Origin of the sequence: Polynucleobacter sp. JS-JIR-II-b4, from assembly GCF_018687815.1 — a bacterium.
Lineage (GTDB): Bacteria > Pseudomonadota > Gammaproteobacteria > Burkholderiales > Burkholderiaceae > Polynucleobacter.
Genome location: NZ_CP061306.1, coordinates 909285 through 1024627 on the forward strand (window position 1 = coordinate 909285; position 115343 = coordinate 1024627).

General features: G+C 45.6%; 105 protein-coding genes, 5 tRNA genes, 1 pseudogene and 1 riboswitch (2 of these 112 cut by a window edge). Of the genes and pseudogenes, 61 read left to right on the forward strand and 50 right to left on the reverse strand.

From position 1 onward, the window contains the following. Positions 1-360, forward strand: the end of a protein-coding gene (locus ICV90_RS04645; protein WP_215360107.1) for an aspartate kinase. It extends 891 nt beyond the left edge of the window; only the last 360 of its 1251 coding nucleotides appear in the window; the start codon falls outside the window, past its left edge; its stop codon occupies positions 358-360. A 72-nt stretch (positions 361-432) separates the two neighbouring features. Further along, positions 433-527 (forward strand) — tRNA-Ser (locus ICV90_RS04650). A gap of 222 nt (positions 528-749) precedes the next feature. Here ICV90_RS04650 and ICV90_RS04655 read toward each other — a convergent pair. Both ICV90_RS04655 and ICV90_RS04660 read right to left on the reverse strand, forming a co-directional pair. Continuing rightward, on the reverse strand, positions 750-1343 hold the full coding sequence (locus ICV90_RS04655) for a nitroreductase (protein ID WP_215360109.1): 594 nt from the start codon (positions 1341-1343) through the stop codon (positions 750-752). Further along, positions 1333-1800 carry a nuclear transport factor 2 family protein gene (locus ICV90_RS04660; RefSeq protein ID WP_215360111.1) on the reverse strand — a complete coding sequence of 156 codons (468 nt, stop codon included), beginning with the start codon at positions 1798-1800 and terminating at the stop codon, positions 1333-1335. Before ICV90_RS04660 ends, ICV90_RS04655 begins: the two co-directional genes overlap by 11 nt. Before the next feature lie 215 nt (positions 1801-2015). Here ICV90_RS04660 and ICV90_RS04665 point away from each other — a divergent pair, with 215 nt between their 5' ends. Both ICV90_RS04665 and ICV90_RS04670 read left to right on the forward strand, forming a co-directional pair. Further along, positions 2016-3053 (forward strand): HPP family protein, encoded by a 1038-nt coding sequence (locus tag ICV90_RS04665; RefSeq protein ID WP_215360113.1) that lies wholly within the window; start codon positions 2016-2018, stop codon positions 3051-3053. Further along, on the forward strand, positions 3050-3574 hold the full coding sequence (locus ICV90_RS04670) for an HPP family protein (RefSeq protein WP_071467211.1): 525 nt from the start codon (positions 3050-3052) through the stop codon (positions 3572-3574). Before ICV90_RS04665 ends, ICV90_RS04670 begins: the two co-directional genes overlap by 4 nt. Positions 3575-3580: 6 nt before the next feature. Here the strand turns inward: ICV90_RS04670 and ICV90_RS04675 are convergent, their stop codons facing one another. Genes ICV90_RS04675 through ICV90_RS04700 form a run of 6 tightly spaced genes read right to left on the reverse strand, consistent with a single transcriptional unit; the run spans position 3581 to position 11928 of the window. Further along, positions 3581-4090 carry an HPP family protein gene (locus tag ICV90_RS04675; protein ID WP_071467212.1) on the reverse strand — a complete coding sequence of 170 codons (510 nt, stop codon included), beginning with the start codon at positions 4088-4090 and terminating at the stop codon, positions 3581-3583. A gap of 3 nt (positions 4091-4093) precedes the next feature. Continuing rightward, positions 4094-5002 (reverse strand): DNA-binding protein YbiB, encoded by a 909-nt coding sequence (gene ybiB, locus ICV90_RS04680; protein WP_215360115.1) that lies wholly within the window; start codon positions 5000-5002, stop codon positions 4094-4096. Positions 5003-5009: 7 nt separating this feature from the next. Next, a complete protein-coding gene (locus tag ICV90_RS04685) occupies positions 5010-7850 on the reverse strand; it encodes a nitrate reductase (protein ID WP_215360116.1) in 2841 nt (946 codons plus the stop codon). Further along, entirely contained in the window at positions 7843-8193 is a 351-nt protein-coding gene (nirD, locus tag ICV90_RS04690; RefSeq protein WP_011902842.1) for a nitrite reductase small subunit NirD, read from the reverse strand. Before nirD ends, ICV90_RS04685 begins: the two co-directional genes overlap by 8 nt. Next, entirely contained in the window at positions 8186-10636 is a 2451-nt protein-coding gene (gene nirB / locus ICV90_RS04695; RefSeq protein ID WP_071467215.1) for a nitrite reductase large subunit NirB, read from the reverse strand. Before nirB ends, nirD begins: the two co-directional genes overlap by 8 nt. Further along, positions 10633-11928 (reverse strand): CmpA/NrtA family ABC transporter substrate-binding protein, encoded by a 1296-nt coding sequence (locus tag ICV90_RS04700; RefSeq protein WP_071467216.1) that lies wholly within the window; start codon positions 11926-11928, stop codon positions 10633-10635. Before ICV90_RS04700 ends, nirB begins: the two co-directional genes overlap by 4 nt. Before the next feature lie 151 nt (positions 11929-12079). Between ICV90_RS04700 and cobA the strand changes: the two genes are divergently transcribed. The 8 genes from cobA (at position 12080) to ICV90_RS04740 (ending at position 20551) form a co-directional block, all read left to right on the forward strand. Further along, positions 12080-12883: a uroporphyrinogen-III C-methyltransferase gene (cobA, locus tag ICV90_RS04705; protein ID WP_251367329.1), complete on the forward strand. Its 804-nt coding sequence runs from the start codon at positions 12080-12082 to the stop codon at positions 12881-12883. A gap of 20 nt (positions 12884-12903) precedes the next feature. Then, positions 12904-14277: a CmpA/NrtA family ABC transporter substrate-binding protein gene (locus ICV90_RS04710; RefSeq protein ID WP_215360118.1), complete on the forward strand. Its 1374-nt coding sequence runs from the start codon at positions 12904-12906 to the stop codon at positions 14275-14277. 15 nt (positions 14278-14292) lie between these two features. Next, the gene (gene ntrB / locus ICV90_RS04715; protein WP_071465701.1) at positions 14293-15153 is read left to right on the forward strand and encodes a nitrate ABC transporter permease; all 861 of its coding nucleotides are present in this window, start codon (positions 14293-14295) and stop codon (positions 15151-15153) included. After that, positions 15143-16006, forward strand: coding sequence for an ABC transporter ATP-binding protein (locus tag ICV90_RS04720; RefSeq protein WP_215345032.1), 864 nt, complete (start codon positions 15143-15145; stop codon positions 16004-16006). The genes ntrB and ICV90_RS04720 overlap by 11 nt, the downstream gene beginning before the upstream one ends. A gap of 30 nt (positions 16007-16036) precedes the next feature. After that, positions 16037-16480: a cyanase gene (gene cynS / locus ICV90_RS04725; protein ID WP_011902835.1), complete on the forward strand. Its 444-nt coding sequence runs from the start codon at positions 16037-16039 to the stop codon at positions 16478-16480. A gap of 87 nt (positions 16481-16567) precedes the next feature. Next, positions 16568-16993 (forward strand): PAS domain S-box protein, encoded by a 426-nt coding sequence (locus ICV90_RS04730; RefSeq protein WP_071465703.1) that lies wholly within the window; start codon positions 16568-16570, stop codon positions 16991-16993. 430 nt (positions 16994-17423) lie between these two features. Beyond that, on the forward strand, positions 17424-18725 hold the full coding sequence (locus ICV90_RS04735; protein ID WP_215360120.1) for an APC family permease: 1302 nt from the start codon (positions 17424-17426) through the stop codon (positions 18723-18725). After that, entirely contained in the window at positions 18725-20551 is a 1827-nt protein-coding gene (locus ICV90_RS04740) for a sulfatase-like hydrolase/transferase (RefSeq protein ID WP_215360122.1), read from the forward strand. Before ICV90_RS04735 ends, ICV90_RS04740 begins: the two co-directional genes overlap by 1 nt. Positions 20552-20630: 79 nt before the next feature. Here ICV90_RS04740 and ICV90_RS04745 read toward each other — a convergent pair whose 3' ends face one another. The 6 genes from ICV90_RS04745 to ICV90_RS04770 all read right to left on the reverse strand — a co-directional run bounded on the left by ICV90_RS04745 (position 20631) and on the right by ICV90_RS04770 (position 26107). Then, the gene (locus ICV90_RS04745; protein ID WP_215360124.1) at positions 20631-21179 is read right to left on the reverse strand and encodes a hypothetical protein; all 549 of its coding nucleotides are present in this window, start codon (positions 21177-21179) and stop codon (positions 20631-20633) included. A gap of 64 nt (positions 21180-21243) precedes the next feature. Further along, positions 21244-22068 (reverse strand): SDR family NAD(P)-dependent oxidoreductase, encoded by an 825-nt coding sequence (locus ICV90_RS04750; protein ID WP_215360126.1) that lies wholly within the window; start codon positions 22066-22068, stop codon positions 21244-21246. Then, complete coding sequence (locus ICV90_RS04755) at positions 22069-22794, reverse strand: SDR family oxidoreductase (RefSeq protein WP_371743891.1); 726 nt, start codon at positions 22792-22794, stop codon at positions 22069-22071. It lies immediately after the preceding gene. Between the two features lie 2 nt (positions 22795-22796). Then, the gene (locus tag ICV90_RS04760) at positions 22797-23576 is read right to left on the reverse strand and encodes a citryl-CoA lyase (RefSeq protein WP_215360130.1); all 780 of its coding nucleotides are present in this window, start codon (positions 23574-23576) and stop codon (positions 22797-22799) included. A 23-nt stretch (positions 23577-23599) separates the two neighbouring features. Beyond that, positions 23600-25108, reverse strand: coding sequence for a class I adenylate-forming enzyme family protein (locus tag ICV90_RS04765; protein WP_215360132.1), 1509 nt, complete (start codon positions 25106-25108; stop codon positions 23600-23602). A 6-nt stretch (positions 25109-25114) separates the two neighbouring features. Further along, complete coding sequence (locus tag ICV90_RS04770; protein ID WP_215360134.1) at positions 25115-26107, reverse strand: tripartite tricarboxylate transporter substrate binding protein; 993 nt, start codon at positions 26105-26107, stop codon at positions 25115-25117. 406 nt (positions 26108-26513) lie between these two features. Here ICV90_RS04770 and ICV90_RS04775 point away from each other — a divergent pair, with 406 nt between their 5' ends. The 5 genes from ICV90_RS04775 to ICV90_RS04795 are packed head-to-tail and all read left to right on the forward strand — an operon-like array spanning position 26514 to position 28341. Next, entirely contained in the window at positions 26514-26813 is a 300-nt protein-coding gene (locus ICV90_RS04775; protein WP_215360136.1) for a hypothetical protein, read from the forward strand. A gap of 59 nt (positions 26814-26872) precedes the next feature. Then, positions 26873-27298, forward strand: a complete 426-nt coding sequence (locus ICV90_RS04780; protein ID WP_251367804.1) for a Smr/MutS family protein — start codon at positions 26873-26875, stop codon at positions 27296-27298. Between the two features lie 48 nt (positions 27299-27346). Then, the gene (locus ICV90_RS04785; protein ID WP_215360139.1) at positions 27347-27688 is read left to right on the forward strand and encodes a YqjD family protein; all 342 of its coding nucleotides are present in this window, start codon (positions 27347-27349) and stop codon (positions 27686-27688) included. Between the two features lie 6 nt (positions 27689-27694). After that, positions 27695-28063 (forward strand): phage holin family protein, encoded by a 369-nt coding sequence (locus tag ICV90_RS04790; RefSeq protein ID WP_215360141.1) that lies wholly within the window; start codon positions 27695-27697, stop codon positions 28061-28063. After that, a complete protein-coding gene (locus ICV90_RS04795) occupies positions 28060-28341 on the forward strand; it encodes a YqjK-like family protein (RefSeq protein WP_215360143.1) in 282 nt (93 codons plus the stop codon). Before ICV90_RS04790 ends, ICV90_RS04795 begins: the two co-directional genes overlap by 4 nt. A 3-nt stretch (positions 28342-28344) precedes the next feature. Here the strand turns inward: ICV90_RS04795 and ICV90_RS04800 are convergent, their stop codons facing one another. Further along, positions 28345-28863, reverse strand: a complete 519-nt coding sequence (locus ICV90_RS04800) for an adenine phosphoribosyltransferase (RefSeq protein ID WP_215360145.1) — start codon at positions 28861-28863, stop codon at positions 28345-28347. Positions 28864-28874: 11 nt separating this feature from the next. Here ICV90_RS04800 and ICV90_RS04805 point away from each other — a divergent pair, with 11 nt between their 5' ends. The 3 genes and pseudogenes from ICV90_RS04805 to ICV90_RS04815 all read left to right on the forward strand — a co-directional run bounded on the left by ICV90_RS04805 (position 28875) and on the right by ICV90_RS04815 (position 32269). Further along, positions 28875-29435 (forward strand): 5'-methylthioadenosine nucleosidase, encoded by a 561-nt coding sequence (locus ICV90_RS04805; RefSeq protein WP_215360147.1) that lies wholly within the window; start codon positions 28875-28877, stop codon positions 29433-29435. A gap of 78 nt (positions 29436-29513) precedes the next feature. After that, positions 29514-30674: pseudogene (locus ICV90_RS04810) on the forward strand (alkane 1-monooxygenase). Then, positions 30671-32269, forward strand: coding sequence for a GMC family oxidoreductase (locus tag ICV90_RS04815; RefSeq protein ID WP_215360149.1), 1599 nt, complete (start codon positions 30671-30673; stop codon positions 32267-32269). The pseudogene ICV90_RS04810 and the gene ICV90_RS04815 overlap by 4 nt, the downstream one beginning before the upstream one ends. Here the strand turns inward: ICV90_RS04815 and ICV90_RS04820 are convergent. From ICV90_RS04820 to ICV90_RS04850, 7 genes are read right to left on the reverse strand one after another with little or no spacing between them, the layout of a single operon-like run. After that, positions 32266-33030: an enoyl-CoA hydratase gene (locus ICV90_RS04820; RefSeq protein WP_215360151.1), complete on the reverse strand. Its 765-nt coding sequence runs from the start codon at positions 33028-33030 to the stop codon at positions 32266-32268. The genes ICV90_RS04815 and ICV90_RS04820 overlap by 4 nt on opposite strands. A 5-nt stretch (positions 33031-33035) precedes the next feature. Beyond that, the gene (locus ICV90_RS04825; RefSeq protein ID WP_215360153.1) at positions 33036-34016 is read right to left on the reverse strand and encodes a nitronate monooxygenase family protein; all 981 of its coding nucleotides are present in this window, start codon (positions 34014-34016) and stop codon (positions 33036-33038) included. Between the two features lie 20 nt (positions 34017-34036). Further along, complete coding sequence (locus ICV90_RS04830) at positions 34037-34492, reverse strand: DUF2147 domain-containing protein (protein WP_072582353.1); 456 nt, start codon at positions 34490-34492, stop codon at positions 34037-34039. A 30-nt stretch (positions 34493-34522) separates the two neighbouring features. Then, positions 34523-35719 (reverse strand): acetyl-CoA C-acyltransferase, encoded by a 1197-nt coding sequence (locus ICV90_RS04835; RefSeq protein ID WP_215360155.1) that lies wholly within the window; start codon positions 35717-35719, stop codon positions 34523-34525. A gap of 17 nt (positions 35720-35736) precedes the next feature. Continuing rightward, positions 35737-38178: a 3-hydroxyacyl-CoA dehydrogenase/enoyl-CoA hydratase family protein gene (locus ICV90_RS04840; protein WP_215360157.1), complete on the reverse strand. Its 2442-nt coding sequence runs from the start codon at positions 38176-38178 to the stop codon at positions 35737-35739. Between the two features lie 10 nt (positions 38179-38188). Beyond that, complete coding sequence (locus ICV90_RS04845) at positions 38189-39976, reverse strand: acyl-CoA dehydrogenase C-terminal domain-containing protein (protein WP_215360158.1); 1788 nt, start codon at positions 39974-39976, stop codon at positions 38189-38191. Positions 39977-40021: 45 nt separating this feature from the next. Beyond that, complete coding sequence (locus tag ICV90_RS04850; RefSeq protein ID WP_072582357.1) at positions 40022-40654, reverse strand: TetR/AcrR family transcriptional regulator; 633 nt, start codon at positions 40652-40654, stop codon at positions 40022-40024. A gap of 242 nt (positions 40655-40896) precedes the next feature. On the opposite strand from ICV90_RS04850, the gene ICV90_RS04855 reads away from it, so the two are divergent. The 3 genes from ICV90_RS04855 to ICV90_RS04865 all read left to right on the forward strand — a co-directional run bounded on the left by ICV90_RS04855 (position 40897) and on the right by ICV90_RS04865 (position 44268). Then, the gene (locus ICV90_RS04855; protein WP_215360160.1) at positions 40897-41634 is read left to right on the forward strand and encodes an outer membrane protein; all 738 of its coding nucleotides are present in this window, start codon (positions 40897-40899) and stop codon (positions 41632-41634) included. Positions 41635-41773: 139 nt separating this feature from the next. Continuing rightward, the gene (locus ICV90_RS04860; RefSeq protein WP_215360162.1) at positions 41774-43450 is read left to right on the forward strand and encodes a long-chain-fatty-acid--CoA ligase; all 1677 of its coding nucleotides are present in this window, start codon (positions 41774-41776) and stop codon (positions 43448-43450) included. Between the two features lie 80 nt (positions 43451-43530). After that, a complete protein-coding gene (locus tag ICV90_RS04865; protein ID WP_371743892.1) occupies positions 43531-44268 on the forward strand; it encodes a lysophospholipid acyltransferase family protein in 738 nt (245 codons plus the stop codon). Between the two features lie 33 nt (positions 44269-44301). Here ICV90_RS04865 and ICV90_RS04870 read toward each other — a convergent pair whose 3' ends face one another. The 5 genes from ICV90_RS04870 to ICV90_RS04890 all read right to left on the reverse strand — a co-directional run bounded on the left by ICV90_RS04870 (position 44302) and on the right by ICV90_RS04890 (position 49326). Beyond that, on the reverse strand, positions 44302-44727 hold the full coding sequence (locus ICV90_RS04870; RefSeq protein ID WP_215360166.1) for a DUF4442 domain-containing protein: 426 nt from the start codon (positions 44725-44727) through the stop codon (positions 44302-44304). A gap of 39 nt (positions 44728-44766) precedes the next feature. Then, positions 44767-46509 (reverse strand): IlvD/Edd family dehydratase, encoded by a 1743-nt coding sequence (locus tag ICV90_RS04875; protein ID WP_215360168.1) that lies wholly within the window; start codon positions 46507-46509, stop codon positions 44767-44769. Between the two features lie 64 nt (positions 46510-46573). Continuing rightward, entirely contained in the window at positions 46574-47416 is an 843-nt protein-coding gene (locus ICV90_RS04880) for a transporter (RefSeq protein WP_251367805.1), read from the reverse strand. Between the two features lie 39 nt (positions 47417-47455). Continuing rightward, a complete protein-coding gene (locus tag ICV90_RS04885; RefSeq protein ID WP_215360172.1) occupies positions 47456-47983 on the reverse strand; it encodes a hypothetical protein in 528 nt (175 codons plus the stop codon). 29 nt (positions 47984-48012) lie between these two features. Continuing rightward, positions 48013-49326: a U32 family peptidase gene (locus ICV90_RS04890; RefSeq protein WP_215360174.1), complete on the reverse strand. Its 1314-nt coding sequence runs from the start codon at positions 49324-49326 to the stop codon at positions 48013-48015. Between the two features lie 233 nt (positions 49327-49559). Here ICV90_RS04890 and ICV90_RS04895 point away from each other — a divergent pair, with 233 nt between their 5' ends. After that, complete coding sequence (locus ICV90_RS04895) at positions 49560-50144, forward strand: hypothetical protein (protein ID WP_215360176.1); 585 nt, start codon at positions 49560-49562, stop codon at positions 50142-50144. A gap of 65 nt (positions 50145-50209) precedes the next feature. On the opposite strand, the gene ICV90_RS04900 is transcribed toward ICV90_RS04895, so the two are convergent. Continuing rightward, positions 50210-50285: transfer RNA gene (locus tag ICV90_RS04900), tRNA-Asn, on the reverse strand. Between the two features lie 21 nt (positions 50286-50306). On the opposite strand from ICV90_RS04900, the gene thiD reads away from it, so the two are divergent. The 3 genes from thiD (at position 50307) to ICV90_RS04915 (ending at position 51996) form a co-directional block, all read left to right on the forward strand. After that, positions 50307-51191, forward strand: a complete 885-nt coding sequence (gene thiD / locus ICV90_RS04905) for a bifunctional hydroxymethylpyrimidine kinase/phosphomethylpyrimidine kinase (RefSeq protein ID WP_215360178.1) — start codon at positions 50307-50309, stop codon at positions 51189-51191. 77 nt (positions 51192-51268) lie between these two features. Next, positions 51269-51613, forward strand: a complete 345-nt coding sequence (locus ICV90_RS04910; RefSeq protein ID WP_215360180.1) for a nucleotidyltransferase domain-containing protein — start codon at positions 51269-51271, stop codon at positions 51611-51613. Further along, positions 51610-51996, forward strand: a complete 387-nt coding sequence (locus tag ICV90_RS04915) for a HEPN domain-containing protein (protein WP_215360182.1) — start codon at positions 51610-51612, stop codon at positions 51994-51996. Before ICV90_RS04910 ends, ICV90_RS04915 begins: the two co-directional genes overlap by 4 nt. Positions 51997-52002: 6 nt before the next feature. Here ICV90_RS04915 and thiE read toward each other — a convergent pair whose 3' ends face one another. The 10 genes from thiE to ICV90_RS04965 all read right to left on the reverse strand — a co-directional run bounded on the left by thiE (position 52003) and on the right by ICV90_RS04965 (position 61086). Then, complete coding sequence (thiE, locus tag ICV90_RS04920; RefSeq protein WP_215360184.1) at positions 52003-52929, reverse strand: thiamine phosphate synthase; 927 nt, start codon at positions 52927-52929, stop codon at positions 52003-52005. A 27-nt stretch (positions 52930-52956) separates the two neighbouring features. After that, the gene (locus tag ICV90_RS04925; protein ID WP_215360186.1) at positions 52957-53775 is read right to left on the reverse strand and encodes a thiazole synthase; all 819 of its coding nucleotides are present in this window, start codon (positions 53773-53775) and stop codon (positions 52957-52959) included. A gap of 21 nt (positions 53776-53796) precedes the next feature. Further along, positions 53797-53994, reverse strand: coding sequence for a sulfur carrier protein ThiS (gene thiS / locus ICV90_RS04930; protein WP_215360188.1), 198 nt, complete (start codon positions 53992-53994; stop codon positions 53797-53799). Next, positions 53985-55133, reverse strand: a complete 1149-nt coding sequence (locus tag ICV90_RS04935) for an FAD-dependent oxidoreductase (RefSeq protein WP_215360190.1) — start codon at positions 55131-55133, stop codon at positions 53985-53987. The genes thiS and ICV90_RS04935 overlap by 10 nt, the downstream gene beginning before the upstream one ends. 23 nt (positions 55134-55156) lie before the next feature. Then, complete coding sequence (gene thiC, locus ICV90_RS04940) at positions 55157-57097, reverse strand: phosphomethylpyrimidine synthase ThiC (RefSeq protein ID WP_251367806.1); 1941 nt, start codon at positions 57095-57097, stop codon at positions 55157-55159. Between the two features lie 37 nt (positions 57098-57134). After that, positions 57135-57242, reverse strand: a riboswitch (TPP riboswitch). A 74-nt stretch (positions 57243-57316) separates the two neighbouring features. Then, complete coding sequence (locus tag ICV90_RS04945) at positions 57317-58150, reverse strand: NUDIX hydrolase family protein (protein ID WP_215360192.1); 834 nt, start codon at positions 58148-58150, stop codon at positions 57317-57319. A gap of 224 nt (positions 58151-58374) precedes the next feature. After that, positions 58375-58449, reverse strand: a tRNA-Arg gene (locus ICV90_RS04950). A 42-nt stretch (positions 58450-58491) separates the two neighbouring features. Further along, positions 58492-58635, reverse strand: coding sequence for a hypothetical protein (locus ICV90_RS04955; protein WP_215360194.1), 144 nt, complete (start codon positions 58633-58635; stop codon positions 58492-58494). Continuing rightward, entirely contained in the window at positions 58628-59860 is a 1233-nt protein-coding gene (locus ICV90_RS04960) for an MFS transporter (RefSeq protein ID WP_215360196.1), read from the reverse strand. Before ICV90_RS04960 ends, ICV90_RS04955 begins: the two co-directional genes overlap by 8 nt. A gap of 5 nt (positions 59861-59865) precedes the next feature. Further along, entirely contained in the window at positions 59866-61086 is a 1221-nt protein-coding gene (locus ICV90_RS04965; RefSeq protein WP_215360198.1) for a CaiB/BaiF CoA-transferase family protein, read from the reverse strand. A 79-nt stretch (positions 61087-61165) separates the two neighbouring features. Here ICV90_RS04965 and ICV90_RS04970 point away from each other — a divergent pair, with 79 nt between their 5' ends. Then, positions 61166-63154 (forward strand): DNA topoisomerase IV subunit B, encoded by a 1989-nt coding sequence (locus ICV90_RS04970; RefSeq protein ID WP_215360200.1) that lies wholly within the window; start codon positions 61166-61168, stop codon positions 63152-63154. Between the two features lie 71 nt (positions 63155-63225). Then, complete coding sequence (gene parC / locus ICV90_RS04975) at positions 63226-65601, forward strand: DNA topoisomerase IV subunit A (RefSeq protein WP_251367818.1); 2376 nt, start codon at positions 63226-63228, stop codon at positions 65599-65601. Positions 65602-65624: 23 nt separating this feature from the next. Here the strand turns inward: parC and ICV90_RS04980 are convergent, their stop codons facing one another. Then, positions 65625-66584 carry an XdhC family protein gene (locus ICV90_RS04980; RefSeq protein WP_215360202.1) on the reverse strand — a complete coding sequence of 320 codons (960 nt, stop codon included), beginning with the start codon at positions 66582-66584 and terminating at the stop codon, positions 65625-65627. 63 nt (positions 66585-66647) lie between these two features. Between ICV90_RS04980 and ICV90_RS04985 the strand changes: the two genes are divergently transcribed. Continuing rightward, positions 66648-67307 carry an NTP transferase domain-containing protein gene (locus ICV90_RS04985; RefSeq protein WP_215360204.1) on the forward strand — a complete coding sequence of 220 codons (660 nt, stop codon included), beginning with the start codon at positions 66648-66650 and terminating at the stop codon, positions 67305-67307. 11 nt (positions 67308-67318) lie between these two features. On the opposite strand, the gene ICV90_RS04990 is transcribed toward ICV90_RS04985, so the two are convergent. From ICV90_RS04990 to ICV90_RS05000, 3 genes are read right to left on the reverse strand one after another with little or no spacing between them, the layout of a single operon-like run. Then, positions 67319-67777 (reverse strand): RidA family protein, encoded by a 459-nt coding sequence (locus ICV90_RS04990; RefSeq protein WP_215360206.1) that lies wholly within the window; start codon positions 67775-67777, stop codon positions 67319-67321. A gap of 35 nt (positions 67778-67812) precedes the next feature. Next, positions 67813-68988 carry a VWA domain-containing protein gene (locus ICV90_RS04995; RefSeq protein WP_215360208.1) on the reverse strand — a complete coding sequence of 392 codons (1176 nt, stop codon included), beginning with the start codon at positions 68986-68988 and terminating at the stop codon, positions 67813-67815. A gap of 23 nt (positions 68989-69011) precedes the next feature. Next, a complete protein-coding gene (locus tag ICV90_RS05000; RefSeq protein WP_215360209.1) occupies positions 69012-69881 on the reverse strand; it encodes a MoxR family ATPase in 870 nt (289 codons plus the stop codon). A 163-nt stretch (positions 69882-70044) separates the two neighbouring features. Between ICV90_RS05000 and ICV90_RS05005 the strand changes: the two genes are divergently transcribed. Together ICV90_RS05005 and ICV90_RS05010 are read left to right on the forward strand one after the other, a co-directional pair. Further along, on the forward strand, positions 70045-70410 hold the full coding sequence (locus tag ICV90_RS05005) for a cytochrome c (protein WP_072582553.1): 366 nt from the start codon (positions 70045-70047) through the stop codon (positions 70408-70410). Between the two features lie 31 nt (positions 70411-70441). Beyond that, positions 70442-70795 carry a cytochrome c gene (locus ICV90_RS05010; RefSeq protein ID WP_072582384.1) on the forward strand — a complete coding sequence of 118 codons (354 nt, stop codon included), beginning with the start codon at positions 70442-70444 and terminating at the stop codon, positions 70793-70795. Between the two features lie 70 nt (positions 70796-70865). Here ICV90_RS05010 and ICV90_RS05015 read toward each other — a convergent pair whose 3' ends face one another. Further along, a complete protein-coding gene (locus tag ICV90_RS05015; RefSeq protein ID WP_215360211.1) occupies positions 70866-71504 on the reverse strand; it encodes a GntR family transcriptional regulator in 639 nt (212 codons plus the stop codon). Positions 71505-71600: 96 nt separating this feature from the next. Between ICV90_RS05015 and scpA the strand changes: the two genes are divergently transcribed. The 8 genes from scpA to ICV90_RS05055 are packed head-to-tail and all read left to right on the forward strand — an operon-like array spanning position 71601 to position 80680. Continuing rightward, the gene (scpA, locus tag ICV90_RS05020) at positions 71601-73775 is read left to right on the forward strand and encodes a methylmalonyl-CoA mutase (protein ID WP_215360213.1); all 2175 of its coding nucleotides are present in this window, start codon (positions 71601-71603) and stop codon (positions 73773-73775) included. A gap of 14 nt (positions 73776-73789) precedes the next feature. Further along, the gene (meaB, locus tag ICV90_RS05025; protein WP_215360215.1) at positions 73790-74815 is read left to right on the forward strand and encodes a methylmalonyl Co-A mutase-associated GTPase MeaB; all 1026 of its coding nucleotides are present in this window, start codon (positions 73790-73792) and stop codon (positions 74813-74815) included. A gap of 10 nt (positions 74816-74825) precedes the next feature. After that, positions 74826-76358 carry an acyl-CoA carboxylase subunit beta gene (locus tag ICV90_RS05030; protein ID WP_072582555.1) on the forward strand — a complete coding sequence of 511 codons (1533 nt, stop codon included), beginning with the start codon at positions 74826-74828 and terminating at the stop codon, positions 76356-76358. A gap of 27 nt (positions 76359-76385) precedes the next feature. Continuing rightward, positions 76386-78410, forward strand: a complete 2025-nt coding sequence (gene accC / locus ICV90_RS05035) for an acetyl-CoA carboxylase biotin carboxylase subunit (RefSeq protein ID WP_215360380.1) — start codon at positions 76386-76388, stop codon at positions 78408-78410. Between the two features lie 14 nt (positions 78411-78424). Beyond that, the gene (locus ICV90_RS05040) at positions 78425-78892 is read left to right on the forward strand and encodes a VOC family protein (protein ID WP_215360382.1); all 468 of its coding nucleotides are present in this window, start codon (positions 78425-78427) and stop codon (positions 78890-78892) included. 32 nt (positions 78893-78924) lie between these two features. Next, positions 78925-79629 carry a tRNA (adenosine(37)-N6)-threonylcarbamoyltransferase complex dimerization subunit type 1 TsaB gene (gene tsaB / locus ICV90_RS05045; RefSeq protein WP_215360217.1) on the forward strand — a complete coding sequence of 235 codons (705 nt, stop codon included), beginning with the start codon at positions 78925-78927 and terminating at the stop codon, positions 79627-79629. Then, positions 79629-80159, forward strand: coding sequence for a ribosomal protein S18-alanine N-acetyltransferase (rimI, locus tag ICV90_RS05050; RefSeq protein ID WP_215360219.1), 531 nt, complete (start codon positions 79629-79631; stop codon positions 80157-80159). The genes tsaB and rimI overlap by 1 nt, the downstream gene beginning before the upstream one ends. Further along, positions 80156-80680 carry a hypothetical protein gene (locus tag ICV90_RS05055; protein WP_215360221.1) on the forward strand — a complete coding sequence of 175 codons (525 nt, stop codon included), beginning with the start codon at positions 80156-80158 and terminating at the stop codon, positions 80678-80680. Before rimI ends, ICV90_RS05055 begins: the two co-directional genes overlap by 4 nt. A gap of 19 nt (positions 80681-80699) precedes the next feature. On the opposite strand, the gene lplT is transcribed toward ICV90_RS05055, so the two are convergent. Further along, positions 80700-82019, reverse strand: a complete 1320-nt coding sequence (gene lplT, locus ICV90_RS05060; RefSeq protein ID WP_215360223.1) for a lysophospholipid transporter LplT — start codon at positions 82017-82019, stop codon at positions 80700-80702. A 74-nt stretch (positions 82020-82093) separates the two neighbouring features. On the opposite strand from lplT, the gene alr reads away from it, so the two are divergent. Further along, positions 82094-83185, forward strand: coding sequence for an alanine racemase (gene alr / locus ICV90_RS05065; protein ID WP_215360384.1), 1092 nt, complete (start codon positions 82094-82096; stop codon positions 83183-83185). Positions 83186-83255: 70 nt separating this feature from the next. Here the strand turns inward: alr and ICV90_RS05070 are convergent, their stop codons facing one another. Continuing rightward, positions 83256-84143, reverse strand: coding sequence for an outer membrane protein assembly factor BamD (locus ICV90_RS05070; protein ID WP_215360225.1), 888 nt, complete (start codon positions 84141-84143; stop codon positions 83256-83258). A gap of 20 nt (positions 84144-84163) precedes the next feature. Between ICV90_RS05070 and ICV90_RS05075 the strand changes: the two genes are divergently transcribed. From ICV90_RS05075 to ICV90_RS05105, 7 genes are all read left to right on the forward strand, one after another. Beyond that, a complete protein-coding gene (locus ICV90_RS05075; protein WP_215360227.1) occupies positions 84164-85201 on the forward strand; it encodes an RluA family pseudouridine synthase in 1038 nt (345 codons plus the stop codon). Then, positions 85201-85962 carry a peptidoglycan editing factor PgeF gene (gene pgeF, locus ICV90_RS05080; protein WP_215360229.1) on the forward strand — a complete coding sequence of 254 codons (762 nt, stop codon included), beginning with the start codon at positions 85201-85203 and terminating at the stop codon, positions 85960-85962. The genes ICV90_RS05075 and pgeF overlap by 1 nt, the downstream gene beginning before the upstream one ends. 116 nt (positions 85963-86078) lie before the next feature. Continuing rightward, entirely contained in the window at positions 86079-87713 is a 1635-nt protein-coding gene (gene phaC / locus ICV90_RS05085; RefSeq protein ID WP_215360231.1) for a class I poly(R)-hydroxyalkanoic acid synthase, read from the forward strand. Between the two features lie 32 nt (positions 87714-87745). Beyond that, positions 87746-88486 carry a 3-ketoacyl-ACP reductase gene (locus ICV90_RS05090; RefSeq protein WP_215360233.1) on the forward strand — a complete coding sequence of 247 codons (741 nt, stop codon included), beginning with the start codon at positions 87746-87748 and terminating at the stop codon, positions 88484-88486. 128 nt (positions 88487-88614) lie between these two features. Then, positions 88615-89175, forward strand: coding sequence for a polyhydroxyalkanoate synthesis repressor PhaR (gene phaR / locus ICV90_RS05095; protein ID WP_215322134.1), 561 nt, complete (start codon positions 88615-88617; stop codon positions 89173-89175). 2 nt (positions 89176-89177) lie between these two features. Then, positions 89178-90536, forward strand: a complete 1359-nt coding sequence (gene rimO, locus ICV90_RS05100; protein ID WP_215360235.1) for a 30S ribosomal protein S12 methylthiotransferase RimO — start codon at positions 89178-89180, stop codon at positions 90534-90536. An 81-nt stretch (positions 90537-90617) separates the two neighbouring features. Further along, positions 90618-91802, forward strand: a complete 1185-nt coding sequence (locus ICV90_RS05105) for an acetyl-CoA C-acyltransferase family protein (RefSeq protein WP_215360237.1) — start codon at positions 90618-90620, stop codon at positions 91800-91802. A gap of 42 nt (positions 91803-91844) precedes the next feature. Here the strand turns inward: ICV90_RS05105 and serB are convergent, their stop codons facing one another. Continuing rightward, positions 91845-92735, reverse strand: a complete 891-nt coding sequence (gene serB / locus ICV90_RS05110) for a phosphoserine phosphatase SerB (protein WP_215360239.1) — start codon at positions 92733-92735, stop codon at positions 91845-91847. Positions 92736-92756: 21 nt separating this feature from the next. Then, a complete protein-coding gene (gene mfd, locus ICV90_RS05115) occupies positions 92757-96299 on the reverse strand; it encodes a transcription-repair coupling factor (protein ID WP_215360240.1) in 3543 nt (1180 codons plus the stop codon). Between the two features lie 23 nt (positions 96300-96322). Between mfd and ispD the strand changes: the two genes are divergently transcribed. From ispD to ICV90_RS05160, 9 genes are all read left to right on the forward strand, one after another. Next, positions 96323-97075, forward strand: a complete 753-nt coding sequence (ispD, locus tag ICV90_RS05120; protein WP_215360242.1) for a 2-C-methyl-D-erythritol 4-phosphate cytidylyltransferase — start codon at positions 96323-96325, stop codon at positions 97073-97075. A 10-nt stretch (positions 97076-97085) separates the two neighbouring features. Beyond that, positions 97086-97589 carry a 2-C-methyl-D-erythritol 2,4-cyclodiphosphate synthase gene (gene ispF / locus ICV90_RS05125; protein ID WP_072582403.1) on the forward strand — a complete coding sequence of 168 codons (504 nt, stop codon included), beginning with the start codon at positions 97086-97088 and terminating at the stop codon, positions 97587-97589. Positions 97590-97666: 77 nt separating this feature from the next. Continuing rightward, positions 97667-97753, forward strand: a tRNA-Leu gene (locus ICV90_RS05130). A gap of 56 nt (positions 97754-97809) precedes the next feature. Then, positions 97810-99147, forward strand: a complete 1338-nt coding sequence (tig, locus tag ICV90_RS05135; RefSeq protein WP_215360244.1) for a trigger factor — start codon at positions 97810-97812, stop codon at positions 99145-99147. A 30-nt stretch (positions 99148-99177) separates the two neighbouring features. Continuing rightward, a complete protein-coding gene (gene clpP, locus ICV90_RS05140) occupies positions 99178-99807 on the forward strand; it encodes an ATP-dependent Clp endopeptidase proteolytic subunit ClpP (protein ID WP_215360246.1) in 630 nt (209 codons plus the stop codon). Between the two features lie 28 nt (positions 99808-99835). Continuing rightward, positions 99836-101197 (forward strand): ATP-dependent Clp protease ATP-binding subunit ClpX, encoded by a 1362-nt coding sequence (clpX, locus tag ICV90_RS05145; protein WP_215360248.1) that lies wholly within the window; start codon positions 99836-99838, stop codon positions 101195-101197. A 189-nt stretch (positions 101198-101386) separates the two neighbouring features. Next, positions 101387-103819, forward strand: a complete 2433-nt coding sequence (gene lon, locus ICV90_RS05150) for an endopeptidase La (RefSeq protein ID WP_215356775.1) — start codon at positions 101387-101389, stop codon at positions 103817-103819. 106 nt (positions 103820-103925) lie between these two features. Then, positions 103926-104001, forward strand: a tRNA-Val gene (locus ICV90_RS05155). A 108-nt stretch (positions 104002-104109) separates the two neighbouring features. Beyond that, a complete protein-coding gene (locus ICV90_RS05160; protein ID WP_215356776.1) occupies positions 104110-105573 on the forward strand; it encodes a SurA N-terminal domain-containing protein in 1464 nt (487 codons plus the stop codon). A gap of 18 nt (positions 105574-105591) precedes the next feature. Here the strand turns inward: ICV90_RS05160 and ICV90_RS05165 are convergent, their stop codons facing one another. After that, positions 105592-106263: an arylesterase gene (locus tag ICV90_RS05165; RefSeq protein ID WP_215356777.1), complete on the reverse strand. Its 672-nt coding sequence runs from the start codon at positions 106261-106263 to the stop codon at positions 105592-105594. 2 nt (positions 106264-106265) lie between these two features. Between ICV90_RS05165 and ICV90_RS05170 the strand changes: the two genes are divergently transcribed. From ICV90_RS05170 to ICV90_RS05180, 3 genes are read left to right on the forward strand one after another with little or no spacing between them, the layout of a single operon-like run. Then, entirely contained in the window at positions 106266-106940 is a 675-nt protein-coding gene (locus tag ICV90_RS05170; RefSeq protein ID WP_215356778.1) for an ABC transporter ATP-binding protein, read from the forward strand. 21 nt (positions 106941-106961) lie between these two features. Beyond that, positions 106962-110999 carry a phosphoribosylformylglycinamidine synthase gene (purL, locus tag ICV90_RS05175; RefSeq protein WP_215356779.1) on the forward strand — a complete coding sequence of 1346 codons (4038 nt, stop codon included), beginning with the start codon at positions 106962-106964 and terminating at the stop codon, positions 110997-110999. Beyond that, positions 110944-111774: a spermidine synthase gene (locus tag ICV90_RS05180; protein WP_251367694.1), complete on the forward strand. Its 831-nt coding sequence runs from the start codon at positions 110944-110946 to the stop codon at positions 111772-111774. The genes purL and ICV90_RS05180 overlap by 56 nt, the downstream gene beginning before the upstream one ends. Positions 111775-111856: 82 nt before the next feature. On the opposite strand, the gene ICV90_RS05185 is transcribed toward ICV90_RS05180, so the two are convergent. Both ICV90_RS05185 and ICV90_RS05190 read right to left on the reverse strand, forming a co-directional pair. Then, complete coding sequence (locus ICV90_RS05185) at positions 111857-114442, reverse strand: bifunctional aconitate hydratase 2/2-methylisocitrate dehydratase (protein ID WP_215356780.1); 2586 nt, start codon at positions 114440-114442, stop codon at positions 111857-111859. A gap of 175 nt (positions 114443-114617) precedes the next feature. After that, positions 114618-114806 (reverse strand): superinfection immunity protein, encoded by a 189-nt coding sequence (locus tag ICV90_RS05190; protein ID WP_215356781.1) that lies wholly within the window; start codon positions 114804-114806, stop codon positions 114618-114620. Between the two features lie 111 nt (positions 114807-114917). Between ICV90_RS05190 and ICV90_RS05195 the strand changes: the two genes are divergently transcribed. Then, positions 114918-115343 carry the start of a CTP synthase gene (locus tag ICV90_RS05195; protein ID WP_215356782.1) on the forward strand. The gene runs 1236 nt beyond the window's last position, so 426 of the gene's 1662 nt are visible here — the first part of the coding sequence; the start codon lies at positions 114918-114920; the stop codon falls past the right edge of the window.

Below are 115343 nucleotides of genomic sequence, written 5' to 3' on the forward strand. Positions count from 1 at the left end.
ATTGATGTGGATATGATTATTCAGAACCAATCAGTTGAGGGTAAAACAGACTTTACTTTCACAGTGCCGCGTGCTGATTATCAAAAAGCATTGGACTTGCTCAAGAACACTGTGCAAGCGCATATTGAGGCAAAAGAAATCTCTGGCGATCCAAAAGTCTCTAAGGTTTCAGTTGTTGGTGTTGGTATGCGTTCCCATGTTGGTATCGCCAGCAAGATGTTCCGCACTTTGTCGGAAGAGGGCATCAATATCTTGATGATCTCTACTAGCGAAATCAAGATCTCTGTGGTCATTGATGAGAAATACATGGAATTGGCTGTACGCGCCTTGCACAAGGCATTTGAGCTGGACCAGAAGTAACTAAAAAGCGTAATAAACCCCTCAGAAGCGGTTATCCGTTAAACTGTGGGGCGTTGTAATAGTAAGAAGTACGGAGACGTGGCCGAGCTGGTCGAAGGCACTCCCCTGCTAAGGGAGCATCGGGGCTAAAACTCTGATCGGAGGTTCGAATCCTCTCGTCTCCGCCAGCACTTTTGGCATTTTTTCTGTTTTTCACTATATGCATCAATGACTTAGCCCCATAAACGGGGCTTTTTCTTTATTACTCCCGCTTACCAGTACGCTTACCACTCAAGCAATATTTGATTCCGGATGTGTGGCTAATGCAATTTAAGCTAACGATTACTCAGCACACCTTGATGGCATGGTTAATTAATTGTTGAGAAGCTAAAAAAGTTCAATAGATTCAGCTAGAAAACTGAACTGTAAAAATTTGCATCAGGCCTATGCTTATTGGGCTTATGAACCGAGATAGTGCCGATAGTGATGAAGCACAGAGGCTCCTCTTTATCTTTAAATAAAAATAATTCCCTCATCTTTTGGCTGTAAAGAGCCTTACCGCTTGATAGTCCTGAGCCAAATCCTAAAGCATTAGCCATTAGCAAAATATTTTGAATTGCACACCCTGCGGAGATGAGTTTTTCTTGCTCGGGAATATTGTCAAGTTCATTGTTCAGCTTAGCGGTTGCCAATAAAAGCAAGGGGCCTCGAAAAGCTTTCTGCTTTGCTTCATCAATTTGAGTTAGCGTTGCGCTTGGGTCTCTTGCTATGAGTGCGTCTGCAAATAAGTCACCTAATAAATTACGACTTTCGGGACTGACTTCATAAAAGTGCCAAGGCGTTACCTTTCCATGGTCGGGAGCGGCTCCAGCCGCATTCAAAATTTCTAATTTCTGGGGTAGGTTAGGGCCTGGTGCAATCAGTCTTTTAGGAGAAACATGCTGGCGACTATGGATCAGCGCATGAGCAAAGCCTCCGAGTGAATCTAAATTATCAGAAGCCAAAATCACTTAGTCCTGGATGGTCATCAGGCCTTCTTCCTAGGGGCCAAAAAAACTTTCGGTCAGATTCTTTAATGGGTAAATCATTGATGCTAGCGAAACGTCTCATCATGAAACCATTTTCATTGAACTCCCAATTCTCATTACCAAAGCTTCGCGACCAGTTACCAGAGTCATCATGACATTCGTAGGCAAAACGAACCGCAATGCGGTTATCTGTAAATGCCCATAATTCCTTAATCAGGCGGTAGTCAAGCTCCTTGGCCCATTTGCGGCGAAGAAACTCTTTGACTTGTTCTCTGCCTTTAGGGAATTCAGCCCGATTTCGCCAAATAGTATCTTCCGTATAAACCAGGGAAACCTTCTCGGGATCTCTTGTATTCCAAGCATCTTCAGCCATTCGAATTTTTTGAATTGCTGTTTCTTTAGTAAAAGGGGGTAGGGGTAGTTTTTGTTCCATAGTACTTTGCGGTTAATCTTTCGGAATAATAAGAATAAACAGGGATTTGCATACAATAGCAAAATTAGTACCACTTTTGGTGCATTCAAAATAAGCCTTTAATGAGATCGCTTTTGAGACATTTTTTTAAAAAGTTAATTACCATTTTTCTTCCGGAAACTACCTCAGTTTCTTGGTTAGAGAGGTTTAGATCGGCTTTAGGAGTTGTGCTGGGCTTGCTCGCAATAATGGGTCTTGGTTTATTGCTTGCAAGTTACGGAAACGCATCACCATGGATTGTCGCCTCGATGGGTGCCACTGCATTTTTATTATTTGTCTTGCCCTCAAGCCCAATGGCGCAACCATGGGCGGTTATAGGGGGTAGTTGCGTTTCTGCTTTGATAGGTGTTGCTTGTACGCAGTTTGTTCACGAATTGCCATTATTAATCCCCCTGTCCGTTGGGCTCGCAATTTTGGCAATGTTTACTTTGCGTTGCTTACACGCGCCTGCTGCAGCTTTGGCCCTTTTGATTCCTTTGGGCGGAATGGTAGACTTTCATTTTGTGCTTTTCCCGGTCTTGGGTAATGCTGTTTTATTGGTTTTGTGCGCAGTTATTTATAACTCCCTAACGGGCAGGCCATATCCGCAACGCCCTAAGGCCGTCTTGGATTCATCTCCACTGCAAAAACGAAATCGTAAGATCGAGGACCAAGAAATTAACGCTGTCTTGGAGAGCTATAACCAAGTACTAGATATCAGTAAGGATGATTTAGCCAATCTGATTTCTCAAGTTGAGCATGGGGCATATCAAAAGAAGTTGCAAGGTATGCTGTGTAAAAATATTATGACCACTGAAGTCTTATATGTTGGCATGGATTCACCTTTGGATCAGGCATGGAATCTTTTACGCAATCGTCATGTTAAAGCGTTACCGGTGATAGATGGCGCACGTAGGGTGCTTGGGATCATTACTTTAGAGGACTTTATTAAAAGTGCGGCGGTTGATTTTCATCAAAGCTTTGGGCAACGCATCAGGGGGTTTATGCGAGCCGCTGTTCCTGGCTTAAATAGCTTACCAAATGCAGTTGGACAGGTAATGAGTAAGCCGGTAAGGGTAATTAGTGAAGATCGAAATATGCTTGACTTGGCTGAGATATTTTGTGGTGATGGTCATCACCATATCCCCGTAATTAATGATAATAAGCAGTTGGTAGGAATGATTACTCAGTCTGACTTTGTAAAAGCTATTGACCAATCCATTGATATCAGATGAAAAATATTTTCAGAAAACTGATTAATTTCTTTCATCAAATTGCACCACCTCAGGACCAATACTCTTGGTTTGATAGGTTGCGAGTATCGATTGGTGTTGGCCTAACTATTTTTGCGATAGCCCTATTGAATCTTCTATGGGGTGATATGACTCAAGATGAGAACATGGTGACGGCAGTTTTTGGAGTCAGCGCTTTATGCATTTTCCTATTTCCCAATAGTAAATTCTTTTCGCCCTTAACTTTAATAGAGGCAAATCTATTAGCTTCCTGCGTAGCCTTCATTTGTGTTTATCTGATGCCATCGATTTCTGTGGGCATTCCATTCGCCGTCATTGGCACGATAGTTGGAATGTATTTACTGGGGTGTATGCATCCGCCAGCGGTTTTCTTAAGTATTTTTATAGTAATGGCTGGAACTAATAGCTATAACTTTGCCTTGCATCCTGTTTTGGCCGACTCTCTTGTGTTGACCTTGGCGAGTTTTTTAAACAAGGCTTTAATAAAGCGTTCGTTAGGCTAAGCTGTGCTACCCCCAAACACTCCAATCCTTGGATTGTGGTGAAGGTTCATTCCACTTCACTGGGTAATGCAGGGCTTTCCCGGGAGTGAGGCGACTCCAGATGGCTGCTACAACCGCAAGAATTGTCACCCCTACCAAAACTACTGCTACGAGATGGCCAAAGCCAGCGTGCGCCTGGATCATGATAAGTGGATTTGCACCAGCTGGCGGATGTACAGTTTGTGTAAGCAACAAGACCGCCAAAGTAATTACCTCCGCAAGCAAGTAAACCCATAAAGCATCATCAAAGAGCTGGTAGCAGACAATACCAATAAGTGCGCTGATGAGGTGCCCGCCAAATAAAGCTCTTGGCTGTGCTGCAGGAGCGCCAGTCAAGCCAAACAGAAATATCGTAGAGCCACCCAGTGATGCAAGCAGTAATGGTGATGCCGGTGGTTTTGTAACAATTAAAGCCAATCCAAGTGCAACCATTGCGCCTAGCGAAACCCATGCCAAACGTTTAACTATTTTGAGCATGACTTAGTGTAATCCAGCCATCGTAGATATTTGAATGGCTTGCCTGAGAATTGAGCTCGGACATTTGACTTGCCCAGATAGAATTTGCTCGGTAACGGATGCCGTTGAAATGGCGTCAATCTCTAAAAACGGTCTGAGATCTTCAAAGCGCTCTTCGGGGGTTGTCATTTCATTCGCATTTGGAAGCAAAAAATGCATTTCTGGCAATCGCTGCAGAGAAGCGGTTGGCTCACCCTCGCTTCCCCTCATCAAAATTGCATTTGCTGAACGAAGTTGAAAAAATTCTCGTAGTTTTTCTGGATATTCTGGGTGGGTGTAGTTAGAAACTTGCCAAGAGCTCTGAAGCGTTGGATTAATCAGTTTTGCCAGCACATGACCAGTATTCCGCAGACCAATTCTTTCTCTGATATCTAATAATTTTTGAAGGGCTGGGGAAATCACATTAAGAGGGCAAAAGATCGGTTGATTCAATGCCAGGAGGGCGCCAAATTCATCTTTGGACTTGAGAATTGGCCAGCCAAGAGACTTAAAAATTTCATGGCTCGTTACCCTGGTTAGATCTTTTTCGACCCCCTGAACAAGCACTGTAAAACCATAACTAGACAGCATGCCAGCAAGAAGTGGCGTTAAGTTTGCTTGCTTTCTAGCCCCGTTATAACTTGGTAAGACTATGGTGGGGCGTGTGCCAAGATTCAGTAAATTCAGATGCGGTTGTAGGGCGTCCATAAAGCCCATGAGCTCAGAGACAGACTCACCCTTGATGCGCATAGCAATACAAAATGCACCCAGCTCTAGATCGCTGACATTGCCATCTAGAATTTGTGTGAAGACTTCTTTTGCCTGATTGCGATCAAGGTCGCCGGCGCCTTTGCTGCCTCGGCCAATGACTTTTAAGAATGATTTGATGCTCATTGAAGGATTATGCCGCTACTTCCACTTTCTTGAGAAAGCTGACAATAATTTGCTTGACTTCGGGTTTGCAGGAACCGCAATTGGTTCCACATTGCGTTTCAGATTGAAGAGAGGTCATGGCGTCTTCGGGGGAGGTTCCTGCTGGCATCTTGCTTAAGCATTGCTTCATTGTGTCTGCAGATACATTAAAGCAATTACAAATTGCCTTACCTTTGGGTTTAATTTCTATAGGGGGTTTGCTAACAGGCATCAACAAAGACCGACCAAGGGTTTTTGCATCTAAGCCGCTTTCTAGGTACTCTCTTAACCAGGTAGTACTTGCTAGGCTTTCAATGGAGCCAGTCAGCATTGCAGATAGAACCTTCTCTTGAGCGCGAACAAGTCGTACTACGCCTCTGCGCTTATCGATATAGCGCATCACGGGCTCTCCAGATTCCTCATCCAACTTAAATTTACGTATTATTTGCTTTAAAGCTTGCGCGGCAAGAGAGTCTGATTCTTCTAGCGGGTCATCGTGGTGGGCGGCCTTGAATGAAATCCCAATGAGGTCACCATCCTGCTCTCTACCAAATAGAACGCATTGGGCGGAATCGAAATGAGGCAAGATGCTGCGCAAACTATTTTGAACAAAAAATACTTCTTCTTTGGAAAATAAGCCGAAAGCCACTAAATGCCAGGGAAGGTTTGCTGGCAAAATCTTGACGGCTGAATGTTTCAGTTCGGGCTGACCGGATACAGGGTCGATCATGTTGCAAGTAAGGCCGTTGACTCCGCGGCCCGGTGTTTTACCAGCAGCGCCTGAAATAAATTCAGAACCCCAGTGCATGGCAATAAAGGCTTGCGAGGAGGCGATATCGTCTGAGACTTTGATTGGGAAGATCTCACTACCTCTGCGACTGGTGACATGAACTAAATCACCATTTTCTAAATTCATCCTGCCAGCATCTTTGGGTGACATCTCCACACAAGGCTCTGGTGCATGTCCATAAAGTGTTCCAATGGTTCCCGTTCTACTCATCCCATGCCATTGATCTCTGAGGCGCCCAGTATTTAAGGCAAATGGGTAGCGAGCATCTACAGATTCTGCGGTTGCTTTATAGGGTGCAGCAATAAAGTGAGCTTTTTTATCTTTGGTAGGAAAAACGCCATTTTCATAAAGACGTTTTTTGCCAAAGAAATCTCCTTTGGGCATAGGCCATTGCTGTGGTCCGCGTTCCTCAAGGATTTTGTAGCTTAAACCAGTAATATCGAGATCGCGACCGGCTGTACTCTCACGATGCTCATTCCAAATATCCTCAGGTCCGGCGTAAGGAAATAGAGTGGATGTTCCTTCTTTTCTATTGCCTGGTAATAGCGCTTCAAGAGCTATTCCAATTTCAAGAGCGATCTGCCAATCATGTTTAGCAGACGCATAAGGATCAATTGCGGGATTTACTTTGGAAATTCTTCGCTCTGAATTTGTAACTGTCCCCACTTTTTCTGCCCAGGTAGTGGCGGGCAACAACACATCTGCATATAGGGTGGTGGCTGTGTGCGCATAAGCTTCCTGCACTACAACAAATTCTGCTTTGCTTAATCCCTCGTGAACTGCATTGAGATCGGGCATCGATTGTGCTGGGTTTGTACAGACGATCCATATGGCTTTTAGTTTTTCAGTACGCAATGCCTCAAACATGGGAATGGCACTAAGACCTGGCTTTTCGGGAACTGAATCCACCCCCCACAGGTTTGCAACTTCTGCACGATGTTCTGGGTTGGCAAGATCACGGTGTGCGGATAGTAGATTGGCTAAACCTCCAACCTCCCGACCACCCATGGCATTGGGTTGTCCAGTCAAAGAGAATGGACCAGCACCAGCTTTCCCTATTTGACCGGTGGCTAAATGTAAGTTAACTAAGGCAGCATTCTTGGCTGTACCTGATGCTGATTGATTTAATCCCTGGCAGTACATCGATAGGGTTGCAGGTGAAGTAGCAAACCATTGCGCCGCTTGGAACAAGTCTTTTTCATTAATACCGCAGATCTGACTTACTGCCTTAGGCGTGAAATCTCTAACCAAATCACGTAGCGCATCAAAATCCGCCGTATATGAGTTGATATAAGACTCATCAATCCATTTCTCCCAGAGCATGATGTAAAGCATCCCGTGATAGAGAGCAACATCAGTACCAGGTTGTATCTGTAGGTAGAGATCAGCTTCTTTGGCGGTATCGGTTTTTCTGGGGTCAACAACAATAACTTTGAGATCCGGATTATTTTTACGGGCATCCTCAAGACGTCTATACAAAATCGGATGAGCAAAAGCGGTATTTGATCCCGTAATAAAAATAGTGGATGCAGAATCAATATCTTCATAGCAACAGGGTGGGGCATCCATCCCCAAGGTTTGCTTGTAGCCAGCTACCGCACTAGACATACATAGGCGTGAGTTGGTATCAATATTGTTAGAGCCAATCAAGCCCTTCATTAACTTATTGAAGATGTAATAGTCTTCGGTCAGTAATTGACCGGACACATAAATGCCAACAGATTCTGAACCATGCTCTTGAATGATGTCGGCAAATTTTTGGGCAACAGTTTGAATTGCCTCGGGCCAAGAAATATCTACCGGCTCTTCACCCCTTGTTTTGCGGATGGCTGGTGAACCCAGTCGAGCCTGTATCTGAAGGCTTGGGTTTGCAGTGAGATGAAGGGTGGAGCCTTTACTGCAGAGTCTGCCAAAGTTTGCAGGATGATCGGGGTCGCCGCGAACCCCGGTTACCTCGATCTTTCCGTTACTTTCTGCGGTTTCAATAATGACGCCACAGCCAACACCGCAATAGCAACAGGTGCTCTTAACTTCAGCCATGAGTAGCTTGCAATTCCTCGCGGCTTAGCCAAACCACACCAGACTCTACTTTGACTGCAAAGGATTTAGCACAGCCTTCATCTGGGGCAACGGCACAGCCGGTGGAGAGATCTATATTCCAGGAATGCAGTGGACAGGTTACGGATTTTCCATGGACAATGCCCTGAGACAGGGGGCCACCTTTATGCGGGCACTTATCCAATACGGCAAATACTTCGTCTTCTGAATTTCTGAAAATAGCTATTTGACCAGCTGGCGCTTCAATAACCCGAGATCCCAGAACAGGAATCTCATCAACCGTTGTGATTTTTTGCCACTGATCAAGTTGGGCGGTATTAGACATTTCCAGCCTCGACAATAGGAATGGTTTTAAATTGACGAACATCTACACCAGCACGTTCAAAGTCTTTCCAAGGATCTGGAGCATCTTTTAGATCAAACAGCAGTCTTTCGTAGAGAGCTTTACGACTTTCAGCATCGTCGACCACCTTCTGCTTAATGTATTCCATGCCAACTCTTGCCAAGTAATGGACAGTTCGATCCAAATACCAGGCTTCTTCGCGGTACAGTTGTAAGAAGGCCCCAGAATATTCACGAACTTCCTCATCAGTTTTAACTTTACAGAGAAATTCCGCCACTTCTGTTTTAATGCCGCCGTTACCACCAATATAAAGTTCCCAGCCAGATTCAACACCAATAATGCCAACATCTTTGATGCCAGCTTCTGCGCAGTTTCGTGGGCAGCCAGACACTGCAAGCTTCACTTTGTGAGGTGCGTACATACCGAAGAGCATTCTCTCTAGATCTACGCCCATTTTCATGGAGGACTGGGTGCCAAAACGACAGTGCTCATCACCAACACATGTTTTCACTGTGCGAATTGATTTGCCATAGGCATGACCTGATGGCATATCCAACTCTTTCCAAACCGCTGGAAGATCATCCTTCTTGATGCCAAGTAAGTCAATTCGTTGGCCGCCAGTTACCTTGACTGTGGGCACTTGGTATTTCTCAGCAACGTCAGCAATTCTGCGTAGTTCAGAAGGAGTAGTTAGACCACCAAACATCCGCGGAATAACTGAGTAGGTGCCATCTTTCTGAATATTGGCATGAGCACGTTCATTAATGAAGCGGGATTGTGGATCATCTTTTGCTTCATGTGGCCATGTGGAGATCAAATAATAATTTAAGGCAGGGCGACAAGTCGCACAACCGTTAGGTGTTCTCCAATTAAGCTCGGCGCGAACTTGCTCTTGAGAAATTAAGTGGCCGGAGCGTATGGCTTGACGAATTTCATCATGAGAAAGATCGGAGCATCCGCAAATCGATTTCTTTCTGGGGGTTGCTGAATAATCTGTGCCAAGAACATTCATCAGCACTTGCTCAACTAGGCCTGTACATGAGCCACAGGAGCTGCTGGCTTTAGTGCATTTCTTCACTTCATCTAGTGTGAATAGACCCTGTTCCCGAATAGCCTTGACAATGGTGCCTTTGGTAACCCCATTGCATCCGCAGATTTCATCTGCATCAGTCATTCCGGCAGCTTTATTGTGGCCTTGATGGCCAACATCGCCAATATTGGATTCACCAAACATCAATGTGTCACGAATTTCTGCAATGCTTTGTTCGTCACGCATGAGCTTGAAATACCAAGTGCTATCTGCTGTATCGCCAAACATGCAGGCACCAATTAAACGATCATCTTTAAGAACTAATTTTTTATACACGCCACCAATAGGATCGGCTAGAGTAATTTCTTCAGTACCTTCGCCTCCCATAAAGTTTCCAGCGGAGAAGAGATCAACACCTGTTACTTTCAGTTTTGTTGATGTTACGGAGCCCTCATAGCGACCGATGCCGTGTTCGGCAAGGTGATTTGCACAAACCTTAGCCTGCTCAAATAAAGGCGCAACTAAACCATAGGCAGTTCCTCGATGGCTTGCGCACTCACCAACTGCATAGACTCTTGGATCAAACGTTTGTAGAGTGTCATTAACAACGATACCTCTTTGGCAATGTAAACCTGCAGATTCGGCTAACGCTGTATTGGGCTTAATACCTGCCGCCATAACAACTAAGTCAGCTGGTATTTCTAATCCACCTTTAAAGCGGATATGGCCGACACGATCGCCAGCAGTATTAGGGGTAATTGCCTCAGTAGAAGTTTTCAGTAAAAACTTAAGACCTTTTTCTTCCAAGGATTTTTGTAGTAAATCAGCCGCTGTTTTATCTAGCTGTCTTTCCATCAACCATTCGGCAAGATGGACCACGGTCACACTCATACCCCTGAGGGCTAGACCATTTGCAGCTTCTAGACCAAGCAGACCGCCGCCAATGACAACCGCATTTTTGTAACGCGTCGCCACATCAATCATCTCATTGGTATCTTTAATATCACGATACGCAATCACGCCAGGTAAATCATTTCCTGGAACGGGCAAGATGAATGGCAAAGAGCCGGTAGCCAGCAATAAGCGATCGTAGCTTTCAACAGTGCCATCATCAGCAATAACAGTGCGCTCTTTGCGATCAATCTTAGTTATGGTTTTTCCAAGATGAAGATGGATACCATTGCTCTTGTACCAATCAAGGTCATTTAGAACAATTTGCTCAAGAGTCTGTTCGCCTGCTAATACCGGGGACAGCAAAATACGGTTGTAGTTGGGATGGGGCTCAGCACCAAAGATGGTGATGTCATAAAGCTCTGGGTCGAGCTTTAATAGTTCCTCGATGGTCCGAACGCCGGCCATCCCATTGCCAATCATGACGAGTTTTTGTTTTTTCATGCTTTGATCTTGAAGCTATCTGCATAAGCAGCAGGGTTGGAGCCATTCCACACAACACCATCAAATAATTTGCTGGAGCGCATATCACTTTTTGGTAATGGGGTTTTGGAGGCCGTAGCCGCATCTTTGTAGATGGCGATGTTGTTAACCTTCTTCGCAACTGCCAAGTAATCTGGGTGTTCTTTGAGCAATCCCCAGCGCTTATGTTGGGTCATAAACCACATGCCATCAGACAGGTATGGGAAAGTCGCTAAACCGTCGTTATAAAACTTCATCGCATGCGGGTCATCCCATGTCTTGCCGATACCGTTGTTGTAGCGACCCATCATGCGGTCTTGAATCACGCTGACATCGGTATTGACAAACGAAGGTGCAGACACGACTTCTGCAGTTGCATGTTTGTTAGAGGTTGATGCATCAATATATTTTCCTGCCTCCAAGATTGCAGCTGTCACTGCGCGACAAGTATTGGGATACTTCTTTGCAAAGTCAGAAGTTGTACCCAGCGCCTTCTCTGGATGATCTTGCCAAATAGCTTGTGTAGTAATGGCTGTAAAGCCAATGCCGTCGATGATTGCACGGGCATTCCAGGGTTCACCTACACAATAGCCGTCCATATTTCCGCTACGCATATTTGCCACCATTTGTGGGGGCGGAACAGTGATAATTTTCGCGTCTTTAAATGGATTAATGCCATAGTTCGCTAACCAGTAGTAGAGCCACATAGCGTGTGTACCAGTTGGGAAAGTTTGCGCAAAAGTGTAGTCACGCTTTTCTTTATCCATGACAGCTTTAAGGCTTGCCCCATCAGTAACGCCCTTTTGGTAAAGCGCTTTAGATAAAGTAATTGCTTGGCCGTTATTGTTTAAGGACATCAGGAGTGACATATCTTTTTGTTGTCCACCGATACCCATTTGCAGTCCGTACATCAAGCCATACAGAATGTGCGACATATCATTTTCACCATTGACTAGCTTGTCACGGATTGCAGCCCATGATGCTTCTTTGGTGGGGATGATCTTGACACCGTATTTCTTATCTAGACCAAGATGGTTGGCCATGACAACAGAAGAGCAGTCTGTAAGGGCAATGAAACTGACCTTTACATCCGTTTTCTCAGGGGCATCTGAGCCTGCCGCCCATGCACCCGCTTTAACCATTGGGTCGATTAAGGACAGAATGCTTGCAGAGCCAATACTTTGGATAAGTTTGCGACGCGTAGGATTCGCATCAGCAACAGTGGGGGTAGTAGCTTCTGGTAATAAACCGCTAACGCTTGTTTTTTCTTTCATGCTGAGCTCCTTTAGTCGATAACTAACAATAAAGAAGTTATGAGTCCCGAGATAAGAGTGGTGGCTCAGTATTGGTGCACCAAATCAAAGCATGGGCACTTTTGGTTCACACAGAGAATTTAGGGCTATTGCCGACTGTTACAAATGATGCATGGAACAAATTGCACCAAGAACAGTCAAAGCACCCAAAATAAATGGAGTGATGTCTGGCGTCTACCTCATTGGTGCTGGGCCTGGAGCCTCTGATCTCATTACTGTTCGGGGCTCAAGAATTTTGGCTCAGGCAGACATTGTCTTTTATGACGCACTCATTGATATTTCTATGTTGGAGTGGTGTCCTGGCACTAGGATGGTGCAGGTAGGGAAAAGATGCGGATCACATTCAAGCTCTCAGCACTTCATTAACAAGCAATTGGTGGATGCTGCAGGCAAGTACTCAGTAGTTGTGCGCCTAAAAGGCGGGGATCCGATGATCTTTGGTCGTGCGCAGGAAGAAATTGACGCTCTTGAGAAAGCAAACGTGCGCTATGAGATTGTTCCAGGCATCACTACTGCCTTAGCGGCCTCGGCAGAATTAAAGCAGCCTCCAACTACGAGAGAGTTAAGTAGAACCCTGACGCTGACTACTCTTCCTGGCCGTTGCGCACATGAAGATCATAAAACCGCTATTTACTATATGGCGCGTGATCAGCTATCTGAGGTTGCGACAACATTGATTGCTCAGGGCTACACGGTAGATACGCCTGTTTGCTTGATGGAATCGGTTAGCCTGCCAACGCAACGCAGTTTCGCCTGCACATTAGATGAACTGCGCTTTGGTGATGTTCATCATCATTTTTTAGATAAGCAACCTGTTGTGGTGATGGTCGGAGAGGTTTATAGAAAAAAACTGCATACGCTTATCCCATTAATCGAGTCACAAAATCATTTCAACGCATTGCAAGCGGCATCTTAATTACTTACTAGGAGCTATAAATGAATTCATATCGTCCTTTTGATCCAGATAGACCTCTGTTTAGCAACCGCTGCAGCTGTGGACATCATGCATCTGAGTTAGATCATGCAAACTCGCTTTCAGCAATGATGGATGCCGAGCAGCAAAGCGCAGATTTTGTTGAGGCCAGCTTAGTTAAGGCTCTTTTTCCTCAAGAAGATCGTAGACGCGCGTTTTTAAAGGCTGTTGGAGTAGGTGGAGCAATGAGCGCTCTCTCAGGCTTCTTGCCAGTAGGGTCCTTGCAGGCAATGGCGCAAGAAAAAGCGCCATTAGAAAAACCAGACCTAAAAATTGGCTTTATCGCAATTACTTGTGCGACTCCACTCATCATGGCTGACCCACTAGGTTTTTATAAAAAACAAGGCCTGAACGTTACGCTTAATAAGACCGCAGGTTGGGCTTTAATTCGTGACAAGATGCTCAATAAAGAGCATGATGCCTCACACTTTTTATCACCAATGCCGATCTCAATGTCAATGGGCTTGGGTTCTGATCCTTCTCAGATGCGTGTGGCCACAATTCAGAACGTGAATGGTCAGGCTATTACGTTAGCTAACAAGCATAAAGATAATCGTGATCCGAAAAACTGGAAAGGCATGAAGTTTGCTGTTCCATTTGAATACTCAATGCATAACTTCTTGCTGCGTTATTACGTAGCTCAAGCTGGCTTGGATCCAGATAAAGATATTCAGATTCGCGTTACACCTCCACCAGAGATGGTGGCTAACTTACGTGCCGGCAATATTGATGGTTTTTTAGGGCCTGATCCATTTAACCAGCGCGCAGTGTATGACGAGGTCGGATTTATTCACATTCTGACTAAGCAGATTTGGGATGGTCACCCTTGCTGTGCTTTTGGAACCTCAGAAGAATTTATCCGTAAGAATCCAAATACCTTTGCAGCTCTCTATCGGGCAGTCTTAAATGCTTCCACGATGGCACGTGATCCTGCGAATAGACCTTTAATTGCTAAAGTAATTTCTACGCCAAATTACCTTAACCAGCCCGAGACAGTTGTAATGCAAGTTCTCACTGGTAAGTTTGCAGATGGTCTAGGCAATGTGCAAAACGTACCAGATCGCATCGACTTCAACCCAATTCCTTGGTACTCCATGGCAACCTGGATGTTGACCCAAATGCAGCGCTGGGGCTATGTCAAAGGCGATGTGAATTACAAGGACATCTCTGAAAAAGTATTCTTGTTGACCGACGCTAAAAAGTATATGGGTGAGACTGGCATTGCAGTTCCACCATTAGCTAAAGTGGGATACAAAAAAGACAAGATTATGGGTAAAGAGTTTGACCCTAGTCAGCCAGCAGCCTATTTGAAATCTTTTCAAACTAATAAAGCATGAACGTAAGGTAAATGAATGAAAACAGTATCAATTAAGGTTAAAGGCGCAATTCTATCGGTTGTGATTTTACTCATGTGCTTATTTATCTGGCATATGGCTACAACACAAAAAGTTACACCGCCGCCTGGGGTATCAACTGGCTCTAGTGAGTACAACAGCCTCATGGGTCAGGGCGGTAGTGAGCCTGTTCAAAAAACTGGGTTTCCAACCTTAACGCAGATGGGGGAGACTATCTATAAGCAGTTGTCACACCCTTTTTATGACAATGGTCCGAACGATAAGGGAATTGGTATTCAACTGGCCTATTCTTTGGCGCGTGTTGCCTTAGGATTCTTGTTGGCGATGATAGTAGCTATTCCGTTTGGATTCTGGATCGGCATGTCACCATTGGCTTACGAGGCATTTAATCCATTCATTCAAATTCTGAAGCCGATTTCGCCATTGGCTTGGATGCCTATCGCGCTCTACACCATCAAAGACTCTGCTATTTCTGGAATCTTTGTGATCTTTATTTGTTCCGTATGGCCAATGCTCCTCAACACAGCATTTGGAGTTGCTAATGTACGTAAAGAATTATTAAACGTTGCCAAGACATTGGAAGTCTCTCCTTTACGTAAGGCATTCTTAGTCATTCTTCCTGCTGCTGCACCAACCATTTTGACTGGTATGCGCATATCCATGGGTATTGCCTGGTTAGTGATCGTTGCTGCTGAGATGCTTGTTGGTGGTACCGGAATTGGTTACTTCTTATGGAATGAGTGGAATAACCTATCGCTCTCCAGTGTTATTTTTGCAATTCTTTTAATTGGTATTGTTGGAATGTTGCTAGATACAGCATTTGGCAAGTTACAAAAGGCGGTTTCGTATGCAGATTGAAAATACATTCCTCAAAGTTTCAAACCTCAGCAAGTCGTATAAAGCTGACGCACCTCCAGTATTTGAAGGAATAGATTTTGAAATCGAAAAAGGAGAGTTTGTTTGTATCATCGGCCATTCCGGATGTGGCAAAACTACTATTTTGAATGTGCTTGCTGGTCTTGAAGAAGCAACTGGCGGCGATGCCATCATGCTTGGTAAGCGTATTCAGGGCCCTGGTTTAGAGCGTGGAGTTGTATTCCAAGGGCATGCATTAATGCCGTGGATGACAGTACTGCAGAATGTGGCTTTTGCAGTGAAGTCAAAGTATCCCGATTGGTCAAAAGAGCAGATTACTGAGCATTCCAAAAAGTATCTAGCAATGGTCGGCTTGGTAAATGCTGAAAATAAAAAACCATCTGAATTATCTGGCGGTATGAAGCAAAGGGTTGGTATTGCAAGAGCCTTTGCAATTGAGCCAAAAATGCTACTACTTGATGAACCATTCGGAGCCTTGGATGCGTTAACTCGTGGGGTTATTCAGGATGAGCTACTCAAAATTTGCAAAGAAACAAATCAAACTGTATTTATGATCACCCATGATGTTGATGAGGCAATCTTGCTTTCTGACAAAATTATGCTGATGAGCAACGGCCCTAATGCACGTATCGCTGAAATCGTTGTCAACACTTTGCCTAAAGGAAGAAAGCGGGCCAATTTACATCATGATGCTATGTATTACCCAATGCGAAACCATTTAGTAGATTTTCTAGTCAATCGATCAAAGGATCTGCAGGTAAAAGGAGCTAAGGGTGAGTTGGATGGATACAAGCCTGTAATAGTGCTTCCAGGTGTTGATGCGGTTGTTGCTTGATACACTAAAACTTAAAACTAGGAGAAAAAAATGGATCGTTCAGTAGTTACACAAAAAATTATCGAAGCCAAAGTTCGCAATGGCATGAAGTGGAGTGATATCGCAAAAGCAATAGGCGAATCAAAGGAGTGGGTTACTGCAGGCTGTTTAGGTCAAATGACCTTTACTAAGGTGCAGGCTGAAGCCGCTGGTAAGTTATTTGATTTGACTGATGAAGAGATGGCTTGGTTGCAAATTGTTCCTTATAAAGGATCTTTGCCAACCGCCGTTCCAACAGACCCATTGATCTATCGTTGGTATGAGATTGTGAGTGTTTATGGCACTACTATTAAAGAGTTAATCCATGAAGAGTTTGGCGATGGCATTATGAGTGCAATCGATTTCTCAATGGATATCCAGCGCGAGCCTGATCCAAAAGGCGATCGTGTTCAAGTAGTGCTATCAGGTAAGTACCTTTCTTACAAGACTTACTAAAAATAGAAGCGCCCCTGAGAACCACCTTCGGGTGGTTTTTTATTGGAGTATTCTTAGCGACAACTTACTTAAAAATAGAGATTAAATATGTCAGACATCATAGATTTTAAGGCGCTAGTCAGTCATATTGGCGAGGCCGTGATCATTTCTGATCGAGATGAAAATATTTTGTTTTGGAATGCATCTGCTGAGCGCATATTTGGGTATAGCCCAGACGAGGCCTTGGGAAAAGCACTCAGCATCATTACGCCTGAGCGTTTTAGAGAGCGGCACTCTAAAGGGTATTTTCACACTATTCAGACAGGTGTAACAAAGTATGGAAATACTTTGTTAAGAGTTCCTGCGATGCATAAGGATGGGCGTTCTATCTCCATTGCTTTTTCAGTAAGCATGCTTTTTGATGATAAAAAACAACCCATTGCCATAGCTGCGATTGTCCGAGATGAAACTGAACGTTTTCAAGAAGAGCGTAATTTGAAGGCCAAACTGGCAGCATATGAGAGTAGCGAGTAAAGCTCCAACACTAAGATTGCTATAAATTTGCTTGGTTTTAGCCCTTTTGTTTCTCCTTCGCTATTACTTATGCCCATAATTTGCTTACCATCCCGCTTACCAGTGAAACATGGATTTTAGTAAGTTTGAATGGATTACTCGGGAGTGGAGTTTACCTTCTAAGCCATATGGGCAAGGGGTTTAATGGACATTGGTAGGCTTTATAATAGGGTCAAAATCTAGATCTCGTCTCCGCCAATTAAATAGGTATTGCAAGGCGCTGTGGCAACCCATAAACCTTGTTACCAAAGGCGTTACCAAAAACCACCTTCGGGTGGTTTTTTCTTTATACAAAGCGATCCTTAGATATTTGTTTGTCATTGAGTTTTAAATGGTTGCCGCTATCATGAGCTAACAATTGCCCAATAGGGTTCAAATAATCTAGGTGCTCATGACTACATCGCCACAAAGCCAAATCCAGAGCTCTAAAAATGTAGGCTTATATTCAGCTATTGCAATGAGTCTTAGCGGCATGATGGGCTCTGGCTTATTTACTGTCTTGGGGTATGCCAACCTCACTGCTAAATCTCATATCCCAATTGCTTTTTTACTTGCAGGGATTGCAGTACTTTTTACTGTGTACTCCTGCGCTAAATTAAGTGCCACATTTCCAGTGGCTGGTGGTCCTGCAGGTTATATAGTCTCAACTTATGGAAATGGCTTCATTGCCGGGTGGATGAACATCTTTCTCTATCTGGGATTTTTAATATCCACTTCGCTCTATGCATCGGGCTTTACCGAATTCATTGTGGTGCTGACAGGAAACATGTTTACCAGCTTTGAACTCAAGTTGATTGGTGGGGCATTAGTATTTATATTTGCTTTAGTAAACCTTCTAGGCGCAAGTATTGTGGGGCTTGCAGGTCTTGTTGCGATTGGGTTGGTATTGATTTCATTGCTTGCCTATAGCGCTGTGGGCATATCTCATCTAGATGCGGCGACACTTGATTTTGGTGTGGGCCCTATTGAGGGTATCGCTATCGCTACTGGCATGCTGTATATTAATTACCAAGGTTTTGCAGTGGTGAGTAGTGCAGCGGATTCGATGGCTGAACCTAAGAAAACAATTCCAAAGGCAATGTATATAGCAGTCTTATTCGTAATCGCTCTTTATGTATTGGTGAGCTTTATTACGATTCAAGTAACGCCGGTTGACATTATTAAATCTAATCCAAGCAATGTGATAGGTGCCGCAGCAAATCTCTTAATGGGTAAAGCGGGTTTTATTGGTATCGGATTAATTGCTTTACTTTCCTGTGCTGCTGCAGTCAATGCCACAATTTTTACAGCTACCAAAGTCCTTGGGGTTGTGGTCACGGAACATGCTAATGCTGCCTGGCTAACAAGAGCGCTCGGACGGGGACAGATGAGGCGCCTGCTAGTTTCGGCTGCTATCGTGATTGTCTTGGTATTGGGCTTTCCGCTAGAGATCGTCGGAAAAATGGCCAGCATGGCTTTTTTACTCTTATTTGGTGTGATCACCTATGGCCACATTCGTATTTGTGGCCAAACAGGTGCCAATGCCATAGTTCTCTGGTTTGGACTGGTCATTAACCTAGCGCTATTTATCTTTCTGGTGCTGAACGGAATTCAATCCAACCCAGCGGGTGTTATTGTTCTTGTAATTGCCTTGGCGGCAACCGGTTTGATTCAATATAGATATCAATGTATTCCAAAACTTGGGAGGCAGTAATGGTTGCTGATTCAGATAACAATAACCCAGGCGTAGATAACAATAAGCCTCAGAATCCATCACGCCGTAATCTCCTCACAACAGGAGCAGCAGCAGTCGGAGCAACTTTGTTACCTGTTGGAATGCAAACCGCTCATGCTCAGTCCTATCCAGATAAGCCGCAACCCATTGCGCCTAATAGCCCGCCAGCGGGTTACAACATTCTTTTTGTATTGGTTGATCAAGAGCATTTCTTTCCCAAGTGGCCTATACCCGTTCCTGCACGTGAAGCCATTAAGAAGAAAGCCATCACGTTCACCAATCACCAAGCAGCTTCGATGCAGTGCTCATCTGCACGCTCAGTGATATACACGGGCTTGCACATTCAGCATTCAGGTATTTTTGATAATCTCAATTTCTTATGGCAGCCTGATCTATCTCACAATGTCAAAACCATTGGCCATCGCTTATCTGAATTAGGCTATCACGCCGCATATCAAGGTAAGTGGCATCTCTCAGCCAATATGGATGTCGTTAAAAAAGCATATGACGCGCCAATGGATACTTATCGGAAGATTATTAAATCCTATGGATTTGACGACTTCTTGGGTGTTGGAGATATTGTTGACCAACAGCAGGGCGGCTATACCTTTGATAAGTTAACTCTTTCATCTGCCATTGGTTGGTTACGTAATGAAGGTCAGCAACTCCGGGCTAAAAAACAACCTTGGTATTTAGCAGTCAATATTGTTAACCCACATGATGTGACCTATGTGAATTCTGATTTGCCTGGCAAGCAAGTGCAGGGCGCTAAACATGCCATGACGATATTGCCGCCACCAACTACTGATTTGTATAAGGCTACCTGGGACAACTATCCTCTCCCTGAAAGTCGTCACCAAGCGCTCGATGCACCTGGCAGACCAAAAGCGCACAAACTCTATCAAGAGATTTGGGATTTACTCATGGGGGTATGGCCAAATGAAGATCGTCGCTGGAGGCTCTTACTAGACTATTACTTCAATTGCATGCGTGACAGCGATGAAAATGTTGCTGCTGTAATGCAAGGTCTTAAAGATGGCGGCATGGAAGATAACACCATCGTCATCTTTACTGCTGACCATGGAGAGTTGGGCGGAACCCATCAAATGCGCGGTAAAGGTACAACAGCTTACAAAGAGCAGAACCATATACCTTTGATGATTATTCATCCAGCCTATCCAGGCGGCAAAGAGTGTCAGGCCATTACTTCACAAATTGACTTGGCAACAACGATATTGGCAATGACGGGTAAAGATCCTCAAAGTATCCAAAAGGCTTCAGAGGGGCTGAAGGGTAAAGATTTAACTCCGTTATTTAAAGAACCTGAAAAAGCTCAAGTAGATTCGGCAAGACCGGCTTCATTGTTTAACTTCAATATGTTGATGTTTACAAGCTGGTTCTGGGCAGAAAACACCTACTCATGGTTAATGTCTGGAAAATATGACAATAAACAAGCCATTAAGATCTTGAAACAGCACGAACCGAACTTTGCCAATCGAGTGGGTATTCGTAGTGTGTTTGATGGCCGTTACCGTTTCTCAAGATATTTCTCGCCACTGTTTTTTAATACACCAACAACGATGGAAGAAATGTTGGCTAAAAACGATTTGGAGCTGTTTGATCTACAAAACGACCCGAATGAGATGAATAATCTAGCCATGGACCCCAAAAAGAATGGTGATTTGATCATGGCCATGAACAAAGTCATGAACGAGCGAATCGCTCAAGAGGTTGGGGTGGATGACGGAAGCTTCTTGCCAATTCGCAATGGCAGGTGGTATTTCCCGAAAGCTAATCAAAGATAGAAATTTATCTAATTTATAGTGCGTATAAATAAAGGGGCCCTAAGCCCCTTTATTGATCTCTACTGCAGTGATTATGCGATCAGTTAAATCCGTTGACCGCCTGCATATAGCCTTGGATATATTGTGGTGGCACAAACAGTTCAGTCTTCATTCCATTCTTGGCAGATAAGGTGATGATGAAACCTTTTTTCATCTTGTCTTTGAGGAATGCCTCAGGCAGTTGAATAGATACAACTTCCCTGAAGATACAACCTCTATCACCACAAGCACCAGCTTCTCTACCAACCACTTTAAATGTCGTAGCAGGGGTGTTCTCTAGCATTGCGGAATCGTAATAACGCCATTGTGAGAAATAAGTTAATTGAGTGTTGAGCTCATAAGTCTTGACGCCTTGCTTAGGCTGCTCAGCTCTGAGGCTAAACATCTCATAAGTATTGGCTTCATCCATCGTGTTGATAGGAGGGCCTTGATAGGTTTTCCCGCCGGTTGCTGGATTGGGTGTGATGATGGTCGAGTGATAGACATCATTCACTTCCCAACCACTAATTTTTTTATCATTCATATTGCAGGCAACTAGACCAGCGCTGATTGCTAGCAATAAAACTACTCGATAGATGATGCGATGCATATAAAGCTCCTAGAGAATCATCAAATCATACTATCCCTTGGGATCGGGTCTCGAATTCTGGGGCTTAGACATATTTCCCGGTCAGACCACCATCAACCACCAGCTCAGTGCCTGTAATGTAGGCAGCAGCATCTGAGACCAAAAAGGCGCAAGCGTTTGCTACGTCCCAGGCTGTGCCAGAGCGTCCCATAGGTACCTGCTTATCACGTGCGGCACGAGCTTCATCAAGACCGTTTTCAGAGAACATCTTTGCTACGGTATGGGCAATACGTGGAGTATCTATTAGGCCTGGCACTACTGTATTGGCCCGAATTCCTTTATCCGCATATTGTTGAGCAATCATCCTAATAAATTGGGTATTAGCAGCCTTGGTAACGCTGTAGGCTAAATGTGGGTAGCCTAAGTAGCGCATACCGGCCACAGAGGAAATGGCAATGATATTGCCGGTACCGCGCGACACCATTTCAGGTAAGACTTCTTGAGCTGCTAGCAATAAGCTCCGCACATTAACTTTATGAATGCGATCAAAATCTTCAGCACTGGTTTCCATTGGTCCGCCAACTTTGCCAATGCCCACGTTGTGGTGCAGAACATCAATAGGACCAAATTGTTTACGTGCTTCGTCAAAGAGTCTTGTTACATCAAGTTCTTCAGAAACATCGCCAACAAATGTCTGGGCGATACCGCCTTCATCCAAAATGATCTGGGTTGTTTCTTCTGCAGATGCTTGATCGCGATCGACCACGCAAACCTTTGCGCCTAATCGGGCGTAGGTCACACACGAGGCTCTACCGATGCTCCAACCTGGCCCAGCAGATCCACCGCCAGAAACAAAGACCACCCGATTAGTGAGATCAGTTGGTAAACCAGGAGGATGTTTACTTTCCATTTATTGGGTCAGTCCCACTGTCATGCCGCCACAAACATAAACAATCTGACCAGTAGTAAAGCCGGCGCGATGATCCAGTAGTGAAGCAGCAATATGGGCAACTTCGTCTGGTTGGCCAATACGACCTAGCGGGACGCTATCCAAGATATGTTGTGTAGCAGGTGCGCCAGGAGGATTCGCACTCTGAAAGAGCTCTGTAGCAATAGGGCCTGGCCCAATAGCATTCACCGTGATGCCATCGCTAGCCAGCTCTAAAGCCAATGTGCGAGTCAAGCCTAGCAATCCTGCTTTCGAGGTTGCATAGGAAATTCGCTCTTCTTTGCCCAAAGCTGCGCGACTAGCGATATTCACAATACGACCAAAATGAGCGGCTTTCATGGCGGGGAGTACGGCTTGAACGCAAATAATGGCAGCGGCGACATTGACGCTCATTACAGCCTGAAGATCTGCAATCGTAGTTTTCTCTATAGTGGCAGGGCGAACGATACCTGCGTTATTCACTAAGCGAGTAATCAAATGACTGGAAGTCGCATCTGCCAATGCATCACGCAATACTTTTTCATCTGAAACATCTACTTTGACAAAAATTTCATGCTCAGTAATTTTTGCAGGCGCTTCTTTATCAAAATTAATCACATGCATACCATCGGCAATCAGGCGTTCTGATATTGCGCGCCCAATGCCGCGGCTAGCACCTGTAACTAATACACATTCTCTAGAGCCCATCATTAGCCAATCTTGTTGGCGCCATCCACAAACGGAATGGCATGTTCAATGGTGTCCCAAATAAAGCGACCGGATGGGCTTTGTTGTTCCTCAACAATATGGGCCACTAAGCCAGCCGAACGGGATATAACGGCAAAGCCACGCATTACAGCAGTAGGTATGCCAATCTCACCAAGCAGGGCGGCAACGGCACCAGTCGCATTAATCGTAATAGGACGACCAGCCACTTCATCCACTGCCTTGGATAAAGTTTCTAGCGCACGAATGTGATTGCCTTTAAGTTCTTTCTCAGCGCGGCCCATGTCTAATAGTTTGTAAGCACGTGGATCTACGGGCTTATGTAAGTGATGACCAAAGCCAGGAACGGCACCTTTAATGCTCTTGTAATGTTGCGCAATCAAAAGGGCTTCAGCATATTGGTCTTTAGAGGCAATAATCCGATCTAGCAAGGCAGAGCAATTTTCCATTGTGCCAATAAAGGAGCTGCCTACAGCAAGTAAGCCAGCAGATACTGCGCCCTGAAGGTTCTCTGGGGCACTCATATAGATCAAGCGTGTGGCAATCGCACTAGGCGTTAGCCCATGCTCCATCAGCACAATGAGCACCACATCAGTAATGCGGATATCGACACCACGAGGCTCTCTACCGAGGATCTGCATCAACATCACTTCGGTAAATGTTTTCTTGCCCATTAAATCTTCTACCAAATCTGCATCGCGATAATGCAGGCTAGTCAGGGTGTGGGTGCATAAGCCAGTGATAGGAGTTTTTTTGTCAGTCATAGTCTATAAGTATTAAATATTGTCTAGGCAGGAGTTTGAAGTTTTTGAATCACTGCACTCTTCAGTAACTTTCCTACATTGGAGCGAGGCAAGCTGTCGTAGAAGTGAACACGTTTAGGAGTTTGTACTGGCCCCAATAAATTTCGAACAAATGCAATTAGCTCTGCTTCATCCGCTTTTTGCCCAGGATGTAATTGGACGGCAGCTTGAACAGTTTCACCCCATTTTTCATCAGGGAGACCAAAGACAAGGCATTCGTGAACGGCAGGGTGCTGACTTAAGGCGTTCTCAACATCCACTGGGTACACATTAAATCCGCCAGTAATCACGATGTCCTTAAGGCGATCCTTGAGATACAAAAATCCACGTTCATCAATTAGGCCGCGATCACCAGTATGAAGCCAGCCATCGATAATGGTTTCAGCTGTCTTTTCAGGCATGCGCCAATAGCCATTCATCAGCAGATCACCTCGGGCAACTACTTCACCGATTTCACCGGTAGGTAATAGTTTTCCTTCGGGTGACATGATGACCACATCACTAAACCAAGTAGGCCTGCCAACGGCTGCCCAGTTGTTGGGATCTTCAAAATCCTCGGGCCGCATGACCGTCAAAATTTGCGGCGCTTCGGTTTGACCATAGGTCGTACCCAGCACTGGACCAAAGAAATCACGCACCTTACGAACCTGCTCTGGAGGCATTGGCGCACCCCCATAAATCAACCTTCGTAATTTTGGATAATCATCTCTAGATGCATTAGGTAATGCCATCAACATATAAACAAGAGTTGGCGGCATGAAGCAAACAGTACCGCGTCGTTCACGAAAGGCTGTTCTCACTACTTCAGCGCCTGCACCATCCAGAATCACATGACAACCACCTTGCGCCAAGATGGGAACGATATAGGTAGATGTGCCATGGGTAATCGGAGCAGCAACAACATAGCGCTCATGCTCATCAAATCCCCATACCTGAATCTGATTAGTGATGTTTGCCATCCAAGCGCGGTAGGGCTGCATCACACCTTTAGGTGCCCCAGTTGTGCCGCCAGTAAATTTGATCGCCTGAATTGCATCTAGAGGTAATTCAAAAGAAGGTTGCGGAGCATCCTCGTGCAATTGAATTAATTCATTCATGCTGCGCGCAGAAGCGTCAGAATCAGCGCCTGTATAAACCCATGCTCCCGCAGCGCCTTTCAGTAATGCTTGATTGGCGGCATCCAAAATCACAATAGAAGGCTCGGTGACATTAACAATGCGCTGAATCTCAGGGTGGGTGCTCTTAGGGTTCAGTGGTACCCATACCTTGCCGCAAGCCAAAATTGCTAGCAGGGCAGTAATGTGATCATCGCTATTACCCGCGCAAATAGCTACTCGACTCTGTAAAGTTGGATCTAATGCGGTAAGCCCCGCTGCTAGTGCTTTAACACGCTTAGCTAAGGTGGCGTAATGAATCGGGCCACTCGGTGTGTCAATGGCAATGCGATCGGGCCAACGTTGTGCAGCCCCCCAAAAAAAATCAATCGGAAACATAATGAATTATTCGGCTTTAGCGCCAGAAGCCTTCACAACATCCCGCCAGCGCTTCACTTCGGATGCTTCAAATGCCGCCATTTTTTCTGGGGTACCAGGCTCTGGTGTTGCGGCTAACTCTTGCATGCGCTGACGCACCTCAGGTGAGTTAAGTGCTTTATTCAGAGCTGCATTGAGTTGTGTAATGACTGGTTTTGGAGTTCCGGCTGGAGCGACTAATGCAAACCAAGACTGCACATCAAAACTGGGATAGCCTGATTCAGCAATAGTTGGAACATCTGGCAAAAATGGGGAGCGTTGGGCGCTAGTCACAGCAATCGGACGAAGTTTTCCGGCCTTAATATGAGGTAATGCAGAGGGTGCGTTGTCAAACATGGATTCCACTTGACCACCAAGCAAATCCGTTACTGCAGGAGCGCTACCTTTATAAGGAATATGCAGCATTTGAATTTTTGCTTGCATCTTAAACATTTCACCGGAAAGGTGAATAGATGAGCCGCTACCAGAGGAGGCAAAGGTTACGCCATCTTTCGCATCCTTAGCGTAGCGCACGTATTCTGCAAGCGTTTTTACTGGAAGATTTGGGTTTACTACCAAAATATTCGGGATCTTGGCAATCATGCCGATCGGCTCAAAATCTTTAATCGGGTCATAGCTTAGGTTCGGATAGAGCGTGGCGTTAATCGTATTCGCAATGGAAAAGGCGTAAAGCGTATAGCCATCTGCAGGTGAGCGAGCCACAATTTCTGCGCCAACGTTGCTATTGGCGCCTGGGCGGTTTTCTACCACGATAGATTGACCTAAGGTATTGCCCATGCCAACTGATACCAAGCGGGTTAATACATCGGTTGCACCACCAGCGGAATAGCCAACAATAATTTTGATGGGTTTGGTAGGCCAGGCAGCGTTAGATTGCGCTAGGGCCGGAATTGAAGCGGCTGTGATGAGGGCAGCAAAAACAGTCAGCAAGCCTTTTTTGGGCGTGAAATGTAAAGACATAGATCTCCTTCAATTGGTAGGGTGCTTTAAGACAGTCTTAAGAAGCCCCAATTTCTTATTTATTCAGTATTTATAACACCAAAGCGGCTTAAACACCCCAATAAGGCCGCAGTCAAGGCGGTGATCCCAAATCCCTTTTATTAGGGTATCTCATTACTAAATTATTACACTTCAAAACTTCACAACTTCAGAAGTTGTGATATAGTGTCGGTACTGGGAGATGAAATGAAAAGACAGGTACCGAAAACACATCAAGCCTTGGAGTGGGTGGGGAAGGGTATGACTGCTGCTCAAGCAGCCAGAAAGATGCAGATTTCAGAATCCAGTGTGTATGCCGCCCTTAGAAAGACAAAGGCGAAAGAAGTGGGTTGTTGTCCAACGTGTGGTCACAAAATAAGGAACTAAGATGAAAAAGACTTTATTAGCAGCCGTAACAATCTCTGTTGCTGCATTCGCTTATGCGAATACATCGCCGTCAGATTCTTCTGAGTTAGTCAATCAGCAGTGCAAGATATCTGCTGAAGCGGTATCTACCTTGAAGGGTCTGCGTTACGGCAACACCTCAATCCGCAAGGATGTCTCCACATTAATTAACGCTAGCCTTAAGACTCCAGAGAATCGCGAGTTAGCACAAAAGACCTTGAACCTCATGGTTGACGATAAGACAACGGATACAAGAGGTTTAGAGGGTAAGTACTGCTCTTAAGGAGTTCAGTCTGATTCCTAAAGGTGGCACATAACGCTGAATGTCCTGATTGTGGGAATATGCGGACATTGTTTAATCAGTGTCCGCATTGCGGTTCTGTCAATTTACCCATCTTGAGCTCGGATACGATTGAGCTCAACATCAAGCAAGATGGGCCATATGTTGAAGAGGCTCTAGATCGCCTAACGGACATCCTACGAAAATCGCTAGAAGTAGGTATTAAGGCCATCATTTTGATTCATGGATATGGGTCTAGTGGTGAGGGCGGTCGTATTAAGTGGGCTATTCATGAAGCGCTAGAAAACAATCGATACTCCGACCGAGTCGACGAATACCATTTTGGTGAAGATGTCGCCTATGGTGGCGAGGCCTATCATGCCTTACTTAGGCGACGTCCTGGTTTAAAGCGCTATCTCAAGCGCTTTAAGGAGGGCAATGCTGGTATGACAGTTTTATTGCTGGGATCTCAGGCTAGAAGTGCTTAGAATAGAAATATTGGCAATTAATGCTTTATCTATTAGGAATCCATTTCCATGACTACTAAGAAACTCGAACATTCAGATTCGCATGAGGATAAGCAAGCTGGCGCAGAAAGCCTGATTGGTGAATTCAAATCCCTGATGGCAGATGCGGAAGCTTTAATCAAGGCAACGGAAGATCATCCAGGCGCTGCTATTAGCTCCATTCGTAATAAAGCCCTAGAAACTCTCGCAGGCGCCAAAGAAAGTCTTTCAGGTGTCGAGGGCAAGATGCTTGATAAAGCGAAGGTGGCTGCTGAAGGCGCTGATGACTTCGTGCATCGCAATCCTTGGGAGGCAGTGGGTGTTGCAGCTGGCTTAGGTTTGTTGATTGGCTTATTCATTGGACGCCGCTAGACCCTTATGTCTCAAGAAAACTTACTTTCCTCTATCAAAGGCCTTGCATCAACTGGTGCATCGATAGCACAAACGCGCTTAGAGCTTTTATCGCTGGATGTGCAAATCGCCAGAAGTAAATTCATCAGCTTGTTAGTGATGATTATAGGGGCCTTATTCTTTTTATTCTTTGGCCTAGTGATGCTGGCATTGCTTATCGTGATTTATAGCTGGGAAACAGACCGAATGCTGGCCTTAGGTTTATTGACTGGAGCCTTTTTATTGGTTGGTCTGATTCTGGCAGCGCTGATTACTCAATCATTACGTACGATGCCTAGACTATTCGAGGCCTCTATTACTGAATTAGCCAAAGATCGCGAAGCCCTTTCAAAATGAGTGAGCATTTAAAAGCTTTAGAGCTCCGCCAACACCAATTGAAGCTTCAGGCACACCGTGAGCGCACGGAGTTTGCTGAACATTTTGAGGTTTGGGAAAAGCCGCTCTCTTGGGCTGATAAGGGGGTTGATGCGGTTAACTTCTTAAGAAGCAACCCCATTCTGTGGACCAGTGCATTTGCAGCACTTGCGCATTACAAACCCAAGTTGGCGAGCAAGGCTTTAGCAGTAGGTTGGGGCGCCATGAAGATCATCAAGAGTGCTAAAAAACTGATTTAATTTCTAGCTTTTTAAGACGGACTGATGGCGAATGCCGGATTGATTTAAAAGATCACTGCCATTTAGGAAGGTTATTTCTAGCAAGGTGATTGCGCCACATACTTTAAAGCCAGCACTACGGATTAATTTATCGGCAGCAACTAAAGTTCCGCCGGTAGCAAGAACATCGTCAAGCAGCAACACTCTGGCATCTTTAGGTAGGGTAGATTGCTGAATCTCTAAAGCATCATTTCCATATTCCAGGCCATAAGCTTCACGATGACTAGCTAAAGGGAGTTTGTTAGGCTTTCTGGCCAGCGCCAAGCCCTTGTGTGCGTGGTGGGCTAGAGCGGAGCCGAAGATAAAGCCACGAGACTCAATCCCTAGAATGTGGGTGTAATCAAATTGCTTGGCTACCTGATCTAGCTGACGAATAGCCTCTTTAAAAGCCATTGGATTGGCTAACAAGGGCGATATATCCCTAAAAAGAACCCCGGGTTTTGGAAAATCAGGAACCCCGGGTAGATAATCTAATAAATTCATCACAAGCCAATATGAAAACAGAACTTCTTATTATTACCGCATTAGAGTCCGAGCTCAAGCGTGAAGCGCTACCAAGTGGCGTGGAAATTGTTTATTCAGGCGTTGGCAAAATTAATGCTGCCATAACCAGCATCAAAGCTATTCACCAATACTCACCAAAGAGAATATTGAATTTTGGTACCGCAGGGAAAATCAATACAGAATTACAGGGCCTACTAGAAATCGGCAAGGTAATTCAGCGCGATATGGATACCGAGCCATTAGCCCCTCGCGGCAGCACTCCTTTTTGCACAAGACCGCAAGAGTATGTATCTACCGGACAATTTATCTGCGGCTCTGGCGATAGTTTTGTGACTGCTTATGATCCTTGGTTGCATAGTCAAGGTGTTGATGTTGTTGATATGGAGCTATTTGCAATTGCTGCGATTGCACATGATCATCACATACCTTGGCAATCATTTAAATACATCACCGATGAAGCTAATGAGAATTCAGGCGATGACTGGCAGTCTAAAGTCAATCACGGCCAAGACCTATACCTGGCTCAAATCAAGGACATTTTGCGTAATTAGTTTTGGTGGCATTATGTTGCTATTCATTCCCGTCTTTAGACAGCATCAATCTACTAAAGCAATCCAAAGGGGTAATTAGTGAGTATTGCAACTGCACCTGCTAGTGAGTCTTGGAGCGATAAGCGCTGGCTCTGGTTATTGAGCCCAACCATTCCATTTGCCTTTACTGCTTCTATTCTGGCTTTTTCATTGACAGGGCAATGGCTCTATTTGCTTTTTGCCCCCGCCATTATTCATATTGCTATCCCCATCTTAGATCTGACTTTTGGCGAAGACTTTAGCAATCCTCCAGAATCCGCCGTCGAGACTTTAAATAGAGATTTCTTTTATCGTGCCTTGGTCTGGCTTTATGTCCCGTTTCAACTCATTGGAACAGTCTATGGAACTTGGCTAGCGGCGACTCAATCTTTAGATTGGTATGCCTATGTCGCCTTGGTATTTACTGTGGGATCCACTAACGGTATTGGTATTGGAACCGCCCATGAACTAGGGCATAAGCAAGAATCTATTGATCGGTGGCTTTCTAAATTGGCATTAGCCTCCAGTATGTATGGTCACTTCTTTGTAGAGCATAACCGCGGCCATCACAAGCGCGTGGCAACACCCGAGGATCCTGCTAGTGCCCGTATGGGGGAAAGTTTCTGGGCCTTTCTTCCGCGTACGGTTCTTGGTAGTTTGATTTCTGCATAGGATCTTGAGCGCGAGCGCTTAAAAAGAAAAGGTAAGGGCGTTTTGAGTGTTCAGAATGAAAATCTCCAAGCTTGGTCTCTCACCATCCTCTTATATGGCGTTCTCATGTTTTGGCTTGGATGGTCAGCATTGATTTTTCTAGTTCTTCAGGGCATCTACGCTGCCTCGATGTTGGAAGTTGTGAACTACGTAGAGCACTACGGATTATTACGTCAAAAAGATCAACATGGTGAGTATGTTCGCTGCGCCCCAGAACATTCCTGGAATAGTAATCACATAGTTGGCAACATTTTGTTGTATCACCTACAGCGCCATTCTGATCATCATGCGCATCCAACTAGGCGTTATCAAGCATTGCGTCATTTTGGAGAAGCGCCTCAATTACCTGGCGGTTATGCATCTATGATTACTTTGGCGTATTGCTCGCCCCTCTGGTTCGCCTTAATGGACAAGCGTGTGGTGCGTCATTATGCTGGGGATATGAGCAAAATCAATATTCAACCTTCAGCTAGATTAAAGCTGATGAATCTCTGGGGTAATAAACAATGAAGTCTCAGGCCTTTGATTACATTGTCGTAGGTGGTGGGTCTGCTGGTAGTGTGATGGCAGGGCGGCTTAGCGAGCATGCTGGCACTAGCGTTGCATTGCTTGAGGCTGGCGGTAAGGGCGATAGCTGGGTCGTTAAAACACCTGCGGCTGCAGTAGCTATGTTACCCACTTCAATCAATAACTACGCCTTTCAAACAGTACCTCAGAAGGGTTTGAATGGCCGTAGAGGATATCAACCCAGGGGGAAGTGCTTGGGCGGCTCCTCGGCAATTAATGCCATGATTTACACCAGAGGTCATCGTACTGATTACGATCATTGGGCCGCTCTTGGTAATGCAGGCTGGTCATATGATGACCTACTGCCGTACTTTAAGAAAAGCGAAAACAACACCACCATTAAGAATTCCTTTCACGGGAATGATGGCCCATTATCTGTATCGAATCTACAGTCTCATAATCCTTTTCAGAAAATCTATTTGAATGCTGCGAAGGAAGCCGGCTTTCCGGTTACAGAAGACTTCAATGGCGCCGAACAAGAGGGTTTGGGGATTTATCAGGTTACCCATAAAAACGGTGAGCGCTGGAGTGCGGCGCGCGGCTATTTACATCCCCATATGGGTAAGCGGACAAATTTACATGTGCAAACCGGTGTTCAGGTTGAGCGTATTTTGTTCGAAGGCAAGCGAGCTGTAGGCGTAAGCTACACGCAGGGTGGTAAACAGCACGTCATGCGCGCTAACAAAGAAGTCATTCTGTGTGCAGGCGCCTTCCATTCGCCGCAATTGCTCATGGTTTCTGGAGTGGGGCCTGCTCAAGAGTTAAAGAAATTCGATATACCAGTTATTCATGATTTGCCTGGTGTAGGTCAAAATCTCCAAGATCATCCAGATTTCATATTTGGCTATTCTGCAGATAGTATCGATCTCATCGGCATTTCTTTAGGTGGTACGGTTAAATTGACCGGTGAAATTATTAAATACATTCGTTCAAGCGAAGGCATGATTGCCACCAACTTTGCAGAGGCGGGCGGCTTCCTTAAAACAGATCCCGGCCTTGATGCACCAGACGTGCAATTGCATTTTGTAGTTAGCTTAGTGGAAGACCATGCCCGTAAATTACATATGCCCCATGGCTACTCATGTCATGTATGCGTTCTGAGGCCTAAGAGTCGAGGACAGGTAACGCTAGCTAGCAACAGGATGCAAGATGCACCCTTAATTGATCCAGCTTTCTTAGTCGAAGAAGAGGATTTGGAAATCCTAGTTAAAGGTTATAAGCTGACCAAACAATTAATGGATGCCCCTGCGTTTGCTCAGATACGCAAAAAAGATGTCTTTACGCCTAATGTAAAAACAGATGATGACATTCGAAAGATTATTCGGGAGCGGGCTGATACGGTTTATCACCCAGTGGGCACCTGCAAAATGGGTCATGATGTTATGGCGGTAGTTGACTCAAGCTTGAAGGTTCATGGCATTGATGGCCTAAGAGTAGTTGATGGATCCATCATGCCAACCTTGATCGGCGGCAATACCAATGCTCCTATTATCGCTATCGCCGAAAAAGCAGTAGGCTTAATCCGAGCGGATTGCTAATCTAATCCTTCAAAATTAGGCGCTCGCTTTTCTAAAAAAGAAGTGAGAGCCTCTTTAGCTGCAGGGCCATGGAGCCGATCGATGAAGAGCTTGCCTTCAATATCAATTTGATTGAGTACTGCAGTCTTCAGTGCGCCATCCTTTAATAAAGACTTTGTTCTAGATAACGATCCCGAGGAAAGGGCGGTAAGCTTTTGAGCTCTTTGCTCCGCATAAGGCAGTGCTGATGGCTCTGTAATTACTTTATTTACAAAGCCAATTTGCTGGGCTTCATCGGCGCTGATAGGTTCACCAAAGAGCAATATTTCTGAGGCTTTTTGATGGCCAACTAGGCGTGGAAGCAATAAAGAGATGGCTCCCTCTGGAACCAAGCCCAAGGAAACAAAAGGAAAGATGAAGCGCGCATCCTTTTGGGCGTAAACCAAATCACAGTGAAACAATAATGTTGCTCCGATCCCAACTGCAACCCCATCTACAGCGGCAATCAACGGTTTAGTGAGTCCTGCAAGCACCTTTAATAAGTTAATTGGTGGGGCATCTTCATGCGTGATGGGGGATTGCATGAAATCAGCAATATCATTCCCCGCTGAAAAGGCATTACCAGCTCCAGATATCAACATCACCTTTACTTGAGGATTCTGATCTCCCTCAGACAGTATCTGCGTAAGCTCGCGATACATGGCATTGGTGAACGCATTCTTTTTCTCAGGTCGGTTGAGTACTATCTTGAGAATGCCGTCTGACAGGTGATGATTAATCATGTGATCTATGCTGCGCCTTTAAGCAAATTTGCTTTAGTTTGATCATATTCAGCCTTTAAACGAGCAACAAACTGCGCTGTAGGTGTAACCGCTTTTACAGCCCCAATGCCTTGACCGCAACCCCAGATATCTTTCCAGGCTTTCTGAGCTGCACCACCAAAGTTCATCTTGCTTGGGTCACTTTCTGGAAGATTATCCGGATCCAAGCCAGCATTGCGAATAGATGGTGCTAAATAGTTGCCGGATACACCAGTAAATAGGTTACTCAAGACAATATCGTCTGAATTGCAGTCAACTACAGCCTGTTTATAGGCATCACTTGCACGCGCCTCTTCCGTTGCAATGAATGCTGAACCAATATAGGCATAGTCGGCACCCATAGCCTGAGCTGCCAAAACAGCACCGCCAGTAGCAATAGAGCCACTTAGCACTAGTGGGCCCTTAAACCATTCCCGAATTTCCTGAATTAATGCAAAGGGACTTTTAATGCCGGCATGTCCACCAGCGCCAGCTGCAACTGCAATTAAGCCATCGGCACCTTTTTCTATCGCTTTTTTGGCAAAGGCATTATTAATAATGTCATGCAATACGATGCCGCCATAACTATGTGCAGCAGTATTAATTTCTTCGCGAGCACCTAACGAGGTAATGATGATGGGTACTTTGTATTTGACGCACAGAGCCATATCATGTTCAAGGCGATCATTGCTCTTATGCACAATTTGATTGATGGCAAAAGGTGCGGCTGGTTTCTCTGGATGCTCTTTGTTATACGCAACTAGGGCGGTAGTAATTTCAATCAACCATTCTTCAAGCTGCTCAGCCGGTCTGGCATTTAGGGCAGGCATAGAGCCAATTACACCCGCTTTGCATTGGGCAATGACCAATTTAGGATTGCTGATAATAAAAAGAGGTGCCGCAATGACGGGTAAATTGCCATCCGCCAAATGTTTTCGTAGAACTTCTGGAAGAGGTTGATTGCTCATATTTTTAAGTGATCTTTAGATTACTGCTCAGCTTTGTACCAAACTTGGGTACGACCTAATAATGGAACACCAATATAGCCACGCACATCCATTTTCTTGCCATCTTCAGTCGCAATTTTGACGCGATAGATTTCACCTTCTTCAGGATCCAGAATTTTTCCATCTATCCAAACACCCGGCTTGTCTCGTCTTAGGTCGGTCATGATTTTCATCCCAAGGATGGGCTTATCCTTACGATCATCTTTACATAGCGTGCAATACACCAAAGGCTTTTCATTCGGCTTTGGAAAGGTTTTGATAATAGTGCCTTCCAGTTTTCCATTTACTTCATCGATCTTGATTAAAGAAGAGGGCTCATTGGTTTTGTCATCAATCGTCTTCCAAACTCCAATAGCTGGGTCGGTAGCTTGAGCATGCGCATTGCCAGCAATCAGACCAAGTACGCAGGCTGATAGGATAAATTGCTTCTTTAACATTCTGAAGTCCCCTGATTTAAATAAGTCTAATTAACAGCGCTCAAAGATTCCTGCAGCGCCCATACCGGTACCAACGCACATCGTCACCATGGCGTGCTTAAGATTATGTCTCTGCAGGGCATGAATCGCTGTAGCAGCACGGATGGCACCAGTTGCACCTAAAGGATGTCCAAGAGCAATGGCACTGCCTAAAGGATTGACTTTGCTTTGATCTAAGCCAAGATCTCTAATGACCGCTAATGACTGGGCTGCAAACGCTTCGTTCAATTCGATCCAATCTAAATCCTGCAAATTGAGCCCGGCCAGCTTTAATGCAGCAGGAATAGCTTCTTTAGGTCCAATACCCATGATTTCAGGTGGAACACCTTTTACGGCAAAGCTAACAAAGCGTGCTAAAGGGGTGAGGCCAAAGGTCTTGATTGCTTTTTCGCTAGCCAAGATAAGTGCACCAACACCATCAGAGGTTTGTGAACTATTGCCAGCAGTAACGCTGCCCCTTGCGGCGAATGGAGACTTGAGTTTGGCCAAACCTTCAAGCGAGGTATCTATGCGTGGACCTTCATCTTTCAAAAATTCACGCCATTGCACATCTACTTCACCTTTACCCAGATCCATCGAGCGATGAGCTACCTTGACAGGGAAGATTTCAGAGTTAAATTCACCAGCAGCTTGTGCAGCCATAGCCTTTTGATGCGAATGGAATGCAAAAGCATCTTGATCCTCGCGACTGATCCTCCATTGCTGCGCAACTTTCTCAGCAGTTAAGCCCATGCCGTAAGCGATACCAATATTTTCATCACCCATAAAGATTTCTGGCGACATTGATGGCGAATTGCCACCCATCGGTACCATGCTCATAGACTCAACGCCACCAGCAATCATCACATCCGCTTCACCAACCCGAATGCGGTCAGCTGCCATAGCGATAGCATTTAATCCAGAGGAGCAGAAGCGGTTGACGGTAATGCCACCTATAGTATTTGGCAGTCCACCGAGGAGCAAACCTATGCGAGCCACATTCAAACCTTGCTGACCTTCTGGCATTGCGCACCCAATAATGGCATCTTCAATGGCTTTGGGATCCAGGGTAGGGACTTGCGTCAGAATATGTTGCAAGGCATTGCCAAGCAAATCATCTGGCCGAGTATTTTTTAGTGCGCCTCGTCCAGATCTGCCAATGGCACTGCGAGTAGCTGCAACGATATAAGCGTCTTGGATATTTTTCATAATGATATCTCGGTAAATTAGTTTCTAACAGGCTTGCCAGTTTGGAGAATGCCCATAATTCGTTCCATGGATTTAGGGTGGCCAATGAGTTCCACAAAAGCCTGACGCTCGAGTTTGAGAAGCCACTCTTCGGTAACTAGTGTCCCTGCATCCACATCACCGCCAGTAATAATCTCGATAATTTTCTTGGCGATATGCGCATCATGTTCAGAGATAAAGCCACCATCACGCATGTTGACTACCTGACCCATCACGGTGGCAGCAACAGAACGGCCACCAACCGGGATTAAGGTTGGGATAGGTGGCCTGTATCCAGAGTAGCGCATTGCTTTGACTTGATCTTGTGCCAAAGCAAGTAATTCATAGACGTTAGCAACAATAATGTCTCCCTTTTGGAGGTAAGCCATCTTCATTGCTTCTTGAGCAGATGAAGAAACTTTGGCCATCGCAGCATTTTCAAAAGAAGCTTTGGTGAAATCCAAATAATTAGTGTTACCAGCAAGTGCGACGCCTTGAGCTGCACGAATAGCCGCTTCCTTAAGTCCACCACCAGCAGGCAAAAGTCCAACGCCAACTTCTACTAAGCCAATATAACTTTCCATAGCGGCAACTCTGCGTGCAGATTGGAGAACTAATTCACAACCACCACCTAAAGCAATCCCAGAGACTGCAGCAACTACAGGTACTTGGGAGTATTTGATTTTTATCATCGTGTCTTGAAACTCTTTGACGAACGGCTCAACTCCAGCGGGGCCACCTTTCATAACCATTGGCATCGCAGCTTCCAAGTTGGCGCCTGCAGAAAAAGGTCCTCCAGGTGTGCCTAGCTTCAATGATGTAGGCTGCCAGATTACCAATCCCGCATAATTTGCCTCTGCGATCTCAACTGCTTTTTGTAGACCACTCAATACGTCTGGACTAAAGGTATTCATCTTCGAGCGGAATGAGGCAATTAAGACCTCTGGCTGATTGGCATCGACCCAAGCTCGGAAGTCCGTATTTTCAAAAATAGTGGTGCCCGCTGTTTTGGGATCAGGAGAACCATCTCCTAACAGTGGCGCTCTAAATACTTGCTTCTGGTATACCGGTAAAGCAGAGCGGGGGATATATTTATTCTCAGATGCAGACCATGAACCTTCAGGGGTATGGAAAGCTTGCTTATCCGCAACTGGCCCACTAAAAAGCCAAGCAGGCAGGGGTTCTTTGCTTAATGTTTTGCCGGCATCAATATCTTCTTTAATCCAGTTAGCTACTTGCGTTACACCAGCCGCTTGCCAGTCTTCAAAAGGACCTAAATTCCAGCCATAACCCCAACGCATTGCAAAATCAATCTCTCGGGCGGATTGAGCAATCTCACCAAGATGAATGGCGCAGTAGTGAAAGATATCCCGATAGATAGCCCACAAGAATTGCGCTTGGGGTTCATCGGTTTCTCTTAATAATCCTAGACGTTCAGCAATAGGTTTTTTTAGAATGCGTTCAATCAGCGGTTCAATCGTTGCAGTAGAGGGCTTGTATTCACCAGTAGCAGCATCCAGCACGAGTACATTCTTGCCATCCTTGCGATAAAAGCCTGCCTTGGTCTTCTGGCCCAGCGCACCTTTTGCAATGAGCTGACTTACAACCTCAGGCGTTTTAAATAGGGCGGAGAAAGAATCGCCTTGTAAGGCATTTTCCATAGTCTTAATGACATGAGCCATAGTATCTAGGCCAACGACATCACTAGTTCTAAAGGTAGCTGACTTAGCGCGACCTAACTTACTACCAGTAATGGCATCGACTTCATCAAAGCCAAGACCAAACTTTTGCGCCTCTGCAAAAACGGCCAGGATCGAGAAAACACCTACACGGTTACCGATAAAGTTCGGCGTATCTTTTGCACGTACAACCCCTTTGCCCATTGCGGAAGTCATAAAGGTTTCTAGAGCATTCAATACGGCAGGATCGGTATCCGCTGCTGGGATAAGTTCCAGTAAGTGCATATATCTAGGTGGATTGAAAAAGTGCACACCACAGAAGCGCTTCTTCAAATCACCAGAAAAACCTTTGGCAAGCTCACCAATAGGAAGACCTGAGGTATTGGTTGCAAACAGAGCATGCGCCGGAATATATGGAGCTACTTTTTCATAGAGAGCATGCTTCCAATCTAAACGCTCAGCAATAGCTTCAATAATGAGGTCACAATCTGCCAGGAGGCCTAAGTCGTCCTCATAATTTGCAGGAGTGATTAAATTGGCTTCTGAAGATAAACCCAGTGGAGCGGGTTTCAGTTTCTTCAGATTCTCGATCGCTTTCATGGCAATCGCATTCTTGTTAACAGGTTTGCCATCATCCGATTTGCTTGGCAAGTCAAACAGAACAACCGGTAGACCGACGTTAATGCACTGCGCAGCAATCTGGGCACCCATCACACCAGCACCTAGGATGGCTACTTTTTTAATAATCTTGTTATCACTCATGTTCAGTCTCTCAGAAAAAATCTGCCGGCATTGCCATTAACGATTTAGAGCCAGCACGTGCTTGACGGATCAGCATGGCTGTCTCAGGAAGGAGCTTGTCAAAGTAGAAGCGGGCAGTAGCCAGCTTTGCTTGATAGAAGGGATCGTTGCTGGATTTGTTTGCTAGTGCAATCTTTGCCATGCGCGCAAAAAGATAGGAATAAATCAAATGGCCCACAACGCGCAAGTAAGGAACTGCAGCAGCGCCCACTTCTTCGTGATTCATCATGGCTTTCATGCCAATTTCTTTAGTAAGCTTTTCAACCTTGACAGCGATATCAGAAAGTGGATCAATAAACTCTTGCATTTCCTTGCGAACACCTTCGTCTTCAATGAATTGTTCGATGATCTTGCCAAATTTAGTAAGCTTTTTACCCATATCGCCAAGAACCTTGCGACCCAAAAGGTCCAGTGATTGAATGGTATTGGTACCTTCGTAAATCATATTGATGCGAGCATCACGAACATATTGCTCCATACCCCATTCGGCAATGTAGCCATGACCACCAAATACCTGCATGCCTTCGTTGGTAGCGGTAAATGCGTTATCGGTTAAGAAGGCTTTAATAATTGGCGTAAGCAGGGCAACCATTTCGCCCGTTTCTTTGCGAACCTTTTCATCAGGGTGATTGAGTTCTTTATCAATCATCAGAGCTACCCAGTAAGAAAAAGCTCTACCTGCTTCTGCATAAGCTCTCTGAGTTAAGAGCATGCGCCGTACATCAGGGTGAACAATGATTGGATCAGCTGCCTTCTCTGGAGCCTTAGCGCCAGTCAAGCTGCGCATTTGTAAACGCTCTTTGGCATACGCAGCAGAGTTTTGATATGCCACCTCAGTTAAGCCAAGACTTTGCATGCCAACACCCAAACGCGCTGCATTCATCATCACAAACATGGCGTTCAGGCCTTTGTGGGGCTCGCCGACGAGGGTGCCAATAGCGCCATCAAAGTTCATAACGCAAGTGGCATTCCCATGAATACCCATCTTATGCTCTAGAGAGCCACAAGACACGGCATTAGATTTACCAATTGAACCATCGACACCAACCTGAAATTTAGGCACTGCAAATAAAGAGATACCTTTGCTTCCAATTGGAGAGTCTGGAAGACGTGCCAAAACAAGATGAATAATATTCTCAGCTAAATCATGATCACCGCTAGAGATAAAAATCTTGGTTCCGTTAATAGCATATGTACCGTCTGCTTGGGGCTCGGCTTTAGTCTTTAGTAAGCCAAGATCAGTGCCGCAATGAGGTTCCGTCAAGCACATCGTTCCAGTCCATTGACCAGAAACCAATTTTTCTAGGTAAGTTTTTTTCTGTTCTTCAGTGCCATGTGCATGTAAGCACTCATAGGCGCCATGCGATAGGCCTGGATACATCGTCCAAGATTGATTGGCAGAATTTAAAGTCTCATACAGAACGGTATTGAGTAGTTGCGGCAATCCTTGGCCACCATATGCGGGATCGCATGATAAAGCAGGCCATCCACCAGCAACATACTGCTCATAAGCCTGCTTAAAGCCAGCAGGAGTTGTCACCGATCCATCCTCATGTCGCGTACAACCTTGTTGATCACCAATTTGATTCAAAGGGAAGGCAATCTCACTAGCAAACTTGCCAGCCTCTTCAATGATCTGATTCATGGTGTCTTTATCAACATCCTGATATACAGGTAGAGCTGCGAACTCTTTGCCGGCATCAAGCATTTCATGAATAACGAATTGAATATCGCGGAGGGGTGGATTGTATTGAGGCATATTCTTTATCTTCTTTGATGGGATTTAAGAGGTACTTATTAAGAATTATTGAGTTACTTGATTTGCTGCAAAAATTTCTTTAATTAGCTTGTTTGCAATTGCTAAGCATTTTGGATTCTCTAGAAAACGAGAATCATGGTGAACGCCTAGTGCAATGCTGTAAAGCCTAAACAGTAGAGCTTGGGCATCCACTGATTTTTTTAGATGCCCCTCAGATATTGCTTCTTTAATGGCCCTAAGCAAAGCGGAGCGCCATACTTCAACGCTACGAAGTAGCTCATCTCGAACAATGCCGGGACAGTCGTCAAATTCAGCGGCTCCAGAAATAAAGAAACAGCTAGAGGTATCACCACCGCTACTCATTTTGAGCCAAGAGCTAATCATTTGATTCAGTCTGGGCAAGCCCTTTGGTTTTAAGAGTGCAGGGGCGAATACGACTTCCTGAAATTTTTGATGGTATGCACGAACAACTTCAACCTGCAGCTCTTCTCGGGAGCCAAAGTGTGCGAAGACGCCGCTTTTGCTCATCTTCACAGATTCAGCTAGATTCCCAATGGTCAAGCCTTCAAGGCCAGATTTGCTTGAAATCTCTAAGGCCGCATTCAGGATCAAAGTCTTAGTTGCCGACCCTTTGGTGGGCTCGTCTGTAGCCTTTAAATTAACCCTTACCTGGTTCATGGGATTCTTATTAACCTTAGAATGTTGTAAAAATAATACGATCGTTCGTTTATATTACATCAATACAAAAAAATTGAAACTAGTCTACAGGCCCTTTAAATACACAATCTTATCTACAGGGCCAATGGAATTAATGCACTGCACAATTAATTGAGGGAAAACCCGAGATCCAAATTCTAATAAAGGTAATTAATATTTAGTGAGTTGTTTGATATCAATAAAAACTGATCACAGGAAGATATATGAAAACAGTAAAAATTAGCGCTTTGGCTTTAGCAATGATGGGTGTATTCGCAACAAGTGCAAATGCACAGTCTGCAAAAGCAAATGCATGGGAAGGTGCTTATGGTCAGATTGGTGTGGGCTGGGGTATGTTCAATCCAACAGTATCAAATGGAACTGCAGTTCAGCCAACTGGACTCCCTGCTCCCTATCCTTCTTCTGTTAATTTAAATAGCTCTGCATCTAATGTTAATAACGTTAGCACTGGTTTGGTTAATTTAGCAGTTGGATATAACTTTGGTATTTCTCCTAATTATGTATTAGGCTTGGCCGCAACTTATTATCCTGGTGCTAGCTCAGGCGCCACTGGCAACTTAAATTACTATACTCAAAGTGGAGCGCTAGCAAAGACTTCACCAGCAAGCTATCAGGTCAAAAACTTATACAGCATTGTATTAACACCCGGATATGTCATTGACAAGGATCGCTTGGCTTATGCAAAAATTGGATATACCGGAGCCACTATTGGCTTATCAACCCCTGATCTAGCTTACAACACAAATAATTTAAGCGGATACACACTTGGCTTGGGTTATAAGCAGATTATTACAGGCTCCATTTTTGCATTTGGCGAAGTTAATTATGCTGCTTACGGCAATAAGACTGCAAATGGTACTACAACATCAGGTGCTGCTATTAGCAATCAAATTAAAGGTACTGGTACTGATATTTTGGTCGGTCTAGGTTACCGTTTCTAATCGTTGTAAATTGTTAAGTCAAAGCCCTCTCATAGCAGAGGGCTTTTTCTTTAGATTTATTGTTCCTGTGATTAGAATGAGTCATACAGATTTAACAATCTGACTATAAGTAAAACTAGATCAAGACTGAAAGTAACTCATGGTTAATCCCTCAAAACCTTGGTTGAAACACTATCCTGAGGGTGTACCTCATGATGTCGATATCTCTGGCTATAATTCTTTGCTAGATATGTTCGAGGAAGCTTTTGAACGTTATCCAAATAGACGTGCCTGTGAGTATCTCGATAAGTTCTTAACGTATCGAGAGCTTGATCAGCACTCCAAGCACTTTGCCTCTTACTTGCAAAACCTGGGTTTAGAACCTGGCGCTCGTGTTGCAATTATGTTGCCTAACGTATTGCAATTTCAGATTGCGATGATCGGTATCCTTCGTGCGGGGTACGTAGTGGTCAATGTTAATCCGCTCTATACCGCCCGTGAGTTGGAATATCAACTTAAAGATAGTGGCGCATCAGCTCTAGTCATCTTAGAAAACTTTGCACATGTTTATCAGCACATCGCTGCTGACGTGCCATTGAAAAAGACCATCGTTACTTCACTGGGTGAAATGATTGGACTCAAAGGTGCGGTAGTCAACTTTGTAGTCCGTAATGTAAAAAAACTCGTGCCCGCATGGGATTTGCCTGGTCATATTACTTTTTTGACTGCTTTAGGTGAGGGCAGTCATCATTCCTGGAATAAACCTAATACTTCTTTAAGTGACATTGCCTTTTTGCAATACACAGGGGGCACTACAGGTTTATCTAAAGGCGCCATTCTTTTGCATAGCAATATTCTTTCTAATGTCATCCAGACAGAGTTATGGCTTGAGCCGGGATTAAAGCGTAAGAATGTAGATCAATTGGTTTTCTTATGTGCGCTACCTATGTATCACATCTTTGCCTTAACAGCCTGTTCAGTATTGGGTATGCGCAAAGGTGGCCTGTTAGTTTTGGTTCCTAATCCACGTGATTTCGATGGATTCATCAAGCTATTGAAGAAGCATCCAAATATCAATATTTTCCCTGGTGTTAATACTCTCTTTAATGCGCTGATGCACAAATCAGAATTTGCCTCTGTTAAGTTTCCTAATATCTTGGCAACTATTGGTGGTGGTATGGCAATGCAAAAGGTCGTTGCAGATCATTGGCAAGAAATGACTGGCGCTCCTATTGCCGAAGGCTATGGCCTTTCAGAAACCTCACCAGTCGCTTGCGTTAACTCTGCTTTAATCGAAAGTTTTACTGGTTTTATTGGTTACCCAGTGCCAAGTACAGAAGTGCTTATTTTGGGTGACGACGGTATTGAGGTGCCTTTTGGTACTCCTGGTGAGATTTGCATCCGGGGGCCTCAGGTAATGGCTGGGTACTGGAATAAGCCTGATGAAACTAAGAATGTCATGACATCTGATGGCTTCTTTAAATCGGGTGATATTGGCATCATGAATGCCGATGGTCTCACTAAGATTGTGGATCGCAAAAAAGATATGGTTCTGGTTTCTGGATTTAATGTCTATCCAAATGAAGTGGAAGAAGTTCTGTCTTTGATTCCTGGTGTCTTGGAGTGTGCAGTCATTGGTGTGCCTGATGAAGACTCTGGTGAGGCTGTCAAGGCGTTCGTTGTGAAACAAGACCAGTCCCTAACAGAAGAAGCTATCTTGGCATTCTGCAAAGAGAACCTCACTAACTATAAGCGCCCAAAGCACATTGTTTTCCGTGCTGACTTGCCAAAAACCAATGTTGGAAAAATCCTAAGACGTGAATTAAGGGATTTATGAGCATTGCCAAGGATCATCTCGTAAAGGCCAATCATTTAAAATAAGTTTTTTAGCGCTTAATTAGTAAAAATATTATCGTGATACTTTGGCTGCGTTCCTTTCTATTCTATTTATTTGGTTTCTCAACCGTCACCATTGTTGCTAGCGCAATTATTCTGGTCATCCCCTTTACAAGTCGCAGCACGCGCTACCAAATGGGTGTATTTTGGTGCCGTTTAACCCAAAAAGCACTCTTATTTTTCTGTGGAATAGATCTAAAGATAAAGGGCTTTGAGAATATCCCCCGAGATCCTAATAAGTCATTAATTATTTTGGGCAAGCATCAATCCGCATGGGAAACCTTTGTCTACCCAGCATTTTTCCCAAGACAGCTTTGCTTTGTATTCAAAAGAGAATTATTGTTTGTGCCTTTTTTTGGTTGGGCTTTGGCCTCATTAAAGATGATTCATATTAATCGGGGCGATCGTGAGAAAGCTCGAGAAGCAGTCAACGAGCAGGGCAAAATAGTTTTATCAGAGGGAAAATGGATTGCCATTTATCCAGAAGGTACTCGAACCCCACGTGGGTCATTTAAGCCTTACAGAAAAGGCGGTGTTCGCCTTGCTATTAGTACACAAACAGACATTCTTCCGGTGGCGCAGAACTCTGCTGCCATTTGGCCTAGAAATACCTTCTTAAAGCATCCTGGAGTGATTACGCTTTCTATTGGACCAGTGATCTCAGTAGCGGGAAAAACGGAAGAGCAGCTGCAGCTTGAGGTGGAAGCCTGGATTGAAGGCGAGATGCGTATTATTGATGCGCCTGCTTATATACATTAACTAAGCGATTAATAAAAAGGCTAGCAATGTACGTTAGCTTTTCTTCATCTTCTTTCGTATGTACAAAGTCTTGGTGATGCGCGCCACCACATCATCTTCTTGATCTTTTACGTCGACTTTAAAGTCCCTTAAGACCTTATCTCCAGGCTCTGCGGCATTAATAATTTCATCTAATTGGTCTTGAGTAATTTCAAAACTAGCATGAACTTTTCCTTTGCCCGGCTTGAGGAATTCAATCTTGGCCGCCTGATCCCAAATAATATAACCCTTACCTAGATTCTGAGACACCATCATCATGAAGAAGGGGTCAGTCATTGCAAAGAGGCTACCACCAAAATGTACGCCCACAATATTGCGGTTCAATAGACCATGCTTGAGACGTACCTTGGCATGACGAAAGTCTTTGGCAATATGCTCAACTGTAATGCCAGCACCCAGAAATGGGGGCCATAGATTCATGCCCCTACGCAAGAGATTGGCGTTAATCACTGAAAACTTTTATTTGGATGAAGGGGTTTTGCCAACCATTATGACTGCTCTCAAGAAATCAAAATCTACACCTTGGTCTGCTTGGGTCACGGTATCCAAGAAGAGTTTTTTGTAACCACGTTCAGCAGTAGGAGATGTTATGGGATTGTCTTTCATACGCTGAGCCAGTTCTTCATCGGAAATTAAGAGGCTAATCTCTCGATTCTTAACGCTCAAACGAATGCGATCACCGTTACGCACTTGTGCCAAAGGACCGCCAATAGCGGATTCAGGGGTAACGTGCAACACAATGGTGCCGAAGGCGGTGCCGCTCATACGTCCATCAGAGATGCGCACAATATCTTTGACGCCAGCTCGTGCCAATTTCATAGGAATTGGTATATAGCCAGCTTCTGGCATGCCAGGAGCGCCTTTAGGCCCAATATTTTTGAGAACCAAAATGTCATCAGCAGTAACATCTAAGTCAGGGCTATCGATACGATTGGCTAAATCAGCAGCATCTTCAAACACTACGGCACGACCTTCATGCTCCATGAGCTTTTCATTAGCAGCAGACTGTTTGATGATGGCGCCACCCGGCGCTAAATTGCCATGCAATACTGCAATACTGCCGCGTGGATAAATTGGTTTATCAAATGGACGCACGACATCTTGCTTGAAGCTAGGTGGAGCAGCATCAATCTCTTCACCAAGAGTTCTACCGGAAACAGTCATCGCATTAAGTTTTAATAGAGGCTTAAGTTCACGAAGCAAGGTGGTCATGCCACCGGCATCATGGAAGTTTTCCATGTAGTGGTCACCAGATGGTTTTAAATCAACCAAAACAGGGGTCTCATCACCCATCTTATCAAGCGCATCTAAATCAATCTCGAGGCCCATACGGCCAGCAATGGCAGCTAAGTGAACAATGCCATTGGTTGACCCACCAATCGCTAGCAAAACACGCATCGCGTTTTCAAATGCGTCTGCAGTGAGTATCTTGTCTATCGTCAAACCTTCTTTTGCCATCTTCACAGCACAAGTACCAGTTTCTTCGGCTACGCGGATGCGGTCTGCAGTGACTGCTGGAGGAGTTGCACCACCGGGAACTGTCATACCCAACGCCTCTGAGATACAAGCCATGGTACTTGCAGTTCCCATTACTGAACAGGTGCCAACGCTCGCAACCAGTTGGTCATTAACTTCATCTTTTTCAACTTCATCAATTTCGCCGGCACGGAACTTGCCCCAATAGCGACGGCAATCTGTACAAGCGCCAACACGTTCACTGCGATGAGAGCCAGTCAGCATTGATCCGGTTATCAGTTGAATGGCTGGCAAGCCAGCAGAAGCGGCACCCATCATTTGCGCTGGCACAGTCTTATCGCAACCACCAATCATGACAACCGCATCCATTGGCTGTGCACGTAACATTTCTTCAGTATCCATAGACATCAAATTACGCAAGTACATACTGGTAGGCGCAGCAAAACTCTCATGTATCGAAATCGTTGGAAATTCCATCGGCAGACCACCGGCCAACATCACACCGCGTTTTACCGCTTCCAAAAGCTGAGGCATATTGCCATGGCAGGGGTTGTAAGCGCTACCGGTATTGATAATGCCGATGACAGGGCGATCTAATGCGCTATTGGTATACCCGGCACCTTTGATGAAGGCCTTACGTAAAAATAAAGAGAAGCCTTTATCCCCATAGCTAGTCAAGCCTTTGCGTAAACCGCTCTCTGCTGGATCTTTTGGTTTATTACTCATGTTTGTCTCGTATCTCTTTTTAATGTTCTTTGGCTTTATTGTAGCGATGGAATAGCCTAATTACCTACAGTCCGCCACCCCAGCGGTACTGCCAGGAAATCCCCAGTGCGGTGTAGTCAGTATTGGTATTGGAGTAGACACCTTTGCTACCGGTTAGGCGGATTGAATTGTGCTTATTAATGGGGTAAGAAAAAGTGCTGCCAAAACGCCAATTTTCTTGTGAGCTACTGATTGCTGTGCCATTGACGTATTTCTGACCACCCATGAAATAGGTAGCATCGGCAGAGATATAGGCCGTATTCTGAAAGTAATAGATCGCATGGGCTTCCGAGGAGTAGATGGGATTTTGGGAGAGCGTATTGCTTCCCAGAAAACTGGTATTGCTGGTGTAGATCGTCGCCATACCTGCCAGTTCCAAACGCCATGGTCCAACTGCTTGAGATGCTCCGATGGCTGGCTGAATAAGAGAGCGATTGGCGCCCACGTTGAGCATTTGCTCGCTGTTGTACTTGCCCCATGGGATGGATGCAGCAAGACTGGTGCCAATAATGAGATCTTGTTTGTAGTTATTAAATTCTTCTAGCGAGAGTGCTGGCGCACCATAAAGATTGGCGGAGATCTTTACAACAGGATCGGACAGACCTTCTGCGGAGGCGTTCATATTTTGGGTCCTAATGCTGCCCGTACCTGAAAGTTGCGCATAAGGGAGGAGCAGGCTAATCCTGCCCGACTGTCCGAAGACAATAATAATGCGGGTCAGGCTTGCTGCTTCAGTAGTGAGGGTGTATGAACCACTCTTGGCCTGGGCTATTCCACCCGAAACAAAGTTAATGCCAATAGGCGCATTCGAATACGCGCGAGCTTCAATCTCTTGAGCGGACGCTTGTTGGCAAATAAATCCCAACAAGCAGAGCCAAAAAATTCTCACGCAATACAAGTAAGACAATTATTTTTTGGGGCCAAATAGTACGGCAAGTGTTTCAGTATTTCCAACAACCTTATTGAATCCTACAAAAATTAAGTAAGGCCAAACAATTAACCAATACACAATCGACATCGCCAATACCCTTAATGGATCACCGCTTCCAAAAGCGGCCATAGAGGTAATAAATTCTTTTCCATGTATCAGGCCATCGATTCCGGCTTCAATATAGTTCAGGGCAATAATGACAATAATGTATACGATAGACTCAATAAATAGAGGGCCAACAATTCCATGTGCTTTATCGACCTTGATTGGATAGGCAGCCTGAGCAATCAGCATAAATTTTGCCGATAAGCCTGCTTTGATTAATGCAAAGCCAAAGAGAGCCAGGGGGATAGGGCGCTCTTCTAAAGCGGTTGTAGCCATAAAGGTAATCGCGCAGAACCAAATACCGAAGTAAAGCGTTAGAGAAAGCGCTTTCTTCATTTCATCTTCCAGCTTTAATTTCAAGCTGGGTTTGTTTGGGGGGTTCTTGGCGCTGTTGGTCATGAAAATCTTTAATAAGAAGAGTAGGGATGTTAGTCGCCGCAAGTAGAGCAAGAGCTAGAAGTAGCTACTTCAGCTGGTGCGGGTTCTTGTGTATAGCGTGCAATAAAGGCATGTGTAGTGGCCATTGGAATTTTGAGCCAAACAAAATGACCTGAGCCAGGAGCAACCTCAATCGACTCGCCCTTCATATTCCACATCTCAGTCAATACAACATCCGTGTTTCCATTTGGTTCAATAATTTCAATTTTGTCACCAACAGAAAAACGATTCTTCACATCTACCTTGACTCGGCCGGCAGCAGAGTCAATCTCCAGAGTTTCACCAACATACAGGCTACGTCCCGATAAAGAGTGGCCACGCATATAGAGTTGGTACTCTTTATCATGGTGACGCTCATAAAATCCATCTGTATAGCCGCGGTTAGCTAAACCTTCTAATTGACCTAACAAGGCGGTATTAAAAGGCTTACCAGCAACAGCATCATTAATTGCTGCTCTATATGCTTGAACAGTACGTGAAACGTAATAAGGTGATTTGGTACGACCTTCAATCTTAAAAGAGTCAACACCCATCTTGGTTAAGCGCTCAATATGCTCAACGGCTCGCAGATCCTTAGAGTTCATGATGTAGGTGCCATGCTCATCTTCTTCCATCGGCATCAAATCATCAGGGCGACGAGCTTCTTGCAAAAGCACCACATCACCACTCGTATTTTGTTGCCCAGGTTTAACCTTGTAATCCCAGCGGCAAGCATTGGTACAGGCGCCTTGATTGGAATCTCGATGAGACATATAGCCAGATAACAAGCAGCGACCAGAGTAAGCGATACAGAGTGCGCCGTGAACAAATACTTCAAGCTCCATCTCTGGACAGTCTTGACGGACTTCTTCAATTTCATCAAAGGAAAGTTCGCGGGATAAAATCACACGACTAATGCCAACAGATCGCCAAAACTTAGCAGAAGCACCATTCACAGTATTAGCTTGAACTGATAAATGAATCGGCATATCTGGCCAAGCTTCGCGCGCCATCATGATTAGTCCAGGATCAGACATGATTAAAGCATCCGGCTTTAATGCAATTACTGGATCCATATCTTTAATGTAAGTACGCGTCTTACCACCGTGAGGTAATAAGTTAGAGACTAGATAAAACTTCTTGCCCATTTCATGGGCAGTATCAATTCCATTCTTCAACACCTCAATCTTGCCGAAGTCGTTATTGCGCACCCGCAGGGAATAACGAGGCTGTCCCGCGTAAATGGCATCTGCGCCAAAATCAAAAGCAGTGCGCAGCATAGAAAGGCTGCCGGCTGGAGCGAGGAGTTCAGGAATCTTAGTCATCCGTCTATTTTAGTGAATACAGCCGATCTTGCTTGAATTGCTCGATTAGACGGCATTGGAGGACGCCAGAACTGGGTTCGTGCGGACCTAGTGGGCAAGCCCATGGCTAATGAAGAGTATCCTACGGGGGATGTGGAGAGCATTGTCAAGATGAGCGGGGAGCCTTCCCTTTGACTTTTCACCCTAAATTGAAGGCGCTTACTAAAAAGCAGAACGAACCCAGAAAGAATGCAATGTCAAAACTCACATCCAAACCCATACTAAAAAAAGCCAGTGCAATTTTGGCTCAAGAGTTTGCAATACCTAAAGATATTGCCTGGGCATGGGTGACTTTGCTGCTCTCACAAGAGGAGCAAAAGCGCGATAGCGAAGAAAAGCGTTACAGCCGTATTGCTGAATTTGAAGCTTGGATTTTGGGCCTAAGCCTACCAACCGATCCCAAGAATCCTGAGGGCGGTGCAGTGAGTCCAGAAGCAGTAAAAAATTCAGCAAGAAATGTCTTTGAGTGGCCACATGAGTACATCTTCGAAGAAACAGCAGCGCCCAATCATATGGATACTAAGGTTACCTATAGCGATACCATCACCAAACCCATTTTGGATGCAGTGAAAGATGCTGGCGGATCCGATGATCGAGCAGCACTCATCGCCATCTTAGAAGGCTATGCAAAGGAAGGTAAAGAGCCGTTCGCTAATTTCACAGCAGAAGGCATTGAATGGAAAGGCAGCGCCTGGAAGGAGGGTGATAAATACAACCTCCTAACCATTAAGACTCTTAATAATCGCTTGGCTAATCTACGTAAGAAGGGCTTGATCTAAGTAGATTGCTTCAACTAGACCGCAAAAGAAAAAGCCCCTAGATTTCTCTAGGGGCTTTACTTATTTGGCTCCTCGACCTGGGCTCGAACCAGGGACCTACGGATTAACAGTCCGGCGCTCTACCGACTGAGCTATCGAGGAATAAGCCGATATTATAGCAAGATGAATTCACTTCTTCCCACTTCTGTGCAGATCCCCAAAGTACTGACCATTGCTGGGTCGGATAGTGGCGGTGGGGCGGGGCTCCAGGCTGACCTCAAGGTCATCACCGCCCTTGGTGGCTATGGCATGTCAGTCATAACTGCTATTACCGCCCAAAATACCTTGGGTGTCACGCGCATTCAGGATGTCGATCTTGAGGTCGTAGAAGCCCAGATTGACGCAGTTTTAATGGATATTGGTGCTGATATTGTCAAAATCGGCATGTTGGCCAGTCCAGAAATAGTCCGGACTGTTGCTAAATCTTTACGCAAGCATGGTATGAAACGCATTGTTCTAGATCCTGTTTTGCGCGCTACCTCCGGCGCTAGCTTGGGTGGTGACGATACGGCGCAAGCAATGATTACTGAATTATTACCAATGGCATCACTTGTTACGCCTAATCTAGATGAAACTTCATTACTACTTGGGCGTGAGATTAGTGGCGCAGATGATTTCAAATTAGCCGCAGAAGAGTTACTCGAGATGGGTCCACAAGCAGTACTTATTAAGGGTGGCCACTTAGATAGTACTCATACCCAAATTACCGATTATTTAATGTGGCGTTCCATAGAGGACGATCTTGAAGTTGTGCAATCAAGAGAATTCAAACACTATCGCGTCAATACAGTAAATACGCACGGCACTGGATGTTCTTTAGCATCTGCCATTGCTACCTATCTAGCTGATGGTCATGATCTAGCTCATGCAGTTGCTAAGGCGATCGCCTATGTAGAGGCAGGCTTAGAGGCAGGGCGCTTCTTGAGTATTGGTGAAGGTCCAGGACCTTTGTGGCATATGCATGATTTCTATCCAACTGCGCTACTTGACGAAAAAACAAAGCCTTAGCAGTGTTTTTAACCTCAATCTACCAATGTTAAAGACCTTAATTGCCATAACATCTTTTTCTTTGGATAATAGAAGCTATGAGCAATTTCTTCATTGACGATCAAACAAAAGCTGCTACATCAGTTTTTATGGATAAGGTCGCTCAATACTTTCCAATAGCAAAAGCGTTGTTGTTTGGAAGTCGAGCTAGGGGTACTCATCACGTAGAAAGTGACGCCGATGTTGCTATTCTTTTGAAAGGCCTAGCAACTCCATTTATGGCGACAAAATTTGTTATGGATGACCTTGCTTATGAAGTTCTTTTAGAGACCGGTATACGTATTCAGCCGCTACCAATATGGCAGGAAGAATGGGATCATCCAGAAACTTATTCAAATCCAAGCCTTATCAATAATGTGCGAAACGAAGGTATTGTGCTTTGAAGGCAAAAGAACTTTTTATTAAAGCGACAACAGCAGCAGCCTCAGCAAAAATACTATTAAATGCTAGTGATTTCGATGGAGCATGTAATCGAGCCTATTACGCTATGTTTGACGCTGCTCGAGGTGCCTTACTTGCTTCCGGTGAGGTAGATTCGGTCGAGCATACAAAAACCCACAGTGGTCTCATATCTGTTTTTAGTTTGAAATTGGTGAAAACAGGTCAAGTCTCAATTGAATTTGGCAAAGCATTAAACAGGGTCGAAGATCTTCGTTTAATGGGTGATTACAAAGGTGATTTGGTGACCAAGGAGGATGCTCAATGGGCGGTTGCCAAAGCAAGTGAATTCGTTGAGCACCTTTTGGGGTTATTTGATAAACCCTAAATCGATTTAAGCCTGCATTAATTCTTGTAAGTGTTTAACTGCTGCCTTAGGATCTTTAGCTTGGGTAATGGCTCTCACAACAGCCACTGAACCAACACCACTTTTTGCCACCGCATGAATGCTATCTTGATCAATGCCGCCAATAGCAACTAGCGGGTAATTGTCCATGAGCTGAGCATATCGATATAAGCGACCCAGTCCTTGCGGTGCTGTAGGCATCTTCTTTAAATTCGTAGGAAAGACGGCTCCCATCGCAATGTAACTTGGGCAAAAGCGATCTGCATAAGCCAGCTCTGCATAGCCATGAGTACTTAATCCCAGTCTTAAACCCGCTACCCGAATCTCTTCTAGGTTTGCATCTACTAAATCCTCTTGACCTAAATGCACGCCATAGGCGCCGGCATCAATTGCTTCTTGCCAGTAATCATTAATGAAGAGCAGGGTCTTACTATCTTTAACTGCTGCAACAGATTCTTTAATCTGCTTTCGGATCTTGGATTTTTCATTCGACTTAAAGCGGAGTTGTACTGTAGGTAGCTCCGCATCAACCATGCGCTTTACCCACTCAGCATCCGGCATGACACCATACAAGCCTAAGCGTTTTGGACACTCTTTAAACGCATTGGGATTCATATTGCGAGTCCAGGGCAGTAAATCAAAATGCTCTGGCCTGCTAGGCCATTTAAAGGGATTAAAGCCACCATCTTGCAATGTCATGCGTGACCACGCCTTACCCAGGATTCTGGCATCAGACTCAATAAAGCCCATCTCAATTGCTGCTAGTGCGCCTGCTAATTCGTAATGATCGACTGCTGCTTCGTTATCAATGAGAGGAGGCGGAGAGTTCAGACTAAAGCTCGGAATCGGAATGCATAAATCTTCATTGCGATGCGCAGCAACGATTTGATCAGCAAGGTCACGAATTAGACTCATAGGTTTAGTGTACTTAACTTAGCTTCACTACGATTGGTGCCAAAAAGGAGTTCCCACCAAAGGCGTACTTGCTTGAGCTGATTCCTGGGGCTTCATGGCACCAGATAAATAGGCCGCACGACCTGCATCAACTGCCATAGCAAAGGCTTTGGCCATCACCACAGGATCATCCGCCAAGGCTACTGCTGTATTAAGCAATACACCATCAAATCCCCATTCCATCACAGTGCAAGCATGAGAAGGAAGTCCTAGGCCGGCATCTACCAAAAGCGGAACCTTCAGACGATCACGCAAGAGTTTCATGGCATATGGATTTAAAGGGCCTTGTCCGGTACCAATTGGAGCGGCCCAAGGCATCACCGCTTGGCAGCCGACATCAACCAAACGTTGGCACAAAATGAGATCCTCCGTGCAATACGGCAGAACCTTAAAGCCATCTTTAATCAGAGTCTCTGCTGTCAGCACTAAGCGCAAGACATCCGGTTGCAAAGTGTAATCATCGCCAATCAGCTCTAACTTGATCCAATCGGTTTCAAACACTTCACGCGCCATTTGCGCGGTGGTAATCACTTCTTGTGGGCTATGGCAACCAGCGGTATTCGGTAGAACAGGGACTGCCATCTTCTTGAGTAAATCCCAAAAGCCGCTATGCGCTTCTGCGGTTGATGTTCCTTGGCGACGTAAGCTTACAGTAATCATGCCGGGATTCGATACTTGCACAGCGTTCTCTAGCACCTGTGGAGAGGGGTAGCGTGAGGTACCCAATAGCAAGCGACTCGCAAAGCTCTCGCCATAAAGGACAAGTGTATCGGCGTTATTGAGGTTATTAGGTAAAGGAGCGTTCATAGCAAAATAATTTGTTTTTAATCAGCCGCCAGTAACTGGAGCAATCACTTCAATTTGGTCGTTCTCATTTAATACAAAGTCTGCATGCTTAGTCTTAGGCACAAAATGAAGATTCACGGCAACGGCATAAGGTGGCTTCGCATTGATCAAGGCCAGCGCATCACTCACCATGCTCTTGCTGGGTATCTCATAAGCCACTTGATTGACGATTATGCGCATACTGTCTCAATCTGATTATTGTCTTGAGTCATGCTCAATCCCAAATCCAATGCAGTTTTGCTTGCGCCGAGCTCTACAAGTTCCAATGCGCAATCGAGCACTGCAGGAGAAATCATAAAACCATGGCGATACAAGCCATTGATCATGATCAAATCTGCAAGCCCTTTATTTCTTATCGACCGAATTTCTGGCAGATTATTTTTTAAAGTAGGGCGACACTGCGTTGCCATCTCCAATATGCGCGCTTCTGCAAAACCACTATGAACGGTGTAGACAGCGCTGAGCAACTCCATAGCAGAGCGCACACTCATTTCTGACAAGTCATCAGACTCAATCTCCGTTGCACCCACCACATAGACGTCATTTTCTTTAGGGGCAATATAAATCGGATAGCGCGGATGGATTAAGCGGGTAGGGCGACGCAACTTTACTTCTGGTGCATACAGTCGAATGACCTCACCACGAACGCCACGCAGGCTATTGGGCTTGTCCCCAGATAACCAAGCTTCTCTAGCGCCTGTACCACGACAGTCAATTACCGCTTTATAGTCAGTCTGTTTGCGCAATTCAGATGGGCCGATCTCTATATGCCAGTGGCAATTGACCTTCAGTAGCGTTAATTCACTAGCGAGAGCATCCAATAGCTGGCGATTATCTAATTGCCCTTCATTGGGTAAATACAGTCCTTGAGTAAAGCGATCGGCAACGCCAGGCTCGAGTTCGCGTAACGCTTCATTATTGAGATTTTGTGGTGCGCTGAGATCAGCGTTTGAGCGACAGTTCTTCTCTAAATGAGCAGTAAAGCGTTCAGCTTCACTGGCATCTTGGCGGTGCCACAAAATCAAAGTGCCATCTTGCTGAAAGTAAACCGGTGAAGATAAGTTGGTAATAAGCTCTTTCCAACGAGGCAGACTATGCAAACCCATGCGCACTACCGAATCTTCAGTAATTGCAGACTCAGCTAATGGCGCCAACATCGCTGCAGCAATGCGCGCAGCAGCATGGTTGCCGTCGGGACCCCCTTTATCAAAGAGGTCGACTTGAGCGCCTCTTTTAGCAAGCGCAACAGCTAGCAGGCGACCCATTAGGCCGCCGCCAACAATTGCGTATTTGCTATTGGAGAAGCTTGCGCTAGTCATCTTTATCTTTTTGGCTGGTTGGCTTACTGATAAATCTCACTACCGCGCTTGCGGAACTCCGCAGACATTTCATCCATACCCTTAGAAGCGTCAGCTACTTCAGTAATTGGAATGACTTTAGCTTTTGGATTTCCGTCAGCATCTAAGGTCGCAGCGTAATCACGAACTTCTTGAGTGATCTTCATCGAGCAGAACTTGGGGCCACACATAGAGCAGAAGTGCGCAATCTTGGCGCCTTCAGCTGGCAGTGTTGCGTCGTGATACTCACGCGCGCGCTCAGGATCTAATCCCAGATTAAATTGGTCTTCCCAGCGGAACTCAAAGCGCGCTTTGGAGAGGGCGTTATCGCGCACTTGTGCACCAGGCAAACCTTTGGCTAAGTCAGCACCATGGGCAGCAATCTTATAAGTGATGATGCCTTCGCGCACATCTTCTTTATCTGGCAATCCCAAATGCTCTTTTGGTGTGACATAGCAAAGCATTGCTGTGCCGTACCAACCGATTTGCGCTGCACCAATGCCGCTAGTGATGTGGTCATAGCCAGGGGCAATATCGGTAATCAATGGTCCGAGGGTATAGAAGGGAGCTTCCAAGCAATGCTTGAGCTCTTCAGTCATATTCTCTTCAATGCGCTGCATTGGAACGTGTCCAGGACCCTCAATCATGACCTGCACATCATGTTTCCAAGCTTTAGCAGTCAGCTCACCGAGTGTATGAAGTTCACCAAACTGAGCAGCATCATTCGAGTCAGCAATACAACCAGGACGCAAACCATCGCCCAAGCTAAATGACACGTCATACGCTTTCATGATCTCGCAAATCTCATCAAACTTCGTGTACAGGAAGTTTTCTTTGTGATGAGCCAAGCACCATTTAGCCATGATCGAGCCGCCACGAGAAACAATGCCCGTAATACGATCAGCTGTTAACGGTACATAGCGTAGCAATACACCCGCATGTATGGTGAAGTAATCCACGCCTTGCTCTGCTTGCTCAATGAGCGTGTCACGGAACATTTCCCAGGTGAGGTCTTCTGCAATACCGCCGGTTTTATCTAGTGCTTGATAGATTGGAACTGTGCCAATAGGTACTGGAGAGTTGCGAATAATCCATTCGCGAGTCTCATGAATATGCTTACCAGTAGAGAGATCCATGATGGTGTCTGCGCCCCAACGAATCGACCACACCATCTTTTCTACTTCTTCATTGATGGAAGAGGTAACAGCAGAATTACCTAAGTTGCCGTTAATCTTCACGCGGAAGTTACGGCCAATAATCATTGGTTCTAATTCAGGGTGATTGATGTTTGCTGGAATGATCGCGCGGCCTGCAGCAATCTCGGAGCGGACAAATTCACCGGTGACGATGTCAGGCAGGTTGGCGCCATACCCTTTACCTGGATGCTGCTTCAATAGCTGCTTGTAAGCAGGATCTTTGCGCAGTTGCTCAAGGCCCATGGATTCACGCAGGGCGATGTATTCCATTTCAGGAGTAATGATTCCTTGGCGAGCGTAATACATCTGACTGACGTTATGACCAGATTTAGCTACACGTGGTGCGCTGATATGAGAAAAGCGTAAATTTTGTGTGGCTTCATCTTGAGAACGTGCAACGCCGTATTCGGAGCTAGGACCTGCTAACTGAATGGTGTCATTACGCTCAGCAATCCAGGCATCGCGGAGTCTTGGCAAACCTTTTTCAAGGTTGATGACAATATCAGGATCGCTGTATGGACCAGATGTGTCGTAAACAGGTACTGGAGGATTAGCCAACATTTCTTCGCCTACGCGAGTAGGTAGTTGCTCAATCATGCGGATTGGCGCTTTGACATCGGGCCTTGACCCCTGGAGATAAGTTTTGGTTGAGGCTGGATAGGCAAACTTTTGCCCGAAGTCGCGCTCTAAGCTTTTAAGGCTTGGAATCTCGTGTTTAGCGTTTTTAGTTGAAGTCTTGCCTGTACTCATGTCCATCTCCTAGCTGTTTTAGATGGACGAAACCGGGTGTCGGTCTGATGTAACTCCCCACGCCAGCATTACCTGGATCGGGTTCTAGGGTCTTTCTCAGCGCCTTCTAGCAAAACTGCTATGAAGGGCACCCCTGTTTCATCCTTAAGATGAATTTAACCACGAATTGACTGATTACTGCATGACGTCAGTCATGCCCTGCCAAACAGGCCCAGCAGGCTACTTATTGCGACGCAATATGAAATCAGCCGTAACAAAGGCAGCATCAGAGGTAAATTCATCAGCCAGGATTCTGGCGGCAGCCTCTGGCAGGGAGATTTCAATAAAGCCACTGACTTCACCATCATGATTGGTGGGGACAAAGTTGTCAGCCAGCTCTAAATCGTAGACATATAGCTGTTCATCATGAAAGCCTCGATCTAGTGATGGGCGGCGCATATGAATACGTCCCACAGGCTCAATTTGATCGGAGATTTGCTCAGGTACGCCAGCTTCTTCCCAAAGCTCACGACGCGCGCTAACCCAGGGTGTTTCATCAGCAGTAATTCCACCGGCTGCCAAGTTGTCTAACTTGCCTGGATCAGTAGGCTTAGTTTCACTGCGTCTACCCAGCCAAATAGTATTACCGTGGGTATAACCATTGATATGCGTTGCCATACTTCGAAAACCAAAGGTACGAAATGCAGCGCGCTCCATGCGAAAGTATTTATGACCATTTGGATCAACCCAAGCAAAGTCTTCGTTACGCCAGCCTGGAATAAATCCACCCAGTCTCATGCGATTAGCTAACTGATAAAGACTATTGGATAAATCTCTAGGTTTGCCTAATTGAATGGTGAGTTTGTCATGACCCATGGCAATGAGTGCAATGGATTCTTTTTGTAAAGACTCTTGCAGATAAGGAATAAATTCTGGATTGAGATGGCCAATGAGTTGTTCACCTATTGCACCGCGGGATAAATAAATCGGCAGGTATTCCGCAGGAGCAGAACGCGCCGTGTTTTGGAGCATTTCCTCGAGGGCGGCTAAGGTACTGGTTGAAAGGCTGGTCATGCCTTAAGTGTAAGGGAACTCTCCGCTCTATGCGTTTATTGGTAAACCCTCATAACACAAATCCCTATAAGAACTTACTTAAATATTTATAAGCAAACACGCAAAATAGGACAGGATATCCTGCACACAAATTAGGCAAGCTAGGTCTACCTATACAAATCTGTGACTTACTAAAACTTTTGAGGATTTATCCACAATGCCTGTGGATAAGTATGGGGAATTTTTGGTCCCGCCGACAGGAATCGAACCTGTATCCCACGCTTAGGAGGCATGTGCACTATCCATTGTGCTACGGCGAGATGCTAAGAAAATAAAAAGTGTGCTATGTCAATTCTAATGAATTACCAACCACACAGCGCCCATACTTGATTTGTTACTGCCACCATCATATCGGGTGCGAAGTACATTGAGAAAACGAACAACAAAATAAATAAAGCAAACCCATAAGAGATGATCTTCCCAATGCCTGGTTTTTTCTTAAGCATTAGCTACTCTATGAATTGCTCGTTCCTTTACAGGAAGATTAACTAAGAAAGCAAAGACGCCCAATCCAATTGCAATTTCCCAAACAATTAAATAGGAGCCACTTTGGTCAAATAAATAACCACCTAAGAAGGCTCCGCAGAAACTACCTAATTGATGTGAGAAAAAGATGAGACCAGAGAGCATTGTCAAATACTTCACGCCAAAAATTTGCGCAACGATACCGTTGGTCAGTGGAATAGTTGAGAGCCACAAGAAGCCCATGATGGCAGCAAAAATGTAAGTACTCATCGGTGTTGGTGGCAATAACAAGAACGCTGTAATGGCAATGGAACGCCCAATATAGATTGCAGATAGTAAATAGCGTTTAGGGAAGCGCTGACCTAGGATGCCAGAGCTATAGGTGCCGAAGATATTAAACAGGCCAATTAAGGCTAGGGCGGTCGTGGCGACAACCGGAGCCCCGACAGCTGGATAGGTAGAAGACAAGTCTTTAAGGTAAGGCGCTAAATGAACCGCAATAAACACCACCTGAAAACCGCAAACAAAATAACCTAAGGTCAGATAACGAAAGCTTGGATTACCCATTGCTTCCTTTAACGCCTGCTTAATCGTCTGATCACCCAGATTATGGTTATAGGTGAAATTCTTTTCACGCAACATAATTGCAGTTGGAATCATTAGGCTGGCCATCAATGCCAACATGAGAAGCGCATCTTGTGTGCCAAATATACTCAGCAAGCCTTGCTCGGCTGGAATCATGAGGAACTGACCAAATGAACCGGCAGCTGCAGTGATACCCATTGCCCAAACCCGTTTCTCCGCAGACACATTGCGACCCAAGATTCCATAGACCACGCTGTAGGTCGTGGCAGTTTGTGCCAAACCAATGAGCAAGCCACCAGCTAATGTGAAATTCATGACATCAGTAGAGATAGCCATGCCTGCCAAACCTAGGGCATACAAAATCCCACCGGCAACCATGATTTTGAATGCGCCGTAACGATCAGCCAAGGCCCCCGTAACTGGCTGCACAGCTCCCCAAATCAGATTTTGTAAAGCAATAGTCAGAGCAAACGTTTCGCGACCCCAGCCATTGGCTGAAGTAATGGGTAAATTGAAGAGGCCAAAGCCATGACGAATACCCATCGATAGGGTGACCATGAGTCCACCGTAGATGAGGACTTCCTTCATCGAAAGCCCTGCTTTGGATGTCTGTGCTGTCATGGAGCTTAGATGATTCCCTTGGTGCGCAGCGCTTCAATCGCTTGATCATCGAGCTTGAGACGTTCATGCAAAATCTCTTGCGTATGTTGACCAAGCGTAGGCGGTGCCATTCGTACTTCGGTGGGTGTTTTAGAAAGGCGCATAGGACTAGCAACTAATTTCATATTGCCAACAGTAGGGTGTGGAATATTGATCTCTACCCCACGAGCTATGACTTGCTCGTTTTCAAAGACTTCTTTGAAGTTATTGATCGGTCCGCAAGGAACATTCACTTTTTCTAGAAGTGATATCCATTCCTTCTTTGTTTTTTTACGGGTCATGGCTTCCAGTAGCGGCACTAGCTCATCTCGGTGTTGAACACGGAGTGGGTTAGTGGCGTAACGTGGATTATCAGCAAGGTGACCTTCCTCGCCAGCCATGACAAAGTGTCTATATTGACCGTCATTGCCAGCAGCAACAATCATCCAGCCATCCGATGTTGGGAAGGTTTGATACGGAACAATGGTTACGGAGGCATTGCCAATCCGACGGGGCACTTTTTCAGATGTCAGGTAGGCGCTTGAAACGTTAGCCATCACTGCAATTTGGGTGTCCAATAAAGCCATATCGATGTATTGGCCTTCACCCGTATGGTCACGGTGAATGACTGCTGCCAATATGGCTGTAGAGGCATACATGCCGGTAAAGATGTCTGCGATTGCAACCCCTGCTTTTTGTGGGCTAGCTCCTTTAACACCATCCGCTTCACCGGTGACACTCATAAATCCGCCCATACCCTGAACGATGAAGTCGTAGCCAGGACGATTAGCAAAGGGACCGGTCTGACCGAAACCTGTAATTGAGCAGTAGATCAAATCTGGCTTTACTTTTTTGAGGCTTTCATAATCAAGGCCATATTTAGCAAGGTCGCCAACTTTGTAGTTTTCAATCACCACATCCGATTCGGCACCCAGCTGACGGATCAACTCTTGACCTTCGGGTTTTGCAATGTCGACCGTAATTGAACGTTTATTGCGGTTGATGCAAATAAAATAGGCAGATTCTTCAGTTTCCTTGCCATTGGCGTCTTTGACAAAGGGAGGCCCCCAATGGCGGGTATCGTCGCCAACGACTGGTCTTTCGACTTTGATGACATCTGCACCCAAATCCGCTAGGTTTTGAGCGCACCAAGGCCCTGCCAAGACTCGGCTAAGGTCTAAAACGCGAATATGACTTAAGGCTCCCATCCCCCGATTTTGGCATGGATGACAGGGGAATTCCCGAAAAATTCGGCCAGGAGCTCAGACATGACTACAATTTGCGCGCATGGCTACCCGTAAAACTTCCGAATACAGCGAATCGTCGATTCAGGTCCTAAAAGGACTAGAACCAGTCCGTCAACGGCCTGGAATGTATACCCGCACCGACAATCCACTCCATATCATTCAAGAGGTGCTGGATAACGCATCCGATGAGGCCTTAGGAGGTTTTGGCAAGCAAATCATCGTTACGATGCATACCGATGGCAGCGTGAGCGTAGAAGATGATGGACGCGGCATTCCAGTGGGCATGCATCCTACCGAAAAATTACCAGTAGTGGAGATTGTGTTTACCCAGCTTCATGCTGGCGGTAAGTTTGAAAAAGGCACTGGTGGTGCTTATGCATTCTCAGGCGGCTTACATGGTGTTGGTGTTTCTGTAACCAATGCTTTATCCAAAAGATTAGAAGTCACCGTTTGGCGTGATGGCCAAATGTCGACATTGACCTTTGCTGATGGCAAGGTGATTGAAAAGCTCAAAACGATTTCTTCTGCAAAAGAAGACAAGTCACACGGTACCCGCGTTCGCGCTTGGCCAGATGGTAAGTATTTTGATAGCTCAGTGATTCCAATGCCTGAGCTCATTCGCCTATTACGATCTAAGGCTGTTTTATTGCCTGGCGTGAAGGTAACGCTGATTCAAGAAAAATCAGGCGATACCCAGACATGGCAATACGCACAAGGCTTGCGTGGCTACTTAAATGAAGCGATTGCGCAAGCAGCTCATGGCGCCGAAGTCATTCCACCATTCGAAGGCGAGCAATACGCTACCGGCACTGGAGAGGAAGATTCTTTTGCTGAAGGCGAGGGTGCGGCTTGGGTAGTTTGTTGGACTGAAGATGGCGCACCGGTGCGCGAGAGTTATGTGAACTTGATTCCAACACCTGCAGGCGGTACTCACGAAAGCGGTTTGCGTGAAGGCTTATTTAATGCCGTTAAAGGCTTTATTGAGATGCATGCATTGCAACCGAAAGGTGTGAAACTCATGCCTGAAGACGTATTTGCCCGCGCATCTTTCATTCTGTCGGCCAAAGTATTGGATCCTCAGTTCCAAGGGCAGATTAAAGAGCGCCTAAATTCTCGTGATGCCGTACGTTTAGTTTCTGGCTATGTGAAGTCTGCTTTAGAGCTTTGGCTCAATCAGCACGTTGACTACGGTCGTAAATTAGCCGACCTGGTAATCAAGCAGGCGCAAGCAAGAACCCGTGCCGGCCAAAAAGTAGAGAAGAAGAAGTCTTCTGGCGTAGCTGTTCTGCCTGGCAAGCTTACCGACTGCGAGAGCCAGGATATCGGCATGAATGAAATCTTCCTAGTAGAGGGTGATTCTGCTGGTGGTTCAGCCAAAATGGGGCGTAATAAGGAATATCAAGCCATCCTGCCATTGCGTGGCAAGGTATTAAATACCTGGGAAGCTGAGCGTGATCGCTTATTTGCCAATAATGAAGTGCATGACATTGCTGTAGCAATTGGTGTTGATCCGCACGGAGCAAATGACAGTCCTGATCTATCTAATCTGCGCTATGGCAAGGTTTGCATTCTCTCTGATGCGGACGTAGATGGTGCGCACATCCAAGTATTGCTCTTAACCTTGTTCTACAAACATTTCCCCAAACTCATTGAGTTAGGGCATGTGCATATCTCTAGGCCACCACTATTTAGAGTTGATGCTCCAGCGCGTGGCAAGAAACCAGCGCAAAAGATTTATGCCCTAGATGCTAATGAGCTTCAAGCGATTGAAGATAAATTACGTAAAGATGGTGTCAAAGAAACTGCATGGCAGATCTCCCGCTTTAAGGGCTTGGGAGAAATGAGCGCAGAGCAACTTTGGGATACGACTTTGAATCCAGATACGCGTCGTTTACTACCGGTCACTCTGGGCACATGGACCGAAGACGAAACATTTAAAACAATGGATATGCTCATGGGTAAATCAGAGTCTGGTGCACGCCGTGATTGGTTGGAAGAGCGCGGCAATGAAGTGGAGGCGGATATCTAATGACAACTAAAAAGACTCCTGGAAAAAATACCCCGGTAGATCAGGCTGACTTATTCTCCAGCCCGATCGAAATAGATATTGTTGAAGTGGAAGAGACCCCTGCAGTTGCTGCTTCCTCTGGCGGTGGAGCGGGTAATCATGACCCCAAAACGGTTGACTTGAATGAAGATGGCAAAGACAGCTTAACTCTAGCGGTATATGCAGAGCGTGCCTATTTAGATTACGCAATTAGCGTAGTTAAAGGCCGTGCATTGCCTGATGTATCTGATGGTCAAAAACCTGTACAGCGCCGTATTTTGTTCTCAATGAGCGAAATGGGTTTGCGTGCAGATGCTAAACCGGTGAAAAGTGCGCGTGTAGTTGGTGATGTGTTGGGTAAGTTCCATCCCCACGGTGACCAATCTGCATACGATGCCTTGGTTCGTTTGGCGCAAAGCTTCTCATTGCGCTACCCATTAATTGATGGTCAAGGTAACTTCGGCTCACGCGATGGTGATGGCGCAGCAGCGATGCGTTACACCGAGGCACGTCTTACTAAGATCGCTAGTTTGCTTCTGAGTGAGATTGATGAGGGTACGGTAGATTTTGCGCCGAACTATGACGGCTCATTTCAAGAGCCTAAATTATTACCAGCGCGGCTACCGTTTGTATTACTCAATGGTGCATCCGGTATTGCCGTTGGTATGGCGACCGAGATTCCTTCACATAATTTGCGTGAAGTGGCTACGGCCGCTGTTGCTTTAATGAAGTCTCCAAAGATGAGTACTTCAGAGTTATTGGAGATCATGCCTGGCCCTGACTATCCAGGCGGCGGTCAAATCATTTCTTCTGCTGCAGAAATTGCGCAGATATATGAAGCGGGGCGCGGCAGTATTAAAGTGCGTGCACGTTGGTCTGTTGAAGAACTCGCTCGAGGTCAATGGCAGATTGTGGTTAACGAACTTCCACCAGCAACTTCCTCGCAGCGTGTGCTGCAAGAGATTGAAGAGATTACCAACCCGAAGGTTAAGGTAGGCAAAAAGACCTTAACACCCGAACAAAATAATTTTAAATCAACCATCTTGAATGTGCTCGATGGCGTGCGTGATGAATCCAGCAAGGATGCCGCAGTACGTTTGGTATTTGAGCCCAAGAGTAAGAATATCGACGTCAATGAGTTCGTCAATCTGCTGTTAGCACATACCTCGCTCGAGTCCAATGCACCAATGAACTTGGTAATGATTGGCAACGATGGACGCCCACGTCAAAAAGGCTTAAAAGAAATTCTGTCTGAGTGGGTTGCATTTAGAGTTGCCACCGTTACTAGACGAACTCAGCACCGCTTAGGCAAAGTCAAAGACCGTATGCATATCTTGGAAGGACGCTTAACCGTTCTTCTCAATATTGATAAGGTTATTAAGATCATCCGTAATAGCGATGAACCTAAGGCGGATTTGATCAAAGAATTCAAGCTGAGCGATCGCCAGGCTGAAGATATTCTGGATATTCGCTTGCGCCAGTTGGCGCGTCTTGAAGGTATCAAGATCGAGCAAGAGCTGAAAGAACTTAAGACTGAACGTGATGACCTGGAAGGTTTATTGCAAAACGACACCGTATTACGCAAGCGCATCATCAAAGAAATCGAATCCGATATGAAGGACTTTGGTGATGATCGTCGCACTCTGATTCAGGAAGATAAGCGCGCCGTTGCTGAGACCAAAGTCATTGATGAGCCTGTCACAGTCATTGTTTCCCAAAAGGGCTGGGTACGTGTTCGTCAAGGTCATGAGCATGATGCAACTCAATTTGGCTTCAAGGCGGGCGATGCTTTATACGCTACCTTTGAAGTGAGAACTGTAGATGTTATTCAGGGCTTTGGTAGTGACGGGCGTGTATACACAGTTCCCGTCAGCGAATTACCAGGTGCCCGCGGTGATGGCTCGCCATTAACTAGCTTCGTCAATTTGGCCGCTGGCTCCCAAATGGTTGCCTATTACGCTGGTCAACCTGATGATTTGGTATTGCTCTCTACTAAAGCGGGTTATGGATTCTTGGCAAATGTTGCTGATATGACTACTCGTAACAAAGCGGGTAAATCATTCTTGAGCATGGACGCTAAAGTTCCTGGCGATGCTCCTCTAGGGGCTGCTAAGGTGAAGGTAGGCATGAAGCAAGTTGCCTGCTTATCAGAAGCTTCTAAGTTATTGGTTTTCCCATTAGATGAACTCAAGCGTCTGCCAACCGGCGGTAAGGGTGTAATTCTGATGGGCTTGGATGAAAAAGAGCACTTGGCTTCGGCTATCGCAGTTGGTCCTGACGGGGCTACCTATTCAGGCGCTGGGCGTGCTGGTAAACCAACTGAACTCGGCTTGGATGCCAAAACCTTGAAGTCTTTTGCGGGTAACCGCGCACGCAAAGGTCACTTTGTTGAGCCGCGCTTAAAAGACGGCAAATTAACAGCGAACTAAGCCAGTTAAGTCAGCTAAGTCAGCTAAGTTTTCTTTGGAATACTCACGCCATATTTAACAGCAATCACTTCTGCCAGAATCGAAACTGCGATCTCTGGTGGGGTGAGAGCGCCAATATATAGACCAACAGGACCGTGTAATTTTTCAACCTGCTCTTGGCTGACATCAAACTCAAGCAAGCGCTCTTTGCGTTTCTGAGTATTTTTTCTGCTACCTAACGCCCCTACATAAAAGGCAGGAGACTTCAGGGCCTCCATCAAAGCCATGTCATCTAACTTGGGGTCGTGTGTCAGAGCAACAACAGCGGTGTGAGAGTCAACACCAATCTCCAGCAAGACATCATCTGGCATGCCCTTTGAGAAAGTAATCTCAGAACGATTTAGACCCTCGGCATATTCTTCACGAGGATCAATCACGACGACTTCAAAATCTGAAGCTAGCGCAAAATCGGCCGTGTATAGGGATAGCTGACCAGCACCAATAATCACCATACGCCAACGAGGGCCGTAAGTGGTTTTCATTTCCTGTTCAGTACAAGCAAATTCATCACTACGATCACCTAAGCTGAGGGTGGATTTGCCGGTAGCCAAATTTACGGAGCGGCGTGTAATTTGATGAGAAGTAATATTCGCAAGCAACTTTTCTAAAATAGCTAATTCTGGCCTAGGCTCTACCAATAAACGTAAGGTGCCACCACAAGGCAGACCAAAACGGGCAGCTTCTTGCTGGGTTACTCCGTAAACCACCATTTCTGGGGTATCGCGAGTGAGGATTTCGGTTTGAACGCGGCGGATCAGGTCATCCTCAACGCAGCCGCCCGAAACAGACCCAGCTACTTGACCATCAGCTCGTATAGCAAGCCAAGAGCCGACTGGACGTGGTGCTGAGCCCCAAGTCTGAACCACGGTCGCAATTGCGACTGATTGACCCGCTTGGAGCCATTCGACGGCAGATTTGAGTACGCTTAAATCGGTGCTGTTCATGCGTTTTCTTCTTTTTCGTTCTTTTGTGAAAGCTTTTATTAATAACTATTTATTATCACTCTAATGACAGTCTCCGGTGAATCCCCCAACAGCCCCAATTTGCGTCTAGCCATCCTGATATTGGCAGCGGGTGAGGGAAGTCGTTTGGGCGGATATCCCAAAGCCTTATTAAAAAAAGGCGGAGATAGTTTGTTAAAGCGCTTTATTCAATCTACACAGAGTTTTGACCCCATTGAGACTTTGGTCGTTACAGGCTTTTATTCGGACCAAATCGAAGCAGAAATTAAATTACTCAAGCAGGGTGTAGCAAACCCTATAACTTGGATAAAAAATCTTCAGCCACAGTTGGGTCAAGCCTCTTCAGTACGTCTTGGTCTTGAATCTCTAAAAAGTGACTACGATGTTTTGTTGATTGCTTTATGCGATCAGCCTGGCATAGCTAGCAATGAGATTGACGCATTACTGTGGCAATTTAATCAACGAGACGTAAACCAAGAGATCGTATTGCCGATGGTGAACGGTCAACGAGGTAACCCCGTGTTATTTTCAAGAGCGGTGATCGATCAAATCTTATCGATTCCAGGAATGGTCTGCAGGCCCTACATGGATCTACATCCCGAGCTAGTTAAAACTTTTGTTACTGATAGCCAAGCCTTTGTAATGGATGTCGATACGCAGAAGGATATCGAGAAACTAGGGCTGGATAGAATCCAGCCCCATTAAGTTGTATTGAGTTAAATCTCGGCAATCAATTCAATTTCTACACAAGCACCAAGCGGGATTTGAGCAACGCCAAAGGCGCTACGCGCATGTTTGCCAGCGTCGCCAAAAACTTCAAACAACAATTCTGAGCAGCCATTCACCACTAAGTGTTGCTCGGTATAACTGTCAGTGGAGTTCACCAAGCCCATGACTTTAACGATGCGCTTTACTTTATCCAAAGAGCCTAAGTGGTTTTGTAAGGTAGAAATCAAGTCAATCGCAATAGCGCGGGCAGCGGCTTTCCCAGTTTCTGTATCCATATCTTTACCGAGCTTACCAACCCAAGGCTTACCATCACGTTTGGCGATATGACCAGAAAGAAATACGGTATTACCAGTGGTGGCAGCCATGACATAGGCAGCAGCAGGGGGCCCTGGTGGCGGTAAATCAATTCCGAGTGTCTTAAGGCGTTCGCTAATATTTGTGCTCATATGAGGTTTCTGTAATTGAATTGAATAAAAGAATCTTACTTGGAAAGTTGACGCATGGCGCTTTCAAGACCATTCAGAGTGACTGGGTACATACGATCTTTCATGAGGTTTTGCATGATGTCGATCGATTGACGGTATTGCCAGATGGATTCAGGCTCAGGATTAAGCCACGCAAAATGCGGGAAGTGGTCAATGAGTCGATTGATCCAAACCGCCCCAGCTTCTTTGTTGTTGTACTCGACAGAACCGTTAGGGCTCAATATTTCATAAGGAGACATCGTCGCATCTCCAACAAAGATGAGCTTGTAGTCGGGCCCATATTTATTAATGATGTCTTGCGTTGCAGTCACTTGATCACGTCTGCGGCGATTGCTTTGCCATAAGTTTTCATAAACACAGTTATGGAAATAGTAATGTTCTAAGTGCTTAAATTCCGCTTTGGCAGCAGAAAATAACTCAGCAATGCGTTGGATATGATCATCCATCGAACCACCGACATCCATGAGCAGTAGAACTTTTACCTGGTTGTGTCGCTCAGGTCGCATTTGAATATCAAGCATGCCTGCATTGGCAGCTGTTGAATGAATGGTTTTATCTAAATCCAACTCTAGAGTAGACCCCTCTCGGGCAAAGCGCCGTAAGCGCCGTAAAGCGACTTTAATATTGCGTGTGCCTAATGCTAGATCGCTGTCGTAATCCTTAAATTCTCGAGCTTCCCAGACTTTGATAGCCGTTCTGTTGCCGGCACTCTCGCCACCAATACGGATGCCTTCGGGGTGATAGCCGCTGTGACCAAATGGTGAAGAACCACCTGCGCCAATCCATTTATTGCCACCGCCATGCCATTCTTTTTGTTCTTTTAAAAGTTCCTCAAGACGCTTCTTTAAGGCATCCGGACCACCTAACTTCTGCAGCGCAGCTTTTTCTTCATCCGTTAGTACGCGTTGAAGTTTTTTCTCTAACCATTCCAGCGGAATATCTGGCGATAGCGCAATGATTTGTTCAATTCCGTTGAAGTAGCTGCCAAATACTTGATCAAAGCGATCAAAGTGTTGCTCATCCTTAACCAAGGTTAAGCGCGAGAACTGATAAAACTCATCAATGGAAGGGTTAATAACACCCGATTTCAAACCTTCCAAAAGAGTTAAAAACTCTCGCACCGAAACAGGCACCTTGGCCTCTTTCAGATTTAGGAAGAATTGAATCAACATGTCAGAAGTCTTCTGGCTAAAAGTTAGCGATGATTGCGATTCATCATGACCAAGCGTTCAAATAGATGAATATCTTGTTCATTCTTAAGTAAAGCCCCGTGCAAAGGCGGTACGACAATCTTTTCATCGCTGCTGTGCAGCGCTTCAGGCGGGATATCTTCCGCTAATAAGAGCTTGAGCCAGTCGATTAATTCAGATGTAGAGGGCTTCTTTTTTAAGCCCGGCAACGAGCGTATCTGGTAGAAGGCCTTGAGGGCGGCATCCAACAGATCCTGTTTGATATTGGGGTGGTGCACATCCACGATGCTTTGCATCGTATTGGCGTCCGGGAAGGTGATGTAATGAAAGAAGCAACGACGTAAGAAGGCATCGGGCAATTCTTTTTCATTATTTGAGGTAATGATGACGAGCGGGCGATGTTTTGCCTTAATCAATTCACGAGTTTCATAGACATAAAACTCCATGCGATCAATTTCACGTAATAAATCATTCGGAAACTCAATATCTGCTTTATCAATTTCATCGATTAGCAATACAGTCGGCTCATCTGCTTCAAAAGCTTGCCAAAGAACACCTTTCACAATGTAGTTGCGAATATCGTTTACTTTTTCATCACCCAATTGAGAGTCGCGCAAACGGCTTACAGCATCGTATTCATATAGACCCTGCTGAGCCTTTGTGGTTGATTTGATATGCCATTGCAATAGCGGCATGTTGAGGGCAGCTGCTACTTCTTCAGCAAGCATGGTTTTTCCAGTGCCGGGCTCACCTTTAATCAGAAGAGGGCGCTGCAGAGCAATGGCCGCATTTACTGCTAATTTCAGATCATCGGTGGCGACATAGCTTTGGCTGCCCGCAAAGCGATTTGGAGAGAGGGGGGTGGATTTGCTCATAGACATACCTAAATAAGGACTGGATTAAGCATTCAAGTATAGGTAAATGAGGGGAATTTTTCAGTGTTTCTACTGATTTTGGCCTCTGAAATGACGGGAAAGGCATCTGTCCGCTATACTCTTCCCAAATTGATCCAAATCAAACTCATTAATAATGATTTCTATGAAAAAACTCACATTTCTTCCTCATTTGGCCGTTGCTGCAACTTTAGCTTTTGCAGGTTCTGTTGCTCAGGCTGATGAAGTTAAAGGTAATGCCGCTGCTGGTAATGCTAAGGTTTGGCTTTGTGTTGGTTGCCACTCCATTCCTGATTACCGCGCTGATTACCCATTGGTATACAAAGTGCCTATGTTGGGCGGTCAAAATGGTGCCTATATTGCTACTGCTTTGTCAGAGTACAAAAAAGGCGAGCGCAAGCATCCAACGATGCGCGCTATCGCTGCCAGCTTGTCTGACCAAGATATGGCCGATATTGGCGAATACTATGCTGCGCAAACTGCCAGCACACCGAACAACCCATTGAAGTGATTCATTGATAAAGATACATAGAGATACTTTTATGAAATTTGCACTAATTACAGCAGTTTTGCTCTCCAGCATTGGTTTGGTAAACGTAGCAAATGCTGCTAACGTTGATAAAGGTCAGGCCTTGGTAGAGAAGGCTAATTGCGCCTCTTGCCATGGTGCTGGACTCAATGCCCCAATCTTGCCGGCGTATCCAAAGTTAGCTGGCCAGTATTCTGATTACTTGTATTACGCCTTGAAAGCGTACAAAGTTGGTAACGGCAATCCTCAGTATGGTCGTAACAACGCCATCATGGGCTCACAAGTGCAAGCCTTTAGTGATGCTGATATGCAAGATATTGCCGCTTATGTTTCCAGCTTGCCAGGAAATTTTGTTATTAAAAAGTAAATCCTGCTAGTTCAGGCTACTTAGATAAAAGGCTTAGAATAATCTTCTAAGCCTTTATTTTTTATAGGTTTTATCTTAACGCCTCTAGCCCTTGGGCAAGATGTTTACGCATCACCGCTTCAGCAGCTTGCTCATCTCGCTTGAGAAGTGCTCGAAGGATTTCTCGGTGCTCAACTAAAGAGTTTTGCAGTCTACCGGTGCTGGTTAATGAGTCTCTACGATGTAATTTGAGAACTTTACGTAGATCAGCTATGACACCATTCATCCATTTATTGCCTGCAATTTCTTGAATTAGCTCATGAAATTTGCCATTTATCTCAAAAAACTGCTCAATATCCCGGTCGGCAGCTGCTTTTTCTAAGCGGTGGTGCAGGTGATCCAGCATATTCAATTCAGCTTCAGTCGCTTTAATCGCTGTTTCCTTAGCGGCTTGACCCTCTAAAAGAGAGAGAATCTTGAAGATTTGCTCTAGATCTTTTCTAGCTACCTCAGTTACATAGGCGCCACGACGCATCTTGATGGTTACAAGACCCTCAGAGGCTAAAACTTTAATTGCTTCGCGCATAGGGGTGCGACTTATCCCAAACTGATCTGCAAGAGATTGCTCATCCAGCCAGCTTCCTGGGGCCAATTGTTTGCTAAATATCTGCTCCCGCAGGCGGTCAGCAACGTCTTCGTATAAGGGCCTATTATTCAGTTTTGTATTCATAATTATGAATACATGATAGCTAGACAAATGCGAAATAGTCAAGCAGAATGTAAGGATATTTCGATGCAATGCAGCAAAAATTAACCGGGAGTTTTTGTGAGTTCTAAAGAAAACAATTCATGGCCATCATTTCCAGACGCCAATCTAGAGGCCTGGAAAAAGTCAGCACAAAAATCTGCACCGAATGGTGATGTGGATTCCTTGGGTTGGAAAACTCCGGATGGAATTCATTTAAAAGCTTTGTACACATCATCGGATGTTGAAGGTCTTAACTACACCGATACATTGCCTGGATTTGAACCATTTGTACGTGGTCCACAAGCAACAATGTACTCGGTTCGTCCTTGGACCATTCGCCAGTACGCTGGTTTTTCAACTGCAGAAGAATCCAATGCGTTTTATCGCAAGGCGCTAGATGCAGGTGGTCAAGGTGTATCCGTTGCTTTTGACTTAGCCACTCATCGTGGTTACGACTCTGATCATCCACGTGTTACCGGTGACGTTGGTAAGGCCGGTGTTGCCATTGATTCTGTAGAAGATATGAAAATCTTGTTCGATGGCATTCCATTGGACAAGGTATCAGTTTCGATGACGATGAACGGAGCTGTATTGCCGGTGCTGGCTGGTTACATTGTGGCTGGTGAAGAGCAAGGCGTAAAACAGGAGCAGCTATCAGGAACGATTCAGAATGACATTCTGAAAGAGTTCATGGTGCGCAACACCTACATCTATCCACCAGAGCCTTCGATTCGTATTATTGGCGACATTATTGAGTACACCGCTAAGCACATGCCGAAGTTCAACTCGATTTCTATTTCGGGTTATCACATGCAAGAAGCTGGCGCCAATCAAGTGTTGGAATTGGCATTCACTCTGGCTGATGGTAAAGAGTATGTTAAAACAGCGCTCGCTAAAGGTTTGGATGTTGATGGCTTCGCAGGTCGCCTTTCTTTCTTCTTTGCTATTGGTATGAATTTCTACCTTGAAGTGGCCAAGTTGCGTGCCGCTCGTTTGTTGTGGTGGCGCATTATGAAGTCCTTTGAGCCAAAGAATCCGAAGTCATTGATGTTGCGTACACACTGCCAAACATCGGGCTGGTCTTTAACTGAGCAAGATCCATACAACAACGTAGTAAGAACTACGGTTGAGGCGATGGCAGCAGTATTTGGTGGCACACAGTCATTGCATACCAACTCTTTGGATGAGGCGATTGCCTTGCCTTCCGAGTTTTCCAGCCGTATTGCGCGTAACACCCAATTGATCCTTCAAGAAGAGACCCATATTCCTAGCGTCATCGATCCATGGGCGGGTTCCTACATGATGGAAAACCTCACTCAAGAGATGGCTGACAAAGCCTGGGAAATTATTCAAGAAGTAGAAGCCATGGGCGGTATGACCAAGGCGGTTGAAAGTGGTTGGGCTAAACTCAAAATTGAAGCTGCTGCCGCTGAAAAACAGGCCAAGATTGACTCTGGCTCCGACGTGATCGTTGGTGTAAATAAATACAAGCTTGGCAAAGAAGATCTTGTTGATGTATTAATGATCGACAACGATAAAGTCCGTGAAGGTCAGGTTGCACGCCTTAAAGAAATTAAGGCTAAGCGTGATTCCAAAAAAGTAGAAGCTGCGTTAGAGGCGTTGACTAAGGCCGCTGAAGATAACTCTGGCAACTTGTTGGAGTTATCTGTTAATGCAATTCGATTACGAGCAACCGTTGGTGAAGTATCTGATGCATTAGAAAAAGTTTACGGGCGCCATCGCGCCGATACTCAAAAGGTGACCGGTGTGTATGCAGCTGCTTATGACTCAGCCGAGGGCTGGGCAAAACTTCAAACTGAAATTGCTGACTTTGCAAAAGACTTTGGTCGTCGTCCACGCGTGATGATTGCTAAGTTGGGGCAAGATGGTCATGACCGTGGTGCAAAGGTGGTTGCTACTGCTTATGCTGACTTGGGTTTTGACGTGGATATCGGACCTTTATTTCAAACCCCGGAAGAGTGTGCACGCCAAGCGATTGAGAATGACGTACATGCTTTGGGGGTTTCTACATTGGCTGCTGGCCATAAAACATTAGTGCCAGCCATCATTGCTGAATTAAAAAGACAGGGTTCAGACGACATCATCGTCTTCGTTGGTGGTGTGATTCCAAGGCAAGATTACGAGTTCCTCTATGAGGCGGGTGTTAAAGGCATTTATGGTCCAGGCACTCCAATTCCGGCTTCGGCCAAGGATGTGCTCGAGCAAATCCGCAAATCTGTTAAACCAGCTTAGTACAGGCCATAGGCATGCTCGAAGCTGCTGATCAAGCCCTAGTGAATGATCTCATTGGTGCGCCATCGCTTAAACAGCGACGTGCATTGGCGAAAATCATTACGCTGCTTGAGTCAACTCGACTAGACCATCGTCATCGTGCTGATGACGTGCTCAATTCTTTATTGCCTAAAACAGGTAAATCCTTTCGGTTAGGTATCTCTGGCGTCCCAGGTGTTGGTAAATCAACCTTAATAGAATCTTTAGGTCTTTACCTTATTGAAAAAGGACATCGAGTTGCTGTACTCGCGATCGATCCTTCTTCTAGCATCTCTGGCGGTTCCATTTTGGGTGATAAGACCCGTATGGAACGTCTATCCGTTCTGGAGCACGCCTTTATTCGCCCAAGTCCATCGTCTTGTACGCTGGGTGGCGTAGCGGAGAAGACGCGTGAGGCAATGTTGGTGGCTGAGGCTGCAGGTTTTGATGTGATTATTGTTGAAACAGTCGGCGTAGGGCAGAGTGAGATTGCGGTTGCAGGTATGACAGATATGTTCCTGTTGATGCAGCTCCCCAATGCTGGCGATGATTTGCAAGCGATCAAGAAAGGCGTAATGGAAATCGCCGATCTGATCGTCATCAATAAAGTAGACATCGATCCTGATGCCGCAATGCGTGCTCAGTTATTTATCACCAGCTCCTTACGACTGCTCGGCTTTCAAGGCAATCCGGATCACGAATCCCATGACAAAGAGTTTTGGCATCCACAGGTCATGACTTTAAGCGCCCTGGAGGGTAAGGGGGTTCCGGAGCTATGGGAAAAGGTATCTCATTTTGAGTCTCTCCAAAAAGCCAATGGGAAATTTGACTCTCGTCGCAAAGAGCAATCAGGTGCATGGATGTGGGATCGCATCGATGCAGGATTAAAAAATGCATTTCGTAGTAACGAAGCCGTTCAAGCGCTTCTACCAAGCTTGGCAGCACAGGTAAACCAAGGAACTATGGCAGCTTCAGTAGCGGCAAGACGACTACTGGAAGCCATGGGGCATGAATTTTTCTAAGGAGCAGGAAATGAAGGAAATCATTCAACAACTGGAAGCGAAGCGTGAGCTTGCTCGATTGGGTGGCGGGCAAAAGCGCATTCAGGCTCAACATGCGAAGGGCAAATTAACTGCTCGTGAGCGTATTGAGCTTTTGCTTGATGCTGGCACATTCGAGGAATGGGATATGTTCGTTGAGCACCGTTGTCATGATTTTGGCATGGCTGATCAAACTGTTCCTGGCGACGGTGTTGTCACAGGGTACGGAATGATTAATGGTCGCCTGGTGTTTGTTTTCTCCCAGGACTTCACTGTTTTAGGTGGCTCCTTGTCAGAGGCCCATGCAGAAAAGATTTGCAAGATCATGGATCAAGCACTCAAGGTAGGCGCTCCTGTAATCGGCCTAAATGACTCTGGCGGTGCGCGTATTCAAGAGGGTGTTGCATCACTTGGCGGCTATGCAGAGATTTTCCAACGCAATGTGACCGCATCTGGCGTGATCCCGCAAATTTCCTTGATCATGGGACCATCAGCTGGTGGTGCTGTTTATTCCCCGGCCTTGACCGACTTTATCTTCATGGTCAAAGATAGCTCTTACATGTTTGTAACGGGCCCTGAAGTAGTAAAGACTGTGACCCATGAGGATGTTACTGCTGAAGAGTTGGGTGGTGCAGTGACTCACTCAACAGTATCCGGTGTTTGCGATTTGGCTTTTGATAATGATGTAGATGCAATCATGATGCTGCGTCGTTTCTTTAACTACTTACCGCTCTCAAATCGTGAAAAACCACCTTTGATTAAAGGCGCAAATCGAACTGAAGAGCCTGATTTTTCATTAGATACCTTAGTGCCATCCAATCCCAATCAACCTTACGATATGAAAGAGTTGATTGAGAAGATCGTGGACGATGGTGAATTCTTTGAATTACAGCCTGACTACGCAAAAAATATCGTGATTGGCTTTGCTCGTATCGAAGGCCGTTCAATTGGTATTGTTGCCAATCAACCATTGATTCTGGCTGGTTGTTTGGATATCAAGGCATCCATCAAAGCTGCGCGTTTCGTACGCTTCTGCGATGCCTTCAATATTCCGGTAGTGACCTTAGTTGACGTTCCTGGCTTTATGCCCGGCACTGCACAAGAATACGGCGGCATTATTAAGCATGGTGCGAAATTGCTCTATGCGTACGCTGATTGCACCGTACCCAAGGTGACTTTAATTACTCGAAAAGCATATGGTGGCGCCTATGACGTGATGGCTTCTAAGCATTTACGTGGTGACGTGAACTTTGCCTGGCCTTCAGCAGAAATTGCCGTGATGGGCCCTAAGGGCGCTGTTGAGATTATTTTCCGTGAAGAGAAATCGGACCCAGAAAAAATCACTGCACGTGAAGCTGAGTACAAGTCGAAGTTTGCCAACCCGTTTGTAGCAGGTCGTCGCGGTTACATCGATGACGTCATTCTCCCGCATGAGACCCGTAAACGGATTGCTCGTTCACTAGCGATGCTCAAAGACAAAGACTTGAAGAATCCTGCGCGTAAACACGGCAATATTCCTCTGTAAAGGCGCGGACAAATTATGACTACGAAAATGTTTAAGAAAATACTGATTGCTAACCGCGGTGAGATTGCTTGCCGTGTGATGATGACCGCTAAAAAAATGGGCATCAAGACTGTAGCCGTTTACTCAGAGGCCGATAAAGAAGCGCGCCATGTTCAGCTGGCGGATGAGGCTGTTTGCATTGGACCAGCACCTTCGCGTGAATCCTACTTAGTAATGGACCGAATTATCCAAGCCTGTAAAGATACCGGCGCTGAAGCGGTTCATCCAGGCTACGGCTTCTTATCTGAGAACGAGCAGTTTGCTAAGCGTTGCGAGGAAGAAGGCATTGTCTTTATTGGCCCTAAGCATCAATCCATCGCTGCTATGGGTGACAAGATCGCCTCCAAGAAGCTTGCTTTAGAAGCCAAGGTAAATACTATTCCTGGCTACAACGAGGCGATTGACACCACCGAAGAAGCGGTCAAAATTGCTCAAGGTATTGGCTATCCCGTCATGATTAAAGCTTCGGCAGGCGGTGGTGGTAAGGGCTTGCGCGTTGCATTTAATGATAAAGAAGCTGCCGAAGGTTTTGCAGCTTGCAAAACCGAAGCAATGAATAGCTTCGGTGACGATCGTATTTTTATCGAGAAGTTTGTAGAGGGTCCGCGTCATATTGAGATTCAGGTTTTAGGTGACTCCTTTGGCAATGTGGTTTATCTCAATGAGCGTGATTGCTCCATTCAGCGCCGTCATCAAAAAGTCATCGAAGAAGCGCCTTCGCCTTTTATCGATCCGGCGACTCGTAAAGCGATGGGCGAACAAGCAGTTGCATTAGCAAAGGCTGTGAACTACCAATCTGCCGGTACGGTGGAGTTTGTGGTTGGTAAAGATAAGTCTTTCTATTTCCTAGAAATGAATACCCGTTTACAAGTTGAGCATCCAGTGACCGAAAGTATTACTGGTCTTGACTTGGTAGAGCAGATGATTCGGGTTGCTGCGGGTGAGAAGTTAGCATTTAAGCAGGAAGATGTGAAATTAGACGGATGGTCTATGGAATGTCGTATTAATGCTGATGATCCATTCCGCAATTTCCTCCCTTCAACTGGCCGTCTAGTGAAGTACCGTCCGCCAGAGTCTATCAATGGAGTGCGCGTTGATGCTGGCGTGTATGAGGGCGGTGAAATTCCGATGTACTACGACTCAATGATTGCTAAATTGATTGTTCACGGCAAGGATCGCACGGAAGCAATTGAAAAGATGCGCGCAGCATTGAATGATTTTGTGATTCGCGGCATTCATTCCAACATTCCATTTCAAGCGGCTCTATTGCAACACCCACGCTTTGTAAATGGCGACTTTACAACTGGCTTTATTGCAGAAGAATATCCAGAGGGCTTTAAAAAGGATTCTGTACAGCCCGCCGATCCTAAGCGTTTGGCAGCATTAGCTGCGTTTATGCGCTATCGCTATCTTGAGCACATCAAGATGATTGATGGTCAATTGGCTGGTCACGAAATGATCATTGCGAAGAAATTCGTAGTGGTTACCGGCAAAAAAACCGGTTCCATGAATGATCCATATGAAGTACCTATTCGTGTTGAGCTCAAAGATGGCATCTATTCTGTCTACATTGATGACGCGGATGGTGTAAGCCGTTATGACATTGTCAGTGACTGGCGTCCTGGACAAATTTGTCTGCATGCGACTATTAACGGTACGCACAAAATCACGGCTCAAGTGGAGCGCCGCGGCGTTAGATATGGATTAATTCTTGATGGCGCTCATTACGAATGCATGGTTCTAAGTCCTTTAGGCGCAGAGTTGCAACGTCGTATGCCTGTCAAGTTACCGCCAGATACTTCTAAACTAGTGATGTCTCCTATGCCAGGCCTGTTAACAAAAATTGCCGTCAAGGCAGGTGAGGCAGTTACCGCAGGTCAGAAACTAGCCTCAATTGAAGCGATGAAAATGGAAAATACACTATCCGCTATGCAAGATGGTGTGGTTGCTGAAATCTGCGCCAAAGAGGGCGATAGTTTGGCGGTGGATCAATTAATTATTCGTTTTGAATAAGCAGGTAAATGACTATGAGCGCTAAGCCATTTAAGATTTTAGGTATTCAGCAAATCGCTATTGGTGGTGAGAATAAAGATCGACTCAAGAAGTTGTGGGTTGATATGCTGGGATTTGAATACAAAAGCACTTTTGTCTCTGAGCGTGAAAACGTAGATGAGGACATCTGTGCAATTGGTTCTGGTGCTCATGAGATTGAGGTTGATCTGATGCAGCCATTTGATATCGAAAAGAAACCGGCAGTTCATCAAACGCCCTTAAATCATATTGGCTTATGGGTGGATGATCTGCCTAAAGCCGTTGAATGGCTCTCCGCCAATGGCCTGCGATTTGCTCCGGGCGGCATCCGTAAGGGGGCCGCAGGCTATGACATCACCTTTGTCCATCCCAAAGGGAATGATGACTTCCCGATTAGCGGAGAAGGGGTGCTCATTGAGCTGGTTCAGGCGCCACCTGAAGTGATTGCAGGATTGAGTTCATAATTTGGTTTTGTAATTAGCAAACAGGATTCAAATTGGCAAATATATTGGCCATCGACACCTCCTCAGCGTGGTGTTCGGTGGCTTTATCTTTAGGTGATAAAGCACCAGAGTTCAGGCACGAAGCTGTTTCAGCGGGTGCCAGCCAACTCCTGTTGCCCTGGGTTGAGTCACTACTAGCCAGTGCAAAACTGTCTTTAAAAGATCTTGATGCCATTGCTGTTGGTATTGGACCCGGTGCATTCACGGGGGTTAGATTGGGTGTGGCGGCAGTGCAGGGCCTCGCTATTTCAAACAATCTGCCAGTCATATCCGTATGCAGCTTGGATGCAATAGCTGCCCAAATTACCAGCACCGAGATTTATAAGAATACTAAGCCTCAACGATTCATGATTGCCATTGATGCGCGCATGGAAGAAATTTATTGGGCAAGTTATGAGTCTCAGGCTTATCAATTGCCAAAACGCATGAGCGATATCCACCTTACAAAGCCTGAAGATCTTAACTTTGATGGCGTGCAACTCTTAGCTGGTAGCGCTTTAAACGCTTACGGCAGCCGTTTGCCGATATTTAACGGCCCAAAGGATGCTGAGATCTCAATCTCTGCATTGGGAGTTTTAGAGTGCGCCAAACAATCGCTAAAAGAAGGTTTGCAGGTGGATGTGCGACTGCTTGAGCCAATGTATGTTCGTAATAAAGTAGCCTTTACTACAGCAGAGCGTGAAAAGGGAATGAAGTAATGTCTGATATTTCCACGGCAGGAGGTATTGCAGAGCTCTCGTTCATGCCAATGCAATCTGCAGACTTAGATGCGGTTCTCAAAATCGAGTCTGTCTCGCATATACATCCTTGGACAAAAGGTAATTTCTCGGATTCTTTAGCGGCTGGACACTGGGCTTATTGCATTCGGCCTCAGGTAGATCAATTGGTAAAGGGTTCGTATTTGGATCCAGCAGTGCTTTGGGCTTACTGCATCTTATTTCCTGCGGTAGATGAATTACATCTTCTGAATATTACGGTGTCGCCCAATTTGCGCAAACTTGGGCTAGGCCAACGAATGATGGCTGCGATTGAGGGTGTGGCCGCCCAGCAAAAAATGCCTCGTATCATCCTGGAGGTAAGGCCAACTAATGCGGCTGCGGTAACGCTCTATCAAAAATTGGGTTACGAACAAATCGGTGTTCGTAAAAACTACTACCCAGCTAATCCAGAGACTGGATCTCGTGAAGATGCGCTTGTAATGGCTAAATCGATTAAGCTAGAGCTATGACCAATACACATTCAGCCTTCTTAAAAGAAATGGGCATCACCGAATGGACTTCCCGGGATGTTGTACAGGCGACAGCTTTAGTAACCGAACAGACCAACGCTCAAGCCTCTCCTGAAGTTGCACAGTCAACCCCAAGAGCCAGCCATGGAATGTGGTGGTTTTTTGGTAGCGAACCACAGGGCGATGCTCAAATCTTGTTCCAAAATATGATTCGTGTTTTAGGACTGGCTAAAAATGAGTGGGCTTGGAAAAATCCAGGGCAGAGTCTGAGTCAGTTAAGCGCTCCTGAAATGCCTGTTGTAGCAATTGCCTTCGGCGGACCTGCTGCCCAAAAAATCACTGGCGAAAGAGATCCATTGCCGCAGTTGCGTGAAACGGTGTTGGCCTTAAATACTGGTAATGAGGAAGAGATTCCAGTGATTGCTTCTTTTGAGCTTAATCAAGTGCTTGCAAAACCAGGCGATAAAGCTTTGCTTTGGCAGGATATGTTGTTAGCGAGATCTGTGCTGCAAAACAGTTGATATAACAGAGTAGTCAGGATTACTGCTTGTGTTCGCCGATCAGATGCATGGAGTCGTACTCTGCTTGATTTCTGGCGTGGCGTTTGATGACTAGCCACATAATTAGGCTAACAATCAAACCAAATCCGATTATTACAAATTGAACTGGTATATCCAGCCAGATCAGCAGAGAATAAACTAACAACATCACCAGAACAGAAATGTTCTCGTTAAAGTTCTGTACTGCAATGGAGTGGCCAGCAGACATCAGGACGTGACCGCGATGTTGCAACAAGGCATTCATTGGCACTACAAAGTAACCCGCCAACCAACCTACTAGAATTAATAAAAAATAAGCAGGCAATAAGTTCAGGGATATCTGAAACTTACCCACTGTAAGGATGCTTGTATTGGGGAGCATATCTGAGTTATAGACTGCCATGACGCAGACCACCAGGCCCATAGCAATGCCATAGGGCAATACCTTTAAGGATTTACGAAGCGGAATGCGCCAAGCCGCATAAACAGCGCCACCGGCAACGCCTACAGCTGAAATGGCTTGCAAGATAGCTCCTTGCGATAGATTCATGTGCAAAGCCACTTGCGCCCACTTAATGACAATGAATTGCAGAGTTGCACCAGCGCCCCAAAACAAGGTAGTTACCGCTAGGGAGATTTGACCTAAGCGATCATTCCAGAGCGTCTTAAAGCAAATGGCAAAGTCTTTGACCAATTCAATTGGATTGGTTTTCTGTGAAACGTAACGTGCGCCAGTATCGGGAATCTTTAGGTTAATGAGTGCGGCAACGACATAAATCATCATGATGATCAGAATTGCCGACTCTGCTGGCGTATCAATGCCAGTGTCAAATGTAGGCATGTCCAGGGCTAAGAGGCTTTGAGATACAGTACTGCTAATCAGTACGCCACCTAAAACGGTGCCCATAATGATGGAGCCTACCGTTAATCCCTCAATCCAGCCATTGGCAGCGACTAATTTTTCAGGGGGCAGAAGCTCGGTCAAAATTCCATATTTAGCTGGTGAGTAAGCGGCGGCACCAAGGCCAACGATGGCATAGGCCATCAAAGGGTGACTGCCAAACAGCATAGCCACGCACCCAACAAACTTAATGGTATTGGTGATAAACATGACATTACCCTTGGGCCGGGAGTCTGCAAAGGCTCCAACAAAGGCTGCCAGAAGAACGTAGGACAATACAAAGAACAATTTGAGCAGCGGCGTCATCCAGGCCGGAGCTTGAAGCTGGGCCAAGAGCGCAATAGCGGCAATTAGGAGAGCATTATCGGCAAGCGACGAAAAAAATTGCGCCGCCATAATGATGTAAAAGCTACGGTTCATTCGTACAATCTAGTCATTACTGCAATTAAAGCATGAAAGGAGGGGTGAAAATGGGTGATTCAGCTAACGGCCTGATTAATAGGCCAATTTTGGCATCTATTAATACTGCCGCCTTTCAGCATAATTTAAACCGAGTTCGGGAATTGGCGCCAGAATCCAAAATTTGGTCTGTCATTAAAGCTCGCGCCTATGGCCATTGTTTTGAGGCGGCATTAAAAGGGCTATCTTCTACAGATGGCTTTGCCTTGCTAGACATACAAGATGCCGCCTGGTTAAGGGAACACGGCTGGCAGGGGCGCATCCTCCTTTTAGAGGGTTTATTTCATGAAAATGAGCTAAGCCGAGCGGAAGATTTAGCATGCGACCTCGTGGTCCATTGTGATGCTCAAGTGGATTGGCTGGAGCGATTTAAAGGTAAAAACCACAAGCCTTTAAGTGTCTTTCTAAAGATGAATACCGGTATGAATCGCTTGGGATTTAAGCCCGAAATATATCGAACTGTTTTTCATCGCTTGCATGCAGCTGGTTATCACATGCACCACATGACCCATTTTGCCAATGCAGATCAAGTAGATCAGTTACCTTCAGTTGGCGGTCAACAAGAATTATTTAATGAAACGATTGCTGGTTTAGAAGGTGCAACATCACTAGCAAACTCTGCAGCTATTTTGTGGCATCGTAACGCCTTAGGTGATTGGGTGCGCCCAGGCATCATGCTCTATGGCGCATCACCAACAGGGCTGCATGCTGATATCGAGCATGCCAATCTCAGGGCGGTTATGCAACTTCATAGTGAAATTATTGATATTCAAGAACTTCAAAAAGGGGATCGCATTGGTTACGGCGGTCGTTATGAGGCACCTAATGCCATGCGTATCGGCATTGTGGCTTGTGGCTATGCAGATGGGTATCCACGTCATGCTAAAGATGGCACGCCGGTTTGGGTTGGCAATGGTGATCATGGGATCATTTGCCCTCTAGTGGGAAGAGTTTCTATGGACATGCTAGCGATTGATTTAAGCAATGCGCCAAATGCAGGCATCGGTAGCGTAGTTCAACTCTGGGGTGACAAAGTTCCAGTCGATGATGTGGCGCAAATGAGTGGCACGATTGGTTATGAATTGCTATGTGCTGTAGCGCCTAGGGTTCCTGTAGCCATCAAGTAAGCTAGTCACTTTCAAATCAATAAATAAAAAATCCTCCAGGGTGGAGGATTTTTTATGAGATCTGATCAGTTTATTTATTCCAGAACTGCCACCATCTGCGCTCTTTTTGAACGCGTTGACCGGTGATCATCATTTGACTGTCTGGAAAGTTTAATTTGAAGACGCGCGCAGAATCATTGCTGAGTTCAACCATGCCAAGCTTCTCATAAGACTTGGTGAGAATGTAGAGCGCTTCTTCAACGGCAGGTGCGCGATCATAATCACGAATGACTAGTTGTGCGCGATTGGCTGCGGCAAGATAGGCGCCTCGCTGATAGTAAAAGCGCGCAACGATAACATCCGCCTCAGCAAGAGAGTTCACGATATAGCGCATGCGATCTAAAGCATCTGGTGCGTACTTACTGTCAGGGAATCGTTCAACCACTACTTTGAACGATTCAAATGCTTCTTTGGCAGCCTTGGGGTCACGCTCGCTGAGGTCCTGGCCGGTGAACTTACCAAGCCATCCCAAATCATCATTGAAAGTAATGAGACCTTTTAAGTAGTAGGCGTAATCTAGGCTCGGACTACCTTGATGTAACTTAATAAAACGATCAATCGCAACCAGTGCTTGAGTTTGCTCTTGCGCCTTCCAATAACAATACGCAGCATTAATTTGTGCTTGTTGTGAATAGGGTCCGAAAGGAAAGCGCGCCTCTAATTTTTCAAAGTACTTGCCACACTTAGCAAAGTCAGCATCATTGAGTTTGTCAGTAGCCTCAGAGTAGAGTTTTGCTTCCGACCAAATATCGGTGTCATCTTTGCTGCCATCGCTACCAGCACATCCACCCAAAAGCATTAATGCGAACATAAAAGCTAAAAGCAGGGCAAAAGGAGTGCCGCTTAAATGGAAGCTCTTTTTTTGTGGGGAAGAATTCCCGGTAAGCCTTAAACTGGCGTCTGATATTACGTCGGACATAACTGAAAGGCTCTCTAAGCGTGGCATTGCCGCAAACTCCTGAATCGAATCCCATTGATTATATCGATGATGAGGATTTCATCTCCCTAGATATCCCTTTGGAGATGGCTGGCGAGCGCTTGGACAAGGTGCTAGCAGGGTCTTTGCCTGATTATTCACGTAATCGCCTTAAAGCTTGGGTTGAGGCTGGGGCCGTAATGGTGGACGGAAAGGTTACTAAAGCCCGCTATTTGCTCCATGGCGGCGAGAGTATCAAGGTATTTCCACAGGAAATGCCTGAGCAATTTGCCTTCAGCCCTGAAAATATTCCCCTAGATGTGGTTTATGAGGATGAGGCCATCATTGTGGTCAATAAACCTCCAGGTCTAGTGGTTCACCCAGCGGCTGGAAATTGGTCTGGAACCCTGTTAAATGGTCTTTTATTTCATTATCCTGAGCTCAAGTCACTCCCCAGGGCGGGAATTGTTCATCGCCTGGACAAGGACACTTCAGGCCTGATGGTTGTAGCCAGAACTTCCCAAGCCCAAACCTCCTTGGTACGTCAACTTCAGGAAAGAACGGTAGGGCGACGCTATTTAGCTTGGGTATGGGGTGAGGCCCCAAGTCAAGGCAAAGTCCTGGCTTCTGTTGGTCGTGATCAGCGCGATCGCCTCAAGATGGCTGCAGGTAGTCCACAAGGGAAACCGGCAGCTACTTTATTTCGACGCTTGGCTAAGGGTCTAGTGGGAGAGTCTGCCGTTGCACTGTTGGAGTGCCGCCTAGAAACCGGGCGCACGCATCAAATTCGCGTACATCTAGAATCGCTCGGCTTTCCTTTGGTGGGCGACCCGGTCTATCGTAAGAAGGCCCCGGGTGCAGCTAAAAATCTTTTATTTAATCGCCAGGCATTGCATGCCTTTGCACTAAGTCTTCAACACCCAGTAAGAAATGAATCAATGACTTGGTTCCGCTTGCCACCACAAGATTTATTGGATTTATTGCCTCAGCTGGGAATGAATGATGATGTTCTTCCTAAAGAGTCTGTTGTGTTGGCCTCTATAGAGAATGAATCGCGCTGATGAGTTTGGTAGAGCCCCAGTGGCCCGCCCCAAAGTCGGTGCGCACATTAGTAAGCACTAGGTCGGGTGGTGTAAGTCAAGCCCCGTATGATTCCTTAAACCTGGGTGATCACGTAGGGGACCGTATTGAAGATGTTTTAGCCAATAGGGCCATTTTTATCAAAGAGATGCCAGGCGAGCCTATCTGGTTAAAGCAGACTCACCAAACAATAGTCAGCACCCCGCAAAGTCGAGACTTAAGTCATGGAATGCCAATTGAGGCTGATGCTTCGGTCACCAATACTCCGCAAGAGGTCTTAGTCATCATGACGGCAGATTGTCTGCCTGTTTTATTTACCAACTCCAATGGCACTGCAGTTGGTGCTGCGCATGCTGGCTGGAGAGGGCTTTGCTCAGGCATTCTGGAAAACACGATTGCTGAGTTGCTCAAAATTGCTGGCGGCTCCACTGCGGCAGATTTAATGGCGTGGCTAGGACCAGCTATAGGACCTGAATCATTTGAGGTTGGTGAGGATGTTGTGAAATCCTTTCAAGAGTCCGGCTACGCTGTGCCAATAAAGGCATTTAGAGAAATACCTAACCAGAGTGGAAAGTACCTTGCAGATATTTATCTATTAGCAAAGGCACGTTTAGAGGCTTGTGGCGTAAAAATGATTTTTGGCGGTGAATACTGCACCGTTCGAGATCGGCAGCAGTTTTTTTCTTATCGTCGGGATGGTGAGACCGGAAGATTTGCCTCAGCTATCTGGATTGAAAAATAGCTTGTGCCCAAAAGCATGCGGGTTAGTACTAGCCCGTGCACCAAGCTAGGGTTATTGCGTATAACTCTATAGTGCTTAAGGGCGGAGAATGTCTCTAATTAATTGAAGAGACCACTATGTTTGCAGGCATGAATACCGGTGCAACACCATCTTTGGCGCCGCATCATATGGCGCTCATTCCACCAGAGCGTTTATCTGAAATCCAAAAAGAATATTTCACTGAATTAGCGCACATTGCAACCAATCCTGAAGCGATTGAAGTAAAGGACCGTCGATTTGCTGGTAAGGCTTGGCACTCCTCGTGGAGCAAAGTGATTGCAGCTACTTATTTACTCAATTCCAAGCATCTCATGGAATTGGCAAAGGCAGTTGAGACTGACGAAAAATCAAAACAGAAAATCCTCTTCACTACTGAGCAAATGATTGATGCTCTATCGCCATCAAACTTCATTGCTACTAATCCAGAAGTATTGGAAAGCATTATTAGCTCCCAAGGACAATCCATTCAAAAAGGGATTGTGAATTTGTTGGGAGATATGAAAAAAGGTAAGGTCTCTCAAACAGATGAATCTGCTTTTGAAGTGGGCAAAAATATTGCCACTACAGAAGGTCATGTGGTCTTTCGTAATGAATTATTCGAGTTAATTCAATACACACCATTAACAGAACAAGTATTTGAACGCCCTTATTTAATGGTGCCACCATGCATCAATAAGTATTACATTCTCGATTTACAGCCTGACAACTCTGTAGTGCGCCATATGGTGAGCCAAGGTCATACCGTGTTCTTGGTCTCCTGGAAGAACCCAGATGCTTCCATGGCTCAAGTGAGTTGGGACGATTACGTAGGCAAGGGCGTTATCAAAGCAATTGAAGTCGTAAAAGAAATCGGTGATACCAAGCAAATTAATATCTTGGGATTCTGCGTTGGTGGGACCTTAACAAGCTCTGCATTAGCCGTGCTGGCAGCCCGCGACGAGCACCCAGCAGCAAGCTTGACGCTCCTAACCACCTTATTGGATTTCACAGATACCGGAATTCTCGATGTCTTTATCGATGAAGGTATGGTGGAGATGCGCGAGAACTCTATTGGCGGTAAAGGCGGTAAGTACGGCATGATGTCTGGCCTTGATTTGGGCAACACCTTTTCATTCTTGCGACCCAATGATTTGGTATGGAACTACGTAGTGGAGAACTATCTCAAAGGCAACTCACCACCCCCATTTGATTTACTGTATTGGAACGGCGACTCCACCAATCTTCCTGGTGCAATGTACTGCTGGTATCTGCGCCACACTTATTTGCAAAATGATTTAGTCAAGCCTGGCAAAGTAAAAATTTGCGGTGAAAAAGTAGATCTCGGAAAAATCAATTGCCCCGCCTATATTTATGCATCGCAAGAAGATCATATTGTTCCGTGGCAATCTGCTTATGAATCAACCCATCTGCTCAAGGGTAAAAATCACTTCGTATTAGGTGCGTCTGGACATATTGCCGGGGTGATTAATCCTCCGGCAAAAAATAAGCGCTATTACTTTGAAAATAACAAGATTGCTCCTACAGCTCAGGAATGGCTAGAAGGCGCACAACAAATCTCAGGAAGTTGGTGGCCTGATTACACCAAATGGCTTGAGCAATTTGGTGGCGAAAAGAAACCAGCAAGTACTACTTTTGGAAGTACTAAATACAAAAAAATGGAAGCAGCACCTGGTGTGTATGTAAAAGAAAAAGCAGCACCGGAACTCAACTAATAATTAACGAAGGTTTTAAAAAGGGGAAAGTAATGTCTCAAAAAGTCGCATATGTAACTGGTGGTATGGGTGGTATTGGTACCGCTATCTGTCAACGTCTGGCTAAAGATGGCTTTAAAGTGATTGCAGGCTGCGGTCCAAATTCTCCGCGTAAAGATCGCTGGATTGGTGAGCAAAAAGCCTTGGGTTATGACTTTATCGCTTCTGAGGGTAATGTTTCCGATTGGGATAGTACTGTTGCAGCCTTTGAAAAGGTTAAGGCTGAAGTGGGTCGCGTAGACGTATTGGTAAATAACGCCGGCATTACCCGTGACAGCGTTTTCCGCAAAATGACCCCAGACGCATGGAAAGCCGTGATTGACACTAATCTGAACTCCTTGTTTAACGTTACCAAACAAGTGATTGATGGCATGGTTGAAAACAACTGGGGCCGGATTATTAATATTTCTTCTGTAAACGGTCAAAAAGGTCAGTTTGGCCAGGCGAACTATTCGACTGCAAAGGCAGGTCTGCACGGCTTTACTATGGCTCTAGCTCAAGAGGTTGCCACTAAGGGCGTTACTGTAAATACAGTATCCCCTGGTTATATCGGTACTGATATGGTTAAAGCCATCCGCGAAGACGTCCTGGAAAAGATTGTTTCTGGCATTCCAGTCAAGCGCTTGGGCACTCCGGAAGAGATTGCCTCTATCTGCTGCTGGATCGCTTCTGACGATGGTGGCTATGCTACAGGTGCAGACTTCTCCTTAAACGGGGGTATCCACACTGGTTAATATTGCATTGCAACAATTAATTCAGTATTTGCAGTATGTGCAGTACGCAACACAGCGTATTTACCTTTTGGTCAACTTAAGGCTAAACTACGCTGATGTTGCGATGCAGTAAATAGTAAGGAAAATACATGGTTACCCGCGCTAAACGAGCTGGCGAAGATCGGCTCATCAAGAAGTATCCGAATCGTCGTCTCTACGACACCCAGACAAGTACATATGTCACGCTATCTGACATCAAAAACTTGGTTATGGCTAATGAAGTATTTAAAGTAGTTGATGCCAAAACTGAAGAAGATTTAACGCGCAATATATTGCTGCAAATTATTCTTGAGGAAGAGGCTGGTGGCGCACCAGTATTTTCATCACAAATGCTTTCGCAAATCATTCGCTTTTATGGAAACTCCATGCAGGGTTTGATGGGTAACTATCTTGAGAAGACCATGCAATCATTTGTGGACATTCACAATAAGCTTGGCGATCAAACGAAGGGTCTCGGTGCTGGCAGTACACCAGAGGCATGGTCACAAATGATGAATCTCCAAAACCCGCTGATGCAAGGCTTGATGGGTAACTACATGGAGCAAAGTAAAGACCTCTTTATCAAAATGCAAGAACAGGTGCAGGGTTCTCAAAATATTTTTGGAAACTTTCCATTTACCCCTCAGCCCAATAAAACTGAAAAAGAATAGTTGTGGCTGGGAAAATTGGATTTGTATCCTTAGGATGCCCTAAGGCGCTTGTAGACTCTGAACTAATCCTGACGCAATTGAGCGCTGAGGGATATGAGACCGCCAAGGATTACTCTGGCGCCGATCTTGTAGTTGTGAATACCTGTGGCTTTATCGACTCCGCCGTAGAAGAGAGTCTTTCGGCTATTGGCGAGGCTCTTGCTGAAAATGGCAAAGTGATTGTGACTGGTTGCTTAGGAGCCAGAAAAAATCCCGACGGTAGTGATCTTATCTCGAGCATTCACCCAAAAGTCCTCGCCGTTACAGGGCCTCATGCTACCGACGAGGTAATGCAAGCCATTCATTTGCATCTACCTAAGCCGCATGATCCTTTCACGGATTTAGTTCCCCCAGCAGGCGTAAAGCTCACGCCAAAACACTACGCCTATCTCAAAATTAGTGAAGGCTGTAACCATCGCTGTACTTTCTGCATCATTCCCAATATGCGTGGTGATTTAGTTTCACGGCCGATTGGTGAAGTGTTGCTTGAAGCTAAAAGATTGTTTGAGTCTGGTGTAAAAGAGTTGCTAGTTGTCTCACAAGACACAAGTGCGTATGGCGTTGATATTCAATATCGCACTGGCTTTTGGGATGGCAAACCAGTCAAAACGAAAATGTTTGATTTGGTAAATGCCTTAAATCAAATTGCTCGCGAGCACCAGGCTTGGGTGAGATTGCATTATGTTTATCCCTACCCGCATGTGGATGATGTGTTGCCTTTGATGGCCGAGTTTTCAGAACATGGTTATGGTGTTCTACCGTACTTGGATATTCCATTGCAGCATTCCCACCCAGATGTCCTCAAACGCATGAAGCGCCCTGCGAGTGGTGAGAAGAATTTAGAGCGCATCTTAGCGTGGCGCGAAGCTTGTCCTGATTTAGTTATTCGCAGTACCTTTATTGCAGGCTTCCCTGGAGAAACTGAAGAAGAGTTTGAGCATCTTCTCAATTTCTTGGATGAGGCGCAAATCGATCGTGCCGGCTGTTTTGCCTACTCACCTGTTGAAGGAGCTACAGCAAACCAATTGGATAACCCAATTCCCTCTGAAGTCAGGGAAGAGCGGCGCGCCAGGTTTATGGCTAAAGCAGAAGATATCTCTATCAAGCGACTTGCTAAAAAAATAGGCAAGCGCATGCAGGTCATTATTGATCGGGTAGATGAGTCTGGCGGTATTGGCAGAACCATTGGTGATGCCCCAGAAATTGATGGTCTAGTGAGGGTTTTGCCTCCTAGCAAACCCTCTAAGCGCTATCGTGCCGGTGAAATCATCAAGGCTACCGTCATAAGCTCCCAAGGGCATGACCTAATAGCCGAAACTTGACGAATGCAATAAAACTGATAGTTGGATTACTTATTTAGTACAAAGTCAGCCTATTAATTGGGCTTAGCAAAGGGGATTGATATGAGTCGTGATGTCGTTGTCTTAAGTGCAGTTCGTTCCGCAATTGGCACCTTTAATGGCGCTCTCAGTAGTTTTGAGCCTTCCGAGCTCGGCGGTATCGTGATGAAAGAGGCGGTAGCACGTTCAGGCGTAGATCCTGCTTTGATTAATTACATCACTGTGGGTAACACTATTCCTACAGATAGTCGCTATGGCTATGTCGCCCGTGTCGCATCGATCCAGGCTGGCCTGCCAATGGAATCAGTGGCAATGGCATTAAATCGTTTGTGTAGCTCTGGCTTGCAAGCAATTGTTACAACCGCACAGCAAATTATGTTGGGCGATTGTGACTATGGCATTGGCGGTGGCGTGGAAGTAATGTCCCGCGGCATGTATGGCTCTCCAGCGATGCGCAGTGGTGCACGCATGGGCGATACCAAAATGATCGACTTGATGGTTGGTATTTTGACCGACCCATTTGGTGTTGGTCATATGGGCGTTACAGCAGAAAATCTCGTTGAAAAATGGAAGTTAACACGTGATGAGCAAGATGCTCTGGCCGTTGAATCTCATCGTCGTGCAGCCAATGCAATTAAAGAAGGTCGCTTTAAATCTCAGATCGTGCCAATCACTATTAAAACTCGTAAGGGTGATGTAGTGTTTGATACCGATGAGCATGTGAAGCCTGAAACTACGATGGAAACGCTTGCCAAAATGAAGGCAGTGTTCAAAAAAGAGGGTGGTTCCGTAACGGCTGGTAATGCATCAGGCATTAATGATGGTGCCGCATTCTTTGTATTGGCGGATGCTGAAACAGCAAAGAAAGCTGGTCATAAGCCTATCGCTCGCTTGGTGTCTTATGCAGTTGCTGGTGTTCCAAACCACATCATGGGTGAAGGACCAATTCCTGCAACCAAAATTGCGCTTGAACGTGCTGGCTTGAAATTAGATCAAATGGATGTGATCGAATCTAATGAAGCCTTCGCAGCACAAGCATTAGCGGTTACTAAGGGCTTAGGTTTAGATCCAGCCAAGACTAACGTCAACGGTGGTGCAATCGCTTTGGGTCATCCAATTGGCTGTTCTGGCGCAGCGATTGCTACTAAGGCAATCCATGAGTTACACCGCGTTCAAGGTAAATATGCTTTGGTAACAATGTGTATTGGTGGTGGTCAAGGTATCGCTACTATTTTTGAGCGTCTATAAACATAGACGCATAACTATTACCCTGATCTCTTGGGTACAAGCCTAAGAGATCAGTAGTAAAGCAGCATCTAAGCCGACTCGGTCAAAAGCCGCATCGGCTTTTTCTTTGACAACAGGCTTTGCTTTGTATGCAACGCTGATGCCAGAGCCATTCATCATCATCAGATCGTTGGCACCATCACCCATGGTGATGGCATTCGCTTTAGTGCAGCTAAGGCGAGCACAAGCTTCGTTTAGATGGGCGGCCTTCGCTGCGCCATCGACAATATCGCCAAGAACCTTGCCGGTAAGCTTGCCATCGATGATTTCTAGCGTATTCGCCTGCGTTTGCTTGAAGCCAAGCTCTAGACGTAATTTTTCAGTAAAGAAAGTAAACCCGCCTGAGACAAGCAGGGTGTACAAGCCACGTTCATGAGCCCCAGCTAAAAGCTCTGCTGCTCCAGGGTTAGGGCTCAAGCGCTCTCTGTAAACGGATTCGAGTGCATCAGCATGCACACCTTCTAAAAGTGCAACACGTCTTCTCAGGCTTTCTTTAAAGTCTTTGATTTCACCACGCATAGTAGCTTCGGTAATTTCAGCTACAGCGGACTTCTTGCCTGTGAAATCAGCAATCTCATCAATGCATTCAATATTAATCAACGTTGAATCCATATCCATCGCTAGTACGCGGATGTCTTGTGGCAATAGATCTGGCCTTAGAAAGCATAGGTCGGCATTAAAGCTTGCTGCAATAGTACGTAGTTGCTCACGTTGTACTGTATCCAGGTGGGCGCTTGCTTCAAAACGCTCGGAGTAGTAGCTTCCATTGCTAATTTGACCGCCGTTAGAGTGTAATGATATGCCCAGCTTTAAGGCTTGATCCTTTAATGAAAAGATCAGCTTCTCGGCAATAGGCTCTCTAGACAGGGCAACAAGAACTTGGTAATTAGGCATAGCTCAATAATAATCGGATTATTAACTTACTTTTGCAGAGCTCAATACTGCTGATTCGTTGAGTCTTCGCAAGATATTGCGTATGGCATCAAGGCGTTGTTCTAACTTCTCAAATTCACGATCTTTTTGAGGAAGTACCTTAAGCTTATCTTGGCCATTAAGTTGAATATGCTTAGAGGACTGGATGAGCTGAATGATCTTCATCGGGTCAATCGGTGGATTTGGGATGAATTGAATCTGTATAGATGCAGGTGTGGCATCAATCTTCTTAATTCCAAAACCGGTCATCTCTAAACGTAGACGGTGAGTCTCATAAAAAGATTTAGCTTGATCGGGAAGGTCCCCGAAACGATCAACCAATTCTTCACGCAATCCCATCAGCTCTGAGAAATCATTTGTACCAGCAAAACGTTTATATAAGGATAGACGCTCGTGAACGTCGGGGCAGTAGTCTTCCGGAAATAGAGCGGGAACGCCGAGATTTACATCGGTGGTTGCTTGCAATGGTGAAAGTAAATCAGGCTCCTTTCCACTGCGCAGGGACTTAACGGCACGATTGAGCATCTCGGTATACAACTGGAAGCCAATCTCATGAATTTCACCGGATTGTTTGTCGCCTAGAACCTCACCGGCCCCCCGAATTTCTAGATCATGCATAGCTAAATAGAAGCCAGAGCCAAGCTCTTCCATGGCTTGAATGGCATTAAGACGCAACTGAGCTTGCTTGCTAAGTGCCTCAGGATCCGGCACTAGCAAATAAGCATAAGCCTGGTGATGTGAGCGGCCAACGCGACCACGCAGTTGGTGTAATTGGGCTAAACCAAACTTATCAGCGCGGTGCATGATGATGGTGTTCGCTGTGGGTACGTCAATACCAGTCTCAATAATCGTGGTACACAGCAAAATATTGGTACGCTGGGTAACAAATTCACGCATGACAGATTCCAGCTCGCGTTCATGCATTTGTCCGTGCGCAACACTAATACGCGCCTCCGGAATCAGTTCTTGTAAAGCATGCTTGCGATTCTGAATCGTTTCAACTTCGTTATGCAGGAAGTAGACCTGGCCGCCACGTTTAATTTCACGAAGCACGGCCTCACGAATAACGCCATCTCCTTCGCGACGAACAAAGGTCTTAATCGCCAGACGTTTCTGTGGAGCAGTGGCAATAATAGAAAACTCACGTAAACCTTCCATAGCCATGCCCAAGGTTCTTGGGATGGGTGTAGCAGTTAGCGTCAGAATATCGACTTCTGCACGCAATGCCTTAAGAGCATCTTTTTGACGTACTCCAAAGCGATGTTCCTCGTCCACAATCACTAGGCCAAGATTGGCAAATTGCGTTTCCTTGGAAAGTAACTTATGTGTGCCAATAATGATGTCTGCATCACCTTTGGCAATGGCCTCTAGGGCTGCATTAATTTCCTTGGTTGTTTTAAAGCGTGACAACTCCACAATGCGGACCGGCCAATCGGCAAAGCGATCTTTCCAGGTAGCCACATGTTGCTCAGCTAGTAGGGTGGTTGGCGCCAAAATGGCGACTTGTTTGCCGCCCATGACTGCAACAAAGCTTGCTCGGAGCGCTACTTCGGTCTTCCCAAAACCAACATCACCGCAAACTAAGCGATCCATTGGTGTGCCGCTAGTCATATCGCCAATGACTGCTGCAATAGCATTGGCTTGGTCTGGAGTTTCCTCAAAGCCAAAGCTTTCTGCAAAAGCAGCATAGTCATGGGCTGAGAATTCAAAAGCATGACCCTTGCGTATCGCTCTAGCCGCATAGAGACCTAATAGCTCTGCTGCGGTATCTCGAATTTGTTGGGCGGCCTTGCGTTTGGCCTTATCCCATTGGCCCGAACCTAATTGATGCAGTGGCGCTGAATCAGGGTCAGAGCCTGCATAACGTGTGACCATTTGTAATTGCTGAACAGGAACATACAAAGTTGCCTGCCCTGAATATTGCAAATGCAAAAACTCTTCAAAAATTGGCGCCTCTTTAGGCGGAGCTAAATTTAGAAGCACTAATCCCTGGTAGCGACCAATACCATGTTCAGCATGAACTACGGGATCGCCGATCTTTAGCTCAGACAGATCCTTAAAGAGCATGTCAGGATCAGCATTCTCATTACTTTTGCCCTTACGCCTCTGTCGTGCTGTTGTAGTAAATAACTCTGCCTCGGTAATGGCCAGAAGATTTTCAGCGGGCCATGAAAATCCATTAAAGAGCGGTGCAGTTACCAATCCAAATAATGATTCGCTTTTAATAAACTCGGCAATGCTGTAAAAGCTCTCTGGCTTTAGCGGATAGAGTGGTTTGCCATCCAATCCGGCGACCGAATTACTTTCATCAAAGAGTTGTCGAATCGATTCTTTGCGACCTGCACTATCGCTACAAACAAGTACGCGAACCTTTTCAGATGACACCACTTTTCTAAGAAGATTGATCGGATCAGTATCGCGGCGATGGACCGCAATATCTGGTACGGCTAAGAATTGACTTTTCTCGGCGCCGTCTTTTTCAAGCGTTAATCGTGCATACGATTTAGAGGTGCTGAAAAATTCATCGACATCCAGAAACAATTCTTTTGGAGGAAGAATAGGGCGATCAAGATCGTGTTTGAGGAACTCATAACGAGAAAGCGTGTCCTTCCAAAACCCTTTGATGGTTTCTTCAACATCGCCAATACTGACAAGCCATACAGGATCACCTGAGCGTGGAAAGTAATCAAAAAGGTTGGATTTCTCTTCAAAGAAGAGAGGCAGGTAGGATTCAATACCTGCACTAGGTATGCCTAGGTTGGCATCTTTGTAAATTGAGCAGCGACTCGGATCACCCTCAAATACTTCTCTCCAGCGGCCTCTAAAAGCAGTGCGTGAAGCATCATCAAATGGAAACTCATGGCCAGGAAGAAGGCGGACTTCCTTGACGGGGTATAGGCTTCGTTGCGTATCCGGATCAAACGCCCGAATCTGTTCAATTTCATCACCAAAGAGATCCAATCGGTATGGCAGATTTGATCCCATAGGAAATAAATCAAACAAGCCACCCCGAATACTATATTCACCGGGACGCATTACAGCGCTCACAGGATCATAGCCAGCTTGTTGCAGTTGCAGCTTTAGTGCAGCTTCATTCAGCTTGTCACCTTGCCGAAAGAAAAAAGTATGGCCAGATAAAAAGTTCGGCGGCCCCAATCTTTGCAAAGCGGTTGTCACTGGAACTAAAACAATGTCGCAACTACCATTCAGTAATTCATACAGAGTGGCGAGTCGTTCGGAAACCAAATCTTGATGCGGTGAAAAATGGTCATAGGGAAGAATTTCCCAATCAGGCAAAAGTCTGGTTTTTAGCTGCGGAGCAAAAGCGGGGATTTCTTCCAAAAGCCGTTGGGCTTCCTGGGCTTGAGCACAAAAAATGACCATCACTGAAAACTGATCACGGTAGCGCAGGGCGGTTTGAGCGATTAAAGCGGCATCTGCTGAGCCCACCAGCCCTGAAAAGGTAAAGCGCTGCCCAGCCCGCGGAGCAGGTATAGGGGGTGCTAGATTTAATGCATCAGACATCTGCGCTCATTATAGAATCAGGTATGCACCCTGGAAATCATTCCATTAAGAAATGCCATGCCCTTTTGCCAACAGCAGGTACTGGCTCGCGCCTAGGTGGCGAGTTGCCTAAGCAGTTTCAGCAGCTAGCCGGCAAACCCATGGTCTCTTATGCGCTAGAAGCCTTTAAGGGATCTCCGCTGATCCAGTCTATTTGGATTGGTGTCAGCCCTGGCTTTATTGAGAACCCCATCTTAGGAACTATCGCTAACACTGGGGCCGATATACATGTTGTAGCAACCGGTGGACCAACTCGACAAGAAACAGTCCGAAATACTCTTGCTGAAATGCTAAAGGCAGGCATTCCTGAGGATGACTGGATACTGGTTCATGATGCAGCTAGACCAGGTATCACCCCGGCATTGATTGAGAAACTCATTCACTCAGTACAGACATCTAATAGTGGTGGCATCCTAGCTATTCCGTTGGCCGATACCTTAAAACAGGCTGATCTAGATTCAGTGATTGCTGGAAACATCCCGCACTCAGAGAGAACTATTCCGCGGGAGCATCTCTGGCAAGCGCAAACGCCACAGATGTTTGGGTTAAAACAATTGCATGATGCCCTTCAGGATGCTATCCGCCTTGAGGCTGACGTTACTGATGAGGCTAGCGCAATTGAGTTAACTGGAGCTAAACCTTTATTGATTGAAGGTGCCGCTCGTAACTTTAAAGTCACGCATCCAGCTGATTGGGAGTTAATGCAATTGCTTTTAAGTTCAAGCGCCAAACAATGAGAAATCCAATATGACTCAAAGCAATCCCCATATTCCGCAATTTCGTATTGGCCAAGGTTACGACGTACATGCATTGGTAGCGGACCGAAAATTGATTCTGGGTGGTGTTCATGTGCCCTTTGAAAAGGGTTTATTGGGTCACTCGGATGCAGATGCTTTATTGCACGCCTTAACAGATGCATTATTGGGCGCTGCAGGTTTAAATGATATTGGGCAGTTATTTCCGGATACAGATCCTCAATTTAAGGATATGGACAGTCGAATCTTGCTTAGAGCGGCCTTGCAAAAGATCCAGGCAGCAGGATTTCAGATTGGTAACGTTGATGCCACCATTATTTGCCAAAAGCCGAAATTGGCGGATTTTTTGCCAGAAATGGTCCGCAATATTGCTTCAGATTTGGCTGTGACCCCTAGTCACGTCAATCTTAAGGCTAAGACAAATGAATCCCTGGGCCATTTAGGCAGAGGCGAGGGCATTGCCGTCCATGCCGTTGCTTTGCTCTACAAGGCCTAAAAGATCCTCTAAAACCCTAGGCATTGTAGAATTACGGTCTTTAGAGTGAAGTCTAGGCTTGGCAGTTTGCGGATATCGCGAGGATGGCGAAATTGGTAGACGCACCAGGTTTAGGTCCTGACGCCAGAAATGGTGTGGGGGTTCGAGTCCCCCTCCTCGCACCACAAGATTGCTACTTGGCTTGGACTTCACATTTCCAGATTTCAATTAAGAGACGAGAATGGCTGTGCAGATAGAAAATTTAGGTTCACTAGACCGCAAAATGACTTTGGAATTCGCTCGTGCCGATTTGGCAAAAGCGCGTGAAGCCCGTTTGGCTAAAGTTGGTAAGACCATGAAAATGGCTGGCTTCCGCCCAGGCAAGGTACCAAAGAAACTCGTTGAAAAACAACATGGCATGCAAGTGGATTTCGAACTCCAGTTTGATAAAGCTGCTGAACTCTTTTATGACCAAGCCCAAAAAGAAGGTGTTGCTTTAGCTGGTCAACCACGCCTTGAGCCAAAGAGTGAAATTGATGCTGACAAGATTGTTTTTAATGCTTTCTTTGAAGTGTTGCCAGAAGTAAAAATTGGCGACTTTAGCAAGGCAGAGGTTACCAAACACACAACCGATATTGGCGAGGCAGAAATTGACCGCGCCTTAGATGTGCTGCGTAAACAACAGGTTCATTACCACCCACGCGGTGAAGCTGGTGCCCATGGCGACGGCGGCTCTAATGTTGCTGCACAAAGCGGTGACCAAGTGGTGATTGATTTTGTTGGCAAGATTGATGGCGTTGAGTTTGCTGGTGGTAAAGCAGAAAACTTTGAATACGTACTGGGCGAAGGGCGCATGCTGCCTGAGTTCGAAGCTGCAACATTGGGCCTTAAAGCAGGCGAGAGCAAATCTTTCCCGTTGAGCTTCCCAGCTGATTACCACGGTAAAGACGTTGCAGGCAAAACGGCCGAGTTCACTATTACTGTGAAGTCAGTAAATTGGCCACATCTACCAGCTGTTGATGATGCATTTGCATTGTCTTTGGGCGTTACCGAAGGTGGTGTTGCGAAAATGCGTGCTGAAGTAAAAGAGAATTTAGATCGTGAAGTTAAGCGCCGCATCACCTCCTTGCTTAAGAATGAAGTGATGGACAAGCTCAATAGCTTATGTGAACTTGATGTTCCCAAGTCCTTGGTTGCTTCTGAGCAAGAGCGTTTAGTTGAAGGCGCTCGTCAGGATTTGATGCAGCGTGGCGTTCCGAATGCTAAAGATGCTCCTATTCCTGCTGAGATTTTTGCAGAGCAAGCTACGAAGCGTGTTCGCCTTGGCTTGATTTTGAGTGAGCTAGTTAAGAAGCAAAACTTGGCCGCTACCGCAGATCAAATCAAAGCTGAAATTGATGAGCAGGCTGCTACATACGAAGATCCAAAAGAAGTGGTGCGCTGGTTCTACAGCAATCCAAGTCGCTTGAAGGATATCGAAAACCTCGTGCTTGAAGACAATGTGATTAAGTATTTCACGTCCCAAGCTAAAGTAAGCGATAAAGCGGTTACCTTCGAAGAACTCAGCAAGCTAAACTAAGTCATCTATTTACCCATAAGAGGTTTCAAAATGATCCACAACCATTCTCAGTCTGAAAATCTAGAACCAAAAGGCTTGGGCTTGGTTCCAATGGTGATTGAAACCTCTGGTAGAGGTGAGCGTGCTTACGATATCTACTCTAGATTGTTGCGTGAGCGCGTAGTTTTTTTGGTTGGCGAAGTAAACGACCAAACTGCTAACTTGGTAATCGCGCAATTACTGTTCCTTGAGAGTGAAAATCCAGATAAAGAAATTTCTCTATATATCAACTCTCCAGGCGGTTCAGTTTCTGCAGGATTGGCTATCTACGACACAATGCAATTCATCAAACCGCACGTCAGCACATTGTGTATGGGCATGGCAGCAAGTATGGGTGCATTCTTATTGTGTGCTGGTGAAAAAGGTAAGCGCTATGCTTTGCCAAATTCACGCGTCATGATTCATCAGCCATTAGGTGGTGCACGCGGTCAAGCATCTGACATTGAGATTCAAGCTCGTGAGATTTTGTATTTGCGTGAGCGCTTGAACAAAATTTTGGCAGACCGCACCGGCCAATCGATCGAAACGATTGCCAAGGATACTGATCGCGACAACTTTATGTCTGCTGAGCAAGCCCGTGATTATGGTTTGATCGACAAGGTTATCGAGAAGCGTCCTTAATCTTTCACAGAAATATACAGAGTCCATTTTGAGCGATACCAACATTACGAATTCAGCAGACAAAGTTCTGTATTGCTCTTTCTGCGGCAAGAGCCAGCATGAAGTTAAAAAACTCATTGCAGGCCCATCTGTTTTTATTTGCGATGAGTGCATTGATCTTTGCACAGACATTATTCAAGAAGAAATTGCCAAGCTACCTAAAGAAGGGGGCGATGACTCCCTACCAACACCACATCAGATTCGTGAAAACTTAGACCAATACGTTATTGGTCAAGATCATGCCAAGAAAACATTGGCAGTTGCCGTATACAACCACTACAAGCGCCTACAGTATTTGCCTAAGCCTAAAAAAGAGAAACTTGATAAGGATGGCAAGCCAGTAGAGGGCGCAGAAAAGAAAGAATCTAAGCTCCCTGCTAAAGCAATGGTTGATGGTGTAGAGCTTGCAAAGAGTAATATTTTGTTGATTGGGCCTACTGGCTCAGGTAAAACATTATTAGCCCAAACATTGGCGCGCATGTTAGATGTGCCATTTGTGATGGCTGATGCAACTACCTTAACTGAGGCAGGTTATGTTGGTGAAGACGTTGAAAACATCATCCAAAAATTATTACAAGCTTGCGACTACAACGTAGAAAAAGCCCAGCGCGGGATTGTCTATATTGATGAGATCGACAAGATTTCACGCAAGTCAGATAACCCATCCATTACACGCGATGTATCTGGTGAAGGTGTTCAACAAGCGCTGTTAAAGCTGGTTGAAGGCACGATGGCTTCTGTACCGCCTCAAGGTGGACGAAAGCATCCTAATCAAGATTTCTTACAAGTAGATACAACGAATATTTTGTTTATTTGTGGCGGCGCATTTGATGGACTTGAAAAAGTCATTCAGCAGCGTACTGCTAAAACAGGTATTGGATTCAATGCGACTGTTCCAGGTAAAGATGACCGCGGTGTAAGTGACCTCTTGATTGAAGTTGAGCCAGAAGATCTGATTAAGTTTGGCTTGATTCCAGAGTTGATTGGTCGCTTGCCCGTTGTTGCGACTTTGGCTCAATTGGATGAAGAGGCTTTAATTCAGATTCTGACCGAACCTAAAAATGCCTTAGTTAAGCAATATCAGGCACTTTTGACTATGGAAGGCTCTGAGCTCGAAGTACGTCGCGAGGCACTATCAGCTATTGCCAAGAAGGCAATCGCCCGCAAAACTGGCGCTCGTGGCCTGAGATCTATCCTTGAAGGCTCTTTGATGGATGTCATGTATGACCTGCCATCCCTGAAGAATGTCCAAAAAGTGGTTATCGACGAAAGCAGTATCGCTGAGGGCGGAAAACCGCTTTTAGTCTATAAACAGGATGTCGAGCAGGCAGATTTAAGCAAAAAAGCTTAAATTCCTAGGGTTTTCGCTATTTTTGGGGCATTTTTGCCCCTTTTTTGTCTTTTTACCCCTTGTTTTTCTCTAAAGCCTACCCATATAGGTAGTATGCTACTCATGAATAATGTCTCTATTTAGTGGTTGTTCATTCAATTGCTACTAAACAAGACTTTTGAGGTTTGATTACTTTGGAGGATTTGCCCCATGCCTGGCCACTTATTGTTACCCTCTGAACCAATTCAACTACCTTTGCTCCCATTGCGGGACGTAGTTGTGTTTCCTCATATGGTGATCCCGTTGTTTGTGGGTCGCCCAAAATCGATTAAAGCCCTCGAGGCTGCCATGGAAACTGGCAAAAATGTTCTTTTGGTAGCCCAAAAAACAGCGGCTAAAGATGAGCCCGTTATTGAGGACCTCTATGAGGTGGGCTGTATCGCCAATATTTTGCAGATGCTCAAGTTGCCTGATGGCACTGTGAAAGTACTCGTTGAGGGTGTGCAGCGCGCAGAAGTCAGTCAAATTGAAGATAGTCTGGGTTACTTCAATTGCGAAGCAACGCCAACTGCTATCAATGCAATTGATGCGCATGAAACCGAAGCCTTACGCCGCGCAATCATGGCGCAGTTCGATCAATACGTAAAACTCAATAAAAAAGTGCCTCAAGAGATACTCTCTTCTTTGGGTGGCATAGATGATCCAAGTCGTTTAGCTGACACCATCTGTGCGCATCTACCTGTGAAGCTAGAGCAAAAACAACGCTTACTTGAAATGATGGATGTTGTACAACGTCTAGAAAGCTTGTTGGCTGATCTGGAGAGTGAGATTGATATTCTGCAGGTTGAGAAGCGTATTCGTGGACGTGTTAAGCGTCAGATGGAAAAGAGTCAGCGCGAGTACTACCTCAATGAACAGGTAAAAGCGATTCAGAAAGAGTTAGGCGAAGGCGAAGAGGGTGCTGATCTCGAAGAGCTCGAGAAGCGCATCAAGGCTGCGCGCATGCCTAAAGAGGCATTGAAAAAGGCAGAATCAGAACTCAAGAAGCTCAAGTTGATGTCGCCCATGTCTGCAGAGGCAACGGTCATCCGCAACTTTATTGATACGCTGGTAAATCTGCCTTGGAAGAAAAAAACTAAGATTAATAACGACCTTACCAATGCTGAGAAAGTATTGGATGAAGATCACTATGGCTTGGACAAAGTTAAAGAACGCATCTTGGAGTACCTCGCAGTTCAACAACGCGTTGATCGCGTCAAGGCTCCGATTCTTTGCTTAGTCGGCCCTCCTGGTGTTGGTAAAACTTCTTTAGGCCAATCTATTGCGCGTGCGACCAATCGAAAATTTGTGCGCATGGCCTTAGGTGGTGTGCGTGATGAATCTGAGATTCGTGGTCACCGTCGTACCTATATTGGTTCGATGCCAGGTAAGATTTTGAGTAGCCTCACTAAGGTGGGCGTTCGTAATCCTTTATTCCTTCTTGATGAAGTAGACAAGATGGGTATGGATTTCCGCGGAGATCCAGCCAGTGCTTTGTTAGAGGTTTTAGATCCTGAGCAAAACCACACCTTCCAAGATCACTATGTAGAAGTTGATTTTGATCTATCAGATGTGATGTTCGTGGCTACCTCGAACTCCTTGAATATTCCTGGCCCATTGTTAGATCGTCTTGAGATTATTCGTCTAGCTGGTTATACCGAGGATGAGAAAACCAGTATTGCTGTTAATTATTTGATTCCTAAACAAATCAAAAATAATGGCTTAAAGAAGGACGAGCTCAAGATTGAAGATAGCGCGGTTCGCAACATGATTCGTTACTACACGCGTGAGGCTGGGGTACGTTCTTTAGAGCGTGAAATTAGTAAGATTTGTCGTAAGGTTGTAAAACTATTGCTCTTGAAAAAAGAAGCAGCTCCAGTCGTTGTGAATGCTGACAACTTGGAGAAGTTCTTATCGGTACGCATGTATGACTTTGGTTTAGCTGGTAAAGAAAATCAAGTTGGTCAGGTGACCGGTTTGGCCTGGACTGAAGTGGGTGGCGATTTGCTCACCATCGAAGCTGCTGTGATGCCAGGTAAGGGTGTTATTACCCGTACCGGCTCTATTGGTGATGTGATGAAAGAATCCGTTGAGGCAGCTAGAACAGTAGTTCGCTCCAGATCTAAACGACTTGGCATTACGGATGAAGCTTTTGAGAAGAAGGATATTCATATTCACTTCCCTGATGGCGCAACACCTAAGGATGGTCCATCTGCCGGTATTGCGATTACGACAGCCTTGGTATCTGTATTTACTGGGATTCCGATTCGTTCAGATGTTGCGATGACAGGTGAAATTACGCTTCGTGGTGAAGTATTGCCTATTGGCGGATTAAAAGAGAAGCTTTTGGCTGCTCATCGCGGTGGCATTAAATTAGCCTTAATTCCCGAAGAGAACGTCAAGGACCTGATTGATATTCCCGACAACGTCAAAAATGCAATCGAAATTATTCCGGTTCGCTGGATCGATAAAGTGTTGGAGCTGGCTTTAGAGCGTATGCCTGAAGCTCTGCCAGATCCTACGCCCGAAGAGTTGGCTAAAAAGGCTTCAGAAGCTAGTAAAGCAAATGAAAAGGGTGCGGCCGCAGACGTTCTTAAGCACTGAAAATAGGGCGATTTTTCGTTAAATCCTCCTCGTCGTTAGAGGTCTGTTTAGCGGAAAATCCACCCAAAACCCACGCTTAGGTTACAATCTCAGCTGTGATAATTTGGGGCGCTTAGCTCAGTTGGTAGAGCGTCTGCCTTACACGCAGAATGTCGGGAGTTCGAGCCTCTCAGCGCCCACCAAACTATTACCTCTTTTCTTTTTCTTAGCCTACTCAGGCATTTCAATACCCATCAGCCCAGCGCCTAGTACACTCGTGGTATTCATCTTTTTTACTAGCGAACTTTTACATGTTTGATACCGTCCGTAAGCACCAGCGAATTCTTCAGTTTGTTTTAATGCTTTTGATCGTTCCATCCTTTGCCTTCTTTGGAATTTCTAGCTATTCCAGTTTCTTGGACAAAGAGACTGATATTGTCAAAGTTAATGGCAAACCTATTACTGCTCAAGAAGTGGATTCAGCTGCGAAACGTCAAGCTGAGCGCGTTGGTGGAAATGCGCAGATTGCTCAAAGCCTCCAATTTAGACAAGCAATTTTGAATGAGTTATTGCAACAACGCATCCTTGGGTTTGCAGTCAGCAATTTGCGTTTACAAGTTGGGAAAGAAGCCCTCGTGAAGAGCTTGCAAAATATTCCGCAGATTCGAGCGCTATACAGACAAGATGGTAGTTTCGATGATGCGCGCTTTAAACAGCTCTTGGCTAGCAATGGCTTAAATGAAGAGCAGTTTTATGCGAGCCAGGCTTTTGATTTAAAAATCAGTCAATTGGTGAACTCTGTAGCCCGTACAGAAATCGCTAGTCCAAAATTATCTGAAATCGTTTCAACCCTTTATGAGACTGAGCGTCAAGTTCAGGCTCTATCCTTTGATGCAAAAGATTATTTAAACAAGGTAAATCCTTCTCAAGAAGACCTCCAGGCCTTCTATACCTCTAACACGAAGTTATTTGAGAGTCCGGAGTATGTGGATGTCGAGTACATCGTTCTCAAGGCCGATCCAAAAGAAGATGCCAAAGTATTTAGCGAGAAAGCGGATCAATTTGCCAATATGACTTATGACCAGTCAGATAGCCTTAAGCCAGCTGCAGATAAATTAAAGCTGAGCGTTCAAACACAGAAGGGCGTAACGCGTTCCGGCGCAGCTGGCGTTGCAAAAGATCATCCGCTGGCCAATCCTAAGGTGGTTCAATCCCTGTTTGGTGATGATGCTGTTAAGAACAAACGGAATATTGAAGCCGTACAAACCTCTCCAGGCGTTTTTGTTTCAGCGCGAGTAGTTATTTTTCATCCTGCTCAAACTTTGCCTTACAAAGATGTTGCCGCTGAAGTGAAGCGTCAAGTAAGTCAACGCATGGCTGAAAAACTTGCCGTCAGCGCTGCAGCAGATCGCTTTACGGCATTAGAAAAAGATCCAAAGAATAGTTCTGGCTTTGCTAGCCCGGTTTGGGTTTCTCGTAATAAACCTGCAAATTTAGTGGGTGGAGCTTTAGATGAAGTGATGTCCGTCAATCCTGATAAATTCCCTGCGCTGGTTTCTGTTCAAAATCCAGGGGTTGGTACCATTTTGTATCGCGTTGATCAGACAAGGCAACCTGCAGGTATTGATGCCAAGGTTCATAAGGCACAAGCACAACAAATTCAAGCATTGGCAGCCCAGTCTGAATTTGCTGGCTTTATGTCTTACTGGCGTGATGTTGCTGGCGTTAAGATAATTAATCCTCTTAAGCCGCCATCATTAGGTTCCGGCAGCTAAGCTTTATCGTTAAATTACTTATTTACTCTTAAGCAGTGCTTGATATGGGGCCATAGCGCCCCATACGTTTTTAAAGAGAATGGCTTGCGCCTTTTCATTAGGATGCATGCGATCTGCCTGAAATAAATCAATGTCAGAAGCAACATTCTTTAGAAAAAATGGCACAAGTTTAACTTGTTCCTGGCGAGCAAGCTTAGGATACAGATCCTGAAATTGCTTGGTGTACTCTTGTCCATAATTGGGTGGAATCTGCATTCCAAACAATAGAACTTTTGCTCCTGAGCTTTTGCTTAATTGAATCATCTTGCGTAAATTTCTATCTGACTCTTGGATTGATAATCCGCGTAATGCATCATTTGCCCCAAGCTCTAAAAGGACAATTCCTGGTTTCTTTTGTTCCAATAGTTTTGGTAATCTAGATATGCCACCGGAACTGGTTTCCCCACTAATGCTGGCGTTAAAAACAGTCCAAGGGCTAGCCTCTTTATGAAGTTGGTCCTCCAGGAGTTTTACCCACCCGGTACCGCGCGCTAATCCATATTCTGCCGAGAGACTATCTCCCATAACCAAAATAACGGGATTGGTCTGAGCCTTTGTGCCAAAGGGAATAAACAGGCAAAATAGGGAGCTTGCCATCAATATGGCTTGCAATTTTTTACTCAAGAAGTTCAACCAAATATATTGATTCATTTATGAGTATTCCAGTCAAGGTCCTTTGCGCAATACACCTAGGTAAAGAAGTTTTATCTAGCGATGGATCATTAACTATTTTGCACGACATTAGCTTTGATGTCTTTGATGGCGAAAGTGTTGCTATTACTGGCGCGTCGGGTTCTGGGAAAAGTACTTTGCTCGGTCTTCTAGCCGGCTTAGATACCCCCTCTAGTGGGCATGTTGAATTGGTCGCCCAAAATCTCAATCAGCTTGACGAAGATGGGCGGGCGAAATTACGAGGGCAAAAGGTAGGCTTTGTATTTCAATCCTTCCAATTGCTACCTCATTTAACAGCCCTTGAAAACGTCATGCTGCCGGCCGATCTAAATGGGATGGGGATGGCTAAGGAAAATGCATTGGCCTGCCTAGAACAGGTGGGTTTAAGCGAGCGAGCCAATCATTTCCCCACGACCTTGTCTGGCGGAGAGCAGCAACGGGTAGCGCTAGCTAGGGCCTTCATCATGAAGCCTGAGATTTTATTTGCTGACGAGCCCACGGGCAGTCTGGATGAGGTTAGCGGAAATCGGGTTATTGAGCTGCTTTTTGAGCTAAATCGAGCCAATCATTCCACCCTTATTTTGGTCACCCACGACCAAGCCCTGGCTGATCGGTGCCAGCGGCAATTACACCTTCAAGGCGGTCGATTGCTGTAGGCAAAACCTTATAATCTAGGGATGTCTTTTTTCCACTTTTTGCCCGGCGCTGATGCGCTTTCCCCCTTCCGCCAGCAGCGACTTTTGGCTGCTTTGGCCGCGCAAGGGGTTGATCTTGAGTCCATTGAAGCTCAATACCTTCATTTCATATGGTCAGAGGCTGAGCTAAACGCCAAAGATCAAGAAGTCATGGCTAGTTTGTTGACCTATGGCGAGCCATTTCATTCCAAAATACATCCAGGAAAATCTTGGTTCGGAAGTAGCAAAAACGAGAATCAAGGCGTCATTGTTATCCCAAGATTTGGAACACTTTCTCCATGGGCCAGTAAGGCTACAGATATCGCTCGTCAATGTGGATTGGATGTATTGCGTATTGAGCGGGGCGCTCAATTTTCATGGAAGAGCAAGAAAGCGCTGTCGTCAGAGCAAAAACAATTAGTGCTGGCTGCGGTCCACGACAGAATGACCGAAGCAGTGATTGATTCAACTGAAGCTGCTAATGCTTTATATCAATCACTGGAAGACAAGCCGTTAACACGTATACCGGTAATGACTGAAGGTCGAGCTGCTCTCGATAAAGCAAATCAAGAATTAGGTCTTGCTTTGTCCGATGACGAGGTGACATACCTAGTTGAAAACTTTACTAGACTAAAGCGCAACCCATCAGACGTTGAGCTAATAATGTTCGCACAAGCAAACAGTGAACACTGTCGCCATAAGATTTTTAATTCCAGCTGGACAATTGATGGGGATGATCAAGAGCGATCTTTATTTGCCATGATCCGCAATACTCATCAATTGAAACCAGAGGGAACGATTGTTGCGTATTCCGACAACTCTGCAGTTATGGTTGGCTGCGAAGCGGAAACCTGGGTTCCCCAAGGTAAAGATCAACGCTATGAAAAAGATACGCGCTTGGTCCACACCCTTATGAAGGTGGAGACTCATAATCACCCGACTGCGATCGCTCCTTTTCCTGGCGCATCTACAGGTGCGGGCGGTGAAATTCGTGATGAGGGTGCCACTGGTATAGGCGGACGTCCTAAAGCTGGCCTTACCGGTTTCTCGGTATCTAATTTGAATATTCCCGGCACAGATCTTCCTTGGGAGAATCTGAAATACGGCAAGCCTGAGCGCATTGCTACACCTTTACAAATCATGATTGATGGGCCACTAGGCGGCGCTGCATTCAACAATGAATTTGGTCGCCCAATTTTAGGTGGTTACTTTAGAGTCTTTGAGCAAACATTAGATGGCACACGTCGTGGTTATCACAAGCCCATCATGATTGCCGGCGGTATTGGAAGCATTGATTCAATCCACACTGCAAAAAAAGCAATTCAACCAGGGCACCTATTGATTCAATTGGGTGGTCCAGGCATGCGAATCGGTATGGGCGGTGCTACTGGTAGTTCTGTTGCAACCGGGACAAATACTGCTGATCTTGATTTTGATTCTGTACAGCGAGGCAATCCAGAAATGGAGCGTCGCGCACAAGAAGTGATTAACGCCTGCCGCGCTCTTGGTGAGCACAATCCAATCGTGTCTATACATGATGTGGGTGCGGGCGGTATATCTAATGCATTCCCCGAGCTTGCGGATGGAGCTGGTTTGGGGGCCTCATTTAAACTACGGAACGTTCCACTCGAAGAAAGTGGCATGAGTCCTGCAGAGATTTGGTGCAATGAATCTCAGGAACGTTATGTTTTGGCTATTGATGCAAAAGATTTGGACCTGTTTAAATCATTTTGCGAACGTGAGCGTTGTCCTTTTGCAGTAGTTGGTGAAGCAACTGCAGAACGTCAGCTGAAATTAAGCGACTCAAAGCAGCCGTCATCTGATGATGCAGCGCTGCCAATTGATATGCCGATGGAAGTTTTACTTGGTAAGCCTCCAAAGATGCATCGCAACGTTACAAGAGTTGCCCAGGTGTTCAAAGAATTAGATGTAACTGATGCTGATCTTGCGCAATCAATAGCCTGGGTCTTGCAACAACCTACCGTAGCTAGTAAATCATTCTTAATTACGATTGGCGACAGAACTGTTGGCGGTCTAAATGCTAGAGACCAGTTTGTTGGACCATGGCAAGTTCCTGTAGCTGATTGCGCCGTTACTCTGATGGATTACAAGGGTTATCGTGGTGAAGCAATGTCTATGGGTGAAAGAACCCCATTAGCGGTTATAGACGCAGCAGCGGCTGCGCGCATGGCAGTGGGTGAGGCGATTACCAATCTCTTGGCTGCAGATATTGCCAGCCTCGAAAGCGTAAAACTTTCTGCAAACTGGATGGCGGCATGCGGTTCTCCTGGTGAGGATGCCAAGCTCTATGACTCCGTTAAAGCAATTGGTATGGAACTGTGTCCTGCGCTTGGAATATCGATTCCAGTTGGCAAGGATTCTTTATCTATGTCTACCGCATGGCAAGATGGTGATGAAGCCAAGAAAGTAGTCGCACCCGTATCTTTAATCATCTCTGCTTTTGCATCTGTGCTGGATGCCCGTAAAACATTGACTCCTCTGCTGCAGTTGAAGGATAAAGACGGATCTCCACAAGAGACTGAGCTGATCTTGATCGATTTAGGGCGTGGCAAGAATCGCATGGCGGGAAGTATCTTGGCTCAAGTGCTTGATCAGTCCGGAAAATCAGCGCCTGATATTGATCACCCAGAAGATTTGAAGTCTTTGGCTGCCGCCATTATTGAACTGCGTAAAGAGAATAAGCTTTTGGCTTATCACGACCGTTCTGATGGTGGATTATTTGCTGCTGTTGCTGAAATGGCTTTTGCCTCCCACTGCGGCATCTCGCTTAACGTAGATATGATCGCTATGGTTGCTGGACAAGAGCCTGATTATGGTGACGCTAAGAATTGGGCGCAACAGGTATCTGGTCGTCGCCATGAGCAAACATTGCGCGCGTTATTTAATGAAGAGTTAGGCGCAGTAATTCAGGTTCGCAAAGAAGATCGTGATGCGGTGTTTGCTGTATTGAGAAAGTTGGGCTTAAGTGCTCATAGCCATGTCATCGGCAAGCCCAATACCAACGGCCGTATTGAAATTTGGCGCGATGCTAAAAATATTTTTGCTGAGCCGCGTGAAGTACTGCAAAAGATCTGGACTAACACTAGCTATCAAATAGCGCGTTTACGCGACAATCCTGCCTGTGCTGATAGTGAATTCTCGCTCTTGGAGAATGTTGCCGATTCAGGCATGAATCCTAAACTCACATTCAATCCTTCTGAAGATATTGCAGCGCCATTTATTGGCAAAAATGCACGCCCTAAAGTTGCTATTTTGCGAGAGCAGGGCGTTAACTCCCATGTTGAAATGGCGTACTCCGTTAATTGGGCTGGATTTGATAGCTATGACGTCCATATGTCTGATTTACTTAGTGGTAAAGCTAACTTAGAAGACTTTAGGGGCCTAATAGCCTGTGGTGGCTTTAGTTATGGAGACGTATTGGGAGCTGGAGAGGGTTGGGCTAAAACAATTTTATTTAACCAACAGCTCCGAGACCAGTTTTCTAAGTTCTTTGAGCGTCATGACAGCTTTGCATTAGGTGTTTGTAACGGTTGCCAAATGATGAGCAATCTCTCAGGAATTATTCCGGGTGCAGAAGCTTGGCCTAAATTTACACGCAATCAATCAGAGCAATATGAGGCTCGCTTGGTGATGGCTGAAGTAATGGCTTCACCTTCAATATTCACTCAAGGTATGGAAGGAAGTCAGATACCCATTGCAATTGCTCACGGTGAAGGGTTTGCCAACTTCAGTCAACAGGGCAGCTTAGAGCAGATTCAAAAGCAAGGCTTGGCCTCATTCCGCTTTGTTGATCATCAAGGCAACCCAACAGAAACTTATCCAATGAATCCAAACGGATCTCCCAATGGTTTAACTGGGGTCACGACACCCGATGGTCGTTTTATGGTCATGATGCCTCATCCCGAGCGTGTATTTAGAGCTGTACAGATGAGCTGGTGTCCGCCTGAATGGTTGGATACCCCTGATGGGGCTAGCCCTTGGCTACGCTTATTCCGCAATGCCCGTCGTTGGGCGAATTAAGTTGTCTGCTGATGGATTAATGGAGCCGGTCACTTTTTCTGAAAGTGGCGGCGTTCGTTATCTTCACTTTGGTACGGACTCCATTCAGGGAGCGATGCGTATTCGTGATCCTGATGAGATTTATTTAGAGTACAACCAGCAGATGATGGCCTGGCTTTTGTTTTTAGAGACTAAGCCTGGCATGCGGATAGCCCAGCTAGGTTTAGGCACTGGCGCATTAACTAAATTTCAATATCGATATTGCCCAGCTGTGAAAACTACCGTAGTAGAGTTCAATCCCGCTGTAATCGTTTCTGCGAGATCGATGTTTTTTACACCTGACGATGATCGCCGCTTAGAAACTCTACAAGCTGATGCAAAACTATTCGTCAAGAATAAAAAGTATCAAGACTGCTTTGATGCTGTTCAGGTTGATTTGTATGATGCGATTTGCGATGGCCCTGCGGCAAGCTCTTTGGATTTTTATAAAGGTTGCTACGATATTCTCAAAGGGCCCGGTGTCATGACGGTGAATTTATTCTCGCGACACAAAAGCTTTGATATAAACCTTAAGAATATCTGCGAAGCCTTTAATAATAGAGTGCTGTTATTTCCAGAGTCCCATGATTGCAACGTCGTGGCGATTGGATTCAAAGGGCCTAAGCTCGAGGCGGAATGGAGGGATGTCTCAAAACGGGCAAAACTGATCCTTGAAAAAACTGGACTCCCTACTAATAAATGGGTCTCAGGTATTAGTCGGGAGAATGCGCGACAAGAAAATAAGCTCTCGATCTAATACTTCGAAGCAAAAGAAAAAGGCGATCGTTTGATCGCCTTTTTTGCTGCTCAACCTATTGCTAGGTTGAGGGTATTGCGTATTACAAAGTCACAGTATCTGCAACATCGCTAAATGACTTGAGCTTATCAAAACTCATGTATTTATAAACATCACCAGCTTTAGCATCGAGTGCCTTCACTTGCTCTAAATACTCAGCAGGTGTAGGTAGGCGACCCAAGAGGGCGGCAACCGAAGCCAATTCAGCAGAAGCCAAATACACGCGAGTGTCGATACCAAGACGGTTAGGGAAGTTACGAGTAGAAGTCGATACAGCTGTTGAACCCTTACGGATCTGTGCTTGGTTACCCATGCAAAGTGAGCAGCCTGGGCTTTCCATACGGGCACCAGCTGCGCCTAACATACCGTAGTAGCCTTCTTCCATCAAGACCATGGCATCCATCTTGGTTGGTGGCGCTACCCATAAACGGGTTGGCATATCTTTCTTGCCTTGTAAAACCTGACCAGCTGCACGGAAGTGACCAATATTGGTCATGCATGAGCCAATAAACACTTCATCAATCTTGTCGCCTGCTACTTCAGACAATACTTTCACATCATCCGGATCGTTAGGGCATGCAAGGATAGGCTCTTTGATTTCATCGATATTGATTTCAATAATCTCTGCATAGTCAGCATCCGCATCAGCTTTCAGAAGTTGTGGATTAGCAATCCAAGCTTCCATGGCTTTGATACGGCGACCAAGCGTACGCTTATCTTCATAACCATTAGCAATCATCCACTTCATCAAGGTGATATTTGATGTCATGTATTCAATAATTGGCTCTTTGTTCAAGTGAACAGTACAGCCGCCAGCGGAACGTTCAGCAGAGGCATCAGACAATTCAAATGCTTGCTCAACTTTCAGGTCAGGCAGACCTTCAATTTCAAGAATGCGGCCAGAGAAAATATTCTTCTTGCCTTGTTTCTCGACGGTCAACAGACCTTTTTTGATTGCATATAAAGGGATGGCATTTACTAGATCACGTAAAGTGATGCCAGGCTGCATCTTGCCTTTAAAGCGCACCAATACAGACTCAGGCATATCCAATGGCATCACGCCTGTAGCGGCTGCGAAAGCAACTAGTCCTGAACCAGCCGGGAAGGAAATGCCGATTGGGAAACGAGTATGGCTATCGCCACCAGTTCCACAGGTATCCGGGAGTAGTAAGCGGTTCAACCAGCTATGGATCACGCCATCACCTGGTCGCAAGGCAACACCACCACGATTCGTCATGAATGGCGGCAACTCATGTTGAGTTCGGATGTCTACAGGCTTTGGATAAGCTGAGGTATGACAGAACGACTGCATTACGAGATCGGAAGAGAAACCAAGGCAAGCCAAGTCTTTCAATTCATCGCGCGTCATTGGGCCTGTTGTGTCTTGCGAGCCAACAGTAGTCATATGCGGCTCGCAATAAGTACCAGGACGTACGCCTTGTCCTTCTGGTAAGCCGCATGCTCGGCCAACCATCTTCTGAGCCAAGCTAAAGCCCTTCTTGTTGTCGACTGGATTAACCGGTAAACGGAATTCAGTAGAAGCAGGCAAGCCCAAGGCAGCACGAGCTTTAGCGGTTAAGCCACGACCAACGATTAAAGGGATACGTCCGCCAGCGCGTACTTCATCCAGAATGACCGGCGACTTCAATGTAAAGCTGGTGATTTCCTTGCCGTTTTTAAATACTTTTCCTTCGTACGGGCGAAGTTCAATCTCATCACCCATATTCATTTGAGAAACATCTAATTCGATTGGCAATGCTCCTGAATCTTCCATTGTGTTGAAGAAGATCGGGGCAATATTGGTGCCTAAGCACACACCACCAAAACGCTTGTTGGGTACGAATGGAATATCTTGACCTGTCCACCAGAGAACAGAGTTTGTTGCAGATTTACGTGATGAGCCTGTACCAACTACGTCTCCAACGTAGGCAATTTGATTGCCTTTTTTCTGGAGAGCAGCGATTTGCCTCATCGGACCACGAACACCACTCTCATCTGGCTCAATGCCAGGACGGGGGTTCTTGAGCATGATGGTTGCGTGCAGCGGAATATCAGGGCGGCTCCATGCGTCTGGCGCAGGAGAAAGGTCGTCGGTATTGGTTTCACCGGTTACCTTGAAAACAGTTAACTTCATGAATTCTGGAACTGCAGGGCGGCTAGTAAACCAGTCCGCATTGGCCCAACTTTGCATTACCGCTTTAGCATTTGCATTGCCTTTTTCAGCAAGCTCTTGGACGTCATTGAAATAATCAAACATCAAGAGTGTTTTCTTGAGCGCTTCTGCAGCAGCAACACCGCACTCGGAGTCAGATAAAAGCTCTACTAAAGGTTTGATGTTGTAACCACCAAGCATCGTGCCCAAAAGTTCAGTAGCACGTACGCGGGAAATTAATGGGGATTTTTCTGTACCTTTGGCAACAGCATCTAAGAACTCAGCTTTAACTTTAGCTGCATCGTCAACACCAGCAGGAACGCGGTTGGTGATTAATTCAAGTAGCTCAGCTTCCTTACCAGCAGGTGGGTTTTTCAGCAACTTCACCAGTTCAGATGTTTGATCCTTGGTTAAGGGCAGGGCTGGAATACCGAGGGCTGCGCGTTCAGCGGCTAGGGCGTTATAGGCTTCTAACATTATGTTTCCTATGAGGTAAAGGTGATCAATAGAAAGGCCAAAAGGGAATTCTCTCCCGTTTTGCCAAATTATAGTTGCTAAATCAAGTCTTATATAAGAGTTTAAACCCTAAAAAATCGGCAAATTAACCGAAATTAGGGCTTTATTTAGACCCATGACCTGAAAAATGGGTCAATTACACAACTTGCTCTTCTTTGAGGGCCCAAACCAGTGCCACTACCCAGCCAATCAGGGACCATCCTAAAAACAGGTTTAAGGCAAAAATAGCCCCTGTATTTGCCCTTTTTTTGTGAAATGCAATAGCAAAAGGGAGGAAATAAAAGAGGGAGAGAATAGTGATTAATATCGCAAATAAAAGGCGCATAGGTATTAAATCATTAGATTTGGGTGGATAAGATCCTATATTAACGATTTTGAAATTCCCCCGCCCCTGATGGCTATCGTTATAATTACTTTTTCCAACAGAGCTTAAGCGATGACCAAATACGTTTTTGTCACTGGTGGTGTGGTTTCTTCTTTAGGGAAAGGAATCGCAGCTGCCTCGCTTGCCGCGATTCTTGAATCCCGCGGCCTGAAAGTCACCCTCCTAAAATTAGACCCTTATATCAACGTTGACCCGGGCACTATGAGCCCGCTCCAGCACGGAGAGGTTTTTGTAACCGAAGATGGTGCTGAGACCGATTTAGACTTGGGTCACTATGAGCGCTTTGTTTCTGCAAAGATGCGCAAAAGCAATAATTTCACCACTGGCCAGATTTATGAGTCAGTTATCAGCAAAGAGCGTCGCGGTGAATATCTTGGAAAAACAGTGCAAGTTATTCCGCACATTACAAATGAAATCCAAGCTTTTGTAGAGCGCGGCGCTAAAGCTAGTCATGATGGCAAAGCAGATGTTGCTATT

Coding starts and splice junctions, on each gene's coding strand:
- ICV90_RS04660 (WP_215360111.1), bottom strand. CDS start 1,800: ATGGAACAAAAACTACCCCTACCCCCTTTTACTAAAGAAACAGCAATT.
- ICV90_RS04670 (WP_071467211.1), top strand. CDS start 3,050: ATGAAAAATATTTTCAGAAAACTGATTAATTTCTTTCATCAAATTGCA.
- ICV90_RS04675 (WP_071467212.1), bottom strand. CDS start 4,090: ATGCTCAAAATAGTTAAACGTTTGGCATGGGTTTCGCTAGGCGCAATG.
- ybiB (WP_215360115.1), bottom strand. CDS start 5,002: ATGAGCATCAAATCATTCTTAAAAGTCATTGGCCGAGGCAGCAAAGGC.
- ICV90_RS04685 (WP_215360116.1), bottom strand. CDS start 7,850: ATGGCTGAAGTTAAGAGCACCTGTTGCTATTGCGGTGTTGGCTGTGGC.
- nirD (WP_011902842.1), bottom strand. CDS start 8,193: ATGTCTAATACCGCCCAACTTGATCAGTGGCAAAAAATCACAACGGTT.
- nirB (WP_071467215.1), bottom strand. CDS start 10,636: ATGAAAAAACAAAAACTCGTCATGATTGGCAATGGGATGGCCGGCGTT.
- ICV90_RS04700 (WP_071467216.1), bottom strand. CDS start 11,928: ATGAAAGAAAAAACAAGCGTTAGCGGTTTATTACCAGAAGCTACTACC.
- cobA (WP_251367329.1), top strand. CDS start 12,080: ATGGAACAAATTGCACCAAGAACAGTCAAAGCACCCAAAATAAATGGA.
- ICV90_RS04710 (WP_215360118.1), top strand. CDS start 12,904: ATGAATTCATATCGTCCTTTTGATCCAGATAGACCTCTGTTTAGCAAC.
- ntrB (WP_071465701.1), top strand. CDS start 14,293: ATGAAAACAGTATCAATTAAGGTTAAAGGCGCAATTCTATCGGTTGTG.
- ICV90_RS04720 (WP_215345032.1), top strand. CDS start 15,143: ATGCAGATTGAAAATACATTCCTCAAAGTTTCAAACCTCAGCAAGTCG.
- cynS (WP_011902835.1), top strand. CDS start 16,037: ATGGATCGTTCAGTAGTTACACAAAAAATTATCGAAGCCAAAGTTCGC.
- ICV90_RS04730 (WP_071465703.1), top strand. CDS start 16,568: ATGTCAGACATCATAGATTTTAAGGCGCTAGTCAGTCATATTGGCGAG.
- ICV90_RS04735 (WP_215360120.1), top strand. CDS start 17,424: ATGACTACATCGCCACAAAGCCAAATCCAGAGCTCTAAAAATGTAGGC.
- ICV90_RS04740 (WP_215360122.1), top strand. CDS start 18,725: ATGGTTGCTGATTCAGATAACAATAACCCAGGCGTAGATAACAATAAG.
- ICV90_RS04745 (WP_215360124.1), bottom strand. CDS start 21,179: ATGCATCGCATCATCTATCGAGTAGTTTTATTGCTAGCAATCAGCGCT.
- ICV90_RS04750 (WP_215360126.1), bottom strand. CDS start 22,068: ATGGAAAGTAAACATCCTCCTGGTTTACCAACTGATCTCACTAATCGG.
- ICV90_RS04755 (WP_371743891.1), bottom strand. CDS start 22,794: ATGGGCTCTAGAGAATGTGTATTAGTTACAGGTGCTAGCCGCGGCATT.
- ICV90_RS04760 (WP_215360130.1), bottom strand. CDS start 23,576: ATGACTGACAAAAAAACTCCTATCACTGGCTTATGCACCCACACCCTG.
- ICV90_RS04765 (WP_215360132.1), bottom strand. CDS start 25,108: ATGTTTCCGATTGATTTTTTTTGGGGGGCTGCACAACGTTGGCCCGAT.
- ICV90_RS04770 (WP_215360134.1), bottom strand. CDS start 26,107: ATGTCTTTACATTTCACGCCCAAAAAAGGCTTGCTGACTGTTTTTGCT.
- ICV90_RS04775 (WP_215360136.1), top strand. CDS start 26,514: ATGAAAAAGACTTTATTAGCAGCCGTAACAATCTCTGTTGCTGCATTC.
- ICV90_RS04780 (WP_251367804.1), top strand. CDS start 26,873: ATGCGGACATTGTTTAATCAGTGTCCGCATTGCGGTTCTGTCAATTTA.
- ICV90_RS04785 (WP_215360139.1), top strand. CDS start 27,347: ATGACTACTAAGAAACTCGAACATTCAGATTCGCATGAGGATAAGCAA.
- ICV90_RS04790 (WP_215360141.1), top strand. CDS start 27,695: ATGTCTCAAGAAAACTTACTTTCCTCTATCAAAGGCCTTGCATCAACT.
- ICV90_RS04795 (WP_215360143.1), top strand. CDS start 28,060: ATGAGTGAGCATTTAAAAGCTTTAGAGCTCCGCCAACACCAATTGAAG.
- ICV90_RS04800 (WP_215360145.1), bottom strand. CDS start 28,863: ATGAATTTATTAGATTATCTACCCGGGGTTCCTGATTTTCCAAAACCC.
- ICV90_RS04805 (WP_215360147.1), top strand. CDS start 28,875: ATGAAAACAGAACTTCTTATTATTACCGCATTAGAGTCCGAGCTCAAG.
- ICV90_RS04815 (WP_215360149.1), top strand. CDS start 30,671: ATGAAGTCTCAGGCCTTTGATTACATTGTCGTAGGTGGTGGGTCTGCT.
- ICV90_RS04820 (WP_215360151.1), bottom strand. CDS start 33,030: ATGATTAATCATCACCTGTCAGACGGCATTCTCAAGATAGTACTCAAC.
- ICV90_RS04825 (WP_215360153.1), bottom strand. CDS start 34,016: ATGAGCAATCAACCTCTTCCAGAAGTTCTACGAAAACATTTGGCGGAT.
- ICV90_RS04830 (WP_072582353.1), bottom strand. CDS start 34,492: ATGTTAAAGAAGCAATTTATCCTATCAGCCTGCGTACTTGGTCTGATT.
- ICV90_RS04835 (WP_215360155.1), bottom strand. CDS start 35,719: ATGAAAAATATCCAAGACGCTTATATCGTTGCAGCTACTCGCAGTGCC.
- ICV90_RS04840 (WP_215360157.1), bottom strand. CDS start 38,178: ATGAGTGATAACAAGATTATTAAAAAAGTAGCCATCCTAGGTGCTGGT.
- ICV90_RS04845 (WP_215360158.1), bottom strand. CDS start 39,976: ATGCCTCAATACAATCCACCCCTCCGCGATATTCAATTCGTTATTCAT.
- ICV90_RS04850 (WP_072582357.1), bottom strand. CDS start 40,654: ATGAACCAGGTAAGGGTTAATTTAAAGGCTACAGACGAGCCCACCAAA.
- ICV90_RS04855 (WP_215360160.1), top strand. CDS start 40,897: ATGAAAACAGTAAAAATTAGCGCTTTGGCTTTAGCAATGATGGGTGTA.
- ICV90_RS04860 (WP_215360162.1), top strand. CDS start 41,774: ATGGTTAATCCCTCAAAACCTTGGTTGAAACACTATCCTGAGGGTGTA.
- ICV90_RS04870 (WP_215360166.1), bottom strand. CDS start 44,727: ATGAATCTATGGCCCCCATTTCTGGGTGCTGGCATTACAGTTGAGCAT.
- ICV90_RS04875 (WP_215360168.1), bottom strand. CDS start 46,509: ATGAGTAATAAACCAAAAGATCCAGCAGAGAGCGGTTTACGCAAAGGC.
- ICV90_RS04885 (WP_215360172.1), bottom strand. CDS start 47,983: ATGACCAACAGCGCCAAGAACCCCCCAAACAAACCCAGCTTGAAATTA.
- ICV90_RS04890 (WP_215360174.1), bottom strand. CDS start 49,326: ATGACTAAGATTCCTGAACTCCTCGCTCCAGCCGGCAGCCTTTCTATG.
- ICV90_RS04895 (WP_215360176.1), top strand. CDS start 49,560: ATGTCAAAACTCACATCCAAACCCATACTAAAAAAAGCCAGTGCAATT.
- thiD (WP_215360178.1), top strand. CDS start 50,307: ATGAATTCACTTCTTCCCACTTCTGTGCAGATCCCCAAAGTACTGACC.
- ICV90_RS04910 (WP_215360180.1), top strand. CDS start 51,269: ATGAGCAATTTCTTCATTGACGATCAAACAAAAGCTGCTACATCAGTT.
- thiE (WP_215360184.1), bottom strand. CDS start 52,929: ATGAGTCTAATTCGTGACCTTGCTGATCAAATCGTTGCTGCGCATCGC.
- ICV90_RS04925 (WP_215360186.1), bottom strand. CDS start 53,775: ATGAACGCTCCTTTACCTAATAACCTCAATAACGCCGATACACTTGTC.
- thiS (WP_215360188.1), bottom strand. CDS start 53,994: ATGCGCATAATCGTCAATCAAGTGGCTTATGAGATACCCAGCAAGAGC.
- ICV90_RS04935 (WP_215360190.1), bottom strand. CDS start 55,133: ATGACTAGCGCAAGCTTCTCCAATAGCAAATACGCAATTGTTGGCGGC.
- thiC (WP_251367806.1), bottom strand. CDS start 57,097: ATGAGTACAGGCAAGACTTCAACTAAAAACGCTAAACACGAGATTCCA.
- ICV90_RS04945 (WP_215360192.1), bottom strand. CDS start 58,150: ATGACCAGCCTTTCAACCAGTACCTTAGCCGCCCTCGAGGAAATGCTC.
- ICV90_RS04955 (WP_215360194.1), bottom strand. CDS start 58,635: ATGCTTAAGAAAAAACCAGGCATTGGGAAGATCATCTCTTATGGGTTT.
- ICV90_RS04960 (WP_215360196.1), bottom strand. CDS start 59,860: ATGACAGCACAGACATCCAAAGCAGGGCTTTCGATGAAGGAAGTCCTC.
- ICV90_RS04965 (WP_215360198.1), bottom strand. CDS start 61,086: ATGGGAGCCTTAAGTCATATTCGCGTTTTAGACCTTAGCCGAGTCTTG.
- ICV90_RS04970 (WP_215360200.1), top strand. CDS start 61,166: ATGGCTACCCGTAAAACTTCCGAATACAGCGAATCGTCGATTCAGGTC.
- ICV90_RS04980 (WP_215360202.1), bottom strand. CDS start 66,584: ATGAACAGCACCGATTTAAGCGTACTCAAATCTGCCGTCGAATGGCTC.
- ICV90_RS04985 (WP_215360204.1), top strand. CDS start 66,648: ATGACAGTCTCCGGTGAATCCCCCAACAGCCCCAATTTGCGTCTAGCC.
- ICV90_RS04990 (WP_215360206.1), bottom strand. CDS start 67,777: ATGAGCACAAATATTAGCGAACGCCTTAAGACACTCGGAATTGATTTA.
- ICV90_RS04995 (WP_215360208.1), bottom strand. CDS start 68,988: ATGTTGATTCAATTCTTCCTAAATCTGAAAGAGGCCAAGGTGCCTGTT.
- ICV90_RS05000 (WP_215360209.1), bottom strand. CDS start 69,881: ATGAGCAAATCCACCCCCCTCTCTCCAAATCGCTTTGCGGGCAGCCAA.
- ICV90_RS05005 (WP_072582553.1), top strand. CDS start 70,045: ATGAAAAAACTCACATTTCTTCCTCATTTGGCCGTTGCTGCAACTTTA.
- ICV90_RS05010 (WP_072582384.1), top strand. CDS start 70,442: ATGAAATTTGCACTAATTACAGCAGTTTTGCTCTCCAGCATTGGTTTG.
- ICV90_RS05015 (WP_215360211.1), bottom strand. CDS start 71,504: ATGAATACAAAACTGAATAATAGGCCCTTATACGAAGACGTTGCTGAC.
- meaB (WP_215360215.1), top strand. CDS start 73,790: ATGCTCGAAGCTGCTGATCAAGCCCTAGTGAATGATCTCATTGGTGCG.
- ICV90_RS05030 (WP_072582555.1), top strand. CDS start 74,826: ATGAAGGAAATCATTCAACAACTGGAAGCGAAGCGTGAGCTTGCTCGA.
- accC (WP_215360380.1), top strand. CDS start 76,386: ATGTTTAAGAAAATACTGATTGCTAACCGCGGTGAGATTGCTTGCCGT.
- ICV90_RS05040 (WP_215360382.1), top strand. CDS start 78,425: ATGAGCGCTAAGCCATTTAAGATTTTAGGTATTCAGCAAATCGCTATT.
- rimI (WP_215360219.1), top strand. CDS start 79,629: ATGTCTGATATTTCCACGGCAGGAGGTATTGCAGAGCTCTCGTTCATG.
- ICV90_RS05055 (WP_215360221.1), top strand. CDS start 80,156: ATGACCAATACACATTCAGCCTTCTTAAAAGAAATGGGCATCACCGAA.
- lplT (WP_215360223.1), bottom strand. CDS start 82,019: ATGAACCGTAGCTTTTACATCATTATGGCGGCGCAATTTTTTTCGTCG.
- ICV90_RS05070 (WP_215360225.1), bottom strand. CDS start 84,143: ATGTCCGACGTAATATCAGACGCCAGTTTAAGGCTTACCGGGAATTCT.
- pgeF (WP_215360229.1), top strand. CDS start 85,201: ATGAGTTTGGTAGAGCCCCAGTGGCCCGCCCCAAAGTCGGTGCGCACA.
- phaC (WP_215360231.1), top strand. CDS start 86,079: ATGTTTGCAGGCATGAATACCGGTGCAACACCATCTTTGGCGCCGCAT.
- ICV90_RS05090 (WP_215360233.1), top strand. CDS start 87,746: ATGTCTCAAAAAGTCGCATATGTAACTGGTGGTATGGGTGGTATTGGT.
- phaR (WP_215322134.1), top strand. CDS start 88,615: ATGGTTACCCGCGCTAAACGAGCTGGCGAAGATCGGCTCATCAAGAAG.
- ICV90_RS05105 (WP_215360237.1), top strand. CDS start 90,618: ATGAGTCGTGATGTCGTTGTCTTAAGTGCAGTTCGTTCCGCAATTGGC.
- serB (WP_215360239.1), bottom strand. CDS start 92,735: ATGCCTAATTACCAAGTTCTTGTTGCCCTGTCTAGAGAGCCTATTGCC.
- mfd (WP_215360240.1), bottom strand. CDS start 96,299: ATGTCTGATGCATTAAATCTAGCACCCCCTATACCTGCTCCGCGGGCT.
- ispD (WP_215360242.1), top strand. CDS start 96,323: ATGCACCCTGGAAATCATTCCATTAAGAAATGCCATGCCCTTTTGCCA.
- ispF (WP_072582403.1), top strand. CDS start 97,086: ATGACTCAAAGCAATCCCCATATTCCGCAATTTCGTATTGGCCAAGGT.
- tig (WP_215360244.1), top strand. CDS start 97,810: ATGGCTGTGCAGATAGAAAATTTAGGTTCACTAGACCGCAAAATGACT.
- clpP (WP_215360246.1), top strand. CDS start 99,178: ATGATCCACAACCATTCTCAGTCTGAAAATCTAGAACCAAAAGGCTTG.
- lon (WP_215356775.1), top strand. CDS start 101,387: ATGCCTGGCCACTTATTGTTACCCTCTGAACCAATTCAACTACCTTTG.
- ICV90_RS05160 (WP_215356776.1), top strand. CDS start 104,110: ATGTTTGATACCGTCCGTAAGCACCAGCGAATTCTTCAGTTTGTTTTA.
- ICV90_RS05165 (WP_215356777.1), bottom strand. CDS start 106,263: ATGAATCAATATATTTGGTTGAACTTCTTGAGTAAAAAATTGCAAGCC.
- ICV90_RS05170 (WP_215356778.1), top strand. CDS start 106,266: ATGAGTATTCCAGTCAAGGTCCTTTGCGCAATACACCTAGGTAAAGAA.
- purL (WP_215356779.1), top strand. CDS start 106,962: ATGTCTTTTTTCCACTTTTTGCCCGGCGCTGATGCGCTTTCCCCCTTC.
- ICV90_RS05180 (WP_251367694.1), top strand. CDS start 110,944: ATGGGGCTAGCCCTTGGCTACGCTTATTCCGCAATGCCCGTCGTTGGG.
- ICV90_RS05185 (WP_215356780.1), bottom strand. CDS start 114,442: ATGTTAGAAGCCTATAACGCCCTAGCCGCTGAACGCGCAGCCCTCGGT.
- ICV90_RS05190 (WP_215356781.1), bottom strand. CDS start 114,806: ATGCGCCTTTTATTTGCGATATTAATCACTATTCTCTCCCTCTTTTAT.